This window comes from Chitinophaga sp., assembly GCF_017745275.1.
In the GTDB taxonomy this organism is placed as follows: Bacteria; Bacteroidota; Bacteroidia; order Chitinophagales; family Chitinophagaceae; genus Chitinophaga.
On sequence record NZ_JAGHZS010000005.1, the window covers coordinates 173,015 to 288,357 of the forward strand.

At 45.9% G+C, this 115,343-nt stretch carries 82 protein-coding genes (2 of these 82 running past the window's edge); 54 read left to right on the plus strand and 28 right to left on the minus strand.

What is annotated here, in order from left to right; all coding sequences use genetic code 11:
- Both dusB and J7623_RS15785 read left to right on the plus strand, forming a co-directional pair.
- On the plus strand, window positions 1-350 hold the end of the coding sequence (dusB, locus tag J7623_RS15780; RefSeq protein ID WP_291921947.1) for a tRNA dihydrouridine synthase DusB. Its footprint begins 688 nt before the window's first position; 350 of the gene's 1,038 nt are visible here — the last part of the coding sequence; its start codon lies beyond the left edge, outside the window; the stop codon is at window positions 348-350.
- 97 nt (window positions 351-447) lie between these two features.
- The gene (locus J7623_RS15785; protein WP_291921950.1) at window positions 448-1,041 is read left to right on the plus strand and encodes a nuclear transport factor 2 family protein; all 594 of its coding nucleotides are present in this window, start codon (window positions 448-450) and stop codon (window positions 1,039-1,041) included.
- 65 nt (window positions 1,042-1,106) lie between these two features.
- Here J7623_RS15785 and fusA read toward each other — a convergent pair whose 3' ends face one another.
- The gene (fusA, locus tag J7623_RS15790) at window positions 1,107-3,182 is read right to left on the minus strand and encodes an elongation factor G (protein ID WP_291921953.1); all 2,076 of its coding nucleotides are present in this window, start codon (window positions 3,180-3,182) and stop codon (window positions 1,107-1,109) included.
- 629 nt (window positions 3,183-3,811) lie between these two features.
- On the opposite strand from fusA, the gene J7623_RS15795 reads away from it, so the two are divergent.
- Window positions 3,812-4,645, plus strand: a complete 834-nt coding sequence (locus J7623_RS15795) for an aldo/keto reductase (RefSeq protein ID WP_291921955.1) — start codon at window positions 3,812-3,814, stop codon at window positions 4,643-4,645.
- 46 nt (window positions 4,646-4,691) lie between these two features.
- Here J7623_RS15795 and J7623_RS15800 read toward each other — a convergent pair whose 3' ends face one another.
- Window positions 4,692-5,807, minus strand: coding sequence for an aminotransferase class V-fold PLP-dependent enzyme (locus tag J7623_RS15800; RefSeq protein WP_291921959.1), 1,116 nt, complete (start codon window positions 5,805-5,807; stop codon window positions 4,692-4,694).
- A gap of 140 nt (window positions 5,808-5,947) precedes the next feature.
- Between J7623_RS15800 and J7623_RS15805 the strand changes: the two genes are divergently transcribed.
- Window positions 5,948-8,110: a glycoside hydrolase family 3 protein gene (locus tag J7623_RS15805; RefSeq protein ID WP_291921962.1), complete on the plus strand. Its 2,163-nt coding sequence runs from the start codon at window positions 5,948-5,950 to the stop codon at window positions 8,108-8,110.
- Between the two features lie 59 nt (window positions 8,111-8,169).
- Here J7623_RS15805 and J7623_RS15810 read toward each other — a convergent pair whose 3' ends face one another.
- From J7623_RS15810 to J7623_RS15830, 5 genes are all read right to left on the minus strand, one after another.
- A complete protein-coding gene (locus J7623_RS15810; protein ID WP_291921965.1) occupies window positions 8,170-9,402 on the minus strand; it encodes a sodium:proton antiporter in 1,233 nt (410 codons plus the stop codon).
- 118 nt (window positions 9,403-9,520) lie between these two features.
- Window positions 9,521-9,865 (minus strand): TfoX/Sxy family protein, encoded by a 345-nt coding sequence (locus J7623_RS15815; RefSeq protein ID WP_291921968.1) that lies wholly within the window; start codon window positions 9,863-9,865, stop codon window positions 9,521-9,523.
- Window positions 9,866-9,905: 40 nt separating this feature from the next.
- Entirely contained in the window at window positions 9,906-10,964 is a 1,059-nt protein-coding gene (locus J7623_RS15820; RefSeq protein WP_291921970.1) for a serine hydrolase domain-containing protein, read from the minus strand.
- 20 nt (window positions 10,965-10,984) lie between these two features.
- Window positions 10,985-12,307, minus strand: coding sequence for a Bcr/CflA family multidrug efflux MFS transporter (locus J7623_RS15825; protein WP_291921973.1), 1,323 nt, complete (start codon window positions 12,305-12,307; stop codon window positions 10,985-10,987).
- Window positions 12,308-12,322: 15 nt separating this feature from the next.
- Complete coding sequence (locus J7623_RS15830) at window positions 12,323-15,172, minus strand: triple tyrosine motif-containing protein (protein ID WP_291921976.1); 2,850 nt, start codon at window positions 15,170-15,172, stop codon at window positions 12,323-12,325.
- Between the two features lie 177 nt (window positions 15,173-15,349).
- Here J7623_RS15830 and J7623_RS15835 point away from each other — a divergent pair, with 177 nt between their 5' ends.
- The 3 genes from J7623_RS15835 (at window position 15,350) to J7623_RS15845 (ending at window position 22,300) form a co-directional block, all read left to right on the plus strand.
- Window positions 15,350-17,080 carry a cellulase family glycosylhydrolase gene (locus tag J7623_RS15835; RefSeq protein WP_291921978.1) on the plus strand — a complete coding sequence of 577 codons (1,731 nt, stop codon included), beginning with the start codon at window positions 15,350-15,352 and terminating at the stop codon, window positions 17,078-17,080.
- 266 nt (window positions 17,081-17,346) lie between these two features.
- Window positions 17,347-18,564 carry a family 16 glycosylhydrolase gene (locus J7623_RS15840; protein WP_291921981.1) on the plus strand — a complete coding sequence of 406 codons (1,218 nt, stop codon included), beginning with the start codon at window positions 17,347-17,349 and terminating at the stop codon, window positions 18,562-18,564.
- A 124-nt stretch (window positions 18,565-18,688) separates the two neighbouring features.
- Complete coding sequence (locus J7623_RS15845) at window positions 18,689-22,300, plus strand: gliding motility-associated C-terminal domain-containing protein (protein ID WP_291921984.1); 3,612 nt, start codon at window positions 18,689-18,691, stop codon at window positions 22,298-22,300.
- Window position 22,301: 1 nt separating this feature from the next.
- Here J7623_RS15845 and J7623_RS15850 read toward each other — a convergent pair whose 3' ends face one another.
- Entirely contained in the window at window positions 22,302-22,973 is a 672-nt protein-coding gene (locus J7623_RS15850) for an MgtC/SapB family protein (RefSeq protein ID WP_291921986.1), read from the minus strand.
- A 103-nt stretch (window positions 22,974-23,076) separates the two neighbouring features.
- On the opposite strand from J7623_RS15850, the gene J7623_RS15855 reads away from it, so the two are divergent.
- Window positions 23,077-23,985, plus strand: coding sequence for a hypothetical protein (locus J7623_RS15855; protein WP_291921990.1), 909 nt, complete (start codon window positions 23,077-23,079; stop codon window positions 23,983-23,985).
- A gap of 76 nt (window positions 23,986-24,061) precedes the next feature.
- Here J7623_RS15855 and J7623_RS15860 read toward each other — a convergent pair whose 3' ends face one another.
- Window positions 24,062-25,549: a succinate CoA transferase gene (locus J7623_RS15860; RefSeq protein WP_291921993.1), complete on the minus strand. Its 1,488-nt coding sequence runs from the start codon at window positions 25,547-25,549 to the stop codon at window positions 24,062-24,064.
- Window positions 25,550-25,726: 177 nt separating this feature from the next.
- Here J7623_RS15860 and J7623_RS15865 point away from each other — a divergent pair, with 177 nt between their 5' ends.
- The 3 genes from J7623_RS15865 (at window position 25,727) to J7623_RS15875 (ending at window position 28,896) form a co-directional block, all read left to right on the plus strand.
- Complete coding sequence (locus tag J7623_RS15865) at window positions 25,727-26,146, plus strand: hypothetical protein (RefSeq protein ID WP_291921996.1); 420 nt, start codon at window positions 25,727-25,729, stop codon at window positions 26,144-26,146.
- Between the two features lie 119 nt (window positions 26,147-26,265).
- Window positions 26,266-27,693 (plus strand): DNA/RNA non-specific endonuclease, encoded by a 1,428-nt coding sequence (locus J7623_RS15870; protein ID WP_291922000.1) that lies wholly within the window; start codon window positions 26,266-26,268, stop codon window positions 27,691-27,693.
- 387 nt (window positions 27,694-28,080) lie between these two features.
- On the plus strand, window positions 28,081-28,896 hold the full coding sequence (locus J7623_RS15875) for a glycosyltransferase family 2 protein (protein WP_291922003.1): 816 nt from the start codon (window positions 28,081-28,083) through the stop codon (window positions 28,894-28,896).
- Between the two features lie 89 nt (window positions 28,897-28,985).
- On the opposite strand, the gene J7623_RS15880 is transcribed toward J7623_RS15875, so the two are convergent.
- Together J7623_RS15880 and J7623_RS15885 are read right to left on the minus strand one after the other, a co-directional pair.
- Entirely contained in the window at window positions 28,986-30,821 is a 1,836-nt protein-coding gene (locus J7623_RS15880) for an ABC transporter ATP-binding protein (RefSeq protein ID WP_291922006.1), read from the minus strand.
- Between the two features lie 265 nt (window positions 30,822-31,086).
- Window positions 31,087-32,607 (minus strand): sulfatase, encoded by a 1,521-nt coding sequence (locus J7623_RS15885; protein ID WP_291922008.1) that lies wholly within the window; start codon window positions 32,605-32,607, stop codon window positions 31,087-31,089.
- 224 nt (window positions 32,608-32,831) lie between these two features.
- Between J7623_RS15885 and J7623_RS15890 the strand changes: the two genes are divergently transcribed.
- The 8 genes from J7623_RS15890 (at window position 32,832) to J7623_RS15925 (ending at window position 56,482) form a co-directional block, all read left to right on the plus strand.
- Window positions 32,832-34,175 (plus strand): hypothetical protein, encoded by a 1,344-nt coding sequence (locus J7623_RS15890; RefSeq protein WP_291922011.1) that lies wholly within the window; start codon window positions 32,832-32,834, stop codon window positions 34,173-34,175.
- A 116-nt stretch (window positions 34,176-34,291) separates the two neighbouring features.
- On the plus strand, window positions 34,292-36,580 hold the full coding sequence (locus J7623_RS15895; protein WP_291922014.1) for a hypothetical protein: 2,289 nt from the start codon (window positions 34,292-34,294) through the stop codon (window positions 36,578-36,580).
- Between the two features lie 9 nt (window positions 36,581-36,589).
- Window positions 36,590-37,681, plus strand: coding sequence for a hypothetical protein (locus J7623_RS15900; RefSeq protein ID WP_291922016.1), 1,092 nt, complete (start codon window positions 36,590-36,592; stop codon window positions 37,679-37,681).
- A 27-nt stretch (window positions 37,682-37,708) separates the two neighbouring features.
- Entirely contained in the window at window positions 37,709-43,405 is a 5,697-nt protein-coding gene (locus tag J7623_RS15905) for a PA14 domain-containing protein (RefSeq protein ID WP_291922019.1), read from the plus strand.
- Window positions 43,406-43,422: 17 nt separating this feature from the next.
- Window positions 43,423-43,914: a hypothetical protein gene (locus J7623_RS15910; RefSeq protein WP_291922022.1), complete on the plus strand. Its 492-nt coding sequence runs from the start codon at window positions 43,423-43,425 to the stop codon at window positions 43,912-43,914.
- A gap of 61 nt (window positions 43,915-43,975) precedes the next feature.
- Window positions 43,976-47,413 carry a hypothetical protein gene (locus tag J7623_RS15915; protein ID WP_291922025.1) on the plus strand — a complete coding sequence of 1,146 codons (3,438 nt, stop codon included), beginning with the start codon at window positions 43,976-43,978 and terminating at the stop codon, window positions 47,411-47,413.
- Window positions 47,414-47,466: 53 nt separating this feature from the next.
- Window positions 47,467-55,878: an RHS repeat-associated core domain-containing protein gene (locus tag J7623_RS15920; protein WP_291922027.1), complete on the plus strand. Its 8,412-nt coding sequence runs from the start codon at window positions 47,467-47,469 to the stop codon at window positions 55,876-55,878.
- A gap of 7 nt (window positions 55,879-55,885) precedes the next feature.
- Window positions 55,886-56,482: a hypothetical protein gene (locus J7623_RS15925; RefSeq protein WP_291922030.1), complete on the plus strand. Its 597-nt coding sequence runs from the start codon at window positions 55,886-55,888 to the stop codon at window positions 56,480-56,482.
- Between the two features lie 127 nt (window positions 56,483-56,609).
- On the opposite strand, the gene J7623_RS15930 is transcribed toward J7623_RS15925, so the two are convergent.
- Window positions 56,610-56,957 carry a helix-turn-helix transcriptional regulator gene (locus tag J7623_RS15930; protein ID WP_291922033.1) on the minus strand — a complete coding sequence of 116 codons (348 nt, stop codon included), beginning with the start codon at window positions 56,955-56,957 and terminating at the stop codon, window positions 56,610-56,612.
- Between the two features lie 169 nt (window positions 56,958-57,126).
- On the opposite strand from J7623_RS15930, the gene J7623_RS15935 reads away from it, so the two are divergent.
- The 8 genes from J7623_RS15935 (at window position 57,127) to J7623_RS15970 (ending at window position 63,388) form a co-directional block, all read left to right on the plus strand.
- Entirely contained in the window at window positions 57,127-58,092 is a 966-nt protein-coding gene (locus J7623_RS15935) for an RHS repeat-associated core domain-containing protein (RefSeq protein ID WP_291922036.1), read from the plus strand.
- A 5-nt stretch (window positions 58,093-58,097) separates the two neighbouring features.
- Window positions 58,098-58,562, plus strand: coding sequence for a hypothetical protein (locus tag J7623_RS15940; RefSeq protein ID WP_291922039.1), 465 nt, complete (start codon window positions 58,098-58,100; stop codon window positions 58,560-58,562).
- Between the two features lie 136 nt (window positions 58,563-58,698).
- Window positions 58,699-58,878: a hypothetical protein gene (locus J7623_RS15945; RefSeq protein ID WP_291922042.1), complete on the plus strand. Its 180-nt coding sequence runs from the start codon at window positions 58,699-58,701 to the stop codon at window positions 58,876-58,878.
- Window positions 58,879-58,980: 102 nt separating this feature from the next.
- Window positions 58,981-59,637, plus strand: coding sequence for a PIG-L family deacetylase (locus tag J7623_RS15950; RefSeq protein WP_291922046.1), 657 nt, complete (start codon window positions 58,981-58,983; stop codon window positions 59,635-59,637).
- Window positions 59,637-60,782, plus strand: coding sequence for a glycosyltransferase family 4 protein (locus tag J7623_RS15955; RefSeq protein ID WP_291922049.1), 1,146 nt, complete (start codon window positions 59,637-59,639; stop codon window positions 60,780-60,782). The genes J7623_RS15950 and J7623_RS15955 overlap by 1 nt, the downstream gene beginning before the upstream one ends.
- Before the next feature lie 2 nt (window positions 60,783-60,784).
- On the plus strand, window positions 60,785-61,960 hold the full coding sequence (locus J7623_RS15960) for a glycoside hydrolase 100 family protein (RefSeq protein ID WP_291922052.1): 1,176 nt from the start codon (window positions 60,785-60,787) through the stop codon (window positions 61,958-61,960).
- Between the two features lie 69 nt (window positions 61,961-62,029).
- On the plus strand, window positions 62,030-62,677 hold the full coding sequence (locus J7623_RS15965) for a hypothetical protein (protein ID WP_291922055.1): 648 nt from the start codon (window positions 62,030-62,032) through the stop codon (window positions 62,675-62,677).
- Window positions 62,678-62,848: 171 nt separating this feature from the next.
- Complete coding sequence (locus J7623_RS15970; protein WP_291922057.1) at window positions 62,849-63,388, plus strand: GNAT family N-acetyltransferase; 540 nt, start codon at window positions 62,849-62,851, stop codon at window positions 63,386-63,388.
- A gap of 102 nt (window positions 63,389-63,490) precedes the next feature.
- On the opposite strand, the gene J7623_RS15975 is transcribed toward J7623_RS15970, so the two are convergent.
- A complete protein-coding gene (locus J7623_RS15975) occupies window positions 63,491-63,817 on the minus strand; it encodes a hypothetical protein (protein ID WP_291922060.1) in 327 nt (108 codons plus the stop codon).
- A gap of 300 nt (window positions 63,818-64,117) precedes the next feature.
- On the opposite strand from J7623_RS15975, the gene J7623_RS15980 reads away from it, so the two are divergent.
- The 15 genes from J7623_RS15980 (at window position 64,118) to J7623_RS16050 (ending at window position 81,103) form a co-directional block, all read left to right on the plus strand.
- Window positions 64,118-65,257, plus strand: coding sequence for an NAD(P)/FAD-dependent oxidoreductase (locus J7623_RS15980; protein ID WP_291922063.1), 1,140 nt, complete (start codon window positions 64,118-64,120; stop codon window positions 65,255-65,257).
- Window positions 65,248-65,961 carry a methyltransferase domain-containing protein gene (locus J7623_RS15985; RefSeq protein ID WP_291922066.1) on the plus strand — a complete coding sequence of 238 codons (714 nt, stop codon included), beginning with the start codon at window positions 65,248-65,250 and terminating at the stop codon, window positions 65,959-65,961. Before J7623_RS15980 ends, J7623_RS15985 begins: the two co-directional genes overlap by 10 nt.
- Window positions 65,958-67,010, plus strand: coding sequence for a type III polyketide synthase (locus J7623_RS15990; protein ID WP_291922069.1), 1,053 nt, complete (start codon window positions 65,958-65,960; stop codon window positions 67,008-67,010). Before J7623_RS15985 ends, J7623_RS15990 begins: the two co-directional genes overlap by 4 nt.
- Entirely contained in the window at window positions 67,004-67,780 is a 777-nt protein-coding gene (locus tag J7623_RS15995; RefSeq protein ID WP_291922072.1) for an SDR family oxidoreductase, read from the plus strand. Before J7623_RS15990 ends, J7623_RS15995 begins: the two co-directional genes overlap by 7 nt.
- Before the next feature lie 3 nt (window positions 67,781-67,783).
- Window positions 67,784-68,230 (plus strand): 3-hydroxyacyl-ACP dehydratase FabZ family protein, encoded by a 447-nt coding sequence (locus J7623_RS16000; RefSeq protein WP_291922075.1) that lies wholly within the window; start codon window positions 67,784-67,786, stop codon window positions 68,228-68,230.
- On the plus strand, window positions 68,223-69,500 hold the full coding sequence (locus J7623_RS16005) for a beta-ketoacyl-[acyl-carrier-protein] synthase family protein (RefSeq protein ID WP_291922077.1): 1,278 nt from the start codon (window positions 68,223-68,225) through the stop codon (window positions 69,498-69,500). Before J7623_RS16000 ends, J7623_RS16005 begins: the two co-directional genes overlap by 8 nt.
- 10 nt (window positions 69,501-69,510) lie before the next feature.
- The gene (locus J7623_RS16010) at window positions 69,511-69,765 is read left to right on the plus strand and encodes an acyl carrier protein (protein WP_291922080.1); all 255 of its coding nucleotides are present in this window, start codon (window positions 69,511-69,513) and stop codon (window positions 69,763-69,765) included.
- The gene (locus J7623_RS16015) at window positions 69,762-70,334 is read left to right on the plus strand and encodes a 4'-phosphopantetheinyl transferase superfamily protein (protein WP_291922083.1); all 573 of its coding nucleotides are present in this window, start codon (window positions 69,762-69,764) and stop codon (window positions 70,332-70,334) included. The genes J7623_RS16010 and J7623_RS16015 overlap by 4 nt, the downstream gene beginning before the upstream one ends.
- A 278-nt stretch (window positions 70,335-70,612) precedes the next feature.
- Window positions 70,613-72,931, plus strand: coding sequence for a PSD1 and planctomycete cytochrome C domain-containing protein (locus tag J7623_RS16020; RefSeq protein WP_291922086.1), 2,319 nt, complete (start codon window positions 70,613-70,615; stop codon window positions 72,929-72,931).
- 30 nt (window positions 72,932-72,961) lie between these two features.
- Window positions 72,962-74,413: a DUF1501 domain-containing protein gene (locus J7623_RS16025; RefSeq protein ID WP_291922089.1), complete on the plus strand. Its 1,452-nt coding sequence runs from the start codon at window positions 72,962-72,964 to the stop codon at window positions 74,411-74,413.
- 14 nt (window positions 74,414-74,427) lie between these two features.
- On the plus strand, window positions 74,428-75,453 hold the full coding sequence (locus J7623_RS16030) for a 6-bladed beta-propeller (protein ID WP_291922090.1): 1,026 nt from the start codon (window positions 74,428-74,430) through the stop codon (window positions 75,451-75,453).
- Window positions 75,453-77,624 carry an FN3 associated domain-containing protein gene (locus J7623_RS16035; protein ID WP_291922092.1) on the plus strand — a complete coding sequence of 724 codons (2,172 nt, stop codon included), beginning with the start codon at window positions 75,453-75,455 and terminating at the stop codon, window positions 77,622-77,624. Before J7623_RS16030 ends, J7623_RS16035 begins: the two co-directional genes overlap by 1 nt.
- A 41-nt stretch (window positions 77,625-77,665) precedes the next feature.
- Window positions 77,666-79,078: a PLP-dependent aminotransferase family protein gene (locus J7623_RS16040; RefSeq protein ID WP_291922095.1), complete on the plus strand. Its 1,413-nt coding sequence runs from the start codon at window positions 77,666-77,668 to the stop codon at window positions 79,076-79,078.
- An 86-nt stretch (window positions 79,079-79,164) separates the two neighbouring features.
- Window positions 79,165-79,623 (plus strand): hypothetical protein, encoded by a 459-nt coding sequence (locus J7623_RS16045; protein WP_291922097.1) that lies wholly within the window; start codon window positions 79,165-79,167, stop codon window positions 79,621-79,623.
- A 61-nt stretch (window positions 79,624-79,684) separates the two neighbouring features.
- A complete protein-coding gene (locus tag J7623_RS16050; RefSeq protein ID WP_291922100.1) occupies window positions 79,685-81,103 on the plus strand; it encodes a GDSL-type esterase/lipase family protein in 1,419 nt (472 codons plus the stop codon).
- Here J7623_RS16050 and J7623_RS16055 read toward each other — a convergent pair whose 3' ends face one another.
- The gene (locus J7623_RS16055; RefSeq protein ID WP_291922103.1) at window positions 81,104-81,667 is read right to left on the minus strand and encodes a hypothetical protein; all 564 of its coding nucleotides are present in this window, start codon (window positions 81,665-81,667) and stop codon (window positions 81,104-81,106) included. It lies immediately after the preceding gene.
- 102 nt (window positions 81,668-81,769) lie between these two features.
- Here J7623_RS16055 and J7623_RS16060 point away from each other — a divergent pair, with 102 nt between their 5' ends.
- Window positions 81,770-82,423 (plus strand): DUF2306 domain-containing protein, encoded by a 654-nt coding sequence (locus J7623_RS16060; protein ID WP_291922106.1) that lies wholly within the window; start codon window positions 81,770-81,772, stop codon window positions 82,421-82,423.
- Between the two features lie 294 nt (window positions 82,424-82,717).
- Here the strand turns inward: J7623_RS16060 and J7623_RS16065 are convergent, their stop codons facing one another.
- Window positions 82,718-82,939: a hypothetical protein gene (locus tag J7623_RS16065; RefSeq protein WP_291922110.1), complete on the minus strand. Its 222-nt coding sequence runs from the start codon at window positions 82,937-82,939 to the stop codon at window positions 82,718-82,720.
- 4 nt (window positions 82,940-82,943) lie between these two features.
- A complete protein-coding gene (locus tag J7623_RS16070) occupies window positions 82,944-84,053 on the minus strand; it encodes a glycoside hydrolase family protein (RefSeq protein ID WP_291922113.1) in 1,110 nt (369 codons plus the stop codon).
- 119 nt (window positions 84,054-84,172) lie between these two features.
- Here J7623_RS16070 and J7623_RS16075 point away from each other — a divergent pair, with 119 nt between their 5' ends.
- Both J7623_RS16075 and J7623_RS16080 read left to right on the plus strand, forming a co-directional pair.
- Window positions 84,173-85,357, plus strand: a complete 1,185-nt coding sequence (locus J7623_RS16075) for a hypothetical protein (protein ID WP_291922115.1) — start codon at window positions 84,173-84,175, stop codon at window positions 85,355-85,357.
- Between the two features lie 79 nt (window positions 85,358-85,436).
- The gene (locus J7623_RS16080; RefSeq protein ID WP_291922118.1) at window positions 85,437-86,015 is read left to right on the plus strand and encodes an NADPH-dependent FMN reductase; all 579 of its coding nucleotides are present in this window, start codon (window positions 85,437-85,439) and stop codon (window positions 86,013-86,015) included.
- A gap of 62 nt (window positions 86,016-86,077) precedes the next feature.
- Here the strand turns inward: J7623_RS16080 and J7623_RS16085 are convergent, their stop codons facing one another.
- Together J7623_RS16085 and J7623_RS16090 are read right to left on the minus strand one after the other, a co-directional pair.
- Window positions 86,078-86,971 (minus strand): alpha/beta hydrolase, encoded by an 894-nt coding sequence (locus J7623_RS16085; protein WP_291922121.1) that lies wholly within the window; start codon window positions 86,969-86,971, stop codon window positions 86,078-86,080.
- Between the two features lie 66 nt (window positions 86,972-87,037).
- Entirely contained in the window at window positions 87,038-87,949 is a 912-nt protein-coding gene (locus tag J7623_RS16090) for an AraC family transcriptional regulator (RefSeq protein WP_291922123.1), read from the minus strand.
- A gap of 129 nt (window positions 87,950-88,078) precedes the next feature.
- Between J7623_RS16090 and J7623_RS16095 the strand changes: the two genes are divergently transcribed.
- Window positions 88,079-89,791 (plus strand): amidohydrolase family protein, encoded by a 1,713-nt coding sequence (locus J7623_RS16095; protein ID WP_291922126.1) that lies wholly within the window; start codon window positions 88,079-88,081, stop codon window positions 89,789-89,791.
- Window positions 89,792-89,937: 146 nt separating this feature from the next.
- Here J7623_RS16095 and J7623_RS16100 read toward each other — a convergent pair whose 3' ends face one another.
- On the minus strand, window positions 89,938-91,899 hold the full coding sequence (locus tag J7623_RS16100) for a sialate O-acetylesterase (protein WP_291922128.1): 1,962 nt from the start codon (window positions 91,897-91,899) through the stop codon (window positions 89,938-89,940).
- A gap of 199 nt (window positions 91,900-92,098) precedes the next feature.
- Here J7623_RS16100 and J7623_RS16105 point away from each other — a divergent pair, with 199 nt between their 5' ends.
- The 6 genes from J7623_RS16105 (at window position 92,099) to J7623_RS16130 (ending at window position 101,363) form a co-directional block, all read left to right on the plus strand.
- Window positions 92,099-94,348, plus strand: coding sequence for a heavy metal translocating P-type ATPase (locus tag J7623_RS16105; RefSeq protein ID WP_291922131.1), 2,250 nt, complete (start codon window positions 92,099-92,101; stop codon window positions 94,346-94,348).
- Between the two features lie 101 nt (window positions 94,349-94,449).
- Window positions 94,450-94,662: a heavy-metal-associated domain-containing protein gene (locus tag J7623_RS16110; protein WP_291922134.1), complete on the plus strand. Its 213-nt coding sequence runs from the start codon at window positions 94,450-94,452 to the stop codon at window positions 94,660-94,662.
- A gap of 41 nt (window positions 94,663-94,703) precedes the next feature.
- On the plus strand, window positions 94,704-95,204 hold the full coding sequence (locus J7623_RS16115; protein ID WP_291922137.1) for a DUF3347 domain-containing protein: 501 nt from the start codon (window positions 94,704-94,706) through the stop codon (window positions 95,202-95,204).
- A 19-nt stretch (window positions 95,205-95,223) separates the two neighbouring features.
- Window positions 95,224-97,428: a multicopper oxidase domain-containing protein gene (locus tag J7623_RS16120; protein WP_291922140.1), complete on the plus strand. Its 2,205-nt coding sequence runs from the start codon at window positions 95,224-95,226 to the stop codon at window positions 97,426-97,428.
- A gap of 11 nt (window positions 97,429-97,439) precedes the next feature.
- Complete coding sequence (locus J7623_RS16125; RefSeq protein ID WP_291922142.1) at window positions 97,440-99,548, plus strand: copper-translocating P-type ATPase; 2,109 nt, start codon at window positions 97,440-97,442, stop codon at window positions 99,546-99,548.
- A gap of 117 nt (window positions 99,549-99,665) precedes the next feature.
- Window positions 99,666-101,363, plus strand: coding sequence for a hybrid sensor histidine kinase/response regulator (locus J7623_RS16130; protein WP_291922145.1), 1,698 nt, complete (start codon window positions 99,666-99,668; stop codon window positions 101,361-101,363).
- Here the strand turns inward: J7623_RS16130 and J7623_RS16135 are convergent, their stop codons facing one another.
- The 9 genes from J7623_RS16135 to J7623_RS16175 all read right to left on the minus strand — a co-directional run bounded on the left by J7623_RS16135 (window position 101,364) and on the right by J7623_RS16175 (window position 112,565).
- Window positions 101,364-102,329, minus strand: coding sequence for a hypothetical protein (locus J7623_RS16135; protein WP_291922147.1), 966 nt, complete (start codon window positions 102,327-102,329; stop codon window positions 101,364-101,366).
- Between the two features lie 209 nt (window positions 102,330-102,538).
- The gene (locus J7623_RS16140; RefSeq protein ID WP_291922151.1) at window positions 102,539-104,914 is read right to left on the minus strand and encodes an ABC transporter permease; all 2,376 of its coding nucleotides are present in this window, start codon (window positions 104,912-104,914) and stop codon (window positions 102,539-102,541) included.
- A gap of 162 nt (window positions 104,915-105,076) precedes the next feature.
- Window positions 105,077-106,402, minus strand: a complete 1,326-nt coding sequence (locus tag J7623_RS16145; protein WP_291922154.1) for an amidohydrolase family protein — start codon at window positions 106,400-106,402, stop codon at window positions 105,077-105,079.
- Between the two features lie 199 nt (window positions 106,403-106,601).
- Window positions 106,602-107,651, minus strand: a complete 1,050-nt coding sequence (locus J7623_RS16150) for a trypsin-like peptidase domain-containing protein (protein WP_291922156.1) — start codon at window positions 107,649-107,651, stop codon at window positions 106,602-106,604.
- Between the two features lie 121 nt (window positions 107,652-107,772).
- Window positions 107,773-108,027: a hypothetical protein gene (locus J7623_RS16155; RefSeq protein ID WP_291922159.1), complete on the minus strand. Its 255-nt coding sequence runs from the start codon at window positions 108,025-108,027 to the stop codon at window positions 107,773-107,775.
- Window positions 108,028-108,045: 18 nt separating this feature from the next.
- Window positions 108,046-108,681, minus strand: a complete 636-nt coding sequence (locus tag J7623_RS16160) for a hypothetical protein (protein WP_291922162.1) — start codon at window positions 108,679-108,681, stop codon at window positions 108,046-108,048.
- Between the two features lie 19 nt (window positions 108,682-108,700).
- Entirely contained in the window at window positions 108,701-110,743 is a 2,043-nt protein-coding gene (locus J7623_RS16165; RefSeq protein WP_291922165.1) for a TonB-dependent receptor, read from the minus strand.
- A gap of 98 nt (window positions 110,744-110,841) precedes the next feature.
- Window positions 110,842-111,543, minus strand: a complete 702-nt coding sequence (locus J7623_RS16170) for a LytTR family DNA-binding domain-containing protein (protein WP_291922167.1) — start codon at window positions 111,541-111,543, stop codon at window positions 110,842-110,844.
- Window positions 111,540-112,565, minus strand: a complete 1,026-nt coding sequence (locus J7623_RS16175; protein ID WP_291922173.1) for a histidine kinase — start codon at window positions 112,563-112,565, stop codon at window positions 111,540-111,542. The genes J7623_RS16170 and J7623_RS16175 overlap by 4 nt, the downstream gene beginning before the upstream one ends.
- Window positions 112,566-112,797: 232 nt before the next feature.
- Here J7623_RS16175 and J7623_RS16180 point away from each other — a divergent pair, with 232 nt between their 5' ends.
- Together J7623_RS16180 and J7623_RS16185 are read left to right on the plus strand one after the other, a co-directional pair.
- Complete coding sequence (locus tag J7623_RS16180; RefSeq protein ID WP_291922176.1) at window positions 112,798-114,249, plus strand: alpha-L-fucosidase; 1,452 nt, start codon at window positions 112,798-112,800, stop codon at window positions 114,247-114,249.
- A gap of 195 nt (window positions 114,250-114,444) precedes the next feature.
- Window positions 114,445-115,343 carry the beginning of a PQQ-binding-like beta-propeller repeat protein gene (locus J7623_RS16185; RefSeq protein WP_291922179.1) on the plus strand. 1,252 nt of this gene lie beyond the right edge of the window, so 899 of the gene's 2,151 nt are visible here — the first part of the coding sequence; the start codon lies at window positions 114,445-114,447; the stop codon falls past the right edge of the window.

A 115,343-nucleotide genomic window follows, 5' to 3' on the forward strand; every position in this document is an offset into this window, starting at 1 on the left:
CTGTTATCGGTTATCCATGGCTGTTCCGTGAAATCAAGCACTATGTAAATACCGGTGAATTGATGGCGGGGCCCACCCTGGAAGAACGTATTGCCGTGAGTAAAAAACACCTGCGCTTATCCGTAGAATGGAAAGGACCGGTGCAGGGCATTAATGAAATGCGTGGTTGCTACGCGAATTACCTGAAAGGGTTACCCGATATCAAACAATTCAGGAGCCGCCTGGTGACCCTGAAAACCGTAGAAGAAGTAGAAGTGGTGCTGGATGAAATAGAAGCCTATTACAAAGGCATTGAACTGGCCCATACGCCTATTGAACTCATTGACTACCATCAGAATTGTCCTTTATAAATGGGTATCTCCCATTTGATATTTTTATAGGGAGAAAATTTTATGATATAACAAAACTTATTATGCGTTTGTTTTGTTATATCATAAAACGCACCTGATGTTCAGACATTCCCTTATAGCCATCGCGCTGGTTTGTAGCTTAACAAGCCTCTTTTCCTGTGATTCATCTCCCAAAGAAAAACCTGTTGCTGCTGATTCTGCTGCATTATCAAATGCCAGTGAGAATAGTGGGTTTTCGTTTAAAGAGGAACAGCAAATTGAAAAAGTAATACTGGGATTTTGTGAGCATTTTGATAATGGTCACCTGGATAAGTGTGTGGCGTTTATGGACGATAATATCCGGGGAGAAATAGATGGGGTGAAGTTTCGGGGAAAGAAGAACTGGACCGCTAAAATAGATTCGTTATTAATGGGTACTAAAAATAGTCATTTTCAGCCCCGGCATATGATTACGAATATGCAATTTTTCCCGGGAGAGAATGACACCGTCAAAGTAAGCATGTATAGTTCCTGTTTATGGACTGATTTGACCACTGGACAAATACAGCTGATGCAGGTAGGTTATTATAAAGGTAAGGTAGTACGGAAAGAAGGAAAGTGGTTTATCGCCGTATTGAATTCGCTGCCAGATAGCCGGCTGGTAAAAGCGTTTTATCATGATGTGGCGGGAGAAGAGGCACCTGCCAAATAAATAGTGCATGGTTTTTCGCAATAAAAAGAAAAGGTGAGGGATGGATTCCTTCACCTTTTTCTTTTTTATTTCACCAGTAATCCGTTGCTGATATTTTCTGGGACGGTTTGGTAACCCTCAAACGTCAGCGAGGCAGATGCCCTGCCGGAAGAGAGTGTACGCAGCACCGTTATATACCCGAATAATTCAGATAGCGGTACCAGGGCGTTGATGGTTTGCAGTTGTGCCTGCATGTCGATGTGTTTGATCACACCGCGGCGCCTGTTCAGATCACCGGTAATAGCACCGGTATATTCTTCCGGCATGCTTACTTCCACGTTCATCCAGGGTTCCAGCAGGCGGGGTGCCGCCTGGGTGGCAATCTTTTTGAACCCGATGATAGCAGCCGTTTCAAAGTCCAGCGCATGCGAGTCGGTGTCATGGATTTTTCCATCGAGTAACCTGACGCGCATTGATTTCACCGGGTAGCCTGCCAGGGCGCCATTCAGCATGGCCGATTCAAATCCTTTGCTGATAGCAGGAATGAATTCTTTGGGTATAGCACCACCTTTGATTTCGTTGATGAATTCCAGTCCGGGGGTATCATCTTCTTTTGGCGACAGCTCAAAGGATATTTCCGCAAAATTACCGGAGCCACCGTTTTGTTTTTTATACACTTCGCGGTGGGTAACCGTTTTTGTGAATATTTCCTTATACGCAATCTGTGGTTTGCCCTTATTGACTTCCAGGTGGTATTGCGACGCCAGCTTTTCCAGCACCACTTCCAGGTGGAGTTCGCCCATTCCTTTCAAAATCGTTTGCCCGGTGGCGTTATCTACAGCCACGCTGAGTGTAGGATCTTCATCCAGCAGGCGTGCCAGGGCTTCGCCGAGTTTGTCATTGTCTTTGGCTAGTTTGGCTTCAATCGCATATCCAATCATCGGTTCGGGGAAGCTGATTTGCTCCAGTAATACCGGGTGATCAGGATGCGACAGGGAGTCGCCGGTTTTCACTTCTTTCAAACCTACTACTGCGCCAATGTCGCCGGTGCTGATTTCCTCCACGCTTTCAAATTTATCGGACATGATGCGCATTAGGCGGCTGATCCTGACTTTGCGCCCGGTGCGACTGTTCCATAGCGTATCTCCGCTGCGCAGGGTGCCGGCATACACACGGACTAACGTTAACTTGCCTACGTAATCATCGGTGATGATTTTGAATGCCAGGGCAGCCAGTGGAGATGTTTCACTAACGGGTATCTGCACGGGCTCGTCTGTTTCCGGGTTGACCGCTTTAATGCTGGCAATATCCGAAGGTGCGGGCAGGTACAGCGCTACTGCATCCAGCAACGGTTGTATGCCTTTATTTTTATAGGCAGCACCGGCCAGTACAGGCACCGCTTCCATGCGGAGCGTGGCGCCGCGAAGGGCGGAGTAAAGATCGGCCGTCGTGATGCTTTCCGGCGCGGTGGTATATTTATTCAACAGCGCCTCATCCAGCAGGGACAATTCCTCCAGCAGCTCCTGCCTGGCTTCTTCCGCAGCAGCGAGTAGTTCGCGTGGTATATCTACCGTATTATATGTTTTACCATCGGCAGTATCCCATATGATGGCTTTCATGGTAATGAGATCAATGACACCGGCAAAATCGTCTTCGGCTCCAATGGGTATTTGCACAGGCAGTGCATTAGCGTTTAGCCGTTCCCGTATTTCATTGACTACCCTCCGGAAGTCGGCACCCTGCCGGTCCATTTTGTTGATGAACGCAATGCGGGGAATGTTATAGTGATTGGCCTGATGCCATACGGTTTCCGATTGCGGCTGCACGCCGGAGCGGGCGCAGAATACAGCGATGGCGCTATCCAGCACGCGCAACGAACGTTCTACTTCCGCGGTGAAATCCACGTGGCCCGGAGTATCAATAATATTGATCTGCCAGGTATTGTCCTGGTGTTGCCAGTAAGTAGTGATCGCAGCAGATGAAATAGTGATACCTCTTTTTTCTTCCTGTGGATCGCTGTCCATAACGGTATTGCCTTCGTCTACATTACCCAGTTTATGCGTAAAGCCGGTGAAGTAAAGCATGCGTTCTGTGAGCGTTGTTTTACCTGCGTCGACATGTGCCATGATACCTATATTTCTAAAATCTGCTAAGCGTTTCATATATTTTGCTGTTTAAAAAGGGAATTAAAAAAGCCTCTCATCGGGTAATGAGAGGCTTTTGCAAACATGCAACAGGAGGCCCTGCATTACCGGTAAAACCGTGTAACTAACAATGCTTTAATAATAAATTTCCTGTTGGTGTTGCTCATTACTGATAATTAATTTGTTTGGAAAATTGGGGTGGTAGGGGAAGCAAATAAAAAGGCCTCTTCGGATGAAGAGGCCCCATGAAATGATTTCAGGAGTTATATATTAACCTCTCATATCCGGGATGGATCTGCCTCCCCGTCTTGAATTAAGACAATACAAGTACTTGCAATTACTGCTCTGATAACAGTAGCTGTGTGCCTGGTTGCCTGATATGTGAGTTTGTTTTTCATCATTTTTAAATTGCTTCGCAAAGATACTTTAATTATATAAAAAAAACAATTCGTAAAGGATGGTAAAAAGAGCGGGGAGATATGATCTCCTCATTTTTCACATCTTTTTACAAAAAAATCCTACCTATTTACCAACAAAGCCCGGAAGAAGGGATGTACTTTTGTGTTTTACCATTTACGGGTGAACGGAAACCCGAAGTCTGGTGTTATTGTATCGGACTCATTTTTAATCATCATAAAACTTCCCAGATGAATATTACAGACCTCAAGGGCACTGTATCTCTCGCTAATGGCGTACAGATGCCTTACTTTGGATTAGGTGTTTTCAAAACAAAAGATGGACAGGAAGTAATCGATTCCGTTACTTATGCGCTGGATGCAGGTTATCGTCATATTGATACTGCTGCTATTTATGGTAATGAAGAAGGAGTAGGGATCGCGATAGAAAAAAATGCGACCGACCGGAAAGATATTTTCCTGACCACTAAAGTATGGAATGCTGACCAGGGATATGACAGCACATTAAAGGCATTTGATTCCTCGCTGGCTAAATTGAAAACAGATTACCTGGACCTCTACCTGGTACACTGGCCGGTGAAAGGAAAGTACAAAGAAACCTGGCGTGCGCTGGAACAGTTGTATGCAGATGGCCGCGTGAAAGCAATTGGTGTCAGCAACTTCCTGCAGCATCAGCTGGAAGACTTATTCCAGACCGCTAAAGTAATACCTATGGTTGACCAGCTGGAGTTTCATCCTTACCTGGTACAGCAGCCATTGCTGGACTTCTGCCAGCAGCACAAAATACAATATGAAGCCTGGAGTCCTTTGATGCAGGGTAAAGCCTTTGAAGTGCCGCTGCTGAAAGAACTGGCGGCTAAGTATAAAGTGTCTGTTGCTCAGTTGGTGCTGCGCTGGGACCTGCAGAAAGGGGTGGTGACCATTCCTAAAAGTATCCGCAGGGAACGCGTGATTTCCAATGCCGATATTTTCCATTTCAATATCAGTGAAGAAGATGTACAACGTATTTCCGCATTAGATCGTGGAGAGCGTGTAGGGCCGGATCCGGCTAATTTTAATTTTTAATAGGGATAGTTCCAGGCTGATTGTCGAGCCTGGAACTACCTTCTTCTCAGGAAATAGCCGTAAAAAGCCGATCAATATCTTCCTTATTATTATAGAAATTAAGCGCTACTGTTAACCGGTTATTTTTATATCTCGCCATGATATTGGCTTGTTCCGCCTTGGCATATTGTTCCGGTGTAATCTCCAGTAATTGAATAGCAGAGCGGTTTTCCGGTGCATAATCCGAAAGCCACCTGGTGTGATGCGCTTTGGCTTGCTGCCCCAGGTAATTCACCAGCTCCTGTATATAAACGGATATATCGGTAATGCCTATACGTTGTAAATATTGTAAGGCATATCCCAATAACAAAATGTTGAGGAAAGGCAGGGTCCCCGTTTCAAATACCAGCGCATTTTTCTTTGGTGTAAACTTCGTGTAGTCTTGTACGAGCGCAAAGTCTGGTTGCTCATAATTCACGCTGTACCAGCTTAAAGCGGCAGGCGGGTATTTTTCAATCAGCTGTTTGGATACATACATGGCGCCGCTGCCATAGCCTGAGGTGACCCACTTATAGCCATGGAAGATCAGTACATCAATGTTACATTCCTGTACATCTATTTCATTTACTCCAAAGGATTGCGTGGCATCCACGATATGAATGAGCTGATGTTTTTTACATAACTCACCAATTTCTTTCAACTGCTGGCGGAAACCTGTTCTGAACATCACATGGCTGGTGATCAGTATTTTGGTAGCGGGTGTAATTTTTTGTGAGATGGCTTCCAGCGAAATGTTACCGTGATCATCGCTATTGACCAGGTGCACCGGATGGCCGTGGTGCAGCCATCCTACGAAGCTGGTGGGAAAATCATCCCGCATGCTGATGATTTCGTAGTGTTTGGGAAACATGCCCTGGAGTAAAGTCATGGCATGTGCGGTATTGGTAACGAAGGCTATATCATCTGCGGCGGCACCAATCATGTTGGCAATCAATTGTCGTATGGCAGTCACCTGGTTATCCCAGCCCGGCATCACCATACGGCCTTTTTCGCTCAATTCCGTGAGCAGGGTATGGGCATATTGTGCAAGGGGAGTGCTTACCGGGCCACCGCCATTGGTAAAGAGGTATGTGCTTTTATTGGTTACCGGGTAGTCAGCTCTGATTGTTTCCCATTTGTTCATATCATTATACTATTTTATTAATTCCTGTACTATATTAAGCAAATTAAATCACTGAGCCGCCCCGGCGGAATGTTTATCTTTTTTATGTGATAACTTGCAGGGAGGTTGGTTATATTTCATTTATCATTTAAGGTTTTAGCATGAAGAGAAAACAGCTTTTCATTTTTTGTTCAATTGTATTTCTGACAGTCATTCAGGCGGTGGCCCAGCAGCAGCCTGTTTTCAGGAATGCTGCCGCTCCGGTGAATGAACGGGTTAATGACCTGTTACATACGCTGACGCTGGCAGAAAAGATTTCACTGCTGGGATATAATAGTCCGGCTATACCGCGACTGCAGCTGCCGGCCTATAACTGGTGGAACGAAGCGTTGCATGGCATTGCCAGGGGTGGAGAAGCCACGGTATACCCGCAGGCAATAGGCCTTTCGGCCACGTTTAATGCGGCACTGGCGCGGGAAGTAGCCAATACTATTTCCACGGAGGCCCGTGCCAAATATAACCTGGCGGTACAGCAGCACCGGCATGTGCAATATATGGGGCTGAACTTCTGGACTCCCAATATCAATATTTTCCGGGATCCCCGTTGGGGCCGCGGACAGGAAACTTATGGAGAAGATCCATTCCTGACGGCTACTATGGCCGGCGCTTTTGTGAAAGGCTTGCAGGGAGAGGTGCCCGGCGCATTGAAAACCGCCGCCTGCGCCAAGCATTTCGCGGTGCACAGCGGACCAGAGGCCGGTCGTCATAGTTTTAATGCGATCATAGATGAGAAAGATCTGAGAGAAACCTACCTCTATGCTTTTAAGAAGTTGGTAGATGGGAAGGTAGCCTCTATTATGTGTGCCTACAACCGGGTCAACAGTGAACCCTGTTGTACAGGTAATACCCTGTTGCAGGATATTCTGCGGCATGAGTGGAAATTTGGCGGGCAGGTAGTAACGGATTGCTGGGCGCTGGATGACATCTGGTTAAGGCATAAAGCCATTCCTACCCGGGAAGAGGTAGCCGCAGCGGCCATCAAAGCAGGCGTAAATCTCGATTGCGCCAATATTTTACAGGATGATGTTATGAACGCCATAAAAAACGGCCGGCTTACGCAGGCAGACGTAGACAGCGCCCTCAGCGCCAGTTTGCGTACGCAGTTGCAGTTGGGTTTGTACAATGCTCCGGCGGAGAGTCCTTACAGCCGCTATGGTATTGATAGTGTAAATAATGCCTATCATGCCGGCCTGGCACGGGAGGCCGCCCGTGAGAGCATGGTATTGCTTAAAAATAATGGCGTATTGCCTTTGCAGCGCGATAAATATGCTTCTATGCTGGTAGCGGGTTCCAACTCCGCCTCCCTGGAGGCGCTGATGGGCAACTACCATGGTGTATCCAGCGATATGGTAACCTTTGCAGCTGGTTTGGCTAAAGCTGCCGGCCCGGGTATGGCGATGCAGTATGACCAGGGATGTGATTTTACAGACACGCTGCATTTCGGCGGTATCTGGGCATCTGAAAATTGTGATGTTACAGTGGCGGTGATTGGCTTAACGCCCTTACTGGAAGGAGAGGAGGGCGATGCCTTTTTATCTGCCTCCGGTGGCGATAAAAATACGCTCAGTCTTCCCCGTTCTCAGATCCTCTTTATGAAAAAGCTGCGTGCAGCGCATAAGAAGCCTATTATTGCGGTGATCACTTCCGGAAGTGCAGTAGATGTATCGGCTATTGCACCGTATGCAGATGCCGTTATTTTAGCCTGGTATCCGGGTGAGCAGGGCGGAAACGCCCTGGCGGACATCATCTTCGGAAAATATTCGCCCGCAGGGCGACTGCCGGTTACCTTTTACCATTCCCTGAACGACCTGCCGGACTACCAGGATTATAGCATGAAAAACCGTACCTACCGCTATTTTAAAGGCAATGTGGATTATCCGTTTGGCTACGGTCTTAGCTATACGAAATTTGACTATGCCTGGGAATCAGCGCTGGCAAAGCAGTATCGCAACCAGGACACGATTCGTGTAACCGTAGCTGTTAAAAACACCGGTGCTTGTGACGGCGATGAAGTGGTGCAGGCATATATCACTTATCCGAATATGGAACGTATGCCGGTAAAGGAACTGAAGGCTTTTAAACGGGTACACGTAAAACAGGGAGGACAGGAAGTGGTACAGTTGGAAATACCGGTAGCAGAGCTGCAGAAATGGGATTTAGCCCAACATACCTGGAAGATATATAAAGGAACTTACCAGCTTAATATAGGCAAAAGTTCAGCAGATTTTGTGCTGACACGTACTTTTAACCTGACAGGGAACTAAATGATGTTTGTAAAAAGGTAGTCCTACCGGCTATACGCCGGTAGGACTACCTTTTTTATTTATACCATGCGGTCCACTACTTTTTTCAGGGTAAGCCCCTGTATGATGATAGAGAATAATACCACAAAGTAGCTGGCAGACAGGATGATTTCTTTATAGGGAGACTCAGGTAACGACAATGCCAATGCTACCGAAATACCGCCTCTTAACCCCGCCCATACCAGGATGGAGATACTTTTATAGTTGATGTCGAGCGTACGTTTTAATAGTATAGCCGGCACCGTGATACTCAGCGCCCGGGCAATCAATACAAATAACGCCGCCAGCAGCCCGGTGAACCAGTAGTTTTTTAAGAATGGCATAATTACAATCTGGAGACCTATCATCACAAACAGGATGGTGTTCAATAGTTCATCTATCAGGCTCCATACGTTATGAAAATAGTGTTGCATATTTTCAGATTGTTTGGTACCAAGGGAAGTATTTCCCAGTATCAATCCGGCTGATACGGCCGCCAGAGGAATGGATACGTGTAACATGGCGCCCAGCACGGAAATAACCATCACCATGGATAAAGATACCATTACGATGATCTGGAAGTCATCCACCCGCTTCATGGTGCGGTAGGCAACAATAGCGGAAACCACGCCCAGTGCAATTCCACCGAATACTTCCTGTGAAAAAAGTGCAGCGGCATGTGCCAGTGATACGTGGGTATCAGCTTGTCCGGCTACTTCTTTAAGGATAACAAATAAGAGGATGCCGGTACCATCGTTCAGTAAAGATTCGCCGCCAATAATGGTTTCCAGCGCAGGAGGGACCTTCGATTTTTTCAGGATAGAGAGCACTGCTACCGGGTCGGTTGGCGAAATCAAGGCGCCAAAGAGGAGGCAATATACCAGTGGTATATCAATGCGCATCAGCATTGTGGCCCAATATAGCAGGAATCCAAATATAAAGGTAGATCCGATTACGCCCACGGTACTGAGTACCAATACGGGATAACGTTGTTCTTTTAGTTTGTTGAAATCGAAATGCAGGGCGCTGGCAAAGAGCAGGAAACCTAACATTATATCCAGCAGCGTGCCGGTGAAATCGATGCCGTTGGTAAGATCTTTAATAAAGGTAAATGCATCCGGAAATATTTTACCGGTTAAAGAAATGAGTAAGGATAATATGAGTGAAACCACGATCACGCCTATGGTTCCGGGCAATTTAATGAAACGGTTGTTAATGTAGGAAATTAACGCGCTAATGGTAACTAAAGCCGTTATGAGTGTAAAAGTGTTCATAAGCAAATCGAATAATGCCAGTTAAAAAATCAGGTTCCTAATGATGCTACAATTTTTCCGGGGGGCTTTAAAGATAGAAAAAAATGTGGCAAATGATTATGTGACTGGGCAGTTCGACTTACTTTTTCTTCGAAGACTTCGCATCCGGGTTAAAATTTAATGCCATTTTAATCCAGGGTTGCAATTGTTTTTTGGTGTTGATGGCTTCTTCGGGGATCCGGATATATCCTTTCATGATTCTGCCGCCCATGGTCATTTGTTCGGCGCCGGGAGTATCTGCGAGTACGCCTTCTACTTTGGCAGGATCTATCCTGATCAGGATGGTGTCTTCGCGGGTGCATACACACATTTTTTCATTTACCATGAAACAGAGTCCGCCAAACATTTTCTTTTCTTCTATGTTGTTGGTAGCTGCGGCAAGGAGTTCACGAATACGGTCCGCCAGTTTTTCATCGTAGGACATGTGTATAGTTTTTTGGAGATATTAAAGATACAACTTCTCCTTAATTGCCGTAACGTGCTTCCAGTGCTTCCCTGAAATGTGCCAGGGCTTCGTATATATTATCGCGTTGTATATTGGTGAAAAACAGGTAGGCCCTGTTGGCGGTTTTATCAATTTGTACCGTTGTGATAAAAGTACCGGGATTGCCTGTATTTTCTGATAGCAGGTGCCCGGCGTCGTTCGTATGCCAGAACCAGCCCACCGCAAAGGAGGGAAGGCCGTAGTGCAGGAAGTTAAATTCGTTGGCATTAAGCAGGGAGGATTTTCCCGCGAAGCCTTTCAATTGTTCCTGTATGTACCGGGCGTAATCGGGGAGGGTAACATTAATATTCCCTGCTGCCATCAGCCAGTTGAGTTTATAATTGCCTGCAGGGGCTTCTGGTAGTCCATTGGCATCATGCCCCCAGGTTTGAGTGCTATCGGGGTAATTAGGGGCGCCAAATGCGAAATGTATATGTAGCGATTGCCCGAGGTCGCGGATAAGCTGTGGGTAGCTTTTATGTGATGCTTTTTCGAGCATCAGCCCAGCCAGTGCAAAGCCTGCATTGGTCAGGTTCAACGCAGCAGTATCTGTTACCGGCGGTTGTTGCAGCAGCCATTTCACAAATTCATAGCGTTGTTGTGCGTCGTTGCCCCTGATCTGTTGTTGCGTAGGCGCCGTGTTGGTATAGGTATAACGTGGCAGTTTATTACGGAAGGTGAGTGCCTGTAGCAGGGTGATATGGTAGTATGCCCGGTGACTTCCTTTTTTCAGTTCCGGGAAAAGGTCGAAGAAGGGGGTATCCCATGCCATCACTTTCTTTTTTACCAGCAGTGCAGCCACCATACCTGTGATAGCTTTGGTGTTAGAGCCAATGCGGAAACGATCGGCCAGGGTAGCAGGGACATCGCCTCTTTTATTGCCCAGCATTTCTATTTCCAGGATGCTATCGGCTGAAATCACAGCGTAGCCCAGGGCGGGAATGGCATATGCTTTCCGGATACTGTCGGCGAACGGTCTGAATGACTGTGCACCAGCGGTGAAAGACAACAGGAATAAGGCGAGGGTAGCTATCTTCATAAAATAAAAAAGGAAATCCTTTAATGGGCCATCGCAGTGCTTACATTACCGGTAGTCACAGCAGATTTAATATTTCTGCTGCAAGTTATTAAAATCAGCAATGCCACTAAAGACGATCCAAACATGGTGATCGCCATTGGGGTCGCAGTATGTGTGTTGTATAAGCTTACCACAGTAGATGCCAGGGAGCCAATTCCCATCTGGATGGCGCCCATCAGGGAAGAAGCGCTGCCGGCATTTTTAGTGAACGGTGCCAGTGATAGCGCTGCTGTATTGGGATTGATAAAACCGAGGCAGCACAGGAAGACAAACAACAATGTAATGATGCCGGCCAGGGATAACCAGTTGTTCCAGGCGCATACCACGAAAATAAGCCCGGTAATGGTTTGTGCTGTTAATGCTACCGGTACGATTTGCTGACTGGTAAAACGTTTCAGTAAAATACTATTGACCTGGCTGGAGCCAATCAATCCGATAGACAAAAAGGCGAAGATCCAGCCATAGGCTTTATCGCTCAGCTGATAAATATCCATGAAAACCTGTGGGGAGGCGGAAACATAGGCAAACAGCCCTGAGAAAGAGATGGCGCCGGCAAAGCAATACGTATAGAATTGAGGTTCGCTGATAACCTGCAGGAAGTTATTGATAATAGGCCTGGGTTTGAGCGACATCGACGTGTCGGGCTTATAGCTTTCCGGCAGCCAGAAAATGGTAGCCAGCAGGATCAGTGCACCCATAACCCCTAATACAAGGAAAACCGCATGCCAACTGAAGGCACTGGTCACATAGCTTCCTACCGTAGGCGCGATCATAGGTGAAGTACCTACTACCAGCATCAGCAGTGCAAATACTTTGGCATTTTCATTTACAGGAAACAGGTCACGCACCATGGCTACAGAAGCTACCGCCGCCGCACAACTACCAATCGCCTGCACAAAACGGAGCAGGATCAGGTTATTGAGCGAAGACACATAAATACAGCCTATGGAAGAGAGTACATAGAGTATCAATCCTATATATAGCGGTTTCTTTCTGCCGAAACGGTCCAGCAGCGGACCATACAGCAGTTGCCCTGCAGAAATGCCCACAAAGAAACTGGAAAGGGAAAGGGCCACCCTTGCAGGATCTACACCCAGTTCCTTGCCTATCGCCGGAAAGCCGGGCAGGTACATGTCAATGGAAAATGGTCCTAAAGCAGTAAGCGTACCTAATATTAAAATGAGCGAAATATATTTCGATCGGGAGTGTTCGTTGGCCAAGGTAAATATCTCTTTAAAAAATGCTCCGCAAAAATAAACATAAAACGTGAGGGAGGCCGGTGGCAATTGTCTGCTTCCTGTCAAGATCCTGTTATATTTTTATGATGCTTTGATGTCAATCAGAAAATCATACAATGGGATATCACCGGTGATATTTAATTTTTTGCGAAGCCGGTATCGGCTGGTTTCCACGCCCCGCACGGAGATGCCCATAGATTGTGCGATTTCTTTGGTAGTAAGATTTAAACGTAGGTAAGCGCATAGTTTTAGGTCCGTGGTAGATAGTTCCGGGTATACTTTTTTCAGTGTATGCAGGAAGTTATGATGTACTTCATCAAAGTGTTGTTCAAATTGTGCCCAGTCTTCTTCATTATCTTCCGCTTCTTCAAACAGCCGCAATACTTTTTTAAAATCCGGCAGTGCAGCGTTATCATTTATTTTTTTGATGCTTTCTTCCAGCTTCTCACGGATATTAGACAGCAGCTTTCCTTTCTGTACCTGGTGCATGGCGGCCGTGGCTAATTCTTTGTTTTTATGTTGTACATCTGCTTCCAGTTTTTCATTACGCAGTTGAATCAGTTGTTTTTCATTTCTTTCCAGCTCCAACTGGTGTTGAAAGATCAGGTGCTGTTGTTCCTGTTCATGTTTTGCTTTCTGCGCAGCAAATTTCTTTCGCTGCCTGCGAATGAGGAAGCCGATGAATCCCAGTAGCAACAGGATATAGCAAATCCATGCTGCATACGTTTGATACCAGGCAGGCAAAATGGTAAAGCTATAGGTGGCCGCGGGAGAAATGTTGCCGAGATTATCTTTCGCTTTCACCACGAAAGTATAGTGGCCGTAAGGAAGATTGGTATATTCTTTTTCCGTTTTAAGCGTCCATTCGCCGGGTTGCTTATCGAACCCAGACAACTGGTAACTGTAGGTGATATTATTTCCCTGCTCAGCAGCAGGAGCGGTATATTCAAAATGAAAGCTACTATAGGTATGCGACAACATAGCTTCCTGTGCAGGTTGGGCGGTATAGCCACCAAAAAGTAAAGTATCTTTTTTCCCAGTGGCTTTTATTTGTCCAAGCAGTACGGATAATCCACCAGGGTAGCTATTGTACTTTTTGTAATTAAGATGATAAATACCTTTATCGCCTGCAAAGAAAATATTCTCTTTATTGTAGGGATAGATGAATGGAAACCCGCTGGTAATTTTTCCTTCCAGTTCGGGAAACCAGGTAACGTTGTTACGCGCGGCGTTGATGACACCCGTTTTTTTCTCTGATACCAGCCAGATATTACCACTGCTGTCTTCCGTAAGATATTGTACGAGGCGTTTTTTTAACAGGGGATACAGGGAGGGAGAAGGAATGAAATGTTGTGTTTGATCGTCGTATTCATAGATCCCCTGTGCGGTGCCTGCCACTATTTTATTACCGATACGGAATACATAATTGTTATTGTTGGCAGGAAGCCCATCTTTTTGTGTAAACAACTGCGCATGTATAGTTGTATCATTTTGAAGGGTGAGCTGGTACACTCCCCGGTAGGGGTGCGACGACCAGAGCCGGTTTTTATTGTCCACGGCGAGGAAACGCAGTGTTTCAGATAAACCGTTGATATGCCTGACAACAGGCGTAGGATGGAATTGGATGGTGGACAGGCCATTATAAGTGCCTGCGATGATGTTGTTGCCCATAGGCAGGTATAGCCAGCAGCCCACGTCTTTCAGGATGGGAAATGCTTTATTCTCCCTGATCTCAAAAGTACCATCCTGGTGGGCCATTAATAATCGCTGTGCAATAGCAGAGAGATGCCATATCTGCCCTTTGGTATTGGCTACCTGTTGAAAGCTTCCTTTAGAAAAGCTAATGTCGGTGGTGCTATCCAATGCGCTGCTGTACAAGCCATCAGAGGTGCCGATATATAACCGGTGATTAAATACCTGGGCGGCATAGGTAGTAACAGAATTGTGTTTGTCAGGCAGAATTTGTTTGATGGCGGTGTTGTAGCGGATTTGGTCAATACCATTGTCCAGCGCCAGCCAGATATTTTGTTGGGGATCGCAGAACAGCCTGAGTACATTATTATTTTGCAATCCTTCTTCGATACTAAATTGCTGGATCACTTTTCCATTGGTTCCATCTATGATATAGCTACCTTTTGAAAATGTACCAATGGCCAGTTGCCCCTGGCGCATGGCGATGGCACAGTAAATACGGCTGGTGTGGAATATCTCGTCGGCGGAAGTGTGAAAAGGGATCAGTTGCTGGTGGCTGACTTTAAAAAGGCCATTTTTTTGGGTGGCAAGCAGCAGGGTATCTTCTTTTTCCTGCAGGATGGCCGTTATCATCAATTGTTGCCCGCCGGTTTGCGCACATATGCTTTGCCATTTGCCGTTGGTGAGTTTAACGAGTCCCTGTTGGTGGTCCTGGGCATACAGTCCATAAGGCGTGCTGGCCATGATCTTCCATTCCCAGGGAGCATTGTATACCTGTATCTGCTGATGGCGGTATTCAAAGATTTTAGTGTTGCTTCTGAAATAAACACCATTGTTGTATAAAGCAATATTCCAGATATCCGCAAATTGTGTTTGACCAGCAGGAATATTTTTTTTGAGAGAAGTATAAACAAGTATGCCGTTGTTGTCAGGATAAAAATAGCCGAATTCATCTTGTGCGCCAACATAAATACGTCCATCAGGCGCTACTTTCACTGCACGCACACAGGTATTGTTGGGCATGTGATACAGGTGCCAGTAGTTTCCGTTGAAAGTGATGAGTCCTTCATTATTTGCAAAGTACAGGATGCCACGGCTATCCATGTCTATATCCCAGGTTTGTCCGTTGCCCTGGTACTGCGCTTTGTTGTAATTAATAACAGGAGGCAGGCCAATGGTATTTTGTGCACAGAGCAGGTGAGCATGGAATATACAGGCCAGTAACAGGAAATACCTCATCGAAAGCGTTTTACTAAAAGTATCATTTTTTGTTGAAGTAGGGTAGTAGTAGGGGTGATCCATTCATAATCAATGCAATAAATGATTTTGAAGTAGAGATGACGTAGCTGGAAAAGTTACTTTTTCCGTTTTAATATAGATCTTGGAATCCTCATTATTTTCACAAATGATATTGTTATGATGCTGAAATTCCACGTATTGGCACTCATTTTTTTAATGGTATGCATAAGGTATACTAACGGGCAGGGCTACCTGAAAACGAAGGGAACCATTATTGTTAACGACCAAAATGAAAAAGTGATCCTCCGGGGTATGGGATTGGGTGGCTGGATGTTGCAGGAAGGATACATGTTCCGGCTGGGTAACATCGGGCAACAATATAAGATCCGGGCAAAAATCCAGGAACTGGTGGGGCCGGAAAGAACGGAGGCATTTTATGAAGCATGGCTGAACAACCATACCACCAAAGCTGATATTGATTCCCTGGCGGCGTGGGGATTTAACTCCGTTCGGCTGCCAATGCACTTTAACCTATATACGTTACCGGTAGCGTCAGAGCCGGTGGCCGGGCAAAATACCTGGCTGGAAAAAGGGTTCGTTTTAACCGATAGTTTACTGCAATGGTGTAAGGCCAATCACCTGTACCTCATACTGGATCTGCATGCTACGCCCGGAGGGCAGGGAAACGATTTGCCTATTTCCGACAGGCACCCCGAACAACCGTCTCTCTGGGAAAGCGAAGCAAACCGTTATAAAACCATTGCCCTGTGGCGGAAGCTGGCAGAACGTTATGCCAACGAGCCCTGGATTGGCGGATACGATATTATCAATGAGCCGAACTGGGGATTTGAAGATACAGCTGATACCCGTGGTATGAAAGAAGCCAAAAATATTCCGCTAAAGCAGTTGATGCAGGATATCACCAAAGCGATCCGGGAAGTAGATAAAAAGCATATCATTATTATAGAGGGAAATGGATTTGGCAATAATTACAATGGCATCCTGCCTGCCTGGGATGATAACATGGTATTGAGCTTTCATAAGTACGGCAATTTCACGGATGTATCTACCATCCGGCATTTCCTGGAACTGCGCGAACAATACCAGGTACCGCTTTGGTTGGGAGAATCGGGAGAGAATTCCAATAACTGGTATACACATACCATTGGCATGGTGGAAGGACAGGATATTGGTTGGGCATGGTGGCAGTTGAAGAAAATGGGCAGTAACCAGCCATTGGAAATACCGGCACCTGCAGGCTATTCGGCTATCCTGGAGTATTGGAATGGCAAAGGCCCGGCGCCAACGCCCGATGTGGCCTGGGAAACGCTGCAGGAATTGGTACGTAATACAAGGATCGATCATAATATTTATCATAAAGATGTTACCGATGCTATGTTCCGGCAGGTATATTCCACGGAAACCATTCCTTTTAAGGCGCATGTGATAAAAGATAAAGCCGTGATCCAGGCAGTAGATTATGATTTAGGAAGAAATTTATCTGCTTATGCCGACATGGATACAGCCAGTTATCACTATACACCGGGGGTAAATACACAAGGCAACCGGGGATACACCTGGCGTAATGACGGGGTGGACATTCAAAAAGACGGAAACGACTTTGTGGTATTCCATATAGAAAATGGTGAGTGGCTGCAATATACGGCCACCGTTACAGCGGCAGGCGTTTATACGCTGCGGGTAAGGCTGGATGGTGACAATGGCCGTTTTAATATCATTGACAACGGTAAAACATTGGCTGCCGACATCGCCGTTCCTGCCAATACAAAAGGATGGCAAACGGTGGAACTCAAGAATATTCAACTGGCGCAGGGTACGCATCAATTGCGTATCCGCTTTTCAGCAGGGGTAGATCGCTTTAGCGCGATCACTTTTGCAAAGCAATAGCTGGTGTTAACTGCCGGATTTTGAAGATGTGAAAAGCAGGGCAGAAGGTTGTGTAACGCTACATTCATGGTTTTCCTGTCCTCTTTTTGCATCTCTCAAAATATTGGAATACCCATCTGGCAAAGGTTTTTAGCCCGACGTACATTTGACGTAGCCCTAAATTTTGTTACCCACCCAACAAGCTGCAAATTTATGCCACTTGATAAAATGATTCCACGTAGATCCATTAACCCGTATTTGTTCACCTTCATTTAATTGTAAATTCCATGAAAACAAAATTGTTAATCGTTGGCGTAGGTGCTTGCCTGTTAGCCAGCATCACTATTTCCTCCTGTACTAAAGAGGCAAAGAAAACAACATCACCGGAAACCCTGAAAACTAAACCTGCAGCAGTGGTGCAGGCAGTAGCTGCTGCTTACCAGTTGATTTGGTCAGATGAATTTGACGGCAACAGCGTTAACACCTCCAAATGGTCTTTTGAAACCGGTCCGGGTGTTAATAATGAGAAGCAATATTACCAGGCGGCCAATGCATCCGTGAGCAATGGTAACCTGGTGATTACGGCTAAGAAACAAAGCGTCAACGGCTGGGCGTATACCTCTGCCCGTATGAATACTGCCGGGCATTTTACCACGAAATATGGCCGCATAGAAGCGCGTATTAAACTGGCTTCCGGCCAGGGATTATGGCCTGCTTTCTGGATGCTGGGCAACAACATTGGTTCGGTAGGCTGGCCCAAATGCGGCGAAATTGATATTATGGAGCAGGTAAATACCAGTAACACCATCTATGGTACCATTCACTGGGATGCCAACGGACATGTTTCCTATGGAGGTACTACCAGTACCACTATTACAGATTATCACGTATATGCGGTAGAGTGGGATGCCAGTGCGATCCGCTGGTATGTGGATGGCAATCAATATGCTACGGCGAATATCCTGAATAATATCAACAGCACCGAGGAGTTTCACAACGACTTCTTCATTATCCTGAATATGGCCGTGGGAGGCGATTTTCCGGGCCAAACGATTGATGAAAGCAAGTTGCCGGCGAATATGTACGTGGATTATGTACGGGTGTACTCCATGACCAATAGCGGTGGCACTGCACCAGTGGGTAGTACCATTACGCTGAAAGGCTTTAACAACGCCTACGTAAGTGGAGAAAATGGTACCCAGCCGATGACCTGCAACAGGGCTACTGCACAGGCCTGGGAACAATTTGCGGTGGAAGATGCCGGCGGTGGAAAAGTGGCATTGAAAAGCCAGGGTAAGTATGTATCGTCCGAAAACGGCGTAAACCCTATTACGTGTAACCGTACCAGTGTGGGCGACTGGGAAAAGTTCGACTGGATAGTGAATTCGGACGGTTCTGTCTCTCTAAGGGGCAATAATGGCAAATATATATCGTGTGAAAACGGCACACAGGCCATGACCTGCAATCGCGCTACAATTTCCGGATGGGAAGCATTCCGGTATTGAATTTTTAGGGTGATGGATCCGGGCTGGCTGTTTTTACAGCCGGCCCTTTTTTTAGGCCCACATAATAAGTTTATTGATTAGTAAAAATGAATATATATTTGTGCATCGTTAATATCTGTCGTCGATGCATTTGCCAGCTTTGAAAAACCTCAGCGTATCGCTATTGCTATGCCTCTTATTGCCTGTTGTCTTAAAAGCACAGGAAGGAATGCCTGCTACTGTTCGCGCCTGCGGCGTAGACGCCTTACAGGAGTTATGGCGCAAAGACGCTTCTTTCCTGGCCCGGGAACGGGCTATTGACCAGGCCATCTTACAAAAACAATATGTCCGTATACCGGGAGCACCACGGCAAGCCCCGGGAACCGTTATTTTACCGGTAGTATTTCACATTATCAATGAAGATCCCACGGCATATACGGATGCAGAGATCATAGCGGCCCTGAAGCTCTTAAATGACGCCTACGGTGCCACTGGTGCATTTACCGGCGCCCGTACCGATACCAAAATCCAGTTTTGCCTGGCCCAAACAGCACCTGATGGTGGTAAAACTACCGGCATTGTGCGGGTCCATTCCTATTTATCAGACTTTGACAATGAAATGGAAGGCGGGGATCTGACCGCCCTTGGCAGATGGGATCCCAGCCGGTATGTAAACATCTGGGTGGTAAAGGATATTAAGTCGGAGTATATGCAAAGCTTTTCCTGTGGCCAATGGACCCGCCTGAAAATGGGCGGCTATGCCAGTGCAGGCGGTGATATTGTGGTGGCCGGCGTTGGCGTGGGCTTATTGGCGCATGAAATGGGACACTACCTGAGTCTGTTGCATACTTTCGGTAACCAGGATTGTAAAAATGATGATTGTTTGGTAGATGGAGATAAGGTGTGTGATACACCGCCGGAGAAGACCATTACCGGTGGCTATGCCTGTAGTGTACCCCAAAATTCCTGCAGCACAGATACATTGTCGGGTTTCACCGTAGACGTGCCGGATCTCCCGGATAACTTTATGGATTACGGGCAGGGAACAGGTTGTATATTATCTTTTACGGCGGGGCAGGCCACGCGTATGCATGATTTTATAGACGTGGCTTTAGCCGGGATGCTGACCAGCACTGTTTGTAACCAGCCCTGTGCCGATAATATCATCGCTGGTTTTACCAAAGATAAAGATTACCCGGTCATAGGAGATGTAGTTACTTTTACCAGTACCAGTACCGGCGGAAATACTTATCAGTGGCTGGTAGACGGCGTACCCGCCGGTAATGGTCCTACTATGCAGCTGACCGTTACTGCAAAGAAGAATTATGCCGTTACCTTGCGTGTATCCAATACCGGTAGTTCCTGTTTTGTTACTGCCGATGACATGGTGCCGGTGAGTTGTGGTGTGGTAGCCCGTTTCTGGCCCAGTAAAAGAGTGATTGCATCCAAAGACAATATTCAACTGGACAGTGTTTATTTTAATAATCGTTCCCGCAACGCCACCAGCTGGAGCTGGTTGATGAGTAACGACAAGGGGATGACGGAGCAGGTGATCAGTACCGATGAACAGTTGAAGTATGTTTTTAAGATACCCGGAATCTACCATGTTCGTTTAGCCGCTACCGATGGGCATTGTTTTGACACTACCAATATGGTACAAATCAGGGTTGATGATCCTACGGCGGACGGCGCAGTGTATGTTACCAGGATAGAATGCTATCAGCAAACCAAAGTTAAAGTCACATTCTATGCCCACAATTTTGGTTACCAAACGATTCCTAAAAATACACCGGTCACTTTTTATGATGGAGATCCGCGGGTAGCAGGTACGCAGAAATTAACCACCTGGCCGTTATCGGAAGATATTCCCGGGAAATGTTCCACTGGCTGGCTATCGGCGGTAGTAGACGCCGGACGCGCAGGTATAGATACACTTGGTGTGGTGCTGAATGATGATGGTTCGGCTTTGCCGCCCACCTTCACCAATACCACCGTGGTGGAAACAAATTATGCTAACAATATCAGTGTAAAGCATGGCTTTAAATTCAAGGTAGCTTTAGATCCGGCGGAATATACACTCACACCGGAACAGCAGGTAGTGTTGAAACCCAAAGGTGCCAATGGTACCATACAAAGTGGCAAATGGACGGGTGATTATCTTAGTTGTAGCAACTGTGTGGATGCTACCTTTACGGCGCCTTACCGAAAAGATACCGTAACTACTGTACAGGTGCTGGCTTATACACAGAATGCCTGCTACGATAGCACCACCGCCAAAATACATATTCCTGTTGTAGATGATTATACCGTGCAGATGAAAAACGTTGATTGCGCCAGCGGCAATAATTTACATGTGGATTTTTCGCTGTGTAATTTATACAGTAAAGGAAATATCCCTGCACAGCTAACGGTATCATTTTATGACCGGTCGCCGGCTGATCCTGCCGCTGTATTGCTAAGTAATAGTTTTATCACCCCGTTGCAGAGTGCAACAGCCTGTGCAGATTATGGCAGTTATATCAAGCAAACCAACACCGGCGATATATATGCCATTGTGAACCGGGATCGCACAGTGCATCCACCGGAAACGGGATTGAATGAAGCCCGTTTTGATAATAATACACATCGTTGGCAGTACCAGGTGCCAGCTGTATCTATGTTCCCTAAGGACTCTATAGTAATCCGGAAAGCCGCTTTCCCGCTGTATTATAAAACGACCGCTTTTACACCCGCCGGTATTTTATGGTCAAACGATGACGCCTATACGCTGAGTTGTTATACTTGTCCGGAACCGCAGGCGAAGATGAAAGACAGTGCTTTTGTGAGTGTGCAGTTGACGAATAAATATGGCTGTGTGGTAAAGGATAAACAGTATGTGCGCATTTACCCGCCTGACTTTACCATTGATCTGCAGAAAGCAGAATGTTATGATAACGGGCATGTGCTGGTAAACTTTAAAATATGCACCAACAATGGATACGACAGCATTCATTCCGGCGTACCGGTGTCTTTTTATAATGGAGATCCCGGCAATGAGCGTACTGTTTTATTGTCGCCGTTATTTTATACCCCTGTAACCGCAGGTGTTTGTTATGATTTTACAACGTTATTAAGCGCTCCCAATAGCGATGCTATTGCGGCGGTTGTGAATAAGCAAAAGGACTTCGTGAAGGATGAAACGGACTATACCAACAACCAGTCGGACCTGTTGTATACGCCTTTTACTGTCAGTTTGCGTCCTTCATTGATTGAGTTGCCCCGGCCTGCCGCGGTGAATCTGCATGCGTTAGTGGAAGGCGGCCCTGCCACTTCTTATGCATGGACACCTGCCACTGGCTTATCATGTACTGCCTGTGCGTGGCCGGTAGCCAATACGGCTTCGTCTATGCGCTATACCGTGACTGCGGGTAACCAGTATTACTGCACAGATACGGCGTCGGTGTATATTAAAACATCTGTGGCGGCAGGGATTACTATGCCGAATGCTTTTACGCCTAATGGCGATGGACAGAACGATTGGTTTTACGTGATTGGTGGCTGGGATATCAAACAGATAAGAGACTTCAGCATTTATAACCGCGTCGGTAATAAGATATTTGAAATGCATAATACACCTGCAAACGACAGGAGTTACGGATGGGACGGTAACATCAAAGGGCAGCCAGCACCTATTGGTACCTACGTGTATATGGCAACGGTAGAGTATCTGGATGGTACCACTCAGTTGGTGAAAGGTGTGGTGACACTGATCCGTTAAATCAGTTGTTCCAGATCACCTGTTTAACGCCTTCATCTGTTTGTATGTCTGCGATGAGTTTGCCAACAAGGGCTTTATCCATGCTTTTGAAACGAATGATAATATAGAACAGGCTATCGGCTTGTTCTATATTGCAGGACATAATATTGAGGGCGGTGTTTTGAAAGAGTTTATCTACTACTTCCAGTGATTTGCTTCTTTCCTGTGTGATAATACGAATGCTTTTTTGTTCGAACCGCGAAAGAAATTTTTTCTCTATAGGCTGGAGTAACCAGAGAATGACAATAGCAATGGCGGTGGCGATAAATGCCGCTGCGTATAAACCTCCGCCGGTGGCCAGCCCGATGGCAGCTACCGTCCACAATCCTGCAGCAGTAGTAAGCCCTCTGATTACGCCTTCTTTCAAAAATAAAATAGTACCCGCACCGATAAATCCAATTCCACTGATGACTTGTGCTGCCACCCTGGAAGGATCCAGTACTACATTGGAAGTACTTAATACATCAGCGAAACCGTAAGCAGACACGATCATAGTAAGGGCGGCGCCCACCGCTACCATCATATGAGTTCTCAGGCCGGCGGCCCAATCCTTGCGCTCTCTTTCCAGTCCTATTATACCACCGAAAATTGCTGCCAGCGCTAATCGTTGTAATATTTCTGTCCAGGGTATCATGCTACTAATTTACGCAATAATGTGCGGTTATTATTTCAGTCGTATAGGCGTTGTGTTAAAGCTTTCAAAATTGTATCTTGGGAGATACCATTACATTTTCCATATGCGGATACGTATCATTTCCACGTTATTTATCATGGCCTTGCTGATGTCTGTAACCGGACGTACGCAGGTAAAACTGCAAACGGTATCGCCGGAATTAACCGGCGCCGGATTAACACAGATACATACTCCTCACCTGGTTGCTACGCCGGGGTTAAAGAATAATCGCCACCAGTTGCTGGTGATGATACCCGGTACCGGTGGCAGCGCCGACTGCAGAGCGTTCCGGGTTTTCGACAGTAGCTTTGCCGTGATGGGATATTATGTAGTGACGCTGGATTATCCTAATAATGTGATTACTACCACTTGTTCCAAAAGTGAAGACAGTACCTGTTTTGATCATTTCCGGCAGGAAATTATGTTTGGCACGCCGGTGAGTGATAAGGTAGCGGTAGATACCCTGAATAGTTTGGTGAACCGGTTAACAAAGCTGTTGCAATACATGGCTGCAAAAGATGTGCGTTGGAAGGAGTTTACAGCAAAGGGAAAGCCCCTCTGGGATAAGATCATTGCTGCCGGGCATTCGCAGGGAGCGGGTCACGCGGCTTATATGGGTAAGCAGTTTAAGTTAAGGGGTGTTTTAATGTTTTCCGGTCCGCAGGATTATCTTGTGAATTTTAATATGCCTTCACGCTGGCAGCGGGAAAGTGGACATACGCCGGTGAACCGGTATTATGCATTTCTGCATGTCAGGGATCCGTTTAATTTCAGTTACCAGGTGGCAGACGTAACTGCGATCAATCATCAACAGGTAACCGACACTACCATGGTGCAACCGCAGGTGGCGGTGAAGTCGACCCGTCATATACTGGTAACGGACACGGATAAAGCAGAGCCACACGGATCTACGCTGGGCGTGCAGTTTTTGCCGGTATGGCGGTATATGATCTTTGGGGCGGGACGTCAATAAAAGAACAAAAAAAGAAAGCCGGTGGCCCGGCTTCTTTTTATTCATCACACACTATCAAACTACACAGGAAATGGTTCTAATGCATGGTTCCGTTTTCCTTAAAGCGGGCATGCCAGCTAAGGGCCTCCTGTAAGAGGTGAGGGGTTTGTCCCCCTGCTTTACAGGCATTGGAAAAATAATCGTTCAGTTCATCACGATAGCTGGCGTGTGCGCAGTTATTTATCAATACTTTGGCGCGTTCCCGTGGGGCAAGCCCACGGAGATCGGCTAACCCGTTTTCTGTTACAAAAATGTCTACGTCGTGTTCTGTGTTGTCTATATGTGAAGCCATTGGTACCACGTGTGAGATGGCGCCGGCTTTGGAAGATGACTGTGTAACAAAGATGCTGAGGAAGGCGTTCCGGGCGAAGTCGTTGGAGCCGCCGATTCCATTCATCATATGGGTACCACCGATATGTGTAGAGTTTACGTTGCCGTAAATATCACATTCAATAGCGGTGTTGATGCTGATAACGCCCAGCCGGCGTATTACTTCTGCTGCGTTACTGATATCCTGTGGCCGTAATACCAGGTGTGGCTTATATTTTTCAAAATTGCTGAATACGCGGTGGTAACAATCCTGTGATACTGTGATAGAGGAGGCGGATGCAAAGTTGAGTTTGCCGGCATCTATCAGGTTAAAGGCACTGTCCTGGATTACCTCGGAATACATGGTGAGATGGTGAAAGTTGCCATCTATAAAGCCTTCCATCACAGCATTGGCAACCTTGCCAATGCCGGACTGCAAAGGTCTGAGGGAATGAAGGAGCCGTCCCTTTTTTATTTCATGATCAAAGAACTGCAGCAGGTGTGCGGCGATGGCGCGTGTTTTGTCGTCCCGTTCATTGATGGCGGCAGGGCTATCGGTTGTTTCGGTAAATACGATGGCCGCAATTTTAGCGGGATCCACCGGGATGGCGCTGGTACCGATGCGTGTGCCCGTTTCCGTTATTGGAATGAGCTGTTTGTCAGGCCAGGTGCCGGCGGAAAAAATATCGTGTATGCCCTGCAGTGAGAGGGGAACCGAAGTATTTATTTCCACAATAATTTTATTGGCGGCTGCCGCGAAGGTGGGGGAGTTGCCTACTGAAGTAGTGGGCACAATGCTGCCATCTTCGTTTATCAGCAGGGCTTCTATGATTGCGATATCGATGCCCGGAATAATTTTTTCGTGGATGATTTCTGCGCTTTCGCCGAGGTGTTGATCAATGAACAGCACTTCACCATTGTTGATTCCCTGGCGGAGAATAGGATCTACCTGGAAGGGCATTCTTTTTTGCAGTACGTGTGCCGCCGTGAGGAGTCCATCTGTACCGTGGCCGAGGGAGGCGCCGGTGAGCAGGGTGATCTGGAGGGGATCTGAGGCAGCACGCGTTGCCAGCGCTTTTAATACCGCTTTGCTGTCGCCCGCTTTGGTAAAACCACTGGACGCCACCACCATTTTATCCCTGAATAATCCTGCTGCTGCTGCTGCAGTTGTGACCCTGTCTTCTAGCCCTGTTTTTTTGATTCTCTCGTTGTACATGGTGCGTGGAAATCGCAGTTGTGATTTGAGACGCAAAAATACGCTGCGCTTTGCTGGCCGATCTGCGTTTTGGGGCCAATATTTTGTTTAATCCGGCCACTTCGCTTTTGAATAGATTTCGTTATATTTAGTTGAGCATCAATATCCATTATCCACTATTTTAAAAAATCCCCTGTCATGAAGAAAATCATTCTTGCCATTTCATGTGTTTGTTTTTTGGGAATCGCCTCCGTGCAGGCGCAAAGTATTTTAGACCAGGCTAAAAAAACGGCTGGCAGTGCAGCCACTGGTAGTACATTTAATGTAGGCAGTATTGCGAGCAGTATTATGGGACAGCTTACACCTTCATTGGCGCTCACTGCTGCGCAGCAACCGAAAGTACAGAACCTGCTGACAGGTTTTCTGAAAAAGAAAGCAGCGATATTACCGTTACAGCAATCTAACCCCAGCGCCTATACGTCGAAATTCGGAGGCCTGCAAAAAGGAATTTTTTCGAAGTTGAAAACATTATTAACGCTGAGTCAGTATACCAAATTCCTGGGGCTGAAGCCCAAAGTGAATGACGCAGCAAATGTGCTGTCGCAGTTGTTTTATTGAGCATAAAGCAGAAGGCACCAGGCGAAAAGCTATTGAGGTGGATGACGTCCATCTCAATAGCTTTTTGCTTTGTTTTTTTTTGATTTCTTCCATTATCTTCGCGGCCGTTCGAATTTACTATGCCAAAAAAGAAGAAGAAAAAGAAGAATCAAGGATTCAGTAGTTTAGCCGTTGTTGTTATACTGTCTATCGCTGCTTTTGCGGTGACTACCTGCTCCCGGAAAGTCACGGGAGATAAGCCTGTTAAAGAGAAGCATACTACCCGGAAAACATCTCACAAAAAAAATGACAAGCCACGTAATGTTACTCCTTTGCTGGCGGAAGACTTTGAGGCAGGGTCCAAAACTAATTACAACAATGCAACGGTGGAGTTATCCAGTGGTACCTGGAAATTTAAGGATGCAGTAACCGGTGGACTGGAAGAAGATCATAAAGCCGGTGATCAGGCGTTGCGTATCCGTAATACAGGTATGGCGGGGATGAATTTTGATATTGCCGTGAATGGTACGGTGACGGTTACACTAAAGTACGCGTTGTATGGTGCAGATGAAAAAGGAGAATGGGAATTATGGGCATCTGTAAACCAGGGGCAGAGTTATTTTCGTGTAGGGGATGCCGTGAGCGTTACATCTGCTACGCTGCATACAGCTACATTTACGGTGGCAGCTACCCGCACTATCCGGTTTGATATCAGGAAAACGGACAAAGGCAGCAGCAGGCTGAACTTTGATGTATTCCGGGTAATGCCAGGTGGAAAGCTGGAAACTGGTACGCCTGTTATTAAACCTGCGGATGGAGATGATGATAATATGTTGTTGGGTAATCCCAGTAACGCAGTAGCGTCGTTAGTGATGGCCAACAATTACCTGATGGATAAAGGATATTACAGGTTATCTTATAATAGTGAGAAGGGAACGCCTAATTGGGTGAGCTGGCACGTGTCGCGCCGGGATCTCGGGAAAATGGCCAGGGCCAACGACTTCAGGCCGGACGCGGACTTGCCTGGCAACTGGTACCAGGTATCCCAGGCCAGCTACATAGGTAGTGGTTTCGACCGCGGGCATAATTGTCCTTCCGGTGATCGTACGGCCACCAGGGCGGCTAACGAAGCTACCTTCCTGATGACGAATATGGTTCCGCAGGCGCCCAATCATAATCAGCATTTATGGAAGAACCTGGAGGACTACACGCGGGAACTGGTAATGGATGGTAACGAGGTGTATGTGATTATGGGGAGCTATGGCCGTGGCGGTATTGGCAGCAAAGGGGCGGCGAAAGCAATCGATCATAACCGCGTGAATGTACCGGATCATATCTGGAAAGTGATGGTGGTGTTGCCTGAAGGAGGTAACGACTTAAAGCGTATTAATAAAAATACCCGGATTATTGCGGTGAATACGCCGAACCGGAATGATGTGAATACGAGATGGTCGGCTTACCTGACTTCAATAGAGGAGATAGAAAAGTTGACCAAATATAAATTACTGGATAAAGTACCATTGGCAGTAAGGCAGGAGCTGGTAAAGAAGGTAGATGGGGGAGAATGATGATAAAAAAATATTATGTGGTTATGGTAATTATGTTATAAATTGCATAAAATTATTATGTTTTTATCGTTTAAACCCTTTAGCCATAGAAAAGTCATGATAAGTTTTAAAATAGCCAGTTTGGCACAATTTTGTTGAAAGTCTGTAGCAACTTGTAACTTATTGTATCCTTGAAACGTTTATAAGTAATAAGCTAACTTAAATATAACTGACTAATTTATAGCGGAATGAGCCTACACATTTCGTGACTAAATGAAGAGAAAAGCTGCATCATCCAGGCACACGATAGAGAGGTATATTGCGTAATAAATTGCTATAAAGGAGCGTTATATAAATAGAAAGATAGCGACGTGAGCATTTTAAACATTAAATTTATATTTAATTAATATGGAGGAAAGAGTGTCGGTAGCCTTACTTGTTACAACATACAACTGGCCGGAAGCCCTAAAGCTGGTGCTGGAAAGTGTACTGGTTCAAACCGTGCTCCCGGATGAGGTGATCATTGCGGATGATGGCTCGGGAGAAAGTACCAGGGCTGTTGTAGATGCTTTCAGACAAAAGACGTCCATCCCAGTAAAGCATTTCTGGCATCCTGATGAAGGTTTTCGAAAAACGATTATCATTAACCAGGCCATAACCGGAACTTCATCAGACTATATTATTCAGATCGACGGCGACATTGTGATGCATGAGCTTTTTATAAAAGATCATATCAGTGAAGCAGAAAAGGGATATTATATCCGTGGTAGCAGGGTATTGCTGCCGGAGGAAATAACGAAGAGGTGTTTGGTAAACGGTAGTTTTGAGCCGGTATCTACCTTTAGTAAAGGGGTACGTAACCGGATTAACTCGCTTCGCATTCCATTTCTGGCCCCATTGGTAATTAAGAAAACAAAGCGTTCGAGAAACTGGATTGGCTGTAATTGTGCTTTCTGGCGTGAGGACTTTTTAAAGGTAAATGGTTATAATAACGAACTCAAGGGCTGGGGACATGAAGATATAGAACTGGCTGCCCGTTTTATCAATTCTGGTCTTTATCAGAAGAAAGTGAAGTTAAAAGCAGTATGCTACCACTTGCATCATCCGTTTAATTCACGCGTACACGAAAATATTAATTACAGGGTTTACCTGGATACTTTAAATCAAAAGATTGCTTACTGCTCTAATGGTTACCACCACCAGCTGGCTACTGAAGGAGTATAAAAGATAAAGCCGGAAGTTATAAAAGAAAATGACCAGAGCGTAAAGGTATTACTACCCGCTCTGGTCATTTTCTTTTATAATTTCCGGCTTTAAGCTTCTTCTTTATCGGTATTAAATGTTTGCATATCGATCAGGCGTTTATAAATACCACCATTATTAAGAAGTTGCTGGTGGGTGCCTTGTTCGGCGATTTGGCCGTTATCCAGCACTATAATGAGATCTGCGTTTTGAATGGTGCTCAACCGGTGTGCAATCACCAGGGAAGTGCGGTTTTTCATGAGGTTATTAAGGGCTTCCTGTACCAGTTTCTCGGATTCAGTATCCAGTGCAGAAGTTGCCTCATCCAGCAACATCAATGGAGGATTGGAAAGTACCGCCCGGGCGATGCAGATACGCTGACGTTGCCCACCGGACAGCTTAGAGCCTTTATCCCCGATGTTCGTTTCATAGCCGTTTTCTGTATTCATGATAAATTCATGCGCATTGGCTATCCTGGCCGCAGCTTCTACTTCAGCAGCAGTAGCTGCCGGTTTGGCGAATGCGATGTTATTAAAGATCGTATCGTTGAAGAGGATAGACTCCTGGTTCACCACACCCATCAGGGCACGGAGAGATTCCATTGTAACAGACTTCAGGTTTTTGCCATCGATGAGCACACTGCCTTGCTGAGGATCCATAAAACGGGGGATTAAGTCCATCAAAGTGGATTTACCTCCACCGGAAGGGCCTACCAGCGCAACGTTGCTGCCTTTGGGGATAGTGAGATTAATATTATTGAGAATGGTTTTATCGGAATAGGAAAACGATACATGCTCGAACCGGATATTGTCTTCGAAACTGGTGAGAACAGTTGCATCCGGTGCGTTCATGACTTGTGATTTTTCGTCTATCAGGCTTAACACCCTTTCACCTGCAGCAATACCGGTGTGGATACCGGTGAAAGCGGTGGAAATAGCCTTGGCCGGACGCATGACCTGGGAGAAGAGTGCAATATACACGATAAAGGTAGATCCGTCCATCTCTCCCTGGTTATTAATAATCAGTGAACCACCATATAATACGATACCTGCCACCATTAATACTCCCAGGGTTTCTGACACAGGCGATGCCATTTGTTGCCTTTTAGCCATGTCGCGGGAAATCTTTGAGTACTTGCGGTTTTGTTTGTCGAATCGATCCGTTATAAAATTTACCGCATTGAATGCTTTTACAATGCGGATACCGTGTAGTGCTTCATCCAGGTAACTAATCATTACACCATAGGTTTCCTGAGAAGCGGAGGCCTGTGCTTTCAGCTTTCTGACAATCCTGCTGATAATGAGTCCGGCTACCGGAATTACCAGCATAGAGATCAGCGTTAATTTATAAGAGATCAGGAACAGCATCACGAGGAATGAGATGAGGGTGGCGGGTTCTTTAAATAATACCTGCAGCGTGCCTGTTACTGTATATTGTACTACCTGTACATCGGAAGCGATTTTAGAGATGATATCTCCCTTTCTTTCATTACTGAAATAGCCCAGATGAAGGTTCATGACATTATTGAATACACTTTTGCGCAGGTTCAGTAAGGTCTGGATCCGCAGGCTTTCCATGGTACGTTCTGCAAAGTAACGGAACACATTTCCCAGTAATACAGAGATGCCGATAACTGCGCATACAAATTGCAAACTCATCAGCCTTCCGTATTCGTGCGATACAAATGTGGTGTAGTGTCTGAAAACTTCAAATATTTTGAAGTAACTATCCGGCATTGGAGCTACTTCCGTGGAGGCTGTTTTAGTAAATAAGGTGTCAAGTAAAGGAGCCAGCAGGGCCAGATTCAGGGTACTGAATAATACCGCCAGCAATGTGCAGATGATATAGGGGATAGCGTATTTGTTAATTGGTTTAGCAAATGATAAAAGCCGGAAGTATGTCTTCATATTTAAATAATAATCGTAAATGATTAAATGCCGCATAAAAAAAACCGCATCGTTGCTGATGCGGTTCCTTAAGTTTTTAATTTCTTATTTATCAACAACTTAAAGAAATATTTTTCATACGCACTTTCAAGCCTGCAGCTCACCAGTAAATGCTGCAATCAGGGGGCAAAAATAGCCCTTTTGGCTTAATTGTCAAAAGATTTGGAGGGATGGTATTACCCTGGCTGATAAAAAAGCCGGGGCAACGTCATCCCGCCAAAAGTGTTTAGTCCTGAGCCAGTATTTTCAGTGCCTCTGTGTCTTTGTAAGTGATCATCAGTTTTTTCATTTTATCTTTTAAACCGGCGATCAGTGCTTCGTATTTTTTTTGTCCGTAGAGATTATTGACTTCATGTGGATCCTGTTGCAGATCGTACAATTCCCAGCTGTTAGACTCACCATAGAAGTGCACCAGGGTATACCTTTCCGTGCGGATGCCGAAATGCGGATACACATGATGTGGTTCAGGGAATTCATAATAATGATAATATGCTTCTTTTCTCCAGTTTGCTTTTGCCGGATCGTTTTTCAGCAGGGGCAGGAAGGAGGTGCCTTGTATATCTGCGGGAACTTTTACGCCGGCCATCTGCAGGAAGGTAGGAGCCCAGTCGATATTCAGCATTAGCTGGTTGATGGTGGTGCCTGGTTTTACTACACCGGGATATTTGATGACAAAGGGCGTACGAAGGGATTCTTCGTAGATAAAACGTTTATCAAACCAGCCATGTTCGCCGAGGTAGAATCCCTGATCCGAGGCATACACAACTACGGTATTTTTCGACAGGCCGGACTTATCTAGGTAGTCCAGCAGTTGTCCGATGTTGCGGTCGAGCGACTTAGCGGTGGCGAGGTAGTCTTTCAGGTAGCGTTGATATTTCCATTCCACGAGTGCATCGCCGGAAAGGTGCAGTGCATCGAATTCTTTGCTGATTTTGTTTTCGTAGTAGTCGATATACGCCTTTTTTTGTTCCGGGGAGAAGCGGCCATAGATACCTTTTTCGTAGTTCGCGTGTACTTTCAGGTCTTCTTTGAGGCGCATGGTTTTATCGATGGTCATGTCCTGGTTTTGCGCGGCCAGGCGGTTTTTATACTTGTCTTTAAAAGTAGGTGGCAGTGGGAATGTTTTGTTGTCATAGGCGCCAAGGTCTTGAATATCGGGTAGCCATTCGCGGTGGGTGGCTTTTTCGCCTACTACGAGGAAGAAGGGTTTCGAAGTATCGCGGTTATTCAGCCAGTTGAGCGACAGCGACGTGATGATATTGGTAACATAGCCTGGCATGCGGGTGGTATCGCCGGGGCCGATGATATCCGGGTTGAAGTATTGACCCTGGCTGTTGAGGATGCGCCAGTAATCGAATCCTTTAGGCAGGTTGCCGAGATGCCATTTGCCGATCCAGGCTGTCTGGTAGCCGTTTTGTTGTAGTAGCGCCGGGAAGAGTTGTTGTTCCACGTCAAACTTTTTCTCATTCAGCGTATAGCCATTAATGTGACTATACTTGCCGGTAAGTAATGTGGCTCTGCTGGGGCCGCAAATGGAGTTGGTCACCAGTGCATTTTTGAAGATAGCGCCCTGTTTGGCGATACGGTCAATATTGGGTGTTTGTACCAGTTTACTGCCATAGGCGCTGATCGCCTGGTAGGCATGATCGTCTGAGAAGATAAAGATGATATTCGGCCGTTGCTGCTGTGCATAGCTGTTGGTTGCCAGCAGCAACAACAAGCCCCAGGCTTTCTTTAAATATTTCATGTTCATGTGTTTGTATTGTGATGAGGGATGGAACAAGATAAAAAAAAATCCGGTGGCGTGTGACCAGTTATTTTTCAAAAAAAAATGTTTTAGTCAGATAAACTATTTGATAAAGTTGTATTAGCTTGCATGGGTTAACGAGGTTTTCATCATCATAACTGATCACCTTGTTCTGTCATTAATATAGCCCTGATAGTTGTATTGTTATTTAGTAGCCTATTCCTATGAAGTGTTTTCTTTCAGCCCTGGTGCTGGTTTTCTTTGTTATCAGCAGTACTGCTCAAAATGTTTACCAGATCAAAGCCGACAGCGTCAGAATTTACAACAGCTGCGACACTGCTGAATTGATCCTCGAGAATCGTACACAAAATGTGTCGGGATTTCTTTTCAATAAGGCAAATGGACGTACAGAATTCCGTCGACTGCAGTTAAAGGCAGTCAATAATGCATTGGCAATTGTTGGACAAGATACGTTGGCGTTATCTCCACTGGTGAAAGGGAGTGGAGATTCTTTGTATATCTGGCAGCAGTCTGCGGTATCACAGCCGTTATCTAGTTTTTGGATATCAGGAACGGGGAGGGCAGGGGCTTTCATGACAAATAATACCATTAATTCGCCACATACCGTGATGTTAAAGCCGGGAGGAAGTACTTCCCGTTGGGCTACTTTTCTGTACAACGCAGAGACTGGAACTGGTAATAAAGGATCCGATTTTCGTTTGGCAAGATATAGTGATTCCGGAACGTTTGTGGCCAATGTGATCACTATTGAGCGGGCTTCGGGTATTGTTACTATGAGTGAAGGTCTCAGAACAGTAGGAAATGTCGGCATTAATATGCCTGCCGCGCCATTTAAATTAAGTGTTTCGGATACTGTTAATGTAAAGTATATGCCGCAATATGTAAGAGAAAGCTATCCGCTGGGGACTATGCTTGGGCTATATAATACAGTTGGTGCTGATAGTATTTATTCAGGTGTTTGCATGCAAGGGATTAACGGCGCAGGGCTTTACCAATCCGCTTATTTAGGGCTCGTTACTACTCCCGGAACTACTTACCAGGGTAATATCGTGATCGGACAGCGAACAGGAGATAAAGTGTATGGTGAACGTATGCGTATCGTTGGCAGCACCGGCTATGTAGGAATTGGTACTACAACACCAGTTGCGCAGCTGGATGTAAATGGCGCATTAAGAATTGCCAATGTAAAGAATAATGCCAGCGGGGATAGTATCTTAACTACAGATGCCAATGGTGTTGTGAAATTGAAATCGCCGGTTATCGGGATTGCGCCGATCAACGTTATTTCAAGCAGCGTTACCCTGGGGCAAAATGACTATACAACAATTATCAACAACAGTGCAGCCGTTACCGTTAACCTGCCTGCTGCAGCCAGCAATAAAGGAAGAATTTATAACATTAAGAAGATATCCAACAACACTTTCAATATTACTATCCAGGCGCAGGGAGCGGATTTGATAGAGAATGGGGCGTCTTTTGTGTTTAATACTTACCTGAAAAGTGTGCAGATACAGAGTAGTGGTACAGTGTGGTATATTATTAATTAGATTTTTAGTCGTTTTTAATATTGATATTAGTTATATATTTGTAATGATATAAAATGAAATCCCGTGAATACTTATGCCTATACGTTAACCTGTACTGTCACCAGTAAATCGTTGTCTTGAGAAGTGTTTCCCTGATATTAGTGATTGTATCCCTTTTTCTCTCCTATGATAGCGATGCACAGATGCATCTACCCGGAAACAACGGTAGAGCGTCAGACACCAGCTATTACTATATACATACGGGGTGTAAAATGAAGCTACCGGTGTTGGTGGTGCTGTATGCATCTCCCCCGGGTGATACCCATTACCAGGTAATCCGCAGAAAACATGTGGAGAGTATACCGGTAGCGGCTACACGTAAACCATTGCTGGTAGTGCATGGCAATGTAACCTACGATGGGTATTACCAGTCCAATGCAGACACCCCTTACCTGGAACGGGACATCTACCAGCACACGCTGCAAACGGTATTAGACATTACGGTGAAAGACCAGTACCCGCTTCATCTCGCATTTAGCACCAGTAAAGGAAACTCGCGTCTCTTCCGGAATATTACCGGTGTTAATTTTCAATATACCAGCCAGGATTTTAAGAATATGTTACTGGCAAAAGCGAAGGGTTGGGATGCGGGCAAGCTGAAGCAAAAAGTAGCTTTAGATCAATTGAAGCAAAAATTAGACTACGATTGGAACGATATTAATAAACTAAAAGCCTGGTTTAACTCTCCAGCCCAGGTGCAGCGAATGGTAGAAGCCAAAGAGCGGGAGTATCAGTTACGGCTAAACGATTCCTTGTCGCAGTTAGCAAAGATGGGAAAGGTACCTTCACTGAATTTACCGGAAGGGCTTAATGAGAAACTGAGCTGGAAGGATAGCTTGGCTATACGTTTCAGAAAAGAGTATGATGAGAAAAAGGCATTGCTGGATTCTCTGCAAGCAGCATTTGCCGCCAATGAACAGCTTTATCAGAAAAAAGAAAAAGCATATAATGCGCGTAAAGGCTCCCTGATGGATGCTTTGCAGCATAGCAGAAACAATCAGGAGTTGTCAGAGAACCTTGAATCCCTTCACCTTCCGGATTCTATTTTACCTAAAGGATATAAAACCTTACTCGCTATCAGATCAGTGGGGCTGGGCCGTACGATGGTTGATTATTCGGAACTCACTGCGAAGAACATCAGTATTATGGGCGTACAGGCGGAGTTGAATCCATCCTGGTATCTTGCCTTTGCTACCGGTGCGGTAGACTATCGTTTCCGGGATTTTATTGTGAATGAGAACAGAACCAGGCAGTATCTGAACATGGTGCGGGTGGGTAAGGGTTTGAAAGAAGGGAATCACGTTATTCTTTCTTATTATTTCGGTAAAAAACAGGTCTATAATTTCAATACTACTCCACCAGCCGGAGGAAATACGAGCACGCCGGATTACAAAATCATGGGGTTATCGCTTGAAGGCCGTTACCAGTTGAATAGGAATAACTACGTAATAGGTGAGCTGGCAAAATCGTCTTTGCCCTATTATGCCCGGAGTGTTAATCATGAAGGGCTGGGCAGCAGCATGGTTGGATTTGGTGATCATAGTAATGAAGCCTATGCGATCAGTACTTTTTCATTTTTACCGCGTACGGCTACACGTATTACTGGAATGTATAAGCAGATGGGCGCCAATTTTCAATCGTTTAGTTTATATGCTACCGGCTCAGCGCAGCGTGCGTGGATGGTACAGGTAACCCAACCGCTTTTTAAGCAGCAACTGACGCTCACCGGATCTGTGAGACAGAATGTTTATACCAGTGTTTTTGAGAATTCCAGCTATCGGAGTAACACTGTTTTTAAGAGCATACAAGCTACTTTCCGTCGTAAGAAGTGGCCGGTATTATCTGTGGGTTATTTCCCTTCATCGCAGTTGATGAAGCTGAGTGAAGACCGGTTCATGGAGAATCTCTATTATACCTTGGTGGGTACTGGTAGTTACTTTTATCAGTATAAGGGAATCGGGATGAATACAATGTTTTCCGGTACCCGGTTTTATAATCATCAGACAGATAGCAATTTCGTGTATTTCAATAGCACCAATTTATTATTGAATCAAACCGTTTTCCTGGGAAAATTCACGCTGAACGGAGGCGGATCCCTGGCTACCACTTCAGATTATGCCATATATGGTGCGGATGGCAATGTGCAATACAGGATGCTGAAATGGCTGGAAGTGGGAGGCGGATTAAAGTATAATTATCAAACTGTGTTTGAGTTGCGGCAACTGGGTTATACGGCCAATGCAAGGTTAAATATTCCTAAGATTGGAGAAATAACAGTGATGGGCGATAAGGGCTTTGTACCCGGTGTAAATAAACAGTTAGTCCCTAATAAAACCGGGCGATTAACCTATACCAGAATTTTTTAAGTGTTTAATATGAAAAGATCCCTATTCCTGCTAATGATGTTGTGCTGCATTCGTGTAGGCGCACAAGTTAGTATGACCGTACAATTACCACCTGCAGGTGTATTGTTAAAGGCGCAACTGTGGAATGTTGTATTGGTGTCTGCCTATGAACGCTCCGTAAATGTGCGGATAACCATGCGTTTAATGGATGCCCGTACCAATCAGCCTGTATTAACAGGCATTACCCGCGATATTCCATTGACCAAAGGTGCCCGGCAATTGCAGGCGGGGGATTTGATGCCTATACAATATGAATATCTTTCACCGGCAATTGACCGCAGTGTGAATGGATTCCTGGCTGCCGGTAATTACCTCGCCTGTTACAGCCTGGTTGTAGCAGGAGATAAAGACGGCAATCAACCGGGAGAAGATTGTATTCCATTTGTAAGTGAGCCGGTAAGTCCGCCGTTACTGAATAGTCCTGCTCACCAAAGCGAGCTGCTTACATTTTTACCTCAGTTTACCTGGTTGCCACCCGCACCACTGAATATGTTCAGCGATCTTAATTATGAAATGATACTCACGGAAGTGCATAATGGCCAATCGCCGGAGGAAGCGATACAGCAAAATATCCCGGTATTACGGGTACCACGGCTGAAAAATATTTTCGTGAATTATCCATCTGGCGCAGTACAGCTGGATACTGCCAATACGTATGCCTGGTCAGTGATAGCGCGGAATGGAAATTTATTTGCTGCTCAAACAGAAGTATGGACGTTCCGGGTAAAAGGGAATGGTAATAGTGCAGACCGGGAGCACGGTGCTTATGTACAACTACGTAAAGAACTGGATGGTTCGGTGATGAATGGCAGCCGTTCACTGCAGGTGGGGTATAATAATGAAACCGCTGATAGTACTATCGCCTATGAACTGATATCACTGGACAATAGTAATAAAGTGGTGTATTCAGGCAAGTTGGCCGTCCGCAGAGGGACTAACTACCTGGATGTTCCTTTGGAGAAGAGACGGGGCCTGCATACTGGCCAGCTATACCTGTTCCGCCTGCAGAACTCCAGAGAAGAATACTGGCAGGTGAAATTTATTTACACGAAAGAAGATTAATAGTAAGACCTATAAAATTACGTTGAAATGATACTGGCTTTTGCAGCAAAGGGTAAGAAGACGATTGCATGCGTGATGTTGGCGTTAATTTATTTGGAAGCAGTGGTGCCAGCGTATGCGCTGGGTAGCAGGCGGACTGTTTATAGGGTTGGTGCGGGTGTGCCGGCAGTTAAGCCGGTAGCTGTAATGCCGGTAGCAGATCCTGCTAAGGTGAGTCCGCGGCCGGCACCGTTACCTGCGAAGGCAGCATCTGCCATGCCGCCGAAAGGTACCGGTGGCCCAACCCAGCCGGAAATGGAAACATTCCATTCTGTAAACAGCGACAACATGGTAGATTTGTTTTCAGGCAATTTCGCTTATAATATTCCTTTGTTGGATGTAGACGGGTATCCGTTGTCGTTAGGGTACAGCAGCGGGATTACGATGGACCAGGAAGCCAGTTGGACCGGGTTGGGATGGAATATTAATCCGGGTACGATTACAAGGAATGTGAGGGGATTACCGGATGATTTCAATGGATCGGACCAGATCACAAAAAGAATGAACATTAAGGAGAATAAAACTTCCGGTGGTACGGGTGGGGCAACGTTTGAACTTTTTGGTCTTGACCTGAAGTCACTGGGTGCTTCAGCCGATTTTAGTCTTAGCGCCTCTGTAGGTGTCTTTAAAAACACCTACAGAGGGTGGGGAATGGAAGCGAGTATTTCGCCAAGTATTGGTGTAAGTGCTAAAGGTGCAGGAAGTCTAACGGCTGGCTTAGGATTAGGCATGAACTCTCAGGAAGAAGGACTGTCTATCAGCCCCAGTCTGGATGTTACCCTGAGTCAGAAGGATTCTGATGTTAAAAACGTTTACAGCGGGAAAATAAGCACTTCACTTACGTTTAATACGCGTAGCGGTTTGAAGGCGTTGCAATATTCTGGTGGGGTTAGCAAGTATAGAACTTATTATAAAAAGAGCCTAATAGAAGGAATACCCCGATATGGGCGATTTACTACGAAGGAGAACCTTTTTTCTGCCAGTATTTCTTATGCATACCCTGGTTCAATTCCAGCCATGAGTATTCCTTATACCAGCGAAATGTATACTGGTAAGTTTGCGTTAGGAGGAGAGGTAAACGGTCTTCACCCGCAGGGATTTGCTTCAGGATACCAGGTGCGTCAATATATTGCAGATGCGGACAAAACGTTGACTTTACCGGCATTTGGTTATCTCTATTATTATAATGGAGCCGGAAATGTAAATGCTTTGATGGATTACAACCGGGAGCGGGAGATGCCTATCAAAGAAGGTATCAAGAATATTGCGATACCTGCATATACGAGTGATGTATTTTCTATTTCAGGCGAGGGAACGGGCGGAATGTTTCGTGCCTACCGCAATGATATTGGATATGTGTATGATCACTTTATGTCTACAAAAAGCACCTCTGCCAGTCTTGGTGCGGAAGTTGGTTTAGGGAATGCGTGGCACGCGGGTGTAGATTTAACGGAGACGCATTCTACCACTGTTAATGGCGCCTGGGTAGAGAATAATCCGCTCGCGAAGGACATTGCTTTCACTGCGTCAAAGAAGCAATATGAAGCCGTTCATTTCAGGAATCCGGGTGAAATGACTGCGCAGCCTAAAACCTATTATGAGATGTTGGGAGGAGATGATGTGGTATTTGCAGAGATGACAGGTAATAATACGCCTAATATTTCTACTACAGATAATTTATGGAGATATAAAGGAGGCAAACTGATAGGAAAGCTACCCTTTAATAATATTAATGCAGCCAACCAGGAAAGAAGTAAAAGAACCCAGGTGATTTCCTATCTCACAGCGGAGGAAGCCAGTTTAACGGGACTTTCAAAGCTGATTGAGAATTATGGAGAGAATCAGTATGTGTTTAATAATTGTGTTACATATTTTTCGGGTGCACCAGAGGGAAAGCATGGGTATATCAGGGAGAATTTTCAGAACGAATGGTTTGGAGAGGAAAATGGAGGACGGCGGAATACAATGATAGCTCCTTCTATTTATCACCCGAAAGGAGAAGATGATCCTGATGCGTTAACTAACGGTACAGGTTTTAGCAATGTAAACCATCTTTCCTGTCGTTGGACAGGGAAGCTAAAAGCACCTGCAACAGGAGTATATTATTTTGACTATAAAGTGGATGATGGTGTCCGGATAACTATTAACGGCAAAAGGTTTACGCCGGATAAAGATTGGGATTATAACAAAGATATTCCAAAACCAATACAAAGTGGGTTTAATGTCAACCTGGAGAAAGATAATACCTATGATATTGTTGTAGAGTATTACAACGCGACCCGTAGTGCCGTGATGATAATGAATGTATATTATGGGAACAAATCAGTTGTTCCTAATGACATCTACCAACCAATCAAGGTTTTTTCGTACACCATAATACCGGGGAAACTGACCAAGGAAGAACGGATGGACAGCATTCGCAAACCTCACCACCTTTCTGAAATCGATGTGTTAAATAATGATGGTAAGAAGTACGTATATGGCTTACCGGTTTATAACCTGAAAGAAAAAGAGGTAACCTTTTCAGTAAAGCATGAGAATGGAAATGCAGAGGAAGGTACCGTATCCTATAATGCTGTCTCCACACCTAATAATCCCAGGGAAGATGATGTAACCAATTCAAGTGGTAATGATCATTATTTTGTTTCAGAAGAAACACCTGCTTATGCCCACTCTTTCCTGTTAACAGGAGTGGTATCGCCTGACTATGTGGATTTAACGGGGGATGGTATTACCGATGATGACGCGGGTAATGCGGTTAAGTTTAATTATACGAAAACAGCCGGTCAGGGTAATCCTTATAAATGGAGAACACCTTATACCAGGAATGCCACATATAGTGAAGGCTTTAAGACAGAAAACTATGATGATAAGGGTAGTTATGTATATGGAGAAAAGGAACTGTGGTATTTAAACTCCATTGAATCTAAAAACATGGTGGCCACGTTTACCCTGGAAGACAGGGAGGACTTATTGCCCATTGACGAACAAGGAAATAAGATACGTAATACACACCAGGCAAAGCGCCTGAAGGAAATAAATCTGTATGTAAAAGCAGATTACATGAAGAGTGCAACTGCTGCAAAACCGGTAAAAACCGTTCATTTTGAATATAGTTATGAATTATGCCCGGGTGTCAATGCGCCGGAAAGCGACTCAGGAAAGCTGACGCTTAAAAAAGTATGGTTCTCTTATAACGGGAATGAGAGTAAAAATAATCCTAAAAGGGCGCAGCAAAACGCTTATGTCTTTAACTATAATAAGCTTAACCCGGCATACGCTGCCAAATCTTATGATCGGTGGGGTGAGTATAAACCTGCTTCTCAAAACCCCATGGGTAGTGATGGAAAGCCGATGACTAATCCTGAGTATCCTTATGCTTTGCAGGATAGTGCACTAGCAGCTGCCAATGTCGGCGCATGGACATTAGATTCTATTAAACTTCCATCCGGAGGAAGGATTAAGGTAATATATGAGGGAGATGATTACGCATATGTACAAAACCGTCGGGCAGCAAAAATGATCAATATTGCCGGATTCTCGGATAGAGCGCCTGGTGCAGTAGGAGACCTTTCCAACCATTTATATGAGCGTGGTTTGGATTGGAAGTATGATAACCTGTATGTAGCATTTAATGTTCCCAGAAGGGTGACATCTAAGGAAGAAGTCCGCAGCAGGTATTTATCAGAGTTGCACGATACACTGTTTTTCAGGCTGAATGTAAAAATGCCATCGGATGATTTCGGAAGTGGAAATGAATATGTGCCTTGCTATGGTTTTATTGATCAGTCAGACTATGGCTTTATTGCAGGCACTAATATCATTTATGTGAAATTGCGTGCGGTTAATAAGAAAGGCAATGAAGGGGGAGACTTTAGCCCATTGGCTCAGGCAGCGATGCACTTCCTGCGTTTAAATCTTCCCTCTAAAGCATTTCCCGGATCCAATACCGGTGAGAACCTGGATATGGGAGAAGCGATAAAGATGGTAGTAAATATGGCTACCGGTGCATTGAAGCAATTGATTTCATTTGACAGAAATGCACGGAAGGATGGCTGGGCGCAGGAAGTAGACCTTAGTCGCTCCTATGCCCGCTTAAATGACCCGTATTATAAAAAATATGGAGGTGGATTACGGGTGAAGAAGTTGCTGATCTATGATCACTGGAATAAGATGACTGGTAAAAAGGAATCGGTATATGGTACTGAGTATAAATACACCACTGTCAAAAAGATTGATGGAAAAGATGAGGAAATCAGTAGTGGGGTGGCTATTTATGAACCTATTTTAGGGGGCGAAGAAAATCCGTTCCATACGCCTAATATTTATTCCGAGCAGGCAGGGCATTTGGCACCTGTATTTACCAGTTATGTAGAGAATCCTTTGGGTGAGGGATTCTTCCCGGCACCGAGTGTCGGTTATGCCAAAGTAACTACGCGGTCTATCAACACAAAGAACACACGTTCTGCTAATGGAAGTGAAGAAACCTGTTTTTATACTGCTTATGAGTTCCCGACAATTGTGGAGACTTCCGAGTTGGGTGACGAATCGAAATTTAGGTATAAGCCAGGCTTCCAGAATTTTCTGAAAATCGACGCGAAGTATCATATGGCTATTACACAGGGCTTTAAGATAGAATTGAACGATATGCATGGTAAGGTCAGATCAAAGTCTACTTTCGCGGAATCGGGTAAAGACCCTATTGCATCCACTACCTATTACTATCGTGTAGATAATGATTCATCGGAGATCAAGCATTTGCGCAACACGGTTACTACTATTAATGCTAAGGGAGAAATTGACACAGCAGCGATTGTCGGAAAGAATATAGAGCTCATGATGGATATGCGTCAACAAACATTCCGTACGCACAGTTCAGATAGGAGTATTAATACAGATGGGTTTGTGATAGGAGTTTATCTCATATACATTCCTGTATATTTTGGTTATCCGCGGAACGAGGAAAATATATTCAAATCGGTAGCTACTACTAAAGTAATTAATCGTCAGGGTATTTTAGACCGTATAGAAGTGGTGGATAAAGGAAGTAAAGTAATCACCCGGAATTTATTGTATGACAGTGAAACCGGTGAAGTGTTGTTAACAGCTACTCAGAATGAGTTTGGGGATTCTATTTACCAGTTCAGCTACCCGGCGGCTTGGGCATATGATGGTATGGGAGGCGCATATAAGAATATCCAGACAACGGTGGCTGGTGTGAATATCCGGAATGGAAAAATCATATCAGGCCTTTCTGCAGCAGAACAAAATGAATTATTTGTTTCTGGTGATGAAATGTTGATCTATTCCAGGAATCGCGTGTATGGCGACCCTTGTATTGGCGATCCTGCGGGTTTAGCCACATTCCCGAGTAATAGTAAAATATGGGCTGTGGACGCTAATGCGCTAAATGGGAATACTCCTGATATTTATTTCCTCACTAAAGAGGGTAAGCCATTTACCGGGGAAGATGTGACACTGAAGGTGATTACTTCCGGGCGTAAGAACCTGAACACCAGTGTGGGATCCGTTACTATGATGAAGACTCCGTTAGTGAAGAACGGGAATAACTACGAATTGGTAATTGATAAGACCCGGAATATTATTAATGCTTCGGTAACAGAGTTCAAACAGAACTGGCATGTAGAAGATGTCATGAAATCAGTAAAAGAATGTGTTTATTAAAAGTGAAACTATCAGTTATGTATATACGTCATATTTTAATAGTTATCGTATTGTTTTTTGCAGGGAAACTGCAGGCGCAGGATAGTAGTTCGGTTGGGGGAGTACTGGCAGGTAATTGGAAGATTACCAGGGTGGAAACAAAGACATATTCTCAGCAAGACCGGAGGTTACTGCAGGAAAAGGTGCTGACAGGTGCCGATGCCATACGGTCGATACGCGGATTTGTACCGCTAAGGATAGTCTTCCAGGGGCATGATTGTAGGATTGAACATAATTATGGTGTTGAGTCGGGCATATATGCTACCGATACCCATGGCCATTTATGGTATAAAAAAAAGGAGAAAGAGCCTCTGTCACCGGATGTTGTCAGGTTAGGTTTACCCTGGAATTATAACATTGGGGCGACTAACGTATTAGCTATTGAAATGCCGCCTTCTTACTATAATGAAAACGGTACTAATACGCCTGTGAAACTGGTATTTACCTGTTATTATGAAATGGCAAACTGATTCAATATTACGATTTAATACAAAGGAGTTTACAGGTATGCATACATTAAAACTACCCTTAATGAAGTATAAGCACTTATTGGGCATTATGTTTTTATTGCTGGTAAGTGCGGCTAGTTCATTTGCACAATGCAGCGACTGGAATATTTCGGCGCAGATTGATAGTGCTACCTGCGCAGCCAATGGAAAAATAACAGTAACACTAACAGGCGCTGATGCTCATAATTTAAATGGTTTGCAGTACCGGTTGGAGGCATTGACTACTGGAGGAACTGATGTGTCTCAGAACTCTTCCAATATCTTCCAGAATATTCGACCCGGAAGTTACCGGATAACTATAAATGGTATATGTAGTGGTACACCAGTGTTGAAGTCAGCAGATGTGACGGTGCCGGGAAACTATGTAGATTTGGACTTTAGTTTAAATGTTCAGATTTCTGCGCTGGGTACTTGTAGTAATGGGCGACTTTTAATTGCTATCACAGATGGGAAAGGGCCATACACTGCTACTATATTAAATAGTCCCGCTGCTTATACTGGTCCCAAAACATTTGCAGTTAATACAAATCCTTTTCAGGTAAATAACCTGCCTACAGGCGATTATGATTTTTCCGTGACTGACCAATGTGGTAACGGAAAGGTAAGGAGTGCGAAAATCTATAGTGGTACAGTTAATAGCAATACTTTTAGTGTATATCAGCCATCTGTTGTATATGGTAGTTGTGATCAGATTCAACTTCCTTATTTCCACTCGGATGCACCAGGTTATACTGCTTTTTTAGCGGATACAACCAATTTTGCCGTTAGTTATAAGATCGGGGACTTACCTCGTACAAGGGACTATCGCTATAATGTAAACGGATATACTTTTAAATTGCCAGCGGGGGTTGACTTTAAGAGCCTTTATGAAAAGGACATTATCTCTTATATTACTTCTCCCTGTGCGGAGCCTTATGAAATTGTTTCTCGTATACAGGCTCCCTGGTTTTATGGACGATTTATTCCTAATTGTGATACCTCTGTTGATATAGGTTACAATGTGAATAGTCCGAATATTTGTGGGGCGGTGTTTGTAAGTATATTAGATACTGTTTCTCAAAGATCATGGAAGGATACTTTGACAATTAATAAAACCACAGGAACTCTTAAAAATGTGCCATTTGGAGTGTATACATTTAAAGCTATTACAGCAGATGGTTATGAATTAAATCCATATACGGTAAATGCCTACAAGGATACTACTAATCCTTACTACGTAAGGATCGATCAACTTTATGGATCTTCGGGAGATGACAGTGGTTTTTCATTATCTCTTTGGAATGCTAATGGTACCATTAGTGCGGGTAGCAGGATTCAGCTGATAAGCCCACAACAATTTGCATTTGACGCTTATACAACCAGTGATGATAATGGGTATTTAATTGGATGGCCTGGTAGTATTCCAAGAATAAGACTGACACTTGGGGAATATAAATTTATTGTTACAGATAAGTGTAAGCAATATCCCGTAACAATTCGGGTGACGGAAAATGATGTTTTCAGGTATAACTGGAGTTATACGACGACGCAAACATGCGAAGGACTCTTGGTTACAGCCAGTGGTACCGCAACATTCAATGGCAATACATTGCCAATGTACATGGCTGTTTTAAATAATGGTCGTGGTGTGCCAGGTGGCTCCACTGTATTACTGAAAACAGGGGGAGAATACACCATTGGTGTTTCTGCCAATTCAACCTCAGTTATGGATTTCTCTCCGGCTAATGGTGGAAATGGGGTAAACGTGAAGAAAGTATTCTATTTTCAAAAGAATCTTGACCTGCTTTTTTCTCTTGGTTGGGTATGTCCCGGAGCGGCTGCTAATTCCGGAAGTATCAGAGCCTTTGCTGCATATGGGAATGGTACAAATGGGGTGTATACTTATAAACTTGCTGAGGAAGGGAAGGGGATGACCGGACCATATTTAGATAGTAATACAACCGGTAGTTTTACATCCAACGCCCGTTATTCGTTGATAAAGAATAAAAACTACGATGTACAAATAACGGATGAGTGTAAATCTACTATAGTAAGAGGTATTAAGATTCTGGATTTTGCCAATTTCCAGGCGATAACAGCTGATAAGCCGCTGTTTTGTGTTGGTGATACTGTATATTTTAATGCCATTAATCTACCCACCTCTGCGAAACAATATACCTGGACTAATCCGCAGGGTATGGTGATTGATACTACGCAATCTATCGCTATTTATAATGTAGATTCCAGTCATGTTGGTAATTATCACGTGAAAATCACTTCTGATCTTTGTGGTTCACCAATTGAGGGAGATGTATACCTCCGCGTAGCACCGTATATCACCAAATGTTACAGCGCAGTTACCGATACCAGTGTAAACCCTTATATACATGGTTTGTTGGGTAACTGGAGAGCAGCCAAATCCTACACTTATTATGGTGCCCGCGCTGAATCGGATCCCGGTCAGCAGACTAATATCCGTAAAGACGGTGCCTTTAATGATTTCTTGTCTTTCTGGCAGAAGCAGACAAAAGGCTGGACGCCACAAACCAGCAATCCTGCCTGGGTATGGAACGCGGAGAGCACCATTTTTAATAAGAAAAGCTTTGAGTTGGAGAACAAAGATCCTTTAGGACGCTACAATGCCGCTATATATGGTTATAGTAACGCAGTGCCGGTAGCAATCGTACAAAACAGTCGTTACCGGGAGGCAGGCTATGAAGGATTTGAAGATTATAGCTTTGGCGATAAAGGCTGTAGCAATGGAGAATGTCCGGTTGGCCGTCATTTTGATTTCTCTTCTTACATCAATAAGATGGATGCTACTCAGAGTCATACCGGCAGATATAGCTTGAAAGTACAACCGGAAGATAGTATCCTGTTTTCATCGATAGTAACGGATACTGATAAGATACTCCTGCCACCAGACTTTCGGACCGGGCCTACCAATTGTTCTGTCAGCCCTGTATTACAGAGTGTGCGGGTAAACAGAGATGTGTTATTACCTATTTACTCTCCGGTAGCTGGTAAGAAAATTCTGTTCAGCGCATGGGTAAAACAAGCACAGGACTGCCACTGCAGCAACTACGAGAATGTCAATGTAACCCTGTTTGTAGGTGGGCCTATACGGGTTACCGTAGCAGCTAAGCCAACAGGAGCAATCATTGAAGGTTGGCAACGCTATGAAGAGGTGATAGATGTACCTGTAGGGTCAACTGCATTTAGTGTGGTAATAGCGACTACTAATAATACAACGGCCTACTTTGATGATATACGGGTACATCCTTATAATGCCAATATGAAGTCATATGTATATGATCCAAAGAACCTACGGTTAATGGGAGAATTAGATGAAAACAACTTTGCCACTTTCTATGAATATGATGATGATGGTACCTTGACCAGGGTGAAGAAAGAAACCGAAAGAGGAGTTAAAACGATTAAAGAAACCAGGAGTGCGTTGTTAAAAGAAGATGGTGAGTAATCATTGTCTTGTAGAAGTTGGTTGTAAAAAGCATCCCGAACCTATTGAAATATATGAAGCCTATTTTGTTGAAAGTGATTGCCAGGTGTAGTAGCCTGTTATTATTACTGTTACTGATGAATACTGTCCATGCGCAGAATGGTAAGGGTATTTTATTGAAGCGCACACTGGATGGTAGCAAAGGGCAGCTGGTAGCCGATTCGTCAGTTACCCTGAAGGACAGTGTTTATTTTGACCCTGTTACCAAAGTGAAGCTGGAGTCGACTTACTTTTTGCGGAACATTATCACTTTTCGGATCAATGAGTACTCTACGCTATACCTTGGTGCGCCTTTCACGGCCTCCGCAAACGTACGGATCTATTATCTGAAGCCAGACGGCACTGAGGATTCTTCTACAGTAACACTGACGCTCAATTACGACACAGCACATACTTATACACAGCGAAATAGTTTTGTATTTAACAATGCACACCAGGTAACGGTAAAGATATTGGGAATAACCACCAATGCCGGTAAAGATATCAGGGCTGCACTGGTGCTGGATAATGAAATGGAAATTCGCCCGGTATATAAGTTATCCTGCACTGCTGATGTAATCACAACTATTAATTACCAGGCGCCTGTAAATGGAGATCAGGCCGATGAATTACCGGTTAGCTGGCCAGCGGTGGTAGGTGCAGATGCTTATGATTTGGAGTGGGCTTATCTTGACTCCAGCGCCATCGAGGCCAGGAACTGGGTTACGCCTGATGCAAACAGTATTTTCGCTAACAATACCACCCGTGTTACCATTGCGGGGACTAATTACACGATTCCGTTATTATACGATAAAGTCGGCGTTTTATATTTCCGGGTGCGAGCCGTACAGGAAAAGCCGGATGACATCCGGGTGGAAACAGACTGGAGTTCTAAATTCAGTACCGGCTTAGGCCAATATAGTTTCAATGGCCACCAGCGTAACCTGAACTGGCAGTCGTCTATTTCCTTTGCGGAAGATGGCAAACGCAAAGTGGTGACACAGTATTTCGATGGTAGTTTGCGTAACCGTCAAACGGTGACTAAGGATAATGTAACGCAAAATATTGTGGTGGCAGAGTCTTTTTATGATTACCAGGGAAGGCCTGTTATCCAGGTACTGCCTGCTCCTACGCTGGATAAGGTGATGAAGTATACACCGGGCCTTAATTTACCATTGAACGGAGCGGAATATGATAAAGACAGGTATGATTATATAGCGAATGATGGGGAACTGGTGAACGCCAGTGCCCAGCGTATGGATACCAGTTCCGGCGTTAATAAGTATTATTCTCCGGCTAACCCGGATGCAGGTAAGGGCATCTCCCAGTATATCCCTGATGCAGAAGGATACGGGTTCACTGAAACAGAATATACGCCGGATAATACCGGCCGGATAAGCCGTCAGAGTGGCGTGGGTCCTACCTATCGGTTAGGCAGCAAGCATGAAACGAAATTCTATTATAACAGGCCGGTACAATCTGAGCTGGATGCGTTGTTTGGAACGGAAGTAGGTCTGGCCTCTCATTATTTTAAGAATGCGGTATCTGATGCCAATGGACAATTGTCTGTTACTTACCTGGATATGCATGGCCGTACGATTGCCACTGCCTTGACTGGTGAAACAGAGAATAAGAACCTGACAGATCTTCCAACGAAGAAAGCATTGGTAGTTACCGATTCTTTGTCTGGTGTAGATAATAATATTATTACCGAGCGGAGCATACAGAGTATGTATCCGCTGCTGATAGATGCCGATAGCAGTTTATGCAGTTTTAATTACCTGCTGTCCCCGCCGGTGTTGCAGAAGAAAGGTTGCGATAGCGCGATTACCTACTATACCGGTTTATATGATTTACGCATCCGTATTACCGATAATGTACGTAATCAGAGTTTAGGCGGCCAGCCGGTGGAGGTTGTTTTCCGTAACTATGACCCGGCAGCTATCACCGCAGGTCAGCGACCTGTTGTACCAGATACGATCAAAGTATCGTTTAGCCGGATGCTCTATAAAGGGGTATATAATATTACCAAGACGCTTGAGATCAGCAAACAGGCGATGGATTACTATCGTGATAGTATTTTTCTTCCATCGGCGGTATGTACAACGGTAGATAAGCTGATAGAACAGCAGTTAGAGGAACAGCAGAAGAAAGATTGTAAGCCGTCCTGTATAGGTTGTGATAGTCTGCATACAGATGGAGATGATATTGAAGTAGCGATGCTACAGGATATGACACCACCTTCCGGTCAGTATGCAGATTTGTCAAAATCCGATGAGCAGTATTCCATATTCAGAGGTAGTGATGGCTCCCGTGGTACTTACGCTCAGCCAGATATCCGTTATTACAATGAATCAGGTGTAATTGATTCAGTAATGAATCCTGTTACCCGTAAGAATGGTATTCCCCAGGATTTATCTCCTGCACAGTTTTCAGATGTATTTAAATCTACCTGGGCGAGAACATTGTTGCCTTATCATCCGGAGTATAAGAAGTGGCAGAGATACCAGGATCAGTTTAAAGATGAGCAGCTATGGGGTAAAGATTTTGAGGCAACGGCTACTTATTATGCCGCCAAACAGAAAGGTTACCTTGATCCGATAGGTACAAACAGTCGTTTTGCAGGCAGTGGGAAGCACGATCCGCTGATGGCAAAGAATTTCAATGCACTGAATGAGGCCCTGACTCATTACCGTACAGGAAGTTATTCTCTATGGGTGGCGGCAACGCTTTCGGTAAAATGTCCGGACATGTCTGGGGGTTGTGTAGGTCTTAACCAGTCAGAGGCAGCAGCGTTTAATGAGTCGGCGATGTGTGGGGGAGATCTTGATATGGCGTGGCGTTCTTTCCGTACGTTATATCTTCAGATCAGAAATGATGTAATCAATGATTTGCTGGATGCCTCCAGTGATGTAAAAGCATTTGCATTATTGGCGCAGGGCAAGATGCCTCATTTTTCGTCCGTGAAAGATATGGCCAATCATGTGCAGTTGGGAGATCCGGGCACGACTGATCCTAATGATACGGCCAGCGCCAGCCAGGTAGCGAAAACCATGCTGGCGAAAATGTATGACGATAATTGTCGTGCGTATGTGAAAGTGTGGATGCAGCAGTTGGCGCCGTGTAACTATGATACCACGGCGTTACGTGAGATTACCGATAGTTTGTTGATTGTATGTAAGGGGGGAGCAGATATGGCCCACCCCTATGGCTCGCGTACGATGAAAAACCCGGTTCCGGGTGTACCTGGTAATTTTGAAGAGGTGATTGCCGGCTATAATGCCCGTCATTTACCATTAAGAAATCCCTATGTATGTAATGCGGAGTTATTGACAGATCCTGCCGCTTATGGCAAACAGGCAGCGGTGAGTCATTCGGGTAGTTTCACGCGTCCGGATGATTGCCAGTGTGATAAACTGAAGTCGCTGCGTAATGAGTACAACCTGAAGAAAGAGCCGGCAGATATAGATCTGTCTACTTACCTGCGTCGTACCCGTGGGGTGAAGATACCACAGTCGGATCTGAATGCACTGATAGATGCCTGTACCAATGCCACCCCTGATTGTAACTATCTTCAAAAACCCATCAATATTCCGGCATTACTGGATTGTAATGCAGCACCGGCTTGTGTGCCCTGTCATGTTACTGATAGTTTGTATGCGGCTTACTTAGTGACTTATCCTCAGTCGGCTCCTGCATTAAGCCTGGAAAATGATTCAGTACAGCTGGCGAAGAATAGATTGTTTGCTGCTTATATGAATAACCGTTTAGGTTATCATTACCTGGCATCTGACTACCTGAAATTTAGAGACAGCTGTAGTAAAGGACCGGCTCATACCGGTCGCACTATTTGCGAGCCGGGAAGCGCTGACAGCAAGCGGATGATCAATATGTACTCCAATGGCGGTACCGATGTGATACTGGATGTACGAACCACTGCAGATGATGGTTATATCCTGGCTGGTTATACCACGGGATGCAGCAATGGAGGTAAAGATGGTTATATCATCCGTACCAATAATAAAGGAGACCTGCTGTGGGCAAAAACCTATGGAAGTACGGGAGATGACACCTTTTCGAGGCTAACGCCTACCCAGGATGGTGGCTATATAGCCATCGGTAGCACCAATTCCTACTGTTATGATCAGGGAGCTATCCTGATTGTAAAGATGGATGGGAGCGGCAGTGTAGTGTGGAACAGAGTAGTAGACTTCGGACAAGGCCATGGTGGGAGCGGTAATGATATTATTGCCACCTCCGAAGGCGGTTATGCTTTTGGTGGTTTACGGACAACAGCCGGCATTAATACCGACTGGATAGGAGGGCGGTTAACTGCCAGCGGAGACCTGATCTGGCTGAGGCAGGGAGGTACATCTGCCAACCGTGATGTGATTCGCCTGTTAGAAACAAACGATACGTTGGTATATGCTTCCTCTATTATGGATGGAACTAACTTTGACGTTACATTAATAAAAGTAAGAAAGGAAACAGGAGATGGTTTTGCCGGCCTCCAGTATGACCTGGAAGGCAGAGATAACATTTGCAATAGTATCGTGAAAACGGCCACCGGTTACCGGCTGGTGATCGGAAACAGAAAGAATGCAGCGAATCCAACTACGAATGGAGCGTTGCTGGATGTGAGCACCGACGGCACCATCGTTGCTGCCAAAAAGATGTTGAATCCGGCATCATTTGATTCACAGACCGCGAATGTATCTTTCGTCGCTGCCAGAACCAGTGATGGTGGTATGATTGCCTCACAATCCACCAAAGATACGTACTGGTATAAGCTGGATGCTGGCGGCGTGCCTAAATGGGGGAGCCGGGTGAATATTGCAGCCACTGAATGGGTAACATGTTTAGTGCAGAACAGTGCCGGTGGTTATGCTGGCGCAGGTGTGAATAGTAATCACGCCATGCTGATGCTGGCAGATGCGCAGGGTAAAACCGGATGTACCGACCAGCCGGAAACACTGGGAGCGGTAGATGTTACCAGTGCCTTTACGAAGAAAAATCTGGGTATGATGACAGACGTGGTGCTTGGCACCAATAATGTCAGCACCGTTGCCCTTGTAGAAAGAGTATGTACGCCATCTTTTTCTACAGAAACATGTCCTGGTATAGACAGTTGTTATGAACTGTTGGAAGGACCATTGTTATGTGGCAACACAGAACCTACGTTCCCTGATATTGAGGTACCCCCTATCACTAATTGTTCTGATAGCTCCCGTTATGCAGATGCCAAAGGCCGGGAATTATTCAATGTTTACAGAGACTCTTTGATCAATGATTTTGACCGGTCTTATATCAGCAGGGCTTTATCCGCGGTATATGGAGAGCGTTTTGCCGTGCAGCATGCCAGCTATGAGCATCACTATACATTGTATTATTATGATCAGGCAGGTAATCTTGTAAAAACGATCCCACCAGCGGGTGTGGTGAAAGATGCAACGCCGGAATGGGCTAATCGGGTGGCGGCGGCAAGAGCAGCCGGGCAGTCATTGGTACCGGCTCATACGATGGCTACCAACTACCGGTACAATACCTTAAACCAGGTGGTAGCACAGTATTCCCCGGATGGTAACCTGAGTCATTTCTGGTATGATCGTTTAGGACGACTGGCAGTATCTCAAAACAGGAAGCAGGCGCTTGTTAACGCATACAGCTATACGTTGTATGACTACCTGGGACGTATTACAGAGGTAGGTGAAATATCGAGCAGTGCAGCTATGACACCAGAGATCTGCAAGGATGCCACGCAGTTATCCCAGTGGCTCACAGCCGCGGGTGGCAGCCGTTCACAGATCACCAGAACGATTTACGATCAACCCAATACTTTCCTGGAACAGGATATCTGGCAGGCAAAGAACCTGCGCAACCGGGTATCATGGAGTGCAGTGTATAATAATATAGCTGACACTATTCCAGGAGGGCAAGCATCTGCAACTTATTACAGTTATGATATTCACGGTAACGTACGTACGTTGTTACAGGATTATAGTGCCAGTACTCCTAATCCAGGTAACCGCTTTAAGAAGATCGAATACAACTATGACCTTATCAGTGGAAAAGTAAATTCGGTTAGTTATCAGCCTGGTCAACGGGATGCATTCTACCACCGTTACAGCTATGATGCGGAAAACAGGATCACGAATGTAGAAACCAGCCGAGACAGTATTTATTGGGAGAATGATGTCTACTACCAGTATTATAAACACGGGCCGTTAGCCAGAAGTGTCATCGGTCAGCAACAGGTACAAGGACTGGATTACGCTTACAGCTTACAGGGTTGGCTTAAAGGAGTTAACAGTACTACTGCCACCAGCGCGTTTGATATTGGGAAAGATGGAGCAAAAGGGGGTATAACAGCGCAGGATGCCTTTGGATTTGCGTTGCATTACTTTGGCGATAATGACTATAAACCAATAAATAGTACTGTTCAGCCATTTGCATCAGCGGGAGTAGGCCTGAAATCACTCTATAATGGTAATATCAGTGCTATGAGTGTGAACATCCCTAAGGTAGGAACGCCGCTGAGGTATTCGTACACTTACGATGCGCTTAACAGGCTGGTAGCTATGGATGTAGCGCATAATCTGAACGTCAATACTAATACCTGGACGCCAATTAGTGTGGGGGACTTTGGAGAAAAGATTAGTTATGATCCAAATGGTAATATCTTAAGTTATGATCGTCATGGTAATAGCACCTGGGCAGGTAAGTCGCTCCAGATGGATAGCATGAAGTATCATTATCAACCCGGAAAGAACCAGTTGTTATCAATCAGTGATGATGTGGATCCTCTTGCTTATAACAACGACATCGATGGTCAGGGAAACAATAATTATGTATATGATAGTATCGGTAACCTGGTAAAAGATGTGAAGGAAGGAATCGACATAGAATGGACGGTATATGGGAAGATTAAGCAGATTAAAAAAGCAGATAATTCTACGATTGTCTATACTTATGATGTTGCAGGCAACAGAATCAGTAAAGTTGCGAAGGGGATAGAAACCCGTTATATCAGGGATGCTTCCGGGAATGTGATGAGTGTATATGTGAGTGGTGATCAGTCTATTAATAGCGGTTTACTCAGTCAAACAGAAACACATCTGTATGGTAGCAGTAGGTTAGGTATTAATAATATGTCTACCCAGGTGCAGAATGATGAGACTCCGGAACTGATAAGACTGAATGGTTTAGGATTCGGAACATTTACTACCTTCGTGAGAGGTAATAAGTTCTTTGAGTTAAGCAATCATTTGGGGAATGTACTGGCAACTGTAACAGATGCGAAGAAGGCTGTATCTATGGATGGGAATGTAGTGGATCATTATGAAGCAGAAGTAGCAAGCGCACAGGATTATGCGCCGTTTGGTATGGGACTGCAAGGTAGAGGATTTGATGCGGGCAGGTATCGTTATGGGTTTAACGGGAAAGAGAATGATAACGAAATCAAGGGAGAAGGAAACCAATATGATTATGGCTTTAGAATTTACAATCCTCAAATTGGTAGATTTTTATCTACAGATCCTTTGGCGAAGAAGTTTGCCTTTTATACGCCTTATCAATTTTCTGGAAATAAACCAACGGTAGCTGTTGATTTAGATGGTCAGGAAGATCATATATATACGATTTCATTTTTCAATAAACAAGGTCAGGCCGTATTTACAAGTTCTCATAATGAGGGACAGGTAGTTGGGATGGATAGGAATGGTTATGAGGTGTATGATAGACCAGAGAAATTTGTTGCAGCTTATAATATCGCATTCATAGATGGAACGAGTTATAGCTTGATGCAATCATTCGACTCGTATAAGGAAATGCAAGGAGTTAAGCAATCGGCTTTTTACTCCCAAGCCGTTTCGCTATCATTATGGAAGGGTGTAGACCTTGGGGCTAAATCATATTATGGTTCCGAAGCTGGTTATGCAGTGTACGGACTTTCTAAGGTAGCGCTATCTAAATATGCTGCGCGAGCAGTCGCCAGTACAGCCGCGAAAGCCGCTGTTGATAATACAGCAGTAAAGAAATATGCACCAGAATTGGTTAGGAGATCCTATAACGGAGATGATGTGTTTATGGATTATGATGGATGGGAATTAGGATGGTATACTAAGAAGCCAAATGGAGGAGTGTCAATAGAACTTTTGATACAAGAACCAGCTAGAGGTATAGGATTAGGAACAATGGTATTTAACGAAGCTGTAAAAGATGCTACCCGTTTCGAAGGTCTTTGGGTTGAAAGTGATATATATGGTGCTAAAGGAATGTCGGATAATTTAATTCAATATAACAAAGCAATAGCAGATGGTTTAAGTCCAGAAAAAGCTGCTTTTAGTACGTGGTCAGGAAATCTAGCGAAGAAAGCAGGATTCAATCATGTAAAAGTAACTCCATTAACAGGGGAAGTTAAGGGTGTATCAGCTGTTTTTACTAAATAGTGAATATATGAATTGTAGCATATTATTTTGCAGTGATGTAACTAAAACAAAGATTCATGTAGATTCTGAGTATTTATTTGGACTAGTTGAAGTTGATGATGTAAAGCTTTTCAAATTGCTATCCGAAGAGAAGCTTTTGACTTTACGTTTTTCACTAGGGCAGACACTAAAAAGTCTGATCTGCGATATTGATTTAGGTGTAAGTAAAAGAGGAATTTATGGAACATACGTTTTTGAGGGTACAAAAATTAACCTGAACTTAAAAGTGGATGCACACTTAAAAATTGCAGTATTGATTTCTGTATTTGACTATTTAAATACTATTATTCAGTTACAAGGCAGATTGTATATTCTGAATCGAACGTATTTGATGCAGAACGCAGTTGAAGAGGTTTTGATTGCAATAAATAGACTTGAGGTAGCATCGCTTCCAGAAGTATGTTCTGCGATAGGAAAGCTATCAGCGTCTTATCCTGAAATAATATCAATTAGTGAGTTTGAAATACGTCAAAGCATAGATTTTTTTCAACTAGAAGGACTAGTCACAGAACGTAGTAAAGGAGAATACGTATTAACTTTTCTTGGACTTATTTTTGTAAATTAGAGATGTTTGTGAAATAAGGAATAATCCATGTGGAAAGAATCTGAGATGAATTAATATGTTTACTTAGTGGTCATTGATTATTTAATACCTTATTAAATGATAAATCCCGGTCATCGACCGGGATTTATCATTTATGTGCAAAAGCCTTTTTGGTTCTGGCATTCTGTAGTAAACTATCAATAGTATATAAAATACAGTGTTTATCTTCTTCTGGCAGTGAGCTGATCTCATTAAGTCGCTGAAGCATGGCAGGGTCTTTAAACGTATTACTGTTGGCAGCTTCGCCCAGTAAATACCCCACGGTTGTGTCCAGGAGTCGGGCTAAGTTTTTAGCGACTTCAATAGAGGGCAGCATCTCATCACGTTCATACTTCCCCACAACAGTATAAGAAGTCTTCATTTGTTTAGCCAACTCTTGTTGGGAAAGGCTTTTAGCTTCCCTACACTCTCTAACTCTTTTACCGAAAGTAGCCATTTTTAAACTGGATTAGGTACTTATCGTCAATTCAGTCTAATTATACCAGTATGATCAGTTGTGTCAAATTGAGTGATTATAGTGTTTAATTGGATTGTTTATATTTATGGGAGTTCTTTGAGTATGCGCCAGGTTGCAGCTGGCGGGAAGGAGTTGGAAGTTGGGGACGGTGGGGTATAGATATGGGTTTAACGGGAAGGAGAATGATAACGAGGTGAAGGGCGAGGGAAATCAGCTGGATTATGGAATGAGGATTTATGATCCGCGAATTGGTAAGTTCCTGAGTGTAGATCCATTAACGAAATCGTATCCAATGCTGACTCCTTATCAGTTCGCGAGCAATAGACCTATTGACGGAATTGATATGGATGGAGGAGAGCACCTTGCCGTGAGCATTTGGCTAGAAAAGAAAGTATTTGGAACGAATCATATAGAGAAAGTAAGGGATGGCTTTATAGATGCGGGCAAGGAGTATGTTGTAAGTACGATACATTCACTCCCTCTAATAAAACAACAGGTCGCAGATTATTTTAAGAATACTTCCCGTTTTGCAACAGCTGATCCTAAGGTTGTTGAAAAGCAGCTTCAATATCAGCAGCAGATGATTTTGGAAAGTGGAAAGGCTGCTTGGGCAACAATTAAAGGATATGGAGAATTACTAAGGGGGGCCGCGAAGGGCAATGAAAAAGCAATTGGTGCAGCTGCATTTGAAGCTGCGATGTTTTTCGTACCAGGTGGGGAGGAACTTAAATCATTGACATTTGAAACTAAGGAACTCAAGGCTCTAGGAGAGTCAATTGAGGTTGCCAAAAAAGTAATCCGGAATTCAGAAGGATTGCCAGTGGACAGATTCTTGGTTAAAAATGAAGATGACTTACTTAAGGTAGCTGAGGATGCAGCGGGTGGATCATTGGATAATTTTGAACAGATAAAATCTAATAGATGGATGGGTGAAGTTAATGGTGAAAGTTTTAAGATTGAATGGGAACCGTTTGGACATGCCTCTACTAATGAGGGGCCTCATGTTCGAATTCAAAAGGGATATTATACGGAAAAAGGTAAGCTTAAGTGGGATAATGGAGAAAAATATTTTATTCAAGGTCAGGAAAAATTGTTTAATAAGGTGAAAAAATAAACTAGATGAAGGCTGAGTATAATGAATGGATTTTATCTCAAGCAGAAGCTATTGAGAATCTCCAAAATACCAAGTTGAATTTTCTGACGTATTCAGATTTAATTTATACTAATTCGCTATTTTGGAAAATAGAGGAGGTTAGTAATAAAGAGTTGAAACGTACCTGCATACCTAACTGGTACTACTATCAAAATAGGGAGTTGGAACTCTGTAAAGAAGATTTTTTCAGGTTTTTTTTTAGCGATATGAGAGGGGAGGAATTCTCATTTTTAATTACTGATGAAGGCCATGTGAAGGGGTGGGTCTTTCAGTTTTTTGTTAAAGATTTTATTCGTTTTAGTGAATGGTATGAGGATTATTTTGGAAAAGTTTTTTTTGACTTTAGTGATTATTTGGTGGTTTTTCCCAAGCTTAATATGATAAGATTATTAGATGAAGAGGGAGGGATTAATCAGTTAGTCGTATTTTAATATTTGAATACAATTTTTGGTCATTAAATTAGGATAGTATATAAACGCTAAGACCCATTCAGCGATCAGGTCTTGGCGTTTATATACTATATTTTTTATCTAATGAGTATAAGTTTGTTTAGTTTTAACCTCTCGTATGAATGCAGCAATTACGCATAGTCTCTTTAAAATACCTGATTACTTCTGCATCATGAAGCCCAGCGCTGGCTTCATCGGTAGAGCTGCTAACAATGGTTCAGGTTCATTAACGGTGCCGGGAAATCTGGCATGTAAATGCCAGAAGGTATGTGATGGTATTAATGTAATGAAGATGTAGCATAAGTTGTAATTAATCAATCTTCAAATTTCCTTCAAACCCTCCCACATTTTCAGTAACTTTAATTCCTACCTATTAACCCTCCCTTAAATTCAAATAGCCATGAAGTTAGAGAACCCTGTAACAAAAAACCAGAAAGCTGCGGCCGTTATCGTTGCTCACCCTGATGATGAAACCTTATGGGCGGGTGGAACTATTTTATATCACCCCCAATGGGAATGGACGATAGTGGGCCTTTGCAGGGCCAGTGATACCGACAGGGCGCCTAAGTTCTTCAAGGCATTACAATTGTTCGGTGCACAGGGTATATTGGGAGATATGAATGATGGTCCGGAGCAAACGCCGCTGCCATTGGCTACAGTAGAAGAACAGGTGCTGGCATTGCTGCCGGTGCAGCGTTATGACGTGATTATTACACACCATCCACATGGAGAATATACGCGCCATTTAAGGCATGAAGAAGTTAGCAGGGCGGTATTGGCATTATGGCAACAAGGAAAAATTCTGGCGGATGAATTGTGGGTGTTTGCTTATGAAGACGGACAAAAATCTTATTTGCCGGAGGCTGTGCCGGAAGCTACTATTTATCATGTATTAGAGAAAGATATCTGGAAACAGAAGTATGAGCTGGTTACTCATACCTATGGTTTTACGACCGATAGCTGGGAAGCATCCACTACGCCAACGGCGGAGTCGTTTTGGCGTTTTGGAAGTCCGGAAGAAGCGCAGCAATGGCTGAACAGTTTATCACGTGACTGATGAGAGTGTTATTATTGTACGATTACCCACCGGCTCCCGGTGGTTTAGCTACACAAGGCCATTTATTGTACCAGGGCCTGCTGGACATTGGCGTAACAGCATTTGCAGCACACTATGATTCTCCATTGGAAAAAGAATGGTATTACCGTTGGTTTAAGCCCGATGTAGTATTGGGTGTTGGCTACTGGGGACATACGCCACAGTTGATTCTTCATCCGCAGAAATTCGGCCTGCAGCCGGTTCCATGGCTGGTGGCAGACGGATACATTGCGAACTACCAGGATGTGCTGAATCAGCTGCCGTTGATACTGGTGACTTCAGCGTGGGTGAAAGAAATGTATGTGCGTGATGGTATTCGTGGCGACAAAATTGTGGTGTTGCCGGTAGGATGTAATACGGAACAATTTACTCCTCTGCCTCAGACGCATCCGCAGGTACACAGTATACGGGAATCATTGGGCATTGCAGATGATGAGCTGATGCTACTCACCATTGGTGGAGACGCCTGTTCCAAAGGTGCGAGGGAAACCATGCAGGCTTTGTCGCAGCTAACAGGAAAAGTATCTCCTAAATGGAGATATGTTTGTAAAGTATGGCCACAGCCCCGTACCTGGTTGCAGAATGAATCGGACCTGGAGCTGGCATCGCAGCTGGGATTGAAAGATAAAGTACAATATGTGACGAGTATCGTGTCCAGGAACTATATGCCTTACCTGGTCAATGCCTGTGATATTTACGTAGCGCCGTCCAGGTTAGAGGGATTTGGAATGCCACAGGTAGAGGCTGGAGCATGCGGCAAGCCGGTGATTGGTATTCGTGCCATGGGCATGCTGGATACGCTGGTACATGAGGAAACTGCGCTGATGGCGGAAGTGGGAGAGCGGATTGTGGTGAATGAAGTGATTCTCGGATTGGAATCTGGTTTTACGGTTAATCATAAGGTAGTATTTGGTACCCCGCGTACGGTAGACTATAGGGCAGATGTAAACGATATAAGCCGGCATTTGCAGCGGTTGATGAACGATGCCGCGTACCGGCAGCAATTGGGCCACGCAGCGCGACAGCATGTCGTAGCAAAATTTGATTATAAAACGGTAGCCCGGCAATTTGTGCGGGTGTTGAATGAAAAACTAAATATTCATTGAACATGGAAGCATCTACCTGGTTAACAATCAATGCCGCCAGGGACGCGGCGCTGCAGGTATTACTGCACAATGTGAACGGCCCTTTTCACGGCCTGCCACGGACGGCGGGATGGGGATATCCGGAGCCATATACACGGGATTTGTTGCTGTCGTTTTTTGGGGTAGCCGTTACCGGTAATAAAGTGCTGATAAAAAGTATCCGGAAAGTATTGGAAACACTGGCGAAGAACCAAACACCACATGGGCATATCGCTTCGCTGGTACATGATAAAGAAGACCTGGGTTCCAGTGATAGCACGCCTTTATTTTTATTGATCACTGGTATGTACCGGCAGTTGGCAGACGAGCCTTTATTCCTGGAGGAGGCAGTAAACAAATCGCTGCGATGGATGGAATACCAGAGTCCGTCGGATCGTTTCCTGGTGGCGCAGCAGCCTACCAGCGACTGGCGCGATGAGCAGTGGGTGTTGGGTTATGGCTTGTTTGTAAATACGCTGATGTATAGTTGCCTGCGCGTGCTGGGCCAACACGAACGGGCCGACCGCGTACGACAGGATATGGGCCGCTTTACCATTACAGGTGGTGTACAACACCGGCATGTACACGAGGGATTGGTAGTAAAACATAAACCCTATTACGCGATGTGGTCGTATAAGGTGCTGAGCAGCGAGCGGTTTGATTTGCTGGGCAACAGCCTGGCTATCCTCTCCGGCCTGGCAACGCCTACCCGGGCCGCAGACATGGTGAGCTGGATTGAAGAAGAATGTGCTGCGCTGATGGCCAGCGGGCAGCTATCGGTAAAACTGCCGCCTAACTTCTTCCCATATACGAAACCGGGGGATTACGACTGGCATGAACGCTATGCCATTTATAATCAGCCGGGAGAATATCACAACGGCGGTATATGGCCTTTTATCTGCGGCTTTTATGTAGCGGCGCTGGTGGCGGCAAAAAAATATAAACTGGCGGAGGAAAAGCTGGTAGAGTTAACCCGGGTAGTGACCATTTCCAATAGTGGTACCTTAACGCATGGCTTCAATGAATGGTTAAAAGCGCAGGACGGCACTGCCAAAGGACAGGAGTGGCAAACCTGGAGCGCCGCTTTATACCTTTATGCTGTAAAGTGCGTGGAAGAAAGACGTACACCGTTTTTTGAAGAGATGAGAAATACTAGATAAGTATCCGCTATATTCTATTTCGTGTACGCATGAATGGTAGTATCTTTGCGAAAGTAATCCCTGATATTTATGAAGATAATGAGTGCTTTTAAATCTCTGCTCCTGTTAGCTGCCTGTAGTATTGCTTTTGTTTCCTGTAATCTTGAAATGGCCGGACCGGATGCAAATCCTGTTTACCCACCCGGAACAAATAATCCCGGTACACCAAATCCAGGTAATGGCAATGGTAGTACAGCAAAAATAACCGGTAGCTGGACTTTTACGGGTCTAACGCAGAAAACCAGAACCAGCGCAAGTCAGGCGGGAGGATCACTCACTTCCACTTCTGAGTGTATCAGTATCAACAACACAGGTGTTTTCGTTTTTGATGATAAGAGCGTGACTTTTACGGACATGTCTTATATTGTCAATGGTACCATGAAAATGACGGTGACCTACCCCGGTACACCAGGCGTGAGTACAGATGTGCCAATCAATGTAATAATGAGTCCCTATAGTGGTCACTCTACGTATAAGTTAACAGGTAATACGATTCACTTTGATGAAGGCTTCATGGAAGATCCTACAGGCACCATGGGTAATATTTCAACAGCGGCAGATGCTACAGTGGCTATTGACGGCGATAACATGACGTTGACAATGGACCTTAGCCAGGTAGTGGTACCGGGTACGCAGGTATCAGGTACACAGGTAATTAATTTTGTACGGAAGAAGTAAATCAAATTATTCCATAATAAAAAGCAAAAGGTGGCCATATGGTCACCTTTTGCTTTTTATTATGGCTGGTTATTTTTCCGTCATCCCTATCTCTCCGGAAGACAGCCTCTATTCGGGGGATATGCAACATTTTTTTTATCTTACATCTAAGAAAAAACGACCCACATTACCATGACCCAGTTCCCCGTATTGCCAACCCAGCGCCTGCGCTTAATCGAGATTCAGCATATCCATCAGCCGGATTTGTTTTACCTGCTAACGGATAAGCGGGTAACGGAATATTACCATGTAGTGCCGCTGAAAGAAGTAGCGGATGTAAGAAAAGTAGTGGATTTTTTAAAACAGCGTTTTGCGGATCAGCAGGGCATCCGCTGGGGCATTGCATTAGCCGGGCGGGATGAGCTGATTGGGATGATTGGTTTCAACAGTTTTGTACCGGGGCATAAGGGGGTGTTGGTATTTGCGCTGATGCAGGAGTATTGGGGGAAGGGATATATGTCGGAGGCGATGGAGGCGGTGTTGGCGTATGGGTTTACCACGCTGCAGTTAAAGCGTATAGAGGCGGAAGTGCTACCGGGAAACAAAGCTTCTGAAAAAGTATTAACAAAGGCCGGGTTTCATCACGAGGGGTTGTTACAACAATGGATGTGGTGGGATAATAAAGCCTATGATATCAACATGTATGCAGTGCTGCGATCTCCGCACCAGTAAAGCATCTTTACTGTACCTTCCGTAAAGGCATAGCGATGCCAGGCCCTGACAGGGCGGAACAATAAAGACACTACAGGTTAAGTTTATCCGGCGATAGCTGGCTTAGGCTTTTTTAGCGGCTGCTTTTTTGGGAGCAGATTTTTTAGTGGCAGTCTCGGGTTTGGCGGCTTTAGGAGTCTCGGCTTTAGGAGTGGTAGTTTTTTTAGTAACGGCTTTTTTGGCGGCAGCTTTCTTTTTAGGTTTGGCAGGGTCTTTTTTATCTGACAATCCTGCTACCATGGCCTTACTTGCCTTTTTGATGTTACGATGAAATTTCTTCTCCCCTAACATTTCTTTTAAATCACCTAAAGCGGCAGTTAATATTTCGGCTACTTTTAAACCAGCATCCTTTTTCAGATGCTTGCCGGCCGGTTTCCTGGAATCGGTCATGGATAAATGATTTATTTGCAAAAACAATTATGTTCAAAATTAACAATTATATAATATTGGCAATGTTAAGTTTTATATTGCTGTGGTAAACAGATGTATGTACTTTTTGTAATTTATATATTTATTGAATGTTGAAGGTAAGGAGAGATGATAACCGGGGAGGAGTTACGTATAGCCACTAGGGTTAGCCGGCGTATCTGGCCTGTTTTTCGCTGTCATTATCAGCCATAAATTCATTATATTGAGAAGAGCTGCCGTTTTTGTTGTGTCGGAGCTTGTTATTGTTTTAACCATAGGGGTATGGGATCCAGAGATGTCATTATTATCGGAGGCGGCCTTTCAGGCCTTAGCAGTGCTATTCATTTATCGAAAGCCGGCTTACAGGTCACTGTTATTGAAAAAAATACCTATCCTTCGCATAAGGTTTGCGGAGAGTATGTATCCAATGAAGTGTTACCTTATTTACAATCGCTCGGGGCGGATCCAGCCCCATTGCAACCTTCCCGGATTAACCGGTTAATTATTTCAGATCATTACGGCAAAACATTGGAAACACCACTCCCGTTGGGAGGCTTTGGAGTGAGCCGCTATGCGTTTGACCAGTTCCTGATGCAGCAGATGCTGCAAAATGGTGTGGAACTGATTACCGATACGGTCACAAATGTGATGTTTGAAAACGACCGGTTCTTTATAGACACCAATGACCACGGCGTGTTTGCTGCACCGGTGGTGCTGGGCGCCTATGGCAAAAGAGCTGCGCTGGATACAAAACTGGGGCGGAACTTTATGAATGAGAAGTCGCCCTGGCTGGCGGTGAAAGCCCATTACCGCGGTAACTTCCCGGCAGATACCGTGGGCCTGCACAATTTCGACGGCGGCTATTGCGGGGTATCTAAAGTAGAAGATGATATCCTCAATATCTGTTACCTCGTGAGTTATGAGAGCTTCAAAAATTATAAAAATATTGCGGCGCACCAGGAAGAAGTATTACATCGTAATCATCACCTGAAAACGATTTTTGAGAACAGCACCATGTTGTTCGACAAGCCGTTGACCATTAGCCAGGTATCGTTTTCCGAAAAGGAAAAAGTGGTGAATCATATGCTGATGACAGGGGATACCGCAGGGTTGATTCACCCGCTTTGCGGCAACGGTATGGCCATGGCCATACAGAGTGCGCAGATTGCATCAGAGAAAATTTTGCAGTATTTCACCACTGCCGGGAAAGGTAGGCTGGCCATGGAACAGGAATATACAAAGGAGTGGGGGAAAGCGTTCAGCGGTCGTATGCGCACCGGCAGGCTGTTATCCCGCCTGTTCCACAACGAAAAATTATCCGCTACCATGATGAAGGGGTTGATTATATTTCCGGGTTTATTGCCAGGTATTATCAAACGTACCCATGGCAAACCGCTAAAAGCAGTAGCAGCATGCGTATAGATACCCGGCAAAGAAGCCAGGCACCGGAGATCATGGATGATTTTAACATGGAAGGAGCGCTGTTAAAAGAAACCCTGCAGAAAATAGCACAAATCAACCGGCTGCTGGGCGGCAACCGCATCACAGTAAAAGGAGTGGCCGCTCTTATTAAAGACATTCCTGCTGATCAAACCATCAGCATCGTGGATGTAGGTTGTGGCAATGGAGACATGCTCCGGCAGTTATCTTCCTACGGAAAAAAAATAAACCGGCGATTTGAACTGATAGGGATAGATGCCAATCTCACTACGGTAACGTATGCACGGGAATTATCCCGCCAATACCCGGATATTCAGTATTATTGCCAGGATATTATGGCGCCCGCGTTCCGGGAACAACGCTATGACATTATTTTATGCACGCTAACGCTGCATCATTTTACAGAAAAGGAGATCCGCCATCTGATGACCATATTCCGGGAACAGGCGCGCATAGGTATTGTGGTGAATGATTTACACCGCAGCGCCCTGGCGTATCGCCTGTTTCAATTGATTTGCCTCGTATTTAATTTAAACAGCATGGTGCGGGCAGATGGACAAGTCTCTATTTTGCGTGGATTTAAAAAGAAAGAACTACATCATTTATCAGCAGAACTCAATATCGGCGCTTATTCCCTGCAATGGAAATGGGCATTCCGCTATCAATGGATAATCAATAATTTATGAGCGTTAAAATACAGTCTGTCGCTAAAGCCATCCCTCCTTATACCAGAACTACCGCGGAAATACTACCATTTCTCGACCTCTGGCTGCAAGGCCAGGATGATCGCTTCATCCGTAAAGTGAAAAAGATTTTTGAGGGGGCAGGCGTAGATAACCGCTATTCCATCATGGGACCGGAAGAAGTGTTTACCAAAACATCTTTTGAAGAGAAGAATAATATTTACATGCGGGAATCGATTGTATTGGGACGTACCTGCCTGCAAAACGCGTTGCAGAAAGCCGGCTTGAAAAATACCGACATCGATTATATAATCACCGTGAGTTGTACCGGTATCATGATTCCTTCGCTGGATGCATATCTCATCAATGAATTACAGCTGCGGCAGGATATTGTCCGGTTGCCGGTCACAGAAATGGGATGCGCTGCGGGGGTATCGGGAATTATTTATGCGAAGAAAATGCTGGAAGCCAATCCCAGCAAACGAGCGGCGGTAGTGGCGGTAGAATCGCCCACAGCTACTTTTCAGCTCGACGATTACTCAATGGCCAACGTGGTGAGTGCCGCTATTTTTGGAGATGGCGCCGCCTGTGCTATTTTATCTTCGCATGCCGGAGATACCGGCCCGGAAATTCTCGCAGAAGAGATGTATCATTTCTATGACGCCGACTACCTGATGGGATTCCATCTTTCCAATACTGGTTTAAAAATGGTGTTGGATATAGAAGTACCGGAGAAAATTGAGGCACACTTTGGGGACATTGTACATCCCTTTCTGGCTAAAAATAACCTGGCGATTGCAGATATTGACCACCTCATTTTCCATCCTGGTGGTAAAAAAATTATTCAGCTGGTAGAAGAGCTGTTTCGTAGTATGGGCAAGAAACTGGACGATACAAAAGAAATTTTACGTTTATACGGCAACATGTCCAGCGCCACAGTGTTATATGTATTGGAACGATTTATGGACAAAGCGCTGCCCAAAGGAGACAAGGGGCTGATGCTGAGCTTTGGACCTGGATTTTCCGCACAGCGAATTTTATTACAATGGTAAAAGAGTTTGATGCCTGCTGGGCATTAATATTGGGAGGCAGTTCCGGATTGGGGCTGGCGTCGGCGCGTAAGCTGGCGGCACATGGTATGAACATCTGTGTGGTGCATCGTAATACGCGCATAGAGCTACCGGCTATTGAGCAGGCTTGGGAAGATATCAAAGCCCTCGGTGTACAGGTGCTTTCCTTTAATGTGGATGTTTTGAATGGGGAAAAACGCGAGGAGGTATTAACACAGTTGCAGGCCACCATGGGAGCCACTCAACGCGTACGTGTTTTGCTGCACAGCATTGCACGCGGCAATCTCAAACCCATGCCGGCATTGCAGGGCGATGATTTTAATACTACTATTCAGCATATGGCCGTGAGCCTGTACGAGTGGTCGGCAGCCGTATTGCAAAGGCAACTATTTACGCCGGATGGGCGTATCCTCTCTTTTACCAGCGATGGGAGTTACCGGGCAGTACCTAACTATGCAGCGGTATCGGCTGCGAAAGCTGCGCTGGAAGCTATCACCCGCAGTATGGCGTTGGAGTTTGCACCGCATGGCATCCGTACCAACTGTATTCGTGCAGGCATCACCGATACTGCTTCTTTACAGCGAATTCCCGGTAGCGATGCGTTGCTGGCGTATGGAAAGGCACATAATCCTTTTCAGCGGCTAACAACACCGGCAGATGTGGCGAATGTGGTATACCTGTTATGTAAAGACGAGGCAGCCTGGATCAACGGTGCCATCATCCCGGTAGATGGCGGTTTGCATATTCATTAAATTATGACGAAGGAAGAGATCTTATTGCATTTACCGTATGCGCCTCCCTTTTTATTTGTGGATGCGCTGGAATATATTGATGAAGAGAAGGTAACGGGCACGTATATATTTAAAGCAGACCTGCCCTGTTACCAGGGACATTTTAAAGGACATCCCGTAACGCCTGGTGTGCTGCTGACAGAGGTAATGGCACAGGTAGGCGTTGCTTGTTTGGGTATTTATTTATGGAGAGATAAGATACAGCAGCAGCTCCCATCGGTGGCTATGACATCCACCCAGGTGGATTTTTACAGGCCGGTGTACCCGGGAGAAAAAGTAACGGCAACTGCAACAAAAATATATTTCCGGTTCAATAAACTAAAGTGCCGGGTGGCGCTGCACAATGCAGCAGGTGAATTGGTATGTGATGGCATTATTGCCGGGATGATGATGACTAACAACAATGAATAACAGGGTAGTAATAACAGGATTGGGCGTAGTATCGCCGAATGGTGTTGGCATAGCGGATTTCCGCGATGCCATCAAAAACGGTGTATCCGGTATCCGTTATGAAGCGGAGCTGGCGGCGCTGCAGTTTTCCTGCTGTATTGCCGGCCGCCCGCCGGTATCAGAAGATCAGCAAAAGCAATATTTTGACGAGCTGGAATTGAAGCAGTTGAAAAGCTCGGGTATCATCTACGGCGTTATTGCCGGTATGCAGGCCTGGGCCGATGCACAACTACCGCTACCAACTGCAGATGCGCCCGATTGGGATAGCGGTACGATATTTGGCGCCGGCACCTCCGGCGTGGATAAATTCCGTGAAGCGATTTATAAAGTGGATGATTTACAGGTGAGGCGTTTAGGCAGTACTGCGGTTACGCAAACCATGGCCAGTGGCATCAGTGCATTCCTGGGAGGCAAGCTGGGACTGGGTAACCAGGTCACCACTAACTCTTCCGCCTGTACGACGGGCGCTGAAAGTGTGCTGCTGGCGTATGAACGCATTAAGTATGGTCATGCCAAACGTATACTGGCAGGAAGTACCAGCGAGAGTGGTCCTTATATATGGGGCGGCTTTGATGCCATGAAAGTAAGCACGTTTAAACATAACGCTACACCGGCCGCAGGATCAAGACCGCTCAGCGCTTCTGCCAGCGGCATTGTGCCGGGAAGCGGTGCAGGAGCCTTGCTGCTGGAATCGCTGGATAGTGCGCTGGCACGTAATGCACCGATCTACGCAGAAGTATTGGGAGGGCATATCAACTCCGGCGGTCAACGCAACGGTGGCAGTATGACGGCCCCCAACCCCGATGCGGTGCAACGTTGTATCAGCGCTGCATTGCAGCAGGCTGGCGTGAGGGGGGCTGATATTGATCTCATTAACGGGCACCTGACTGCCACCGGCAAAGATGCTGAAGAAGTACACAACTGGAGTGTAGCCCTGGGCCGCGGCGGGAAAGATTTTCCTTATCTTAACGCCCTGAAATCAATGGTAGGGCATTGTTTGAGCGCCTCCGGGAGTATAGAACTGGTGGCGGTAGCACTGCAGTTAAAAGAAGGATTTGTATGTCCGAATATTAACTGTGAAGACCTGCACCCGGAAGTAGCCGCTATGGTGGATACGGAACGGATTCCGCAACAATTGTTATATAAAGACCTGCAGTTGGCTGCCAAAGCCAGCTTTGGTTTTGGAGATGTTAACGCATGTATCATTCTTAAAAAATACGGTCAATCATAAACGAAAACATATGGAACAAGCAGCATTCATTGAGCAATTAAGAGAAATAGTCAGGCCGTATGCAAAGAACCCCGAAGCCCTGGCGCAGCTTAACGTATCTACTGATTTTATCAACGACCTTAAAATTAATTCTGCCAACCTGGTAGACGTGGTACTGGACGTAGAGGAGAAGTATGATATCGTTATCCAGAACGAAGAAATGGAGCGGATGCTCAATGTGCAGGCCGCCATGGATATTGTGGAAGCAAAGCTGAAAGAAAAGTGATCGGCAACGACATTGTAGATCTGGACCTGGCGGAGAAGGAAAGTAATATTCACCGTAACCGTTTCCGGGACAAATTATTTTTGCCCCATGAAAAAACGTTGATTGAAAAGGCGGCGCATCCGGATGTGATGCTCTGGTTGCTCTGGAGCTGTAAGGAGGCCGTCTATAAAATCATTCATCGCATTACCCACGAAAGAAAGTTTGCCCCACAGCAGTTTGCGTGTTATCTCTCCCCAAATACGGAAGCCGCCGGAGAAGTAGTTTATCAGCAACAGCATTATTATTTTCAGAGCCGGCGGGTTGGATCCGGAATTCATACGATGGCAGCTGTTTCACGTACATTGCTGGACCAGGTAACCATTCAAACCGCTTATCATGTAAAACCTGGCTGGCAACATTTATTGCCGGCTACTGAATTATTTCAAAAAGATGAACACGGTATTCCGTATGTTCGTGATAGTTACAGTGGTGCACGCTGGCCGGTTTCAGTAAGCCATCATGGCAAGTATGCAGGGATGGTAAAAATGTGCCTTCCTTCTCCCCAAAATATTATTATTTCCCCGTTATAAATTATCGCTCCACCAATACCGTCCATCCAAAAAAAATGCGCCGTTTTGCTCAAAATTGCTACATTGTAGGTATGTATGTACATAAAGGTAAAATAACGGTACATTGTGTCAAAATACTATCGGAATAGTATGCTTTAAAGGCCGATATTTACCGAAAGAGAAAAGAGACAGACAACCAACAGCTATAGTGATTGAATACTGGCAGATATCCCTGCCATACTTCGTAATTACCGCGATTATCAAAACAAGTGCGCCTGGCGTACTTAACAAAATGAGTTATGTTCCAACGTTATGTTACACTTACGGTCGGCTTCCTGGCGGCGTTAGCAGCCTGCAATAGTGGTGGCTCTCCCGATAAGCAGGAAGAAAAGCTACCGGAAATAGTTGATTACAATTTTAATATTCGTCCCATTTTATCGGATAAATGTTACGCTTGCCACGGCCCTGATGCCAACAAGCGGGAAGCAGGATTGCGCCTGGATATTGCCGACAGCGCCTATAAAGCATTGAGAGAAACACCGGGCGCACATGCACTGGTACCGGGCAATCCCATGGCCTCTGCAGTATACCAGCGGATCAGCACCAAAGATACTTCAATGCGCATGCCACCGCCTTCCTCCAATATGTCGCTCACCAGTTATGAAATCAAACTGATTGAGAAATGGATTAAGCAGGGCGCTCAATACAAACCGCACTGGGCATTTGTGGCGCCGGTATCACCTGCCTTACCAAAAGTAAATGACGAGAAATGGCCACGCAATGAAATAGACCGCTTTGTATTGGCACATATGGAAACAAAAGGGCTGGAACCCAACCCGGTAGCGGATCACGAAAGACTCCTGAAACGTCTTTGCCTGGACCTCACCGGCCTTCCGCCTTCCCGGGAACGGATGGATCGTTTCGCCAAAGATACCAGCGCACAAGGTTACGAGCGCATGGTAGACGAATTGCTGGCAGACACCGCCTATGGCGAAAAAATGGCCATTCACTGGATGGACGTTGCCCGCTATGCCGACTCACACGGCTACCAGGACGATAACTACCGTACCATGTGGCCCTGGCGGGATTGGGTGATTCATGCATTCAACGAAAACCTGTCTTACAAAGACTTTATTACCTGGCAACTGGCAGGGGATATGATGCCCAACGCTACCCGCGAACAACTGCTGGCATCCGGTTATAACCGCAATCATAAAATCACGGAAGAGGGCGGGGTAATTGATGAAGAATACCGCATTGAATATGTATCCGACCGTACCAATGCCTTCGGTAAAAGCCTCCTGGGTATTACCATTGAATGCGCACACTGCCACGATCACAAATACGATCCGTTTTCACAAAAAGAATATTACGAGCTGTTTGCCTTCTTTAATAATGTAAAAGAAGTAGGACTTCAATCAACTGTAGGCGGCCCCGAAACATATGCTAAAACACCGTACATGGAGATCACCAAAGAAGATCTCAAAGGCGTACTGCACTTCATCAACAAGCAGGACACCAATCGACTCATTGTATCGGTGATGGGAGAAAGAGATACGACGCGAAAAACGTATATCCTTGGCCGTGGTAACTACGACAACCCTACGCTGGAAGTTACTCCGGAAACGCCGCGCTCCGTATTACCCTTTGATACCCGGCAATACCCGGCTAACCGCCTGGGTTTGGCAGCCTGGTTGTTTGACAAACGCAACCCGCTCACCGCAAGGGTTTTCGTGAATCAGCAATGGCAGGAAATTTTCGGCAGGGGGATTGTTAAAAGCACAGGCGACTTTGGTATGCAGGGAGATCTGCCCACCAATCCGCAGTTGCTCGACTGGCTTGCCACCGACTTTATGCAACATGGCTGGAATATTAAACGGCTCATGAAACAAATGGTGATGTCGGCTACTTACCGGCAGTCGGCGGTAGCTTCCAAAGAAAAACTGAAAGCAGACCCGGAAAATATTTACCTCTCCCGCGGTCCGCGTTTCCGCTTACCAGCTGAGCTGGTGCGCGACCTGGTGTTACAAAGCAGTGGTTTGTTGGTACATACTGTTGGAGGCCCCAGTGTAAAGCCTTATCAGCCGAAAGGATTATGGGAAATGGCTACTTCCGGCCGTGGCATCCTCGCTACGTACAAACAGGACCATGGCGAAAGCCTGTACCGCCGCGGGTTATACACTTTTATCAAACGTACCGTACCGCCGCCTTCCATGATGATTTTCGACGCCAGCAACAGGGATCAGTGTGAAGTGAAACGCAGCAATACCAATACACCGCTGCAGGCACTGATCATGCTGAATGATCCTACCGTGCTGGAAGCCTCCAGGGTATTGGCTTCGCGGCTGCTCCAACAAAATAACAACCCGGCGAAAAATATAGAGCAGGCTTTCCGGTTGATTGTTTGCCGCACGCCGCAACAACAGGAAGTCGCCATTTTGCAGAAGTATTACGATCAACAGCAGCAACTGTACAAACAGCAACCTGCCAACGCGATTAAACTATTGCACAACGGGGAATACCCCATGGCTACTAACCTCGACAATGCGCAGTGGGCTGCCATGATGCAGGTAATCACCACTATTTATAACCTGGAAGAAACGCTTTCAAAAACATAACCGGGCTGTCACCCTTTCAACTATAGGAAGATGAAAAACGAATTTATAGAGCATCACCTGAATATGAATCGCCGCAAGTTCTTGTCGCGACTAAGCCTGGGCGTAGGTAGCCTGGCGTTGGGATCTTTACTGATACCGGATATTTTTGGGAAAGGCGGCGCAGAAGAAGCCCCGTTTATTCCAGGTGTGCCACACTTTGCACCGAAAGCAAAAAGAATTATTTACCTGTTCCAGAATGGAGCGCCATCGCAGTTGGAGAGCTTTGATTATAAACCGAAGCTGCGTGAAATGATGGGGCAGGAGTTGCCACCATCTATCCGCATGGGACAACGCCTGACGGGTATGACGTCGGGTCAGTCGTCGTTTCCGCTGGTAGGTTCACACTACGACTTCAAACAGTACGGTGATTCGAGGGCCTGGATCAGTGACCTGTTTCCGCATACCGCGAAAATTGTGGATGACATCTGTATTGTAAGATCGATGTTCACGGAGGCGATTAACCATGATCCGGCCTTGACGTTTTTCCAGACGGGTGCACAGCAGGGAAACCGTGCCAGCTTTGGGTCCTGGATGAGTTATGGATTGGGTAGCGAAAATAAAAACCTGCCGGCATTTTGTGTGTTGCTGTCGAGAGGAAAAGGCAATGGGCAGGGGGTGTATTCCAAGCTCTGGTCCAATGGATTTTTAGATAGTATTCACCAGGGCGTACAGTTTAGCAGCGGCGAGAGCCCGGTGCTTTACCTCAACAACCCGGAAGGTATTGATATGGCCAATCGCCGGCAGATGCTGGACCAGTTGTCGGCTTTGAATGATCAGTCGCTGAAAGAATTTGGCGACCCGGAAATTGCCACCAAGATACAGCAGTATGAAATGGCGTATCGTATGCAAACGGCGGTACCGGAGTTAACAGATCTCTCAAAAGAGTCTGATGATATTATTAAGATGTATGGACCGGAATGCCTGGTGCCAGGCACTTTCGCGGCTAACTGCCTGTTGGCCAGGAAGCTGTCCGAAAGTGGGGTACGCTTTATTCAGTTGTACCACCAGGGCTGGGATCAGCATGGCAACCTGCCGAATGAAATGGCGGGACAGGCGAAAGATGTAGATCGTGCTTCCGCAGCACTGATTACCGATCTGAAACAACGGGGTTTGCTGGATGAAACGCTGGTGATATGGGGTGGTGAATTTGGCCGTACCAATTATTGCCAGGGTAAAATGACGGCGGACAATTACGGCCGTGATCACCATCCCCGCTGCTTCTCCATCTGGATGGCCGGTGGTGGCGTAAAGCCAGGTGTATACGGAGAAACAGATGAATTTGGGTATAACATCATCAAAGATCCGGTGCATGTACATGATTTTCATGCCACCGTTTTACACCTGATGGGACTGGATCACGAAAAATTAACTTTTAAACACCAGGGTCGCCGTTACCGGCTTACTGACGTTGCCGGTAAAGTAATACCGGGATTGATGGCCTGATAAAATATATAACCATGGAAAGAAGAAAATTCATACAAGCGTCGGCGTTAGTAACAGCCTCCTTTTACATTTCCCGGGATCTTTTTGCGAAGCCTAAAGGTCCGGTATATGGCCACAATGGTATGCGCTATGCCCTGGATACGAAATGGGGTACACTGGACAGCAGCCGCTACCCGGTGAAAGATTGCCATGAAATGGTGCAGGACAAGAAAGGACGGATCATCCTGCTGACCAATGAAACGAAAAACAATATTCTCGTTTACAATAAATCCGGTAAACTGTTGGAGAACTGGGGCCATGAGTTCCCCGGTGCACATGGTTTAACGCTCAGTAATGAGAATGGTACGGAGTTTTTGTTTATCACCGATACCGAAAAACACCAGGTATATAAAACTACCATGGATGGAAAAATCATTATGACGATCGACTATCCCGCAGAAACCGGAAAGTATACGAAGAAAGAAGAGTTTGTGCCTACAGAAACCACGGTAGCCGCTAACGGTGATTTTTATATTGCAGATGGATATGGTGCGCAATATGTGATGCACTATGACCGCAATGGAAAGCTGTTGGATATCTGGGGAGGAAGAGGTCAGGGAGATGAACACCTCGATAATGCCCACGGTATCGCCGTAGATCATCGCCAGGGCACGCCTACGCTTATTGTTACCGATAGAACGCGCAATTGTTTTAAACGTTTCAGTATGGACGGAAAGCTGCTGGAAGTGATTGCCCTGCCAGGCGCCTGCGTTTGCCGCCCGGTGATCAAGGGAGATCATCTCTATGCGGCAGTATTACGCTCTCCCAATATGGATAAGGAAGCGAGTGGTTTTGTGACGGTCCTGGATAAGAACAATAAAGTAGTATCCAATATTGGCGGTACTGCGCCGGTATATACCAATGGCCAGTTGCAGCCGATGCAGCAGGCCGAAAAAATATTTGTACATCCTCATGACGTGTGTGTGGACAATGACGAAAATTTATATGTGGCACAGTGGGCTTCAGGAAAAGTGTATCCATATAAACTCAGGAGGGTATAATGATATTAAAACAGCGCTTCCGTTGGCAGGCGGCAGGTAGTAACCTATTGTTTGCCGCAAATATTTTTATTCTCTTTTTACTCGTTTTCAGCAGCCAGGTAGTATTGCCGCCCTGGTTGCAGGTATTGGGACGTATGCATCCCTTACTGTTACACTTTCCAATAGTGCTGCTGCTCGTAGCGGCTATATTAACGTTTATCCGTTTACGTGAGCCAGCGGCCGAAGCCTGGAAGCAACAGTTCACTGCTGCTTTATTACTGACAGGTGCGCTGAGTGCAGTCGTTACCGTTATCATGGGCCTCTTTCTTTCCAAAGAGGAAGGTTACAATGGCAGCGGTATCCTGCAATGGCACAAATGGAGCGGCGTAGGTATTTGCTGGGTGGCATCCGCATTGTATTGGCTGGGACAGTCTGCCACACCGCGTTTGCGGCTGCAGCAGGCAGGAGTGGTTATCACCGTATTGCTGTTGGTGATTACAGGCCATTTGGGAGCCGATATCACCCACGGTGAGAACTTTGTAATGGCGCCGGTGACACCTGCCGGTAAAAAGGGCGCAGTGCCCTTTGATCAGGCGTTGGTATATGAGCACCTGGTGAAGCCCATACTGGAAGAAAAATGTATGAATTGCCATAACGCAGGTAAAGCAAAAGGGGAATTGGCCATGGACCTGCCGCAGCAGTTGTTGAAAGGAGGAAAGAGTGGTAAGCTGTTCGTGGCTGGCAAGCCGGAAGTGAGCCTGTTGCTGGAAAGGTTACATATGCCACTCGATGCAAAGAAGCATATGCCACCCGCGGGCAAGCCGCAGTTAACAGACGAAGAAGTGGCGTTGCTGTATTACTGGGTAAAAGGTGGGGCCGACTTCAAAGCCAAAGTAGCGGCATTGCCGGCGCATGACAGTTTACGTTTGCTGGCAGCCACTATGTTACAGCCGGAAGAGAAAAAAGAGCCGGTACATGATTTTTCTGCAGCAGATGAAAAGCTGGTGGAAAAACTCAATAACAACTATCGGGTTATTTATCCCATTGCCTTACACGCAGCGCCGCTGGTGGTGAACTGTTATAACAAAGATCAGTTCAATAGCAAAGCCATTGAAGAACTGCTGCCGTTAAAAAAGCAGATCATTGAAATGCACCTGCAGAAAATGCCGGTACAGGATGCGGATTTGAAAACCATTTCGCAGTTTCAACAATTGAGAACACTGAACCTGAGCTTTACGAACCTGAAGGGGAAAACGCTGGACGCACTGGCGTCGCTGCCTCACCTCGAGAGTTTGTCTTTGTCTGGTACACCAGTAACGATGGCGGAACTACAGGCATTGAAAAAAGCACCGGCCCTGAAAGAACTGTACCTGTGGAATACCGCGCTGACCGCGGCAGACCTGCAACAGGTCCAGAGCGCTTTCAAACAGGTAGCGGTGATCAAAGGCTTTATGGATGAAGGGAATCTGTTGAAGTTGAACCAGCCGCAGTTGATGAACACGGCCATGATTTTCAGGGATCATATACAGCTGTTGCTGAAACATCCGATCAGGGGCGCGGAAATACGCTATACTACAGATGGTTCAGCACCGGATAGCACGCAGTCGCCGGTATTTAAAGACAGCCTGCTAATAGACAAAAACACCACTATCCGGGCCATTGCCTGTAAAAAAGGCTGGTATGCCAGTGAACCTGTAACGTATAGTTTTTATAAATCTTCGTATATCCCTGACAGTATTCTCCTGGTTACCCAACCGCATAGTTCTTATCCGGGCATCGGGCCGAAAACACTGATTGATCTTCAGAAAGGGGGCGTTGAGCATGGTAATGGTAAATGGTTAGGCTATAATGGAAAACCAATGGAGGTGGTGATGCTGTTTAAAAAGCCCGTTCCGGTGCAGCAGGTGGCTGTGGGCAGTTTAAGCAACGTGGGCGCTTATATTTTCCCGCCTGCTAAAATAGAAGTATGGGGAGGAGTGGATGCGCAACACCTGAAACTCCTGAAAAGGGTAATGCCTGTTGCCGGCAAGAAAGACGATCCTGTAACAGCGTTGGATATAGATTGCAGTTTCCCGCTAACAAGTTTATCTTGTATAAAAGTGATCATGACGCCTATTCCAAAGCTTCCTGACTGGCATCCGGGTAAGGGAAATCCGGGTTGGGTCTTTGCAGATGAAATACGCTTTAATTAGCTGTGTAATTCGCCTACCTTTGAGTGGTAAGGGAGTACCAGATGAAACAGCATAAGTATGAAGAAATAGCCGCCGATATAGTCCGTAACATTGAGGGCGGGCAATACCTGCCGGGGCATAAGTTACCATCTGTAAGGGCGTTGAAAGAGCGTTACCAAACCAGTTTAAGCACTATACAAAGTGCATACGATGATCTGTTATTAAATGGATGGGTGGAGAGTGTGCCCCGGTCGGGTTATTTTGTAAGTGCCCGGCCGGTGCCGGTGGAGGATAAAGGTGAAATAAAAGTAATCCGGGACCCGGTATTCCATGCTAACCTGGCAGTGATCACCTCTGAAAACCTTCAACGCAGCGCGTTATCGGAATTCAATGTGGCGGCTCCCGGCGATCTGTTGTTACCCCAGCAGTTATTATTGAAAACCATGCAACAGGTGATCCGGGAAAAGGGCGCCGCGTTGTTGAAATATTATCCTCCCAATGGCTCGGCTGCATTAAGAGCCGCTATCACCAAACGTGCCGCGCATTATCATACCCGTTTACAAGCCAGTGAATTATTGATTACAGATGGTGCTTTGCAGGCGATATACATCGCGCTGGCGGCCGTATGTGAGCCGGGGGATGTAATTGCCATTGAAAGCCCCTGCATATTCTCCGTGCTGGAAGTGATCCGTGTATTACGTTTAAACGTGGTGGAAATTCCGGTGCGTCCCCGTACCGGCTTTGATATCGCCGCCTTGCAGCAGGCTTGTAGGTTGCATACTTTTAAAGCCATTGTAGTAACGCCTAACTTTCATAATCCTACCGGCGCATTGATGACAGACGAGCAAAAACGTTTGCTGTTACAGGTGGCGCAAACCAACGGCATCGCGCTGATCGAAAATGATATTTACGGTGAGTTGTACTTTGATGGAAAGCGGCCTTCCACGATTCGTTCTTTTGATGACAGTGGCTGGGTAATGACCTGTTCTTCTTTTGCCAAGTCGCTGGCGCCGGGCATCCGGCTGGGATGGTTGTCGGCCGGGCGTTTTTTCCGCCAGGCAGAGCAGATCCGTTTTGCGATCGGCAGCGCGGTATCGCCGGTGTACCAGGAAACGATGTTGAAGATCCTGGAGAGCAGTGCGTATGAAAAGCATCTCCGGGTATTCCGCCGGCAGTTGCAGGCGCAATGTAACCAGAGCATTAAGTTGATAAAAGCCCATTTCCCGGCGGATACGGTTTTATCCCGTCCGCAGGGTGGTTATCATTTATGGGTGCAGATGCCGCTGCAGCAGGATATGAAGGCTTTTTACCGGTATTGTGCGCAAATCGGCGTGAAATTTACTCCCGGATCAGCCTTTTCTTTCCGGCCCATTTTTGAGCATTCTTTCCGGCTGGTGTTTGCGGATAAGTATACTGCCGCTAAAGAAGCGGTACTTCGTAAGATAGGTACCTACGCATCTACTCATCAGAAATAATCTGTACCGCCTGGATTTCTGTTGACTGTATCTTCCCGGATGGCAGCTTGCTGCTACTTTCGTAGCTCAAGTTTAACTGCTGGAATATGCATACACAAGTGATTACAAAGTTTGCAGTGGCATCAGACAAGATGCTGGATGAATTGTTATACCTGCTTCGTACCTGGATGTCGGAGCATCCTGAAGTAGTACCCGCCGGCACTTATACGAGAAAGATACTGGTGAATACGATGAACAGCTTCTCCAGCCAGTGGCTGATAGTATATGCAGGAGATGAGCCGGCGGGATTTGCTTTTCTGACAGATGGAGGGGAACGTCCGGCCATATTCGATCATAAACGGGTTGTTCAGTTGGCAGCCTTCGGGGTACTGGAGGCCTATGCCGGTGGTGCGGCAGAAACATCCTTGCTGGAGAAGTGTATGACGATCTATAAGGGCCGGGATGCTATATGGACCCTGCCTGCGGCGGCAAACAGGGCTTTCCTGGAAAGTGGCGGATTTGTGCAACACGCGGCAACTCCTTACTGGGTAAAGGAGCAACTATAACGGATATACGTGGATTATTTTATATCTTAAGGAGATATTCGTCCACGTATAATTGAAGCATATGACTTTCCGGTACCTCGCATTGTTATGTATTTTATGTTATCATTTATCAGTGGCTGCGAAGCCGGTTAAAATTGCCTGCCTGGGTGCCAGCATCTGTGCCGGTGCCCGCCTGGCAGATCCGGCAACACAGTCGTATCCTGCTCAGCTGGAACTTATGCTGGGAAAAGATTATCGCGTAACAAACTACGGAGTGAGCGGTGCAACATTGTTGAAGAAAGGAGATCATTCGTATTGGGATACGCCAGAGTATAAAGCAGCCCTGGCGAGTGAGCCGGATATTGTATTGATAGATTTGGGAGGCAATGATAGTAAGCTGGTGAACCGGGTACACCTGGATGAGTATAAGCAGAACTATCAGGACATGATTCGTGCATTCGAATCTTTACCTAAACATCCCCGTATTTTGTTGTTACTTCCTATTGTGTCGTTTATGCAGGATACTACCCAGATTTGGGATCCGGTGATTGCTCAACGTATTTTGCCAATGGTACGACAGGTCGCTTTTGATGAATACCTGGAGGTAGTAAATCTAAATTCGTTGTTTATAGGAAAACCTGCGCTGTTGCCGGATGGTATCCATCCCGGTCTGGAAGGGACTAACATGATTGCCAAAACATTGTATGAAGTGATTCATACCCGGCTGGCGCCAGGTTTGGGGTTGCTGAACAAGCTGCCTTACGGGCGTACCATCAGTTCGTTTTATGGTTATCATTGCGCTGATTTTAAATTTAAAGGGCGGGACTGTAAAGTGGTGGCGCCGGCACGGGAAGTAGCCGGCCGCCCCTGGATTTGGCGGGCCCGCTTCTGGGGGCATGAACCACAAACAGATATTGCCTTGCTGGAAAGAGGTTTCCACGTGGTGTATTGTGATGCGTCGGAATTATTTGGTAATGAAGAAGCCATTCAACTATGGAATGATTTCTATGCGATGCTGCATGGCGAAGGATTGGCGAAGAAGGCGGTGATGGAAGGGATGAGCCGGGGCGGTATCTACGTGTATAACTGGGCTGCGGCAAACCCGGATAAGGTGGCTGCTGTGTATGTAGATAATCCTGTGCTGGACCTTACGAGCTGGCCGGGCATACAGTATAAAAAGCAATCCGCCAGCCGTGGGGAGTGGGAAGTATTTAAGAAAGATTATCAATTGACGTCTGACTCAGCTGCGCTGGCGTTTCAAGGTAGTCCATTGTATAAAGTCGATGAGATTGTAAAAGGTAAATATCCCATGTTGCATGTGTTGGCAGATGAGGACCGGGATGTAATCCCGGCGGAAAATACGCTTCCTTTTGAAGCCAAAGTACGTGCAGCCGGTGGCGATATAACGGTGATGCATAAACCGGGTTTTGCACATCATCCGCATAGCTTCCCGGATCCTACGCCTATCGTGGATTTCATCTTAAAAGCCTTGCACCGGTAGTTATTTTAGCAACCATTCCAGTTTATACATTTGATGAAAGCTGTCATAGTTCATCAGTTCCGCATCCCGTTTAAACTGTGCGTCTACCTGGTCAGCCAGTGTGGGGTGATCCCGGAACGCCTGTTTTACATTCCAGGCAGTTAATGCCTGGAGTTGGCCATTGGCCGCGGAGAAATAGTATTTGAACTGATCAGCAGGTCCTTCTTTAGGGGAGGCCGGTATCTTCCTTTTATATAACAACAACTGTGGATTGTTATTCAGTACCTGGTAGCTGTGGTTGCCTATTACCCTATATACTTCCCCGTTAGTAAGCCGGTAGGCGAAGATGTTGCTTTTATTCAGTTGAAGGATGCTGTCTTTATAGCGAATAGTGACATAGCTTTTAGGCGCCAGCGTATATAGCTTAATGCTGGCATTCGCGCTATTGTCGTGATAACGAAGTTGATTATTGAGGTAATCATTCAGACTGGAATAGATACCTGTTATTTTCTTCTGTGCTGGGAGTTGTATGCTAATACTCATCATCAGCAGGCACAAACCTGCTATGCTTTTAAATCTTTTCATAACCAACCGGAGATTGTTTTAGCTACTGCAATTTTACAAAAACAATTGTTTATATACCCCTGTTTTTAGAAAAATGGTATTTTGAAAGAAAAATCCGGATACTTGAAAATTATAGGCCAGGTACTTCTTTCCTTTATTGTTTACCTGTTATTATGTGCAGCTACTTTTTTAATGTTGAGAACCATTATGGGGTATGCTTCATTCCGGGATGATGTAGGGTTTCTGTTATTGAAGCAGGATTACCTGGATAATAAAGTTTGGAAGGCTGCTTTTTACATACATGTATTCTCGGCTATAGTGGCATTGCTGGCGGGATTTACACAGTTTTCCGGGCAGGTATTACAAGAGCGTCGGCAGTTGCACCGCGTGGCGGGCCGGGTATATGCCTGGAATATTATGCTGATCAATTTTCCTGCAGGTTTAATTATGGCGGTTTATGCCAATGGTTTATTGCCGTCTAAGATTGCTTTTGTGATATTAGATTGTTTATGGTGCTGGTTTACCTGGCAGGGTGTTGCAGCCGCCAAAAGAGGCGATATCCCTGCACACCGGCGTTTTATGATCCGCAGCTATGCACTAACACTTTCTGCGATTACGCTCAGAACCTGGAAGGAAATATTATCGCATAGTTTTGATATTGATCCGCTGACCTTATACATGATTGATGCGTGGCTGGGGTTTGTGCCCAATTTACTATTGGCGGAAGGATGGATTTATCTTACTTCCAGGGCTAATAAGCGACTTACATCCTTGTAGGCAGACGGAGAAATGTTTGCTGCCGGTTGCGGATTAAAACAGGTAGTTATCTTTCAAAATGAATCTTTGTAAGTACAAGAAACCATAATGCCGCCATGATAAGCGCCGCTGCCGCTAAAAAAGCGAGTACCGTAATCGCCATCGCCAATGTGTCGTTTATGTCGGAGAGTAGCGGATGTATTTTTTTAGCAATTAAAACGGCTACTCATATAGCAATGATAAGTGACAAAGGTGCCAATACAATTATTCCCATTATTTTTCGTTTAGTGCTACTTCATAGCATCTTACAAAAAATTATGCTCTTTCTAGTGCAAGCTGTCGTTCGGTTATATATATCAAAATACCCAGGATGATGGCTATACAGAGAATGAAAGTAATGAAGGCAGCTGCAATGGCTGTCTTTCTGCCTTTGGGCTCAAATGCGCGGTACATTTTCCGGGAAAGGAAATAGCACACTCCAAAGATGGCGAGGATGACAGCCAGGATGAGAAAAGTAGCGATAATATTTTGTGTCATAGGTTTATTTTAGGTTGATAACCATATTCCAGGTTTTATCTACTTCATACGGTCTTGGGCCGGAGCCGGTAGCTGCAAACAGGTGCGTAGGTTTGCCGTTTTCAAATAAGAGAAACGGTCGTTCAAAATTTGCCTGGTGTGTAGTAGTACCATCATTCCATTTCACGATACGGGAATAGGCTTTTACGGGGCTGGATAGTTTCCAGTCGACACCATTTTTAGAAGTAGCATGAATGCCGCCGCCTTCTTCTCCGCAAATATGCCCGAAGCGGTCTTTCATGATGAGTTCATATTGTTTGCCGGACCACCATACAAAAGGGTCTTCTACATCATTGTCCATGTTTTCCTTGCTGTGAAAGGAAAAAACGGGTTTGTCAGACAGTCTTTCATACGCCGCATCATAACGTTTTGCGCCTGCGGCGCCCAGTAGTAGTGGAGGCGATTGGTCTTTGGAAGAAGACTTGTACATCAGGTATACGCTGCCATCGGGTTTAATGACCGGTGATGGATTAGAGGTAATAGAAGCGTCCCATTTGCCGGGGCGGGGTGATATTGCCGGGTGATCCATGCGTTTCCAGGGACCGAAAACGGAATCGGCTACGGCCAGGCCTACACGCTTGTGCATCCAGGCGCGCTGAGCGCGTCCATCGGCCCATACATCTTCGCGGTTATCGGGTACTTTGAAATCGTAAGAGGTGCCCATGTAGTAGAGCAGGTATTTATTTTTATATTTTACGATCCTTGGATTGTGTGTTACCAGCCCGTCGAAGTAATCCTTTCCGCGCGGCGCCAGCACTACTTCTGCGAAGGTGTAAGGCCCTTCCGGTGTGGGCGACGTGGCTCTCACGATTTGTGAATTAGTCACCCAGTTACCGAAGCCCAGGTCTTTCGACCAGCGGGACGCGAACATATGATATTGCCCGTCTTCTCCTTTTACAACAGACGGATCCCATACCCAGTAATCATCCATTTTGAAACCGCCGCCTACGGGTGCGGTGAGCAGCTTATCTGCAAAGGAAGTATCGGTGGTGCCGGCCAGTAATTTATTGGCGCCAAGGAGAGACGGAAGAATGATGCCTGTGGTGACCTGCTGAATAAAAGTACTTCTTTTCATATGTTCAACGTGTTACAATCGACTATAGGTTTACGTAGAATAGTGCAACATACAAAAAAATGAGGGGATAGGAAATACTGGGTTTTTTCAGGAAATTTACAGAAACCGATAAATTCCGCATGACCTTAGAAGCATTGAAAGAAGAACTATTAGCAAGATGGCTAACCGCATATGATGAAATAAACACATTGGAAAATTATCAAGACCAGACTGTTAGTTGGGTGTATGCAGATCGTTTCATGTTTGACTTATCAACTTATACTAAAGAGGGATTTCCTCCCGGAAAAGGGCTGCTAAATGAACCTCCATCAGAAGGGGAGTATTTTACCTGGGGGTTAGATGCGGTAGGAAGACCTTGTTATTATAACGGAAGAAATATCTGGAAAGGTTTTTTTACTTATTCCGATGGGCTGGTTGAGTATGTGGATTACGATATTGATGCTGCTATTCCTAATCGTATTGTGAGGATTGTCTACCAGGATGGTCGGAAAGTGAGTTATCAAAGATTTAGTATTAATGGAGGAACATGGCGTGTTAAGAATCCTGGCAACACTAAAGAAGATAAGTTGAGGCGCCTGATGAAGGATTCATCAGCAGTAATTTGTTCAGTGGAGCAGTACCATTATGAAGGTGATCACATTGCGTATGCAGATTGTCTATTTACTTACGGGAAAGAAAAGCATTATAGTACTAACACCTACACTTATACAACCACAGGAGATTTATATAATATAACGCGTATTGATCCTAATGGCTCACGCAGATGTTTATACGCGCAGCCTATTACAGATATTACATTGGAAGAATTGCAGGAAGAAGTGGCGCATCGAATGGCAGCGGATGTCGTGAATACGTTGGTCGCCTATGACGTAGATGTACCATTGGCAGTGTTAGAAATAGGTTATCGTGTCATTGCTAATTATATGCCTATGTTGAGAGTGGTATCGCAGGCCAACTGGAGAGCATATGTGCAGGAAAACGGAGAAGAAGAATTATTTGCTTTGTTGGTAATAGGAGGCGATTCGGACTATATTGAATTAATTCCTCAGAAAAGTGATCATCTGTTTACAGCTTTTACTACAGATTTGAAAGCCCAGGATATTTATGAACCGGCAGAGGCCATGATCAGGAGAGTAGGTCAATTATTAACAGCCGGACTTGTGGCAGCTAAGCTACCTGTCACAGAAGATTTCATTGCTTTTGCTGCAGACTGGAGTATGGCGGATGATTTAGCAGAGGTATTAAAGGATGGCGGTATGCCTGAAAAACAAGTAGCCAACTGGCGAGAAAGAGGGATTATTTAAATTATGTTCTCTCCTCACTGCATCCTTTCTTTCCTTCGGATTAATTTATATTTGAGCCCACTTAACCAGATCTCTCATCATGAGCAATAAAATAAAAGTATTGGCTATCTGCGGCAGTACCCGCGAGGTTTCCTCCAATCACCATCTCATCAAAGCTATTACTACTTTGAGTGCAGATATCTTCGACGTACAGCTATGGGATGGGTTGACGGGCTTACCACACTTCAACCCGGATTTGGATATGCTGCCGGAAAGTGCGCCGGAACCTGTGCAACAATTTCGCGAGCAACTGACGCGGGCGGATGCTGTGTTAATTTGTTCGCCGGAGTATGCTATTGGTGTGCCGGGTACATTAAAGAATGCGATCGACTGGACCGTTTCCTCTATGCACTTTTCCCGTAAACCGGTGGCATTGATTACCGCGGGGACTTCGGGATTTAAGGCGCATCAGTCGCTGCTGGGAACTTTACTCATTATAGAGTCCAAAATAGGAGAGCATGCGCAGATAGTTGTGCCAGGTGTAAAGCGGAAAGTGAATGATCAGGGAGTGATTACTGATCCTGAAACGGAAACGCAGGTACGAAAACTGATAGCAACGCTGGCCGCGGTGGTGGCGGAAGAAGAGGTGGTGTTATTACCGGCGCCATCGTTGTTTTAAATAATGATATAAAAAGAAGTAGCTGCCTCAAAAGGGGCAGCTATTTTTATTCGTGGGTGTCCTTAGAACCCGTTTTCTCTCAGCCAACTTTTGAACAGCTTAAACCATAGATCTTTGCTATTGGAATCTGTAAGGGCAAAGCCATGGTCGCCGGATTGCAGGATATGCATTTCTGCTTTCACTTTGTTTTGCAACAGCGCATTAAAAAAGGAAAGGGTGTTTTTAAGGGGAATGACGGTATCATCTGCGGCATGTACCATAAAGGTGGGCGGGGTAGCAGCGTTCACGTGTTGGTCGGTACTGTATAGGTGCAACAACTCCGGCGAGGGCTGTTTCCCGATCAGGTTTTCCCGGGTCCGGGGAATGGCGGGGTCATAAATGATAACCGGGTATAATAACGCTATAAAATCAGGACGAAGGGAAATATTTTCTTTGTTATCGATAACGATCCTGTTTTGCTGCGTTGCTTCCATTGATACAAGATGTCCGCCTGCGGAAAGTCCCATCATACCTACTTTAGCCGGGTTTATTCCCCATTCTGCGGCTCTCCTCCGCACCAGTTGAATGGCAGCCTGCGCATCCTGCAGGGGGCCGATAGATTTATTAACCATGAAGGTGTCGTTTGGCAGCCGATATTTCACAATAAAAGCGGTAATGCCTTCCAGGGTAAGCGCCCTGGCTATCTCTTCACATGCCGAAAGTGACAGGAGGCGGTAGCCTCCTCCCGGGAAAATAAGGATGGCGGTGCCGGTAGCTGTTTCTTTTTTGGGAAAGAAAGGAATGAGTGCGGGTTGTGTGATCCGGGTTACACAGTTATCGGCATCTGTTTGTTCTATGTAGTCCGCCGGGATGTTGCGGGCATTGGGCGCCTTGTTTTCGTAAAGAGGGATCTGCTGTGCGGTGGCTTGCTGCAGGCAGAGCAGAGATATGAATACCGGGATGAAAAGTTTGATCATGTGTGGCGGAATAAAGACCCAAAAGTAGGGATGTATGCACACGGGCACTGTGCTAAAATGCTCAATTTATCCGTTTGCCCTGAAAAAGGTGGGCTGTACGCCATAAGCGGCTCTGAATGCGCGGGCAAAGGCGCCTGCACTTTCAAATCCGCACATCCAGGCAATATCCTGTACGGGTTCGTTGGTGCGTTGCAGTAAGTGGGCGGCCTGTTGTAGCCGGATGTTGCTTAGATATCGGTAGGGGGTGGTATGAAAAACAGCTTTGAACTGCCGGACCAGTTGAGGCACCGATAAGCCGGACTGGGCGCCGATCTGGCTTAAATCAATCTGGTGGCCGGGTGTGGAATGTAATATATCCCTGGCTACGCATAATCGTTTGTATATTTCTTTCCGGGTACCTGCTTTAATGGCTTTTACCTGGTTGCTGGCAGTGATGTCCCCGCCATGCATTATGATCAGGTGGCGCAGGAAGAATACGAGATATTCGTCGGTCATGCTTTCTTCGTATCCGTTGGTGTTCAACATGGAAAGAAGACTGGAGTATTGCTGGTGTAATGCCGGTGTGATGGGGCGAAGCATCTGGAAAAATTCCGGCAGGCGGTGGGAGCTGGTGCCGGCGTTATCCAGCCAGTAAGCATCATCACGTTGTGTGTCGGAAAATACCGTGGCGGCAAACTCATTTTTGAAAAAGATGGATACACACTGCACGGTTTCTTTGCTGCGAATACGGGAAGAGTAGCGTTGCTCATTATTTAATACCAGGAACTGTCCCGGGTGAACAGTCAATTGGCGGCCCTCCACTCCATAAGTTTCTGTTCCGCTTAATACCGTTTTAATGGAAAGACAACCGACATGGTCTTCGCAATAGCTTTCACTGCTGGCGGCATTGAAGATGATATTGTGCCGGCGGAAGCTGTTAAAATGTTGTGCTTCATCAAAGCCGGGTTTAGTATGGTCTGGAAGATGAGTATAATACATAGTAAAAGATCGCTGGCAGATTAAAGTTATCACTTTTCGTCAACACTTTACCTTCCCCATGCCGCTGTCGGATGCTAAAATTGAGCATTTTGGCACATACGGGCTACACAGCCGGGTGTACTTTTAGGTATGATGAATCGCCTGATAATACTAATAGCTATTGCCTGCCTGCCAGCATCCATTCTTTTCGCGCAACAGGAGACCTGGATTACGAACGTGAACCTGGTAGATCCCGCCAGGAAGACCATACAGCCCAACATGACGGTGGTGGTCAAAAACAACCTCGTTACTGCCATCCATCGCAGCAAAGCACCGGGTAATGTAGCGGTAATTGATGCTGCCGGAAAATACCTCCTGCCAGGACTCACTGACGCCCACGTACATTTTTTTCAAAGCGGCGGATTGTATACCCGGCCGGATATGATTGATCTGCGCAGGATCAAACCCTATTCCGATGAAATAAAAGAGATACATGCCGGCCTCGGAGACCAGTTGCGCCGGTATATACAAAACGGTATCACCACGGTTTTTGATGTGGGCGCCACTTATCACCTGCTGAATCATATCAAAACCTTTACCGGGTCGAATGTAACGCCGGAGGTGCATATGGCAGGTCCTATCATTACTACGGGGTTGATACCTACGTATGATAGTTTGCAGGATGATACGCCCTTTATGCTGGCAGCTACTGCGGAAGATGGGCGCCGGTTGGTACAGGAGCAGTTAAAATACCATCCTGATCTCATCAAGCTCATCTTCCTGTTAGATGATCAACCAGCAGTATCGCATAAGCCGGTGGTTACTGCGGTTATTGAGGAAGCGCACCGTCACGGCTTACGGGTGGCAGTACATGCCGTAGGGAAGGAGCGGGCACAACTGGCGGTGGAAGCCGGCGCCAATTTCCTGGTGCATAGCGTGGAAAATGAGGAAATAGATGATGCATTTGTAGCCCTGCTCAAAAAGAAGAAAGTAGTCCTTTGCCCGACACTAACGATTGAAAGCGGCTATCAGTATACATTTGATCAATCCCGCAAATTTACTACCCATGAGTTGATCTATGCAGAACCCTTTGCACTGGGTAGCCTGTATGATCTGAAACAATTGCCCGACACGGTACTTGCACAACAATACAAATTAAAATCGTTGGCCCGTGCTGCCCCGAATGCGGCCAAAGTCAATATTCGTGCGAAGAATCTTAAAAAGCTGAGTGATGCAGGCGTAACCATTGTGAGTGGATCTGATGCCGGCAATATTGGCACCTTGCATGCTGTAAGCCTGCTGCCCGAGCTATTGGAAATGCAGCGAAGCGGCATGAATACCTGGCAGGTGTTACAGGCTGCTACCATTCATCCGGCGGCTATCCTGGACCGTTCCGGCTACACGGGTAATATCGGCGTAGGGCAGCCGGCGAATATGGTACTGCTCAATGGCGATCCGGTGGCGGATCTGCACCAGCTTGAACATATTCAACTGGTAGTTCGCAACGGACACGTGATAGCACCGGATACACTTATACATCAAAGTCCGGAGGCGCTGGTACAGCGACAACTGAACGCTTATAACAGCCGTAATATGGAAGCATTCCTGAACACCTATAGCGATGATGCAGCGCTGTATGATTTTCCGGGTAAACTGTTGCGCCATGGAAAAGAAGACCTGCGGAAGGCTTATTTCTTTTTTGACCTGGCCCGTTTATTACATTGTCGCATTGATAAGCGGATAGTGGAAGGGAATTTTGTGATTGATAAGGAGCATATCCTGGACGATCATGGTACAAGGGGCGGTACTGCGATATACCAGGTGGAAAATGGAAAAATCAGGAAAGTATTTTTTATTGAATAAATACCTATATGCTGTATAAAAAATGCCGTCTCAGTGAAAGCTGGGACGGCATTTACTTTTGGCCGGAATGTCTTTGCCGGTGACCGTGGGCGATAATTGTTTACCGCGCATGTATACGGAGGTATCTATCTCCCAAAAACATTACTTTATCTGCCAATCACGTACTTCACATTTTCGGTAATTCCTTTCCAGTTATCGGTGCGGAATGGTGCTGCCGGGAAACCTTCCTTGTTAAAGAGGTTATCTTCCAGGTTATCATCTGCCCAGCCATAACGTACTGCTACCGGGTTACTGACTTCTTCTGAGAATACAACTACCTTATCGCCTGTTACATAGGCTTTGGCATAGTGGAACTGCTGATCAGCGCCGGCTACTTCAAAGCCCCGGATATAGCCGTATTTGTCGTTTACAGTAAGGCCACCGCCTATGTTGGTAAAGCTGAGTGTTACTTTATTGCCATTGGTTTGCATGGACTGATACGTGGGGCCACTGTACACGTTATTTTCACCATAGGTATTGTGCAGGGCTACGGCTGCCAGTCTTTTTCCTACATCCTGTTTGTTCCTGGGGTGAATGTCTTTCGACTCGCCAATGTCCGTAATAACGGCCATGCCTGTATTAGGAACGTTTAGCGTCAGCGTTTGTGCTTCTCTTAACTCTGCCCAGGTGCTACCGCGCTGGCTGTTGCCGTTGGCCGCATTGAAGCTGGCCAGTTGTACAAAGTAGAAAGGAAATTCGCCCTGATGCCATAACCTGCGCCAGTCGTTGATGAGCAGTGGAAATGATTTGCGGTATTCATAAGCGCGGCCGGCATTGGTTTCTCCCTGGTACCAGATAGCGCCTTTGATGGCAAAAGGTAATATGGGATGGATCATGGCATTATACAGCAGCGAAGGATAGCTGTTGGGGCCTACACTCACATCGGGGATAAACGCAGACGCCATGCGATATGCCCAATCGCCCGCCAGCGACTGTTTACGGCCTGCGATATTTACATATATCTCGGATGCATCGCCGGTAAAACCGCCACCACCGCCGGTATCTTCTATTCTTACCGCAATGGTATTTTTACCGGCTTTTAATATACCGGCAGGAACCTGGTACAGGCGGGTAGCGTTGTACGCATTGGTGCCACCTACGCGGGTGCCATTGATATAGGCCACATCGTTGTCGTCGATAGTACCCAGGCTTAGTTCCGCGGGTTTGCCGGCATCGGCGGCAGCAATGTCGAAGCTGCGGCGGAACCAGATAACGCCGTCGAAGTCGCCGATCTGCTGGGTTTCCCAGGCACCGGGTACTTTCATCTTATCCCATGACTGATCAGCCACGTTTTCGGCCGACCAGCCTGCAGCGGTTGCAGCATCCGGCAGTTCACCCTGTTTGTTGACGATGATTTGATGAATACGTTTTTTATTGGCCACCGCAAAAGAGTCGATATTCAATACCGGCGCATTTTTTACGAACTCACTGAATATGTCGTTGTTGGCCATGCCTTCAGGGCTGATCCAGGTCTCCACCATGGAACCACCCCAGGAAGTATGTATAAGGCCAATAGGGACATGCAATTGCTCGTTGAGGGCTTTGGCAAAGAAATAACCAACGGCGGTAAAATCGCCTGTGTTTTCGGGGCTGGCGGCCTTCCAGGCGCCTGGCTTGACATCTGCCTTAGGCGTGGCCGAAATATCTTTGGGTAAATAGAAGTGACGGATATTGGGGTTTGCAGATGCCGCTTTCGCTTTGTCTGCGTCAATCACGCTGTTAACAGCGAATTCCATATTGGATTGGCCGCTGCACACCCATACATCTCCCATAAGGATATCGTGCAGGGTGATATTGTTCCGGCCTTGTACCGACAAATTATACGGACCGCCTGCTTTCTCCGCATTCAACAACACTTTCCACTGCCCGTTTTTGTCTGCTTTAACGGTTTTCGTTTGTCCGTTAAACTGGATGGTGACCTTTTCATTTTTATCTGCCCAGCCCCACACCGGGATGGGTTTGTCGCGCTGTAGTACCATGTTGTCGCCGAAGATATTGGAAAGGCGAACGTTGGCCCACCCAACGGAAGTAATCATAGTGGTGGCCAGTAACAAAACTGTTTTTTTCATGTTTGTGCTAATTGTCGTTATCAAGAGAAATGCGTGGAATCGCTATGCGGTTATAAATGTAAGGAAGCGTTTTTTTATTTTATAACTTTTATGATAAAGCCGTGGTCTGCTACGACTTAAAATTATATATAAATAACCCTGAATAGTGTAACAGTTTCCCTTCGCGTTGGAAGTAGCTTTGCATAAAATCGTTAGAAATATGTCAATCGCTATATCCGTGCAGCCTGCTGCACATAAGAAACAAGAGATAAAAGAATCTTACCCGGTATTGGAAATGACCTGTGCCGCCTGTGCCATCAGCGTGGAATCTATGCTGAAATCTGTTCCCGGCGTATCTGATGCCGGCGTGAACTTCGCCAACCAGCGCGCCTGGGTAGTATATGATCCTTCAGTAGTAACGCCGGAAGGCCTGCAGCGCAGCGTTCGCAGCGTTGGCTACGATTTGCTCATCAATAAAGAAAACCAGGAAGAAGAACAGGCAGCCGCACAGCAAAAGCATTACCAGCATATCAAACAAAGAACGATCTGGTCGGTGGTATTATCACTCCCGGTAGTCATCATCGGCATGTTTTTCATGGATATGCCTTATGGTAACTATATCATGATGGCCTTTGCCACACCGGTAGTGTTTTTCCTGGGACGTCACTTCTTTGTGAATGCGTGGAAACAAGCCAAATTCGGTAAAGCCAACATGGATACGCTGGTAGCGTTGAGTACCGGTATTGCCTGGTTGTTCAGTGCCTTCAATACCTTTTACCCTGAATTCTGGCACCAGCGCGGGTTGCATGCACACGTCTATTTTGAAGCAGCAGCGGTGGTTATTGCGTTTATATCTCTCGGAAAATTATTGGAAGAAAAAGCAAAATCCAATACTTCTTCTGCCATCAAAAAACTGATTGGCTTACAACCTAAAACCGTATTGCTGGTAGGCAGTGATGGTAATACCACCGAAATTCCTATTGCACAGGTACAGGTAAACGACCTGCTGCTGGTAAAACCCGGTGAAAAAATCCCGGTAGATGGAAAAGTAGCCAACGGCACTTCTTACGTAGATGAAAGCATGATCACCGGAGAACCGGTAGCTGTGGCTAAAAAGGCCGGAGAACCGGTGTTTGCAGGTACTATTAACCAGAAAGGCAGTTTTCAGTTCCATGCGGAGAAAGTGGGCGCCAACACGTTGCTGGCGCAAATTATCAAAATGGTACAGGAAGCACAGGGTAGTAAAGCACCGGTACAGAAACTGGTAGATAAAATTGCCGGCATATTTGTACCGGTAGTCATTGGTATTGCCATCTTAACCTTTGCTACCTGGATGATACTGGGAACAGATAATGCCTTTAGTCATGCATTGCTGACCGCTGTTACAGTATTGGTCATTGCTTGTCCCTGTGCATTGGGACTCGCTACCCCTACGGCTATCATGGTGGGAGTAGGTAAAGGCGCCGAAAATAATATCCTGATCCGTGATGCGGAAAGCCTGGAGCTGGCACATAAAGTAAATGCGCTGATACTGGATAAAACCGGTACCATCACCGAAGGTAAACCGGTAGTCACTGATATTATCTGGAATGCCGAAGGAGATACCGCGCAAAAAGTATTATATGCACTGGAGCGCCAGTCAGAGCATCCGCTGGCAGAAGCTGTAGTAGCACATTTACAGGAAAAGAATATTACACCGGTAGCATTGGATCATTTTGAAAGCATTACCGGCCAGGGGGTAGAAGCCCGCTACGGAGGCAGTACCTGGTACGTGGGTAACGCGAAGCTGATGGGTGCACATAAAGTACAACTCGATGCTGCTATTGTAGCAAAAGCTGCTGCACTGCAGGCCGCCGCTAACACCGTGGTGTATTTTGCAGTCGACAAACAACTGCTGGCCGTGATTGCCATCGCCGATAAAATCAAGGCTACCTCCAGGCAGGCTATTGAAACCCTGCAACGCAGCGGTATTGAAGTATACATGCTTACCGGCGATAATGCCCACACTGCAGCCGCAGTAGCCCAACAGGTAGGGATTAAACATTACAAAGCAGAAGTATTGCCTTCTTATAAAGCCGAATTTGTAAAAGAGTTACAGCAGGCCGGCAAAGTAGTAGCCATGGCGGGTGATGGTATCAACGACTCCCAGGCCCTGGCACAGGCAGATGTAAGCATCGCGATGGGTAAAGGATCTGATATTGCGATGGACGTTGCCAAAATGACCCTCATCACCTCAGATCTGAACAGCATTCCCCGGGCATTTAAATTATCCGGAAAAACTGTGAGCACGATTAAACAAAATCTCTTCTGGGCGTTTATATATAATGTCATCGGTATTCCCATTGCGGCGGGTGTATTATTCCCGGTCAACGGATTCCTGCTGGACCCAATGATTGCCGGTGCAGCCATGGCATTGAGTTCTGTGAGCGTGGTAAGTAACAGTTTACGTCTTAAAATGACCCAACTATAATTATATAAAAGGAATTATAAATTGTGTAACAATCCCCGGTTCCTTCCAACGTAATTTTACATCATCAAACAAACAATCATCTCGAAAAAAAATTAAATAAAATGGAAACAGTACAATTCAAAACCAATATAAAATGTTCAGGATGCATAGCAACGGTAACGCCTGTATTAAATGAACTGGCAGGCGCCGACAACTGGGAAGTAGACCTGAACAGCCCGGACAAAGTGCTCACCATCGCAAAAGATAACCTGGATAAAAGCGAAGTAAGAGTGGCCATAGAAAAAGCTGGTTATAAAGCAGAAGCATTATCATAATATCAACGCATCAATTCTTAAAAACAATAAAACGATATAACATGAAAAAGATATTACTGGCTGGAATGGTTTTAGTAGCCGGGTTTTTCCAACAGGGCAAAGCACAGGACAAAGCAGCTTCTTCTCAACTATCTCCTTTGTTAACACACTACTACCAACTGAAGGATGCATTGATTGGCAGCAATGCCACCGCCGCCGCTGCTGAAGCAGCAGAATTTGTAAAGGCAGCAGCCAGCGTAGATATGAAGGCGATGCCTGCGGCAGATCACAATGCTTACATGCCTTTATCCGATAAATTAGTAGCCGATGCCAAAGCCATTGCAGGTACTAAAGAAATCAGCAAACAACGGGAGTATTTTAAAACACTTTCAGATAATATTTATACACTGGCGAAAGCAGTATCCTTATCTGCCGCACCAGTATACCAGGAATATTGCCCCATGAAAAAAGCCTATTGGCTCAGCAGCAGCAACGCCATTAAAAATCCTTACTTCGGTAACCAGATGCTGACCTGCGGTAAAGTAAGCGATACCATTAAGTAGCAGTATTTTAATTTCGACTATGAGAGCACTATTCCTGTATATAACTTTTATGAGCCTGTGTGGTATGGTTGCTGCACAGGCTTCTTTTAACCAGGCTCCTAAAGTAGTTCGCTACGACCTGTATGTAGGAGATACCATGGTGAACTACTCCGGGAAAACCAAACATGCGCTGGCCATCAACGGCGCCATCCCCGGCACTACCATGCATTTCACCGAAGGCGATACCGCAGAAATTTATGTACACAATACCCTGAAAGAAGAAACCTCCATCCACTGGCACGGACTTATTTTACCTAATCAATACGACGGAGTATCTTACCTTACCACCAGCCCGGTAAAAGCAGGTGAAACACATCTCTACCGGTTCCCACTTGTACAACACGGCACCTACTGGTATCACAGCCATACCATGTTCCAGGAACAAAGTGGCATGTACGGCGCTATTGTTATCCATAAAAGAAATGAAACTAACGCAAAAGAATATACGTTATTGTTGAGCGACTGGACCGATATGCACCCGCATACGGTAAACCGCTACCTGCATAACGCGAACGACTGGTTCGCCATCAAGAAAGGATCTGTACAGAGCTATGCAGAAGCGGCAAAGCACAAACATTTTTCTACCAAAGTGACCAACGAATGGAAACGCATGAATGCCATGGATGTAAGCGATGTATACTACGAACGCTTTTTGTCCAATGGTCAATCCGCCGCTACCGCGCCTCAATTCAAAGCGGGCGACAAAGTACGCTTGCGGATTATTAACGGTAGCTCTTCTACTTATTTCTGGTTGCACTATGCCGGCGGCAAAATTAGCGTGGTAGCCAACGACGGCGCCGACGTAGAGCCGGTAGAAGTAGATCGCCTGTTGGTAGGGGTTTCAGAAACATATGATGTAGTAGTAACCATCCCCGAAAATATGCAGTACGAGTTCATGGCCACTGCAGAAGATCGCACCGGCAGCACTTCCCTCTGGCTGGGTGAAGGTATGAAAATGCCGGCCAAACCCCTGCCACGGCTGAAGTACTTCGAAGGGATGAAGATGATGAACGACATGATGAAAATGAACGGCGACCTGGATACCAGCGATGGTATGCAGATGGCCAACCAGCAGATGGATATGAACACCGTGATGTATCCTGAAATTACCGGTGGTGAAACCGCAGCTCCTATGCAACACGACATGGGCAATATGCACATGGATAGCACCGCTGGCGATATTGTAACGCTGAACTATGGTATGTTAAAGGCGCCGGAAAAAACCACGCTGCCTGAAGGCCCCATGAAAGTACTCCACTTCGAACTAACAGGTAATATGAACCGTTATGTATGGAGTATTGATAATAAAACAGTTTCCGAAACAGATAAGATCTTAATTAAGAAAGGAGAAAATGTAAGAATCGTGCTGTACAACAACACGATGATGCGCCACCCGATGCACCTGCATGGACACTTCTTCCGGGTGTTGAACGGACAGGGAGAATATTCCCCGCTGAAAACCGTGCTGGACATCATGCCCATGGAAACCGACACCATTGAGTTTGCTGCCACAGAGAGCGGCGACTGGTTCTTTCACTGTCACATTTTATACCACATGATGAGTGGCATGGGACGTGTATTCAGTTATGAAAATTCACCGCCTAACCCGGAAGTGCCGCACCCTGCAATGGCATATCGCATGTTAAAGAAAGATGACCGTATGTTGCATACCATGGCGAGGGTAGGACTGGAAAGTACCGGCAGCGATGGCGAAATCATGGTGGCCAATACCCGCTATCGTTTATCTACCGAGTGGCGGCTGGGATTAAACGATCATCATGGCTATGAAAGCGAGAGCCATTTCGGACGGTACATTGGTAAAATGCAGTGGCTGTTTCCTTATATCGGCTGGGATGTGCGTTACCGCAAAATGGAAGAATCCGAGAAAAATTTATTCGGACAAAAGAATACCAAAGATTTCAGACAGGTATTTCATGTGGGATTGGAATATACTTTGCCGATGCTGATAGTGGCAGATGCTTCTGTAGATACTGACGGCCGCCTGCGCTTTCAGTTGATGCGGGATGATGTGCCGGTAACAAAACGGCTAAGGTTTAGTTTCATGGTGAACACCGATAAGGAATACATGGCCGGTTTCCGGTACATTGTTACCAGGAACTTTGCTTTTTCAACACATTACGATAGTGACATGGGACTTGGCGCGGGGATTACATTAAGCTATTAAAATTAAGAGAAATGGATCATCAACATGAGCATGAGCATCAGCACGGGCACCAGCATCAACCAGCGCCTGAACATCAACCAGCATCTGAGCATCATTCGCATGGCGACATGCAAAAAGCGCCGGATCATTCCGGGCACCAGCATGGTGCTGCGCCTGGCAGCCATGGCGGACACCACGATCATCACGCGATGATGATTGCCGATTTCAGAAAACGTTTTTATGTAGTGTTATTACTCACCGTACCCGTAATGCTGTTATCAAAAATGATTCAGCAATGGTTAGGTATTTCTATAAATTTTACGGGAGATAAGTACCTGTTACTGGCACTCTCTTCTGCAGTTTTTGTATATGGCGGCTGGCCCTTTTTAAAGGGCTGGTACGACGAAATGAAAGCCTGGGAGCCTGGCATGATGACGCTGATAGGGTTTGCCATCACCGTGGCCTATATCTATAGTGTGGCTACTGTAGTGGGTTTGTCAGGTATGGATTTCTTCTGGGAGTTAACAACCCTGATTCTCATTATGTTGTTAGGGCACTGGATTGAAATGAAATCGGTGGCAGGCGCTTCCAGGGAACTGGAGCTGCTGGTACAACTGATGCCGGACAATGCCCACCTGGTGCATGGCGATCATATCATGGATGTACAAACAGCTTCCCTGAAAGCGGGTGATATCATCTTAATCAAGCCAGGCGAAAAAGTAGCCGCCGATGGCGTGGTGACGGAAGGAGAAACCTACCTGAATGAAAGCATGCTGACGGGGGAATCCAAACCGGTACAGAAGCAGGCCCGCGACAAAGTGATTGCGGGATCTGTGAACGGTAACGGGGCAATTAAAGTATCCGTAACCCATGGATCAGCCGATTCTTATTTATCGCAGGTAGTGAAGCTGGTGCAGGATGCCCAGCAATCCAAATCCAAAACGCAACTGCTGGCAGACAAAGCGGCGCGCTGGCTGACCCTTATTGCGATCCTGGCCGGAGTAGCTACTTTCTTATATTGGTGGATGAGTGGCAGGGATATTTCCTTTGCTATTGAACGGATGGTAACGGTGATTGTGATTTGTTGTCCGCATGCGCTGGGATTGGCAGTACCATTGGTCATCGCCAAATCCACCGCGTTATCTGCCAGGCATGGATTGCTCATTAAGAACCGCACTGATTTTGAAAATTCCCGCAATATTACCACCATCGTATTTGATAAAACAGGCACCCTGACCGTAGGTCGTTTTGAAGTGGTACGTTTCAACACCTTGCAGGCCGGTTTAACGAAAGAAACCATGCTGTCGTTGGCAGCAGCACTGGAAGGCAGCTCCGAGCATCCGATTGCAACGGGCATTGTGGACAAAGCGAAGGCCCTGCAATTGTCATTGCCTGTGGCAGAGAACATTACGGCCATTACCGGTAAAGGTATTACCGGGAAAGTAGGTGGAAAAGAAGTGAAGGTGGTGAGCCCGGGCTTTATTGAAGAGCAATTCAAAGGGCAAAACACCAGTGCTGATATCGCTTCCGGGGAGACCGTGGTATACGTGGTGGTTGATAACGCGGTGGCGGGATTTATTGCGCTGGCGGACCAGATCCGGCCGGAATCTGCCGGAGCCATTGCTACCCTGAAAGAAAACAACATTAAAACCGTATTGCTTACAGGTGATAATCGTAAGGTGGCGGAAAGTGTGAGCAAAACGTTGGGGATGGACAGTTTTTTCGCGGAAGTATTGCCTCATGAAAAGTTGGATAAAATAAATGAGTTGCAGCGGCAAGGTGAATTTGTGGCGATGACCGGAGATGGTATCAACGATGCGCCGGCGCTGGCCAAAGCGGATGTGGGGATTGCCATTGGCAGCGGAAGTGATGTAGCGGCCGAAACAGCCGGTATTGTGCTGGTAAACAGCAATCCGCAGGACGTTGTGAACCTGATTTTATTTGGGAAAGCTACCTGGCGTAAGATGATGCAGAACCTGATCTGGGCAACCGGTTATAACGTAGTAGCGTTGCCACTGGCGGCCGGGGTGTTATATGAACAGGGTATTTTACTGAGCCCGGCGGCAGGGGCGGTATTGATGACGGTGAGCACTGTAGTGGTGGCAATTAATGCCAGCCTCTTAAAAGTGAAAGGCAGGTAAAAACGTAAATATTGCGTAATATTGTAGTGGATTTAAATCATGTGATAGTATTTTAGTTGACAACTGTTATTTTCGTCATGTTATCATCCCACAAAAGCCTCTCAAAATAATAACCATATGGATACTCGCCAATTATTTCACCACGTTGTGAATGCCGGTACTTCCCGACAGGAAGAAGCGCAGGCTAAGGTGACCAGGATGGTCAATACTTTTTCAGTGATTACCACTACGCTTTGTTTGCTTTTTGGTGCGTTGATCTATTGGGGTACGGGTAAAATAGAGTTATTGATCCCGGCTTACATTGAAGCAGCGTTGTTCATTGGCGTATTGCTGCTGAACATAGCCAATAAACCTGTATTGGCCAGTATATCCTTTGTGGCTATTAATAATGTGGCGATTGTATACTTTAGTGGGGTAATGGGGATGTTAACGGAAGTACACCTGTTGTTCCTGTTTTTATTGGGCGCCTCGCTGATGATATTCCGGACCCGTGCCCTGGTGATAGCCAGTATAGTGGTGGCGGTTTTATCAGTGATAGCCTGCGAAATTAACTATTACATGAACGTTGTGCCGCCAATGGCCATGGGACACGAACAGCAATTTATCATCCGCTGGATTACGCTGCCGGCTATCCTTTTGCTGGACGTTGCTACTGTCTTCCTGTATGTAAGAAGGTTAAAAACGCTCAACAACAAACTGGTGAAGGCTACCGACGAAAAAACCATTTTTGTACGGGAAACCAGCCATGAAATCCGTAACCCGCTGAATGCTATTTATGGTATCAGCCAGGATCTGTTGATGAAGGTGCATAAGGAAGAGCGATATGCGGACATCCGTCCGGAAGTAGAACACCTGTATTCTGCTACCCATAACGTATTACAAATTATTAATAATGTGCTGGCTATTTCCCGGATTGAGGGAGGCGCTTCACACGACCTGCATCCGGAGGCATTCAATATCCGGGAACTGATTACAGACAAAGTCATTGTATACCAATACATTGCCGACCTTCGCGGTATCCGGATCAAAGCGGATATCCGCGAAGGGATGCCGGCGTCTATAGTGGCGGATAAAGGCAAGCTCACACAGGTATTGAATAACCTGTTGTTTAATGCCATCAAATTTACCCGTACCAATAGTGTGGTAAGTATTACTGTTTTGAGAGATGGGGACCTTTGGCAGTTTCACGTAAAAGATCAGGGCCCGGGAATACCGGAACAAGAGCTGCTATCGGTATTTATGCCATTTAAGGCAGGAAAAAGCGAGTTTGAGGGTACCGGGTTGGGATTGCCTATCACGAAGAAATACGTGGAGTTAATGGGCGGAAAAATCACGGTCAACAGCGTACTGCACGAAGGAGCCACCTTTGTGGTGCAACTGCCGCTGGCAGAGCCGGAAAAACCAGTAGTGGCAAAGGGCGCTTCTTTTATGGAGCTGACCCTGCACAAGGGGCTGAAAGGGCTGGTGATCGACGACAGTGAAATGAGTCAGCTGGTATTGGCTAATTTTCTGCGTAAGCTGGGCTTTAATACACTGGTAGCCGGAAGCGGTGTAGAAGGGATTAACAAGGCAATGGATGAAAAACCGGACGTTATTTTCATAGATAGTTATATGCCGGGACTTAGCGGAAGCGATACGATAAAGCGATTCCGGGAAATACCTGCGTTTAAAGACATTCCGGTGATTGCGGTATCGGGGGATGCTTTCCAGGAATCGATCGATGATATGCTTGGGGCAGGCGCCAGTGAATACATTTCCAAGCCTATTGATCTACGGCTGCTGAACAGCACCCTGAATAAACTGTTACCACAATAATTAAGCATACACATACTGGTAGCGGGTAGTATCCTGGCTACTCCAGTCTATATTTCCTTTCATCATACGGCCAAGTGCCAGTACATACTCTTCCAGTACAGGTTTTACGGTATTGGAACAGAGTGCTGTGAGTACATCTGCCGTATTATTAAACAGCGCTACTTCCGAGTTGTGGATACGGACAGCCTGTTCTACGGCTTGTTCCAATGTAAGCTGATGATGATGCTTGAGCAGCATTACCAGGTTCAGTTCATCTCCTCCTTCCAGTTCCTTCGAAAATGAATAAAGGTCGTTTGCCCAGCAGATGGTGCGACTGCAATACAATCCCAGGCTTTTTACCTGTTTGTTGGCCCGCAGGTCTGCCGGCAAATTGATTTCGCCTACCAGTGTGGCGAGGTCCAGGAAGAAGTTGGCACCGCCGATTTGTGGCCGGAAACGGATGTAATCGTTTAGTGAAATACTCCGGGCATTGTCTACATGCTTCATGCGCCACATATTGGCCATAAAGGCATCTTTAAGGCTACGGGCAAAGCGGGCCTGCCAGCCTCTGTTACTGATTTGCCGCATCCGTTGCCAGATGTCGCTCATGGCAGCCAGGATAGGACCCCCGGTAGCCAGTGTAAACGTTTTGTTCACTTCCAGCACCTGCATCATCTGGTATACCATGCGCTCAAAGCCGGTATTAAATTCGTTGGGCGCCAAAGCGTCCAGGTGGTCGTCCCAGAGGAATAACAGCGTGTTGAAATCGCTCGCAATGCATAACGAAAACAGGGAAGCATTCGGGAACATGCGGGCCACCATCCAGGTGAATTTCTGTTGATGATAATGTTCCCAGGTAGCATGGTCTTTTACGAGTTGGAAAGCATGTACCCAATCGGTAGTGTGTTGATCCGCTTCATATACCTGCGGATGGAGTGTTTCAGGGAACGGGCAGTAGAGTTCCGGACCGGAAATTGTTGATAGCATGACAAATTGCATTTAAAAGTGAATAGATAAAAGTTGATCTTGTTTGTGACGGGAGTAATGACAAATGACATTTAGTGGTTTTCTTTCCCAGATTACAAATGTATTAATGTAGCGGAGTAAGCCCGCAAAAAGAATAGGGGATAACATGAAAAGGGGACTACCATATTGAATGGTAGTCCCCTTGTAACTTATAGGTTGAAATGGTAAGTCTATTCGGCTTTGAGGGTTTTCACCGGATTCATCAATGCGGTTTTAATGGCGGTATATCCAACAGTAATGGTGACTACACAAATGGAAATAAATATGGCGAGTACAAACACACCGGCGCCCAGGTTTATCCGGTAAGCGAAAGTGTGAAGCCATTGATTCATGATAAGCCAGGCCAGTGGCGCGGCAATCACAAAAGCGGTCAGCAGCAGGTAAAGAAATTCTTTGCTGAACAGCCATATAATATTTTCAACACTGGCGCCCAGTGTTTTCCGGATGCCCACTTCCCTGGTGCGTTGTGCGGCCATAAAGGATACGAGGCCATATAATCCAATACAGCCAATGATGATGGAGATGCTGGTGAACAGTTGAATGAGCCGGAAAATCATCATATCCAGTTTATAAAATCCGGCCATTTGTTCATCGAGGAAGCGGTATTTATAGAAGTGCTGCGGGTATACGTCTTTCCACGCGGCGGCAATGGCCGGCATCATTTTCCGGAGCTGGCGCATATCAACTTTTACAGCGCATTTGCTGTAGTTGTCGTGGATAGTAGAGATGAAGATCGGATCTATGGCTTCATGGAAGGACCGGGTATGGAAGTCTTTTACTACGCCTACAACTATGCCTTGACCGCCGTTAATTACCATAGATTTACCGATGATAGCCTCGTTGGAAGGCAGTTGCAGATTTTTTACCGTGGTTTCATTCACCAGGAATTCACGGGCAGTATCTGAAGGCAGCAGATTGCGGCCTGCCACCAGTTGTAGCCCGAAGGTACGCACATAGCCGGTGTCGGCAGCCCGGTTGAAAATAGCATTTTTTTCAGCGGTGGTGCGGGTATCGAATTTCATGCTGGTAGCAGAGGCCTTGTCTGCAGCGGGTGCATTGCCGCAAAAAGTGAGTTGTTCTACGCCCGGTATCTGCGATAATAACGTATGTAAGGTGCTTAGTTTTGCCACCTCATTATCCGGTAGCGGTAACATCAGGATGGCATCTTTCCGGAAGCCGGGATCACTTTCCACAGAATAGCGCATTTGGTTGGCTACTACAATGGTACCGATGATAAGTAATTGAGAAATCGCAAACTGGGTTACCACCAGCCCTTTTCTAAATAAGGCGCCGCCGGTACTTTGTCGCGCCAGTTTGTTTTTCAATGCCTGTATCGGTTGAAAACCGGCAATGACGAGCCCGGGGTAAGCACCGGACAGTAATACCACCACTATAAAAAGCAGGGGTAAAAAAAGCAGGAGATAGTGGTCGCCCAGGATATTGATATGCAGTTGTATTTCGAAGAGCTGGTTGACATAGGGGAGCGTTACCAATGCCAGCAAATAAGCGAGCAACATGGCAATCAATACCACGAGCGCTGTTTCTGACAGGAACTGTACAAAAATTTGTCCCCGGAGGCCACCCAATACTTTACGAAGACCAATTTCCTTTGAACGCTTCATGGCCTGGGCGATGCTGAGGTTCACGAAATTAATACAGGTGGTAATGATGAGTAGCAGCCCAATGAGCGCTATTATCCACAGGTTTTTCTTCGCAATATAACCATTGAGTTGGGGGTTGAAATGTATGTCATTCAATGGCTGTAATTCGAACCTGAATAATTTGGAAGAAGTAGCATCATAATATTTGGAAGAAACTGCCGGTAAAAGTTTGTTGTTTACATCGGCTGCTTTAACACCAGGCTTCAGTAATACAAAGCATTGTAATCCCCTGTTAACGCTCATCCACCAGTCTTTTTCTACCAGCCAGGGGGAATGGTTTTGCAGGTTATCGAAAGGAAAATATACTTCCGCGCGGAAGTCAGTATTATCAGGGATATCTTTCAACACTGCGGTGATGGTGAACTGCAGGCTGTCGTCGAGGTGAATTAATTGGCCGATGACATCTGTAGTACCAAAATATTTTTTTGCAATTCGCGCTGTGACGGCAGCAGTGAAAGGCGCTTTTAATGTGGTGGCGGTGGAGCCGCTCAGCAGCGGAAAGTAGAAGATATTGAAAAAGGAAGGATCCGCGAAAGCAATTTCTTCTTCAAACTTTTTATCAGGTGTTGTCATCACCACTCTTTTACCCATGGACGCTACGCGCGACAATTGCTCCGTTACGCCAAAATCATGTTGAAAAGCGTCGCCCATAGGAGATGGGGCGCCTGTGGAATACCTTACTTTTTCTTCATGAAAGGCAGTAACGATCCTGTATACCCTATCCTTGTTGTGATGGAAAGTATCAAAGCTCAGGTGATACTTGACCATGGTGAAAATGAGTATTACACAGGCGATGCCGAGTGCAAGGCCTGCTATATTGATGATGGTATGTGTTCTGAATCGTTTTAAATTCCGCCAGGCAGCTTTGAAGTAGTTTGTGAGCATGATATTAGGGTTGATTGCTTCCTGTTGTTAAAAAAGATGCCAGTCAGAAAGCTAACAGATTATCAGTTATTTTAGATTTGTTATATTTTTTAATATGTCCGGATTTGCACACTTGTTTGTCCGCTTTTGCGGATGTAATAAGTTGGCCTTGCAATGCGTGTATCAGGGCTGCAGGGGGCCCTTGCTGACAGCAATCCCGGCTTTATATACCGCCGCAATGTTCCGGGTGTTCCTGATGTGTTGTGCAGGGTTGGCATTGAGCAATAGAAAGTCGGCCGTTTTGCCGGGAGCAATGGTTCCGAAATGTTGTTGTATATGCAGGGCGATGGCAGCGTTTTTGGTAGCCGCCGTGATGGCTTGTAACGGTGTAAACCCGGCCTGTACCAGCAACTCCATTTCCAGGTGCTCTGAAAAGCCCTGTGCACGTACCGGCTGCGCGCCGGAATCGGTACCAAGCGCCACCAGTATACCGGCATCTGCCATCTTTTTTACATTCTTTAACGCTATTTCAAAGGCATGTACATTTCGTTGATAGGCAGGTGAATTTTTGAGATTGTCCTGGTAGCCGGATGATGTGATCATTTCATATGTGCCGGGTTCCAGGGATGCTTTGAAAAAAGGATCATTGATCCAATCGGGTCTACGGGCATAGATATACGCATATTCATCGAGGGAGAGGGTGGGAATATAAATGGTGCCTTGCTTTTTCATTTGTTGCAGCAGGGCAGCATCTGCTTCCTGGTCGCGGATACTGTGTGCTATGATATCAAGCCCGTTGTTTACGAGGTGATGGGCATCAGCCAGGTAGTAGAGATGTGCGGCTACGCGTATATGTTGTTGATGTGCGCGGGTGATGATGGCTTTGTAAATGTTGCTATCCATTTTGGCTGCGGAGCCGCCAAAATCATCTACCCACATTTTGATAACGGTGGGGTGGAGTACGGCAACAGCATCGAGGTCGCTGATGGCTTCCGCTGGCGTAGCAGGATGGTATATTTTTTTCATGGGCGGTGGCCCTTTAACAGCGGCAAAGCCGTAGCCCGCGGAGTACAGGCGGGCACCTGGCAGGAGGCCATTGACGGAAGAGTCACGCAGGCCGCTATGAAACAGCATGGGTTCATCAGAACCCATCACGAGTATGTTGGTAACACCATAGTCCTGGTATTTTTTCAATTGTGCGAGTATGTTTTCGCGGGTATAAGGGTTGTTTTTATCACCACCAATCATACCTATATGTACATGGCTGCTGATGAGTGCAGGCATCACGGTTTTTCCCCGGCCGTTGATTACCGTGGCGCCGTTGGCTAATTGCCCGGGACCGATTTTGGCGATGACGCCATTTTTAATCAGTATATCCGTAGCCGTTATAGGTGTGCCACCGTTGCCATCTATGAGGGTTACATTTTTAAGCAGGAGTATATTGTTTTCCGGAGGCGCCGGCTGAAAGGAAAACAGGACGATGAGGAGTAGTAACAGATAGTTTTTCATAGTCGCAGTATTCAGGATAGGAATGTACGCATTTCTCGCAAAGGCGCAAAGGAGCAAAGAATATTGAAGCGAATTTTAAGCTCGCAAAGTAAGAAGATCACATAATGGTTATACACATGATTGTTATGTAAGCGTCCTCTTTGTGAGCTTAAAATTCGCTTCAATATTCTTTGCTCCTTTGCGCCTTTGCGAGAAAAGATTATTGTTTAATTTCTCCGGGTATTACGGTGATGGTGAGTTTTCTGCCACCGCGTAAAACATCTACCGGCACTTTTTTCCCGATTTGTTTATCGGACAGCAGCAGGTGGAGATCATCCACGGCTGCAACGGGCTTACCATCGAAGGCGATGATAATGTCGCCGATATGCAATTCGGAGTTGTAGAAATTTCCGTCTGGTACGGTTTCAAAAACGTAGACCCCTGTTTGGACGGATAATTTATTGGCGGCAATCATGCGGCTGCTGAGGTTCACCGGTTGTGCGGCGATGCCCAGTTGTGCCCTTCTGATTTTGCCGTGCAGGATCAGTTGACCTGCGATCTGGGCGGCCAGGTTGGAGGAGATGGCGAAGCAGAGCCCCTGTGCGGAGGCGATGACCGCGGTATTTACGCCGATGACCTGTCCCATAGAATTGACCAGCGGACCGCCGCTGTTGCCCGGGTTAAGGGCAGCGTCGGTTTGTATCACATTGTCGATCAGCCGGCCATTGCTGGCGCGGAGGGTGCGTCCCAAAGCGCTCACCACTCCGGCGGTGACCGTATATTGTAATCCCATCGGATTGCCAATAGCGATGGCGATCTGTCCGACCTGTAAAGTGGAAGAATCGGCTAATGGCATTGCTTTAAGCCCCGATTCATCAATTTTCAGTACGGCAATATCTGTGGAAGGATCGGCACCTTTGATTTCTGCGCTGACTCTTCTGCCATCTACAAAAGATACTTTAATGCTGTCTGCATTTTCTACCACGTGATTGTTGGTAATGATGAAACCATCAGAAGATATAATGAAGCCGGAGCCAGTACCTCCCTGCGTGCGCTTTTCCCGCGTACGCTGATCGCTTACTTTTTTCTGTACTTCTATGTGTACCACTGATTCAGCCACCGTACCCACTACACCGGTAACGGTCTGGGAATAGGCATCTAATAAACTCCTATCGTTCGACGCCTGGTGCGTTAGAAATGAAATTGAGTTATCCATAATGCAGAGGCGCTCAAATTTATCTCCAGACTGCGGCAGATGCCGTTTTGGCATTGTTGGCGCCGGTATTATGTCATCATTGCTGCAGGGAGATAGCAATGGTCGCAATTATGGCGGGTTAACTACTCATTTAAATGATCGCTGCCCGCATATCGGGGCAGCGATCCAGGTTTGTTTAAGGCTGAGGAGCCGTTGTTTTTACTTCTTCCCGATCATGACACCAGGGGCCATTACCATGATGATGGGCAAATGCCATTCTCATAAAGAGGACATTGCTGATAAAGAAGAGTACAATGACCAGTATGGTGGCTACCCTGCCAATGATACGGAGGGTCGGTTTTTTCGAAAAGCCGCCAAAAATGTTCCCGATGATAAACACCATACACGCAACAAACAGGATGCGTAGTATGATCAAAATCCCAAATCCCATAATCTTTTCATTTAAACGTTATTTGAATTTGCTCAGCAGCGCTTCGTCTTCTGCTTTACCCCAGTGCGGATCTGTGCCGGTAGCCGGAGTAGCCAGTTGCTGCAGGCTTTGTGTAGCCAGTTGTTTGGCCAGGTCTTTATCGCCACCCCACATCCTGGGCGTATAGTATTTTACCCATGCAGTCACGAACATCGCTCTTGGATTTTGTGCATCCAATGTTTTGGCCTGTTTCAGGGCCTGTTCGGAAAGGGTACCATATTTACGGCCATAGCTCATGGGGTTGATAAATACCTTGGTACGATATACCATGCTCAATACCGTATATACTTCTGCTGCTTCTTTCGGTTGTTTGGCAGCGTCTAATAAGGCCAGTGCTTTTTTTGCCTGTTCCTCGCCGCGGACGCTGTAGGGTTCAATTTTTTCGCCATCATCCTGTAAAAGGAAGCCAATTTTTGCGTTACAAAATGCCGCATAGTAAGGCGCCAGCCAAGCCGGTTGTTCAGTGATACCAAGGAATGTTTTCTCCAGTGTTTCATAGTCTTTTACCGTTTGGGCCTGATCCAGTTTCGCTACCGCCTGCTGTAAGGCATTGGATTGTGCAAACCCGCTATAGGTAACGAATAAAACGGCCAGGCAAATCAATAATTTTTTCATTTTTCTTTTTTTGTGAGGTTTATAAATTGTTATTTAAAAAGTCGTCGGTACGGTCAATGCCGAAACTCATGAATATGCCGATAAAAAAACTTCGTGTAGCCGGCAACGTGATAGGCTGTTTAACCATTCCATTGTAGCTATAGTTGTAGCCGAACACCTGCCTGGTGCCGGTGAGATTGTTGATGCCCATCGCCACACCGGAGAAGTCTTTCCATTTTTTGTTTTTAATAAAAGAGCAAAGCCAGGCCACATGCAGGTTTACTGCATTATACCCTTTGGTGGTACCCTGATCATCGATACCATTATAATTGATGTGGTAGTAAGGCCGGCCCGTAGCCATGGCCCAGGAAAGATTCACGTTGGTATTGATGTCCGGGAAATATTTTTTAATAGCTATCGTAGCGGTGTGTGGCGCAGCAAACGAGGGCCGTAACTGGTATGGATAGTTGAGAAAATCACGTTTGGTATCGAGATAAGTATATGTTATCCAGTAATCCAGGTTTTTGATACTTTTCTTATCGCGCCAGAATAATTCCACGCCCTGCGCATAGCCTTTCCCGTTATTGCTGAGCGTTGGTATAGTTTTCACGAGATCCTGGTATTGCTTGTAATATACTTCCACCCGGAAGAAGCGGTTATTAGCTTTCTTCGTATAGTTCAGGATGTAGTGGGAAGCACTGGAAAAATTAAGCTGGTTCGGCTGGTACAGGTAATCATTTGCCGGCTCCTGGTAAAAGATGCCATAGGCCAGGTTAAACTGGCTGCCATCGCGTAACCGGTAGGCCAGGCTGGCGCGTGGTGCCACCACTGTTTTTTGTAACAGGGAGGAATATTCCATCCTGGCGCCCACTTTCGCGGCGAGATTATCGGCCAGGTAAATATCGCCTTCTGCAAATACCGCGGTGAGATGATCGGTCACCCGCAGGAGGCTGTCGTTAGACCGGCCATGATCGTGGGTATAGAACTGTTCTGCTCCAAAGCGTAGCGCCTGTCCCTGTGGAAAGAAATGTGAGATCACCAGCCTGCCCTGTGCAAAATCTGTTTCCAGGTTGCGGTCACTGGTTTTATAACTGTAAGGGATATACGGAATCGCCACCACATTTCCTTTTTCATTGGTGAGATGCAGGTTATTTTCCTGGCGGTTATAGCTATAGGCTGCACCGGCTTCCAGCTTCCAATTCTGGCTCAGGTAGCTGCGGAAGCTGAGGTTGTTATAACTATTCCATCCGCGCACCTGGTAGCCGGCTTTAAGGGCGACACTATCGATGTCCGGATTATTCATGCCCACATCGCTGTGTCCCCAGCCACTGTAGAGTTTCAGCATACCCGTTTTACCTGTTTTGATCCGGAAGTTGACATTGCCATCCATGTAAATGGGGCCACTGAAATAATCCGGCTTTTGCGGAACAATGTTGTTGTAAAGCGATTGATTGCCATAGTTCAGGTTGAAGCCGAAGCTGCTGCGATTATTTTTAGCGAGGTGCTGCATACCGGCGCCGAGAACGGTGGGGAACAGAAAAAAACGCGCGGATGTTTTTTCCGGAAGATCTTCGCTTTCCAGTATCAGTGCACTGCTCATGGCGCCGCCATATAAGGCAGAGTAGCCGCCGGTGCTGAATAAGATGCCTCTGAACAGAAAAGGGTTAATACGGGCGGCTTGTGGTACTCCTGGCACGGAAGGATAGTTAGGCGTACGTAGCAAGGTACCGTCTATAAACTGCCGCGTTTCTTCGCTGGTGCCGCCGCGCACAAACAAGCCTTCCTGTTCGCCGATTTGCTGGGCGCCGGGAAGCGAGCGTAACGCAAGACTGATATCGCCGTTACTGCCTGCAACGGTGACGGCTTCAATTGGAGTAAGGGAAGCCCCTTTGGCGCGGTCGCTGGCTTCAAAAGCGCCTGCACTGATCACTACTTCATGCAGTGCGCGTTTACTTTTAATAGCAGTATCGGCCACGGCAGGAGTGGAGTCTGCCACGGGTTTAAGCGTGGAGCCTGCTGCCGGCTTGTTTTGCGCTGCTGCCGTACCGGCGAATAGCAAGAGTATGATGGTACTTGTTTTCATTACTGTAGCAAGATGTTACAGCAAAACTAGGTCGAAGAACAAGCGCAATTTTGGAGAGTAGACGGGATGGGAAAGTGTTGCGACAAAACGGGCAATCCTTAGGTATGCAGTAGCCGGTTGACATTCTCTTTATAAAATTCGCTCACCGGAATTTCTATGTCACCGATACAAACGAGGTCACGCTTGATCGTGGTAATTTTTTGTTTCGCGACCAGGTAAGACTTATGTGTGCGTATAAAAGCGGCTGCCGGCAGTTTGTCTTCCATGGCCTTCATGGTCATGCGGGTGAGTATAGGTTTGGGGGTATTGGAGAGATGAATTTTGACATAATCTTTCAGCGCTTCGATATAGTCGATGTTGGCGGCAACTATTTTTACCTGTGTATATTCCACGTTGACAAAAAATGCGTAACTATCATCAACAACGGGTGTGCTGGCTTGTTTCAGCCGGTGGAGTTCATTAGCACGGTTGCAGGCTCTCAGAAAACGTTCAAAGCTAAACGGTTTCAGGAGGTAGTCTACCACCTGCAAATGGAAGCCTTCCAGGGCGTATTGTTCATAGGCGGTTACCAGTATCACCATGGGCGGCTGTTGAAGGGATTGTAGTAATTGTAATCCATTCAGTCGCGGCATTTGTATATCGAGGAAGAGGAGATCTATTTGTTCGTGTTGCAATACTTCCAGTGCCTCCATGGCGTTTTTGCAGGTTTTTACCAAATGGAGAAAAGGCACCTGCCGGATATTATCTTCCAGCAGTTCCCGCACGAGTTGTTCATCGTCTATGGCTATGCAACGTATCATGTGAGCTGTAAAGTTAAGGTAATATGGAAAACAGGAGGCTGTTTGCTGATGAGGAGCTGATGTTTGCCCGGGTACAGCAGTTGTAGCCGGGATTGTACATTGGCCAGCCCTATGCCGGAGTTTTCATCTTTGCTTGCAGAAGGATCGTTATCGAACTGGTTTTTTACTTCGAAGGTGAGCTGATCACCAGTGGCGATTAACTGAACATCAATTTCCGGCCGTTGCGTATAGCCGGTACCGTGCTTGAAGGCATTTTCCACGAAGGGAATCAGCAGCATGGGTTCTATGGTATGATGCGCCGCATTGGGAGCTACCTGGATATTATGGCGGATGTCTACATCATTCCCGAAGCGGAGTTGTTGCAGGGCAATATAGCTGTTGAGGTAAGTTACTTCTTTCGTGAGCAATACTTTTTTGCCGGTGGTATCATACAGCATGTAGCGCATGAGGTCGGAAAGCATGATGAGCGCGGGTTCCAGCTGATCCGATTTTTTGCGGGCCAGGGATACCAGGTTGGTCAGCACGTTGAACAGGAAATGGGGACTTACCTGGGAACGCAGGAACTTTAGTTCGGTGCTGAGTTGTGCTGCCTGCTGCTCTTTTTGTATCCTGTCTTTTTGTATCCTGTCTACTACTTTACAATACACCAGGCTGATGATGTAAGTGCCGATGGAAGGTGCAAATACAAACCGGTAGGAAGAGGTGTCTCTGAGTACCATTGGGAATCCATGTGCCATGATGCTGTACTTCAGCGGGAAAGAGCCGCCAATTAATACGATCACGGAAAGTATATACAACCACCAGTAACGTTTATTCCATAGTCGCGGGTAAAGCAACAGCGAATTAGCGTAAAAAATACCCATATGGATAAAGCCACAGATGGTAAAGAACAAACCCGGAAAAGTACCGATGCGGTAGTCGTTGGCGGCATTGGAAACGATGTAGGGAAGCAACAGCAATACACTCCATATCAATATATGGAGGGCGATAAAAATTTTTTTGAATGGCGCAGAAATACTCATGGTGAAACGTACCTTAAAACTACTGTTTTTTTAATGGGAATACCGGATGCCTGGCAAATTTAGCACCATAGCGGTTGTATAGGAGCCGTGTATAGACAAGGACGGTAAATGTGCAGACAACGCAGGAATAAGTGCAGACGGGGAAGTAATTATTATCATCAGAGAAAATACCATTAATATGGGCAATCCTCAATAACTATTTTTGGGAACCTTAAGTATTTAAAGACTTGTTATGAAAAAATGCGTTGTTGGTGTGCTCTTTTTTTTCCTGTGTGCCACCACAGGTTTTGCACAAAAGTATGAAGCTAACTGGGCTTCCCTGAATAAACGGGGAATTCCCGCCTGGTTTAATAATGCTAAATTTGGCATCTTCATTCACTGGGGGGTGTATGCGGTACCGTCTTTTTCTGCGGTAGGCCCCGGTGGTTATTCCGAATGGTACTGGGCTACCAAGGACGTAGGGTCCGGCGATAACCATGAAAAAACAAAGACTTTTCATGAAAAGAATTATGGCGCCAATACACCATATCAAAGCCTGGAGAGCCAGTTTACAGCTTCCCTCTTTAATCCGCAGCAGTGGGCAAATGTATTTCGCCGTTCCGGTGCCAGGTATGTAGTGCTCACCTCCAAGCATCACGAAGGCTACTGTTTATGGGATAGCAAAGAAGCAGATCAATCCTGGGGTCGTTCCTGGAACGCTGTTACGGGTACGCCTAAACGGGATTTGCTGGGCGACCTCACCAATGCGGTGCGTGCAGAAGGATTGCGTATGGGATATTATTATTCGTTGTACGAATGGTTTAACCCGCTGTGGCAGAAAGATAAGCCCCGTTATGTGAAGGAAGTGATGACACCACAGTTTAAAGACCTGGTGACCCGTTATAAACCTTCTGTTATTTTCTCTGATGGAGAATGGGATTTGTCAGATACTGCGTGGAACAGTACTTCATTGCTGGCCTGGTTGTACAACGAATCACCGGTAAAGGATGAAGTAGCGGTAGACGATCGCTGGGGCAGTGGTACCCGCGGCAAAAACAATGGCGCCACTTACCTGACCTCTGAATATGGCAGTGGTATGCAACCCGGTGTGGTTTGGGAAGAAAGCCAGGGTATTGGACAGTCGTATGGCTATAACCGTATGGAAACTGCCGATGATTACAAGAAAAGCAGTGACCTGGTTTTAATGCTGGTAGATATTGTATCAAGAGGCGGTAACCTGTTGCTGGATATCGGGCCCACCGCAGATGGCCGTATCCCCGTAATTATGCAGCAGAAACTGCTGGACATCGGTCAATGGCTGGAAGTGAACGGCGAAGGTATTTATGACACCAAACCATGGAAAGAAACCCGGCAATGGACTTTGGGCAAGCGCCCGGAAGTAAAAGAGGAAGCTTTCATGTCTGGTTATAATATCAGTAACCTGGTGAAACCTTCAAAAGAGCACGCCAGCGTGGAAATGTTTTTCACCAGCAAGCCAGGCGCCCTGTATTGCTTTTTACCGGCGTATAAGTCGCAGGTAACCATCCGGAACTATACACCGGCAAAAGGCGCTGCCATCAGTATTCTGGGTACCAGCAAAACGATTAACTGGGCGCAGAAAGGCAAGGACTGTGTAATAGACTTATCAAGTCTGCGTCCGGGTGATATCCCGAACGGACTGTTTGTAGTGAAAATAAAAGGCTGATTTTTTTAGAGCAGAAAGCGGAAAGCAGAAAGCAAAAAGCTATTGAAGCGATTGATAAAAGCGGATAGTAATTAAGATACTCGCTTCTGTCAATCGCTTCAATAGCTTTTTGCTTTCTGCTCCACCCATCATGTTTTCTTAAAAAATTATTTTAAAAAGTATATTTTTAAAGGAACCAGTTATCAACTACGTCAAATGCGTTCCACGAGTCTTCTATTACTGATGGCAATGTTATTACTATCCTGTACTTCGGGCAACAACGCCCACCGTACCTGGGAGGTATATGGCGGCAGCAAGGAAAACATCCACTATAGTGCGTTAACCTCACTGGATACCAGTAATGTGGCGCAGTTGAAGGTAGCCTGGGTTTTTCATACCGGTGACGCGGAAGAAATGACGCAGATACAGGTGAACCCGGTGGTGATAGGGGACCGGTTGTACGGGGTATCGCCGAAGTTAAAACTGTTTGCCCTCGACGCTGCTACCGGCAAGGATTTATGGGTATTTGACCCGGTGAATATTTCGGGAGATGTAAAAGGCAAAGGCTATTTCCAATACAACGCCTGCCGGGGCGTGGCTTATTATGAAAACGGCACATCTGACAAGCGGATATTTTATACAGCCGGAGCAAAACTACACTGCATTGATGCTGATAAAGGCCGGCTCATTACTTCTTTTGGCGACAGCGGTTATGTGGACCTGCATCATGATATGGGCCGCAACATGGACCAGCTGTATATTACATCTACTACCCCCGGTATTATTTACAAAGATCTCCTTATTATAGGCACACGTGTAGATGAAGAAGCAGGCGGCGCGCCCGGCTACATCCGTGCTTACGATGTACATACGGGCAAACTCAGATGGATTTTTCACACCATTCCACAACCCGGAGAAGAGGGCTATGATTCCTGGGAAGACAAGGAGGCCTGGCAGCATACCGGTGGTGTGAATGCCTGGGCCGGATTTAGTTTGGATGAAAAAAACGGGGTAGTGTTTGCGCCCATGGGCTCCGCTACTTACGATTTTTATGGTGGTCGCCGGAAGGGAAACAATCTTTTTGCCAACTGCGTGCTGGCCATGGATGCGGCCAC

Bases quoted from the DNA above. Each gene is read 5' to 3' on its own strand.
- J7623_RS16030 (WP_291922090.1), top strand. From the start codon at position 74,428: ATGGAAAGAAGAAAATTCATACAAGCGTCGGCGTTAGTAACAGCCTCC.
- J7623_RS15995 (WP_291922072.1), top strand. From the start codon at position 67,004: ATGGTAAAAGAGTTTGATGCCTGCTGGGCATTAATATTGGGAGGCAGT.
- J7623_RS15975 (WP_291922060.1), bottom strand. From the start codon at position 63,817: ATGACCGATTCCAGGAAACCGGCCGGCAAGCATCTGAAAAAGGATGCT.
- J7623_RS15920 (WP_291922027.1), top strand. From the start codon at position 47,467: ATGAAGCCTATTTTGTTGAAAGTGATTGCCAGGTGTAGTAGCCTGTTA.
- J7623_RS16090 (WP_291922123.1), bottom strand. From the start codon at position 87,949: ATGTATTATACTCATCTTCCAGACCATACTAAACCCGGCTTTGATGAA.
- J7623_RS15820 (WP_291921970.1), bottom strand. From the start codon at position 10,964: ATGAAGATAGCTACCCTCGCCTTATTCCTGTTGTCTTTCACCGCTGGT.
- J7623_RS16135 (WP_291922147.1), bottom strand. From the start codon at position 102,329: ATGCTATCAACAATTTCCGGTCCGGAACTCTACTGCCCGTTCCCTGAA.
- J7623_RS16010 (WP_291922080.1), top strand. From the start codon at position 69,511: ATGGAACAAGCAGCATTCATTGAGCAATTAAGAGAAATAGTCAGGCCG.
- J7623_RS16160 (WP_291922162.1), bottom strand. From the start codon at position 108,681: ATGAAAAAATTATTGATTTGCCTGGCCGTTTTATTCGTTACCTATAGC.
- J7623_RS16105 (WP_291922131.1), top strand. From the start codon at position 92,099: ATGTCAATCGCTATATCCGTGCAGCCTGCTGCACATAAGAAACAAGAG.
- J7623_RS15955 (WP_291922049.1), top strand. From the start codon at position 59,637: ATGAGAGTGTTATTATTGTACGATTACCCACCGGCTCCCGGTGGTTTA.
- J7623_RS16100 (WP_291922128.1), bottom strand. From the start codon at position 91,899: ATGAAAAAAACAGTTTTGTTACTGGCCACCACTATGATTACTTCCGTT.
- fusA (WP_291921953.1), bottom strand. From the start codon at position 3,182: ATGAAACGCTTAGCAGATTTTAGAAATATAGGTATCATGGCACATGTC.
- J7623_RS15990 (WP_291922069.1), top strand. From the start codon at position 65,958: ATGAGCGTTAAAATACAGTCTGTCGCTAAAGCCATCCCTCCTTATACC.
- J7623_RS15885 (WP_291922008.1), bottom strand. From the start codon at position 32,607: ATGAAATATTTAAAGAAAGCCTGGGGCTTGTTGTTGCTGCTGGCAACC.
- J7623_RS16040 (WP_291922095.1), top strand. From the start codon at position 77,666: ATGAAACAGCATAAGTATGAAGAAATAGCCGCCGATATAGTCCGTAAC.
- J7623_RS16155 (WP_291922159.1), bottom strand. From the start codon at position 108,027: ATGGGATTTGGGATTTTGATCATACTACGCATCCTGTTTGTTGCGTGT.
- J7623_RS15900 (WP_291922016.1), top strand. From the start codon at position 36,590: ATGAAAAGATCCCTATTCCTGCTAATGATGTTGTGCTGCATTCGTGTA.
- J7623_RS15905 (WP_291922019.1), top strand. From the start codon at position 37,709: ATGATACTGGCTTTTGCAGCAAAGGGTAAGAAGACGATTGCATGCGTG.
- J7623_RS16140 (WP_291922151.1), bottom strand. From the start codon at position 104,914: ATGCTCACAAACTACTTCAAAGCTGCCTGGCGGAATTTAAAACGATTC.
- J7623_RS16145 (WP_291922154.1), bottom strand. From the start codon at position 106,402: ATGAAAAACTATCTGTTACTACTCCTCATCGTCCTGTTTTCCTTTCAG.
- J7623_RS16045 (WP_291922097.1), top strand. From the start codon at position 79,165: ATGCATACACAAGTGATTACAAAGTTTGCAGTGGCATCAGACAAGATG.
- J7623_RS15930 (WP_291922033.1), bottom strand. From the start codon at position 56,957: ATGGCTACTTTCGGTAAAAGAGTTAGAGAGTGTAGGGAAGCTAAAAGC.
- J7623_RS16125 (WP_291922142.1), top strand. From the start codon at position 97,440: ATGGATCATCAACATGAGCATGAGCATCAGCACGGGCACCAGCATCAA.
- J7623_RS15840 (WP_291921981.1), top strand. From the start codon at position 17,347: ATGAAAACAAAATTGTTAATCGTTGGCGTAGGTGCTTGCCTGTTAGCC.
- J7623_RS15810 (WP_291921965.1), bottom strand. From the start codon at position 9,402: ATGAACACTTTTACACTCATAACGGCTTTAGTTACCATTAGCGCGTTA.
- J7623_RS15795 (WP_291921955.1), top strand. From the start codon at position 3,812: ATGAATATTACAGACCTCAAGGGCACTGTATCTCTCGCTAATGGCGTA.
- J7623_RS16170 (WP_291922167.1), bottom strand. From the start codon at position 111,543: ATGATACGTTGCATAGCCATAGACGATGAACAACTCGTGCGGGAACTG.
- J7623_RS16080 (WP_291922118.1), top strand. From the start codon at position 85,437: ATGAGCAATAAAATAAAAGTATTGGCTATCTGCGGCAGTACCCGCGAG.
- J7623_RS15845 (WP_291921984.1), top strand. From the start codon at position 18,689: ATGCATTTGCCAGCTTTGAAAAACCTCAGCGTATCGCTATTGCTATGC.
- J7623_RS15865 (WP_291921996.1), top strand. From the start codon at position 25,727: ATGAAGAAAATCATTCTTGCCATTTCATGTGTTTGTTTTTTGGGAATC.
- J7623_RS16165 (WP_291922165.1), bottom strand. From the start codon at position 110,743: ATGAAAACAAGTACCATCATACTCTTGCTATTCGCCGGTACGGCAGCA.
- J7623_RS16065 (WP_291922110.1), bottom strand. From the start codon at position 82,939: ATGACACAAAATATTATCGCTACTTTTCTCATCCTGGCTGTCATCCTC.
- J7623_RS15960 (WP_291922052.1), top strand. From the start codon at position 60,785: ATGGAAGCATCTACCTGGTTAACAATCAATGCCGCCAGGGACGCGGCG.
- J7623_RS16085 (WP_291922121.1), bottom strand. From the start codon at position 86,971: ATGATCAAACTTTTCATCCCGGTATTCATATCTCTGCTCTGCCTGCAG.
- J7623_RS16070 (WP_291922113.1), bottom strand. From the start codon at position 84,053: ATGAAAAGAAGTACTTTTATTCAGCAGGTCACCACAGGCATCATTCTT.
- J7623_RS15805 (WP_291921962.1), top strand. From the start codon at position 5,948: ATGAAGAGAAAACAGCTTTTCATTTTTTGTTCAATTGTATTTCTGACA.
- J7623_RS16110 (WP_291922134.1), top strand. From the start codon at position 94,450: ATGGAAACAGTACAATTCAAAACCAATATAAAATGTTCAGGATGCATA.
- J7623_RS16075 (WP_291922115.1), top strand. From the start codon at position 84,173: ATGACCTTAGAAGCATTGAAAGAAGAACTATTAGCAAGATGGCTAACC.
- J7623_RS15835 (WP_291921978.1), top strand. From the start codon at position 15,350: ATGATGCTGAAATTCCACGTATTGGCACTCATTTTTTTAATGGTATGC.
- J7623_RS15980 (WP_291922063.1), top strand. From the start codon at position 64,118: ATGGGATCCAGAGATGTCATTATTATCGGAGGCGGCCTTTCAGGCCTT.
- J7623_RS16035 (WP_291922092.1), top strand. From the start codon at position 75,453: ATGATATTAAAACAGCGCTTCCGTTGGCAGGCGGCAGGTAGTAACCTA.
- J7623_RS15925 (WP_291922030.1), top strand. From the start codon at position 55,886: ATGAATTGTAGCATATTATTTTGCAGTGATGTAACTAAAACAAAGATT.
- J7623_RS16120 (WP_291922140.1), top strand. From the start codon at position 95,224: ATGAGAGCACTATTCCTGTATATAACTTTTATGAGCCTGTGTGGTATG.
- J7623_RS16175 (WP_291922173.1), bottom strand. From the start codon at position 112,565: ATGAGTATTTCTGCGCCATTCAAAAAAATTTTTATCGCCCTCCATATA.
- J7623_RS16130 (WP_291922145.1), top strand. From the start codon at position 99,666: ATGGATACTCGCCAATTATTTCACCACGTTGTGAATGCCGGTACTTCC.
- J7623_RS15940 (WP_291922039.1), top strand. From the start codon at position 58,098: ATGAAGGCTGAGTATAATGAATGGATTTTATCTCAAGCAGAAGCTATT.
- J7623_RS15890 (WP_291922011.1), top strand. From the start codon at position 32,832: ATGAAGTGTTTTCTTTCAGCCCTGGTGCTGGTTTTCTTTGTTATCAGC.
- J7623_RS16095 (WP_291922126.1), top strand. From the start codon at position 88,079: ATGATGAATCGCCTGATAATACTAATAGCTATTGCCTGCCTGCCAGCA.
- J7623_RS15800 (WP_291921959.1), bottom strand. From the start codon at position 5,807: ATGAACAAATGGGAAACAATCAGAGCTGACTACCCGGTAACCAATAAA.
- J7623_RS15985 (WP_291922066.1), top strand. From the start codon at position 65,248: ATGCGTATAGATACCCGGCAAAGAAGCCAGGCACCGGAGATCATGGAT.
- J7623_RS16000 (WP_291922075.1), top strand. From the start codon at position 67,784: ATGACGAAGGAAGAGATCTTATTGCATTTACCGTATGCGCCTCCCTTT.
- J7623_RS15965 (WP_291922055.1), top strand. From the start codon at position 62,030: ATGAAGATAATGAGTGCTTTTAAATCTCTGCTCCTGTTAGCTGCCTGT.
- J7623_RS15875 (WP_291922003.1), top strand. From the start codon at position 28,081: ATGGAGGAAAGAGTGTCGGTAGCCTTACTTGTTACAACATACAACTGG.
- J7623_RS15915 (WP_291922025.1), top strand. From the start codon at position 43,976: ATGAAGTATAAGCACTTATTGGGCATTATGTTTTTATTGCTGGTAAGT.
- J7623_RS16150 (WP_291922156.1), bottom strand. From the start codon at position 107,651: ATGCCAAAACGGCATCTGCCGCAGTCTGGAGATAAATTTGAGCGCCTC.
- J7623_RS16180 (WP_291922176.1), top strand. From the start codon at position 112,798: ATGAAAAAATGCGTTGTTGGTGTGCTCTTTTTTTTCCTGTGTGCCACC.
- J7623_RS16005 (WP_291922077.1), top strand. From the start codon at position 68,223: ATGAATAACAGGGTAGTAATAACAGGATTGGGCGTAGTATCGCCGAAT.
- J7623_RS15950 (WP_291922046.1), top strand. From the start codon at position 58,981: ATGAAGTTAGAGAACCCTGTAACAAAAAACCAGAAAGCTGCGGCCGTT.
- J7623_RS16115 (WP_291922137.1), top strand. From the start codon at position 94,704: ATGAAAAAGATATTACTGGCTGGAATGGTTTTAGTAGCCGGGTTTTTC.
- J7623_RS15870 (WP_291922000.1), top strand. From the start codon at position 26,266: ATGCCAAAAAAGAAGAAGAAAAAGAAGAATCAAGGATTCAGTAGTTTA.
- J7623_RS15945 (WP_291922042.1), top strand. From the start codon at position 58,699: ATGAATGCAGCAATTACGCATAGTCTCTTTAAAATACCTGATTACTTC.
- J7623_RS15785 (WP_291921950.1), top strand. From the start codon at position 448: ATGTTCAGACATTCCCTTATAGCCATCGCGCTGGTTTGTAGCTTAACA.
- J7623_RS16055 (WP_291922103.1), bottom strand. From the start codon at position 81,667: ATGAAAAGATTTAAAAGCATAGCAGGTTTGTGCCTGCTGATGATGAGT.
- J7623_RS15850 (WP_291921986.1), bottom strand. From the start codon at position 22,973: ATGATACCCTGGACAGAAATATTACAACGATTAGCGCTGGCAGCAATT.
- J7623_RS15815 (WP_291921968.1), bottom strand. From the start codon at position 9,865: ATGTCCTACGATGAAAAACTGGCGGACCGTATTCGTGAACTCCTTGCC.
- J7623_RS15855 (WP_291921990.1), top strand. From the start codon at position 23,077: ATGCGGATACGTATCATTTCCACGTTATTTATCATGGCCTTGCTGATG.
- J7623_RS15830 (WP_291921976.1), bottom strand. From the start codon at position 15,172: ATGAGGTATTTCCTGTTACTGGCCTGTATATTCCATGCTCACCTGCTC.
- J7623_RS16020 (WP_291922086.1), top strand. From the start codon at position 70,613: ATGTTCCAACGTTATGTTACACTTACGGTCGGCTTCCTGGCGGCGTTA.
- J7623_RS15880 (WP_291922006.1), bottom strand. From the start codon at position 30,821: ATGAAGACATACTTCCGGCTTTTATCATTTGCTAAACCAATTAACAAA.
- J7623_RS15910 (WP_291922022.1), top strand. From the start codon at position 43,423: ATGTATATACGTCATATTTTAATAGTTATCGTATTGTTTTTTGCAGGG.
- J7623_RS16025 (WP_291922089.1), top strand. From the start codon at position 72,962: ATGAAAAACGAATTTATAGAGCATCACCTGAATATGAATCGCCGCAAG.
- J7623_RS15970 (WP_291922057.1), top strand. From the start codon at position 62,849: ATGACCCAGTTCCCCGTATTGCCAACCCAGCGCCTGCGCTTAATCGAG.
- J7623_RS15860 (WP_291921993.1), bottom strand. From the start codon at position 25,549: ATGTACAACGAGAGAATCAAAAAAACAGGGCTAGAAGACAGGGTCACA.
- J7623_RS16050 (WP_291922100.1), top strand. From the start codon at position 79,685: ATGACTTTCCGGTACCTCGCATTGTTATGTATTTTATGTTATCATTTA.